110 protein-coding genes, 2 tRNA genes and 1 riboswitch (2 of these 113 cut by a window edge) are annotated in these 113,225 nt (G+C 69.7%); of the genes, 70 read left to right on the top strand and 42 right to left on the bottom strand.

Annotated elements, in window-relative coordinates; all coding sequences use genetic code 11:
• The 4 genes in view from ACPW96_RS09940 to ACPW96_RS09925 are tightly spaced (at most 31 nt apart) and all read left to right on the top strand, a layout consistent with a single transcriptional unit that may run on beyond the window.
• On the top strand, nt 1-343 hold the 3' portion of the coding sequence (locus ACPW96_RS09940) for an ABC transporter ATP-binding protein (protein ID WP_425820069.1). It extends 479 nt beyond the left edge of the window; 343 of the gene's 822 nt are visible here — the last part of the coding sequence; the start codon falls outside the window, past its left edge; it ends in the stop codon at nt 341-343.
• A complete protein-coding gene (locus ACPW96_RS09935) occupies nt 340-1,056 on the top strand; it encodes an ABC transporter permease (RefSeq protein ID WP_425820070.1) in 717 nt (238 codons plus the stop codon). Before ACPW96_RS09940 ends, ACPW96_RS09935 begins: the two co-directional genes overlap by 4 nt.
• Entirely contained in the window at nt 1,053-1,790 is a 738-nt protein-coding gene (locus ACPW96_RS09930) for an ABC transporter permease (RefSeq protein WP_425882899.1), read from the top strand. The genes ACPW96_RS09935 and ACPW96_RS09930 overlap by 4 nt, the downstream gene beginning before the upstream one ends.
• 31 nt (nt 1,791-1,821) lie before the next feature.
• Complete coding sequence (locus tag ACPW96_RS09925) at nt 1,822-2,736, top strand: ABC transporter substrate-binding protein (protein ID WP_425820072.1); 915 nt, start codon at nt 1,822-1,824, stop codon at nt 2,734-2,736.
• Nucleotides 2,737-2,838: 102 nt separating this feature from the next.
• Here ACPW96_RS09925 and ACPW96_RS09920 read toward each other — a convergent pair whose 3' ends face one another.
• Both ACPW96_RS09920 and ACPW96_RS09915 read right to left on the bottom strand, forming a co-directional pair.
• Entirely contained in the window at nt 2,839-4,719 is a 1,881-nt protein-coding gene (locus tag ACPW96_RS09920) for an ABC-F family ATP-binding cassette domain-containing protein (protein ID WP_425882898.1), read from the bottom strand.
• 128 nt (nt 4,720-4,847) lie between these two features.
• Complete coding sequence (locus tag ACPW96_RS09915; RefSeq protein WP_425820074.1) at nt 4,848-5,366, bottom strand: MarR family winged helix-turn-helix transcriptional regulator; 519 nt, start codon at nt 5,364-5,366, stop codon at nt 4,848-4,850.
• A gap of 203 nt (nt 5,367-5,569) precedes the next feature.
• Here ACPW96_RS09915 and ACPW96_RS09910 point away from each other — a divergent pair.
• The 7 genes from ACPW96_RS09910 to ACPW96_RS09880 all read left to right on the top strand — a co-directional run bounded on the left by ACPW96_RS09910 (nt 5,570) and on the right by ACPW96_RS09880 (nt 11,738).
• Nucleotides 5,570-5,641 (top strand) — tRNA-Gln (locus ACPW96_RS09910).
• 1 nt (nt 5,642) lies between these two features.
• A complete protein-coding gene (gene glmU / locus ACPW96_RS09905) occupies nt 5,643-7,100 on the top strand; it encodes a bifunctional UDP-N-acetylglucosamine diphosphorylase/glucosamine-1-phosphate N-acetyltransferase GlmU (protein WP_425882897.1) in 1,458 nt (485 codons plus the stop codon).
• Nucleotides 7,075-8,100 (top strand): ribose-phosphate diphosphokinase, encoded by a 1,026-nt coding sequence (locus ACPW96_RS09900; RefSeq protein WP_425820075.1) that lies wholly within the window; start codon nt 7,075-7,077, stop codon nt 8,098-8,100. Before glmU ends, ACPW96_RS09900 begins: the two co-directional genes overlap by 26 nt.
• A 163-nt stretch (nt 8,101-8,263) precedes the next feature.
• Nucleotides 8,264-8,731, top strand: a complete 468-nt coding sequence (locus ACPW96_RS09895; RefSeq protein ID WP_425882896.1) for an FMN-binding protein — start codon at nt 8,264-8,266, stop codon at nt 8,729-8,731.
• A gap of 13 nt (nt 8,732-8,744) precedes the next feature.
• Nucleotides 8,745-9,635 carry an FAD:protein FMN transferase gene (locus ACPW96_RS09890; RefSeq protein WP_425882895.1) on the top strand — a complete coding sequence of 297 codons (891 nt, stop codon included), beginning with the start codon at nt 8,745-8,747 and terminating at the stop codon, nt 9,633-9,635.
• Nucleotides 9,632-10,189, top strand: coding sequence for an MOSC domain-containing protein (locus ACPW96_RS09885; RefSeq protein WP_425820078.1), 558 nt, complete (start codon nt 9,632-9,634; stop codon nt 10,187-10,189). Before ACPW96_RS09890 ends, ACPW96_RS09885 begins: the two co-directional genes overlap by 4 nt.
• A gap of 1 nt (nt 10,190) precedes the next feature.
• Entirely contained in the window at nt 10,191-11,738 is a 1,548-nt protein-coding gene (locus tag ACPW96_RS09880) for an FAD-dependent oxidoreductase (RefSeq protein ID WP_425882894.1), read from the top strand.
• Nucleotides 11,739-11,757: 19 nt separating this feature from the next.
• Here ACPW96_RS09880 and ACPW96_RS09875 read toward each other — a convergent pair whose 3' ends face one another.
• The 3 genes from ACPW96_RS09875 to ACPW96_RS09865 all read right to left on the bottom strand — a co-directional run bounded on the left by ACPW96_RS09875 (nt 11,758) and on the right by ACPW96_RS09865 (nt 15,109).
• On the bottom strand, nt 11,758-13,308 hold the full coding sequence (locus ACPW96_RS09875) for a sensor histidine kinase (protein ID WP_425882893.1): 1,551 nt from the start codon (nt 13,306-13,308) through the stop codon (nt 11,758-11,760).
• Nucleotides 13,305-14,030 (bottom strand): response regulator transcription factor, encoded by a 726-nt coding sequence (locus tag ACPW96_RS09870; protein WP_425820081.1) that lies wholly within the window; start codon nt 14,028-14,030, stop codon nt 13,305-13,307. The genes ACPW96_RS09875 and ACPW96_RS09870 overlap by 4 nt, the downstream gene beginning before the upstream one ends.
• An 86-nt stretch (nt 14,031-14,116) precedes the next feature.
• Nucleotides 14,117-15,109 (bottom strand): SDR family oxidoreductase, encoded by a 993-nt coding sequence (locus ACPW96_RS09865; protein ID WP_425882892.1) that lies wholly within the window; start codon nt 15,107-15,109, stop codon nt 14,117-14,119.
• 44 nt (nt 15,110-15,153) lie between these two features.
• Here ACPW96_RS09865 and ACPW96_RS09860 point away from each other — a divergent pair, with 44 nt between their 5' ends.
• Nucleotides 15,154-16,164 (top strand): magnesium and cobalt transport protein CorA, encoded by a 1,011-nt coding sequence (locus ACPW96_RS09860; RefSeq protein ID WP_425882891.1) that lies wholly within the window; start codon nt 15,154-15,156, stop codon nt 16,162-16,164.
• Between the two features lie 48 nt (nt 16,165-16,212).
• Complete coding sequence (locus ACPW96_RS09855; RefSeq protein ID WP_425882890.1) at nt 16,213-17,535, top strand: FAD-binding oxidoreductase; 1,323 nt, start codon at nt 16,213-16,215, stop codon at nt 17,533-17,535.
• A gap of 51 nt (nt 17,536-17,586) precedes the next feature.
• Here the strand turns inward: ACPW96_RS09855 and gndA are convergent, their stop codons facing one another.
• A complete protein-coding gene (gndA, locus tag ACPW96_RS09850) occupies nt 17,587-19,092 on the bottom strand; it encodes an NADP-dependent phosphogluconate dehydrogenase (RefSeq protein ID WP_425882965.1) in 1,506 nt (501 codons plus the stop codon).
• Nucleotides 19,093-19,317: 225 nt separating this feature from the next.
• Nucleotides 19,318-19,443 carry a hypothetical protein gene (locus tag ACPW96_RS09845; RefSeq protein ID WP_425820085.1) on the bottom strand — a complete coding sequence of 42 codons (126 nt, stop codon included), beginning with the start codon at nt 19,441-19,443 and terminating at the stop codon, nt 19,318-19,320.
• Between the two features lie 289 nt (nt 19,444-19,732).
• On the opposite strand from ACPW96_RS09845, the gene ACPW96_RS09840 reads away from it, so the two are divergent.
• The 6 genes from ACPW96_RS09840 (at nt 19,733) to ACPW96_RS09815 (ending at nt 28,015) form a co-directional block, all read left to right on the top strand.
• Nucleotides 19,733-20,368 carry a 50S ribosomal protein L25/general stress protein Ctc gene (locus tag ACPW96_RS09840; RefSeq protein WP_425820086.1) on the top strand — a complete coding sequence of 212 codons (636 nt, stop codon included), beginning with the start codon at nt 19,733-19,735 and terminating at the stop codon, nt 20,366-20,368.
• A 123-nt stretch (nt 20,369-20,491) separates the two neighbouring features.
• The gene (gene pth, locus ACPW96_RS09835; RefSeq protein ID WP_425882889.1) at nt 20,492-21,076 is read left to right on the top strand and encodes an aminoacyl-tRNA hydrolase; all 585 of its coding nucleotides are present in this window, start codon (nt 20,492-20,494) and stop codon (nt 21,074-21,076) included.
• A 188-nt stretch (nt 21,077-21,264) separates the two neighbouring features.
• Nucleotides 21,265-24,870, top strand: coding sequence for a transcription-repair coupling factor (gene mfd, locus ACPW96_RS09830; protein ID WP_425882888.1), 3,606 nt, complete (start codon nt 21,265-21,267; stop codon nt 24,868-24,870).
• Between the two features lie 80 nt (nt 24,871-24,950).
• The gene (locus tag ACPW96_RS09825) at nt 24,951-26,645 is read left to right on the top strand and encodes an MFS transporter (protein WP_425820089.1); all 1,695 of its coding nucleotides are present in this window, start codon (nt 24,951-24,953) and stop codon (nt 26,643-26,645) included.
• 46 nt (nt 26,646-26,691) lie between these two features.
• Complete coding sequence (locus ACPW96_RS09820; protein WP_425882887.1) at nt 26,692-27,405, top strand: DUF2652 domain-containing protein; 714 nt, start codon at nt 26,692-26,694, stop codon at nt 27,403-27,405.
• A gap of 10 nt (nt 27,406-27,415) precedes the next feature.
• A complete protein-coding gene (locus tag ACPW96_RS09815; protein WP_425820091.1) occupies nt 27,416-28,015 on the top strand; it encodes a gamma carbonic anhydrase family protein in 600 nt (199 codons plus the stop codon).
• A gap of 142 nt (nt 28,016-28,157) precedes the next feature.
• Here ACPW96_RS09815 and ACPW96_RS09810 read toward each other — a convergent pair whose 3' ends face one another.
• Entirely contained in the window at nt 28,158-28,343 is a 186-nt protein-coding gene (locus ACPW96_RS09810) for a hypothetical protein (RefSeq protein WP_425882886.1), read from the bottom strand.
• A 50-nt stretch (nt 28,344-28,393) separates the two neighbouring features.
• On the bottom strand, nt 28,394-31,066 hold the full coding sequence (locus ACPW96_RS09805; protein WP_425882885.1) for a phosphoenolpyruvate carboxylase: 2,673 nt from the start codon (nt 31,064-31,066) through the stop codon (nt 28,394-28,396).
• A gap of 98 nt (nt 31,067-31,164) precedes the next feature.
• On the opposite strand from ACPW96_RS09805, the gene ACPW96_RS09800 reads away from it, so the two are divergent.
• From ACPW96_RS09800 to ACPW96_RS09725, 16 genes are all read left to right on the top strand, one after another.
• Nucleotides 31,165-32,322 (top strand): Na+/H+ antiporter NhaA, encoded by a 1,158-nt coding sequence (locus tag ACPW96_RS09800; RefSeq protein WP_425882884.1) that lies wholly within the window; start codon nt 31,165-31,167, stop codon nt 32,320-32,322.
• The gene (locus ACPW96_RS09795; RefSeq protein ID WP_425882883.1) at nt 32,319-32,960 is read left to right on the top strand and encodes a MazG family protein; all 642 of its coding nucleotides are present in this window, start codon (nt 32,319-32,321) and stop codon (nt 32,958-32,960) included. The genes ACPW96_RS09800 and ACPW96_RS09795 overlap by 4 nt, the downstream gene beginning before the upstream one ends.
• 43 nt (nt 32,961-33,003) lie before the next feature.
• Nucleotides 33,004-34,308 (top strand): histidine--tRNA ligase, encoded by a 1,305-nt coding sequence (hisS, locus tag ACPW96_RS09790; protein ID WP_425882882.1) that lies wholly within the window; start codon nt 33,004-33,006, stop codon nt 34,306-34,308.
• 174 nt (nt 34,309-34,482) lie between these two features.
• Nucleotides 34,483-34,848, top strand: coding sequence for a GntR family transcriptional regulator (locus tag ACPW96_RS09785; RefSeq protein WP_425820095.1), 366 nt, complete (start codon nt 34,483-34,485; stop codon nt 34,846-34,848).
• A complete protein-coding gene (locus ACPW96_RS09780) occupies nt 34,845-35,852 on the top strand; it encodes a DUF1648 domain-containing protein (RefSeq protein ID WP_425882881.1) in 1,008 nt (335 codons plus the stop codon). The genes ACPW96_RS09785 and ACPW96_RS09780 overlap by 4 nt, the downstream gene beginning before the upstream one ends.
• A 31-nt stretch (nt 35,853-35,883) precedes the next feature.
• Nucleotides 35,884-36,552 carry an O-methyltransferase gene (locus ACPW96_RS09775; protein WP_425820097.1) on the top strand — a complete coding sequence of 223 codons (669 nt, stop codon included), beginning with the start codon at nt 35,884-35,886 and terminating at the stop codon, nt 36,550-36,552.
• Nucleotides 36,553-36,670: 118 nt separating this feature from the next.
• Nucleotides 36,671-37,951: a phosphopyruvate hydratase gene (eno, locus tag ACPW96_RS09770; protein ID WP_425820098.1), complete on the top strand. Its 1,281-nt coding sequence runs from the start codon at nt 36,671-36,673 to the stop codon at nt 37,949-37,951.
• 31 nt (nt 37,952-37,982) lie between these two features.
• Nucleotides 37,983-38,537: an FtsB family cell division protein gene (locus ACPW96_RS09765; RefSeq protein WP_425882880.1), complete on the top strand. Its 555-nt coding sequence runs from the start codon at nt 37,983-37,985 to the stop codon at nt 38,535-38,537.
• A gap of 38 nt (nt 38,538-38,575) precedes the next feature.
• Nucleotides 38,576-39,094, top strand: a complete 519-nt coding sequence (locus ACPW96_RS09760; protein WP_425882879.1) for a DUF501 domain-containing protein — start codon at nt 38,576-38,578, stop codon at nt 39,092-39,094.
• On the top strand, nt 39,091-40,392 hold the full coding sequence (locus tag ACPW96_RS09755; protein ID WP_425882878.1) for a S8 family serine peptidase: 1,302 nt from the start codon (nt 39,091-39,093) through the stop codon (nt 40,390-40,392). The genes ACPW96_RS09760 and ACPW96_RS09755 overlap by 4 nt, the downstream gene beginning before the upstream one ends.
• Nucleotides 40,393-40,399: 7 nt before the next feature.
• On the top strand, nt 40,400-41,800 hold the full coding sequence (locus ACPW96_RS09750; protein WP_425820102.1) for an NAD(P)/FAD-dependent oxidoreductase: 1,401 nt from the start codon (nt 40,400-40,402) through the stop codon (nt 41,798-41,800).
• Between the two features lie 17 nt (nt 41,801-41,817).
• Nucleotides 41,818-41,891, top strand: a tRNA-Leu gene (locus ACPW96_RS09745).
• A gap of 175 nt (nt 41,892-42,066) precedes the next feature.
• Entirely contained in the window at nt 42,067-43,224 is a 1,158-nt protein-coding gene (locus tag ACPW96_RS09740; protein ID WP_425882964.1) for an alanine racemase, read from the top strand.
• Nucleotides 43,221-43,652, top strand: coding sequence for an FAD-binding protein (locus ACPW96_RS09735; RefSeq protein WP_425882877.1), 432 nt, complete (start codon nt 43,221-43,223; stop codon nt 43,650-43,652). The genes ACPW96_RS09740 and ACPW96_RS09735 overlap by 4 nt, the downstream gene beginning before the upstream one ends.
• Nucleotides 43,562-44,533, top strand: coding sequence for a D-arabinono-1,4-lactone oxidase (locus tag ACPW96_RS09730; RefSeq protein WP_425882962.1), 972 nt, complete (start codon nt 43,562-43,564; stop codon nt 44,531-44,533). Before ACPW96_RS09735 ends, ACPW96_RS09730 begins: the two co-directional genes overlap by 91 nt.
• 98 nt (nt 44,534-44,631) lie before the next feature.
• The gene (locus ACPW96_RS09725; protein WP_425820565.1) at nt 44,632-45,201 is read left to right on the top strand and encodes a LemA family protein; all 570 of its coding nucleotides are present in this window, start codon (nt 44,632-44,634) and stop codon (nt 45,199-45,201) included.
• An 18-nt stretch (nt 45,202-45,219) separates the two neighbouring features.
• Here the strand turns inward: ACPW96_RS09725 and ACPW96_RS09720 are convergent, their stop codons facing one another.
• Both ACPW96_RS09720 and ACPW96_RS09715 read right to left on the bottom strand, forming a co-directional pair.
• Nucleotides 45,220-46,128 carry a hypothetical protein gene (locus tag ACPW96_RS09720; RefSeq protein ID WP_425882876.1) on the bottom strand — a complete coding sequence of 303 codons (909 nt, stop codon included), beginning with the start codon at nt 46,126-46,128 and terminating at the stop codon, nt 45,220-45,222.
• Nucleotides 46,125-47,423 (bottom strand): winged helix-turn-helix domain-containing protein, encoded by a 1,299-nt coding sequence (locus tag ACPW96_RS09715; RefSeq protein WP_425882875.1) that lies wholly within the window; start codon nt 47,421-47,423, stop codon nt 46,125-46,127. Before ACPW96_RS09715 ends, ACPW96_RS09720 begins: the two co-directional genes overlap by 4 nt.
• Before the next feature lie 278 nt (nt 47,424-47,701).
• Between ACPW96_RS09715 and ACPW96_RS09710 the strand changes: the two genes are divergently transcribed.
• Complete coding sequence (locus ACPW96_RS09710) at nt 47,702-48,886, top strand: AI-2E family transporter (RefSeq protein ID WP_425820107.1); 1,185 nt, start codon at nt 47,702-47,704, stop codon at nt 48,884-48,886.
• Entirely contained in the window at nt 48,883-50,106 is a 1,224-nt protein-coding gene (gene ilvA, locus ACPW96_RS09705) for a threonine ammonia-lyase (RefSeq protein ID WP_425820108.1), read from the top strand. The genes ACPW96_RS09710 and ilvA overlap by 4 nt, the downstream gene beginning before the upstream one ends.
• Nucleotides 50,107-50,130: 24 nt before the next feature.
• Here ilvA and greA read toward each other — a convergent pair whose 3' ends face one another.
• Both greA and ACPW96_RS09695 read right to left on the bottom strand, forming a co-directional pair.
• Nucleotides 50,131-50,622, bottom strand: a complete 492-nt coding sequence (greA, locus tag ACPW96_RS09700; RefSeq protein ID WP_425882874.1) for a transcription elongation factor GreA — start codon at nt 50,620-50,622, stop codon at nt 50,131-50,133.
• 141 nt (nt 50,623-50,763) lie between these two features.
• A complete protein-coding gene (locus ACPW96_RS09695; RefSeq protein ID WP_425820110.1) occupies nt 50,764-51,156 on the bottom strand; it encodes a DUF4307 domain-containing protein in 393 nt (130 codons plus the stop codon).
• 65 nt (nt 51,157-51,221) lie between these two features.
• Between ACPW96_RS09695 and ACPW96_RS09690 the strand changes: the two genes are divergently transcribed.
• The gene (locus ACPW96_RS09690; RefSeq protein ID WP_425820111.1) at nt 51,222-51,533 is read left to right on the top strand and encodes a hypothetical protein; all 312 of its coding nucleotides are present in this window, start codon (nt 51,222-51,224) and stop codon (nt 51,531-51,533) included.
• Nucleotides 51,534-51,535: 2 nt separating this feature from the next.
• Here the strand turns inward: ACPW96_RS09690 and trhA are convergent, their stop codons facing one another.
• Nucleotides 51,536-52,273: a PAQR family membrane homeostasis protein TrhA gene (gene trhA / locus ACPW96_RS09685; protein WP_425882873.1), complete on the bottom strand. Its 738-nt coding sequence runs from the start codon at nt 52,271-52,273 to the stop codon at nt 51,536-51,538.
• An 81-nt stretch (nt 52,274-52,354) separates the two neighbouring features.
• Between trhA and ACPW96_RS09680 the strand changes: the two genes are divergently transcribed.
• From ACPW96_RS09680 to ACPW96_RS09665, 4 genes are all read left to right on the top strand, one after another.
• On the top strand, nt 52,355-53,140 hold the full coding sequence (locus ACPW96_RS09680; protein WP_425820112.1) for an isoprenyl transferase: 786 nt from the start codon (nt 52,355-52,357) through the stop codon (nt 53,138-53,140).
• A 53-nt stretch (nt 53,141-53,193) separates the two neighbouring features.
• On the top strand, nt 53,194-54,309 hold the full coding sequence (locus ACPW96_RS09675; RefSeq protein ID WP_425882960.1) for an aminotransferase class V-fold PLP-dependent enzyme: 1,116 nt from the start codon (nt 53,194-53,196) through the stop codon (nt 54,307-54,309).
• Nucleotides 54,310-54,508: 199 nt separating this feature from the next.
• The gene (locus ACPW96_RS09670; RefSeq protein WP_425820113.1) at nt 54,509-55,879 is read left to right on the top strand and encodes a PhoH family protein; all 1,371 of its coding nucleotides are present in this window, start codon (nt 54,509-54,511) and stop codon (nt 55,877-55,879) included.
• 153 nt (nt 55,880-56,032) lie between these two features.
• Nucleotides 56,033-56,656 carry a hypothetical protein gene (locus ACPW96_RS09665; RefSeq protein WP_425882872.1) on the top strand — a complete coding sequence of 208 codons (624 nt, stop codon included), beginning with the start codon at nt 56,033-56,035 and terminating at the stop codon, nt 56,654-56,656.
• A gap of 108 nt (nt 56,657-56,764) precedes the next feature.
• On the opposite strand, the gene ACPW96_RS09660 is transcribed toward ACPW96_RS09665, so the two are convergent.
• The 7 genes from ACPW96_RS09660 to xseA all read right to left on the bottom strand — a co-directional run bounded on the left by ACPW96_RS09660 (nt 56,765) and on the right by xseA (nt 63,325).
• Nucleotides 56,765-57,424 carry a response regulator transcription factor gene (locus ACPW96_RS09660; RefSeq protein WP_425820115.1) on the bottom strand — a complete coding sequence of 220 codons (660 nt, stop codon included), beginning with the start codon at nt 57,422-57,424 and terminating at the stop codon, nt 56,765-56,767.
• Nucleotides 57,421-58,887 carry a sensor histidine kinase gene (locus tag ACPW96_RS09655; RefSeq protein ID WP_425882871.1) on the bottom strand — a complete coding sequence of 489 codons (1,467 nt, stop codon included), beginning with the start codon at nt 58,885-58,887 and terminating at the stop codon, nt 57,421-57,423. Before ACPW96_RS09655 ends, ACPW96_RS09660 begins: the two co-directional genes overlap by 4 nt.
• Nucleotides 58,888-59,002: 115 nt before the next feature.
• Nucleotides 59,003-60,397: a class II fumarate hydratase gene (locus ACPW96_RS09650; protein WP_425820117.1), complete on the bottom strand. Its 1,395-nt coding sequence runs from the start codon at nt 60,395-60,397 to the stop codon at nt 59,003-59,005.
• 79 nt (nt 60,398-60,476) lie between these two features.
• The gene (locus ACPW96_RS09645; protein WP_425882870.1) at nt 60,477-61,124 is read right to left on the bottom strand and encodes a carbonic anhydrase; all 648 of its coding nucleotides are present in this window, start codon (nt 61,122-61,124) and stop codon (nt 60,477-60,479) included.
• Nucleotides 61,121-61,750: a DUF4245 family protein gene (locus tag ACPW96_RS09640; protein ID WP_425882869.1), complete on the bottom strand. Its 630-nt coding sequence runs from the start codon at nt 61,748-61,750 to the stop codon at nt 61,121-61,123. The genes ACPW96_RS09645 and ACPW96_RS09640 overlap by 4 nt, the downstream gene beginning before the upstream one ends.
• Complete coding sequence (locus tag ACPW96_RS09635) at nt 61,750-62,019, bottom strand: exodeoxyribonuclease VII small subunit (RefSeq protein WP_425820118.1); 270 nt, start codon at nt 62,017-62,019, stop codon at nt 61,750-61,752. The genes ACPW96_RS09640 and ACPW96_RS09635 overlap by 1 nt, the downstream gene beginning before the upstream one ends.
• Nucleotides 62,020-62,029: 10 nt before the next feature.
• Entirely contained in the window at nt 62,030-63,325 is a 1,296-nt protein-coding gene (xseA, locus tag ACPW96_RS09630) for an exodeoxyribonuclease VII large subunit (protein WP_425882868.1), read from the bottom strand.
• A gap of 137 nt (nt 63,326-63,462) precedes the next feature.
• Here xseA and ACPW96_RS09625 point away from each other — a divergent pair, with 137 nt between their 5' ends.
• Both ACPW96_RS09625 and ACPW96_RS09620 read left to right on the top strand, forming a co-directional pair.
• Nucleotides 63,463-64,458 carry a 4-hydroxy-3-methylbut-2-enyl diphosphate reductase gene (locus tag ACPW96_RS09625; RefSeq protein WP_425882958.1) on the top strand — a complete coding sequence of 332 codons (996 nt, stop codon included), beginning with the start codon at nt 63,463-63,465 and terminating at the stop codon, nt 64,456-64,458.
• Nucleotides 64,455-65,108 carry a DUF6264 family protein gene (locus tag ACPW96_RS09620; RefSeq protein WP_425882867.1) on the top strand — a complete coding sequence of 218 codons (654 nt, stop codon included), beginning with the start codon at nt 64,455-64,457 and terminating at the stop codon, nt 65,106-65,108. The genes ACPW96_RS09625 and ACPW96_RS09620 overlap by 4 nt, the downstream gene beginning before the upstream one ends.
• A gap of 88 nt (nt 65,109-65,196) precedes the next feature.
• Here the strand turns inward: ACPW96_RS09620 and fbaA are convergent, their stop codons facing one another.
• Entirely contained in the window at nt 65,197-66,225 is a 1,029-nt protein-coding gene (gene fbaA / locus ACPW96_RS09615; protein ID WP_425820121.1) for a class II fructose-bisphosphate aldolase, read from the bottom strand.
• Between the two features lie 204 nt (nt 66,226-66,429).
• Here fbaA and glpX point away from each other — a divergent pair, with 204 nt between their 5' ends.
• Nucleotides 66,430-67,416: a class II fructose-bisphosphatase gene (glpX, locus tag ACPW96_RS09610; protein ID WP_425820122.1), complete on the top strand. Its 987-nt coding sequence runs from the start codon at nt 66,430-66,432 to the stop codon at nt 67,414-67,416.
• Nucleotides 67,417-67,543: 127 nt separating this feature from the next.
• Nucleotides 67,544-67,858 (top strand): hypothetical protein, encoded by a 315-nt coding sequence (locus ACPW96_RS09605; protein WP_425820123.1) that lies wholly within the window; start codon nt 67,544-67,546, stop codon nt 67,856-67,858.
• A gap of 15 nt (nt 67,859-67,873) precedes the next feature.
• Here the strand turns inward: ACPW96_RS09605 and ACPW96_RS09600 are convergent, their stop codons facing one another.
• A complete protein-coding gene (locus ACPW96_RS09600; RefSeq protein WP_425882866.1) occupies nt 67,874-69,199 on the bottom strand; it encodes a DNA recombination protein RmuC in 1,326 nt (441 codons plus the stop codon).
• A 67-nt stretch (nt 69,200-69,266) separates the two neighbouring features.
• A complete protein-coding gene (locus ACPW96_RS09595) occupies nt 69,267-69,887 on the bottom strand; it encodes a 3'-5' exonuclease (RefSeq protein ID WP_425882865.1) in 621 nt (206 codons plus the stop codon).
• A gap of 68 nt (nt 69,888-69,955) precedes the next feature.
• Between ACPW96_RS09595 and ACPW96_RS09590 the strand changes: the two genes are divergently transcribed.
• The 4 genes from ACPW96_RS09590 to ACPW96_RS09575 all read left to right on the top strand — a co-directional run bounded on the left by ACPW96_RS09590 (nt 69,956) and on the right by ACPW96_RS09575 (nt 74,365).
• Complete coding sequence (locus ACPW96_RS09590) at nt 69,956-70,705, top strand: class I SAM-dependent methyltransferase (protein WP_425882864.1); 750 nt, start codon at nt 69,956-69,958, stop codon at nt 70,703-70,705.
• Nucleotides 70,702-70,869, top strand: a complete 168-nt coding sequence (locus ACPW96_RS09585; RefSeq protein ID WP_425882863.1) for a hypothetical protein — start codon at nt 70,702-70,704, stop codon at nt 70,867-70,869. Before ACPW96_RS09590 ends, ACPW96_RS09585 begins: the two co-directional genes overlap by 4 nt.
• A 53-nt stretch (nt 70,870-70,922) precedes the next feature.
• The gene (ychF, locus tag ACPW96_RS09580; protein WP_425882862.1) at nt 70,923-71,996 is read left to right on the top strand and encodes a redox-regulated ATPase YchF; all 1,074 of its coding nucleotides are present in this window, start codon (nt 70,923-70,925) and stop codon (nt 71,994-71,996) included.
• A 470-nt stretch (nt 71,997-72,466) separates the two neighbouring features.
• Nucleotides 72,467-74,365, top strand: coding sequence for a choice-of-anchor Q domain-containing protein (locus tag ACPW96_RS09575; protein ID WP_425882861.1), 1,899 nt, complete (start codon nt 72,467-72,469; stop codon nt 74,363-74,365).
• Nucleotides 74,366-74,386: 21 nt separating this feature from the next.
• On the opposite strand, the gene ACPW96_RS09570 is transcribed toward ACPW96_RS09575, so the two are convergent.
• A complete protein-coding gene (locus tag ACPW96_RS09570) occupies nt 74,387-75,577 on the bottom strand; it encodes an aminotransferase class I/II-fold pyridoxal phosphate-dependent enzyme (protein WP_425882860.1) in 1,191 nt (396 codons plus the stop codon).
• 111 nt (nt 75,578-75,688) lie between these two features.
• Here ACPW96_RS09570 and ACPW96_RS09565 point away from each other — a divergent pair, with 111 nt between their 5' ends.
• Together ACPW96_RS09565 and ACPW96_RS09560 are read left to right on the top strand one after the other, a co-directional pair.
• Nucleotides 75,689-76,090 (top strand): RidA family protein, encoded by a 402-nt coding sequence (locus tag ACPW96_RS09565; protein ID WP_425820130.1) that lies wholly within the window; start codon nt 75,689-75,691, stop codon nt 76,088-76,090.
• Between the two features lie 134 nt (nt 76,091-76,224).
• Nucleotides 76,225-76,410, top strand: a complete 186-nt coding sequence (locus tag ACPW96_RS09560; RefSeq protein WP_425882859.1) for a DUF1918 domain-containing protein — start codon at nt 76,225-76,227, stop codon at nt 76,408-76,410.
• Nucleotides 76,411-76,466: 56 nt separating this feature from the next.
• Here the strand turns inward: ACPW96_RS09560 and ACPW96_RS09555 are convergent, their stop codons facing one another.
• Nucleotides 76,467-77,744, bottom strand: a complete 1,278-nt coding sequence (locus ACPW96_RS09555) for an FAD-dependent oxidoreductase (protein ID WP_425882858.1) — start codon at nt 77,742-77,744, stop codon at nt 76,467-76,469.
• Nucleotides 77,745-77,860: 116 nt separating this feature from the next.
• Between ACPW96_RS09555 and ACPW96_RS09550 the strand changes: the two genes are divergently transcribed.
• The 3 genes from ACPW96_RS09550 (at nt 77,861) to ACPW96_RS09540 (ending at nt 80,094) form a co-directional block, all read left to right on the top strand.
• Nucleotides 77,861-78,244 (top strand): hypothetical protein, encoded by a 384-nt coding sequence (locus tag ACPW96_RS09550; RefSeq protein WP_425820133.1) that lies wholly within the window; start codon nt 77,861-77,863, stop codon nt 78,242-78,244.
• A gap of 125 nt (nt 78,245-78,369) precedes the next feature.
• The gene (locus tag ACPW96_RS09545) at nt 78,370-79,044 is read left to right on the top strand and encodes an Hsp20 family protein (RefSeq protein WP_425882857.1); all 675 of its coding nucleotides are present in this window, start codon (nt 78,370-78,372) and stop codon (nt 79,042-79,044) included.
• A gap of 168 nt (nt 79,045-79,212) precedes the next feature.
• Nucleotides 79,213-80,094, top strand: coding sequence for an LLM class flavin-dependent oxidoreductase (locus ACPW96_RS09540; protein WP_425882856.1), 882 nt, complete (start codon nt 79,213-79,215; stop codon nt 80,092-80,094).
• Between the two features lie 86 nt (nt 80,095-80,180).
• Here the strand turns inward: ACPW96_RS09540 and ACPW96_RS09535 are convergent, their stop codons facing one another.
• Together ACPW96_RS09535 and ACPW96_RS09530 are read right to left on the bottom strand one after the other, a co-directional pair.
• Nucleotides 80,181-80,582, bottom strand: a complete 402-nt coding sequence (locus ACPW96_RS09535) for a PPOX class F420-dependent oxidoreductase (protein ID WP_425820136.1) — start codon at nt 80,580-80,582, stop codon at nt 80,181-80,183.
• Nucleotides 80,583-80,591: 9 nt separating this feature from the next.
• The gene (locus ACPW96_RS09530; RefSeq protein WP_425882855.1) at nt 80,592-81,512 is read right to left on the bottom strand and encodes an aminoglycoside phosphotransferase family protein; all 921 of its coding nucleotides are present in this window, start codon (nt 81,510-81,512) and stop codon (nt 80,592-80,594) included.
• A gap of 72 nt (nt 81,513-81,584) precedes the next feature.
• Between ACPW96_RS09530 and ACPW96_RS09525 the strand changes: the two genes are divergently transcribed.
• The 3 genes from ACPW96_RS09525 (at nt 81,585) to ACPW96_RS09515 (ending at nt 83,445) form a co-directional block, all read left to right on the top strand.
• Nucleotides 81,585-81,965 (top strand): VOC family protein, encoded by a 381-nt coding sequence (locus ACPW96_RS09525; protein WP_425820138.1) that lies wholly within the window; start codon nt 81,585-81,587, stop codon nt 81,963-81,965.
• Nucleotides 81,966-82,043: 78 nt separating this feature from the next.
• Nucleotides 82,044-82,610 (top strand): pyridoxamine 5'-phosphate oxidase family protein, encoded by a 567-nt coding sequence (locus ACPW96_RS09520; protein WP_425882854.1) that lies wholly within the window; start codon nt 82,044-82,046, stop codon nt 82,608-82,610.
• Entirely contained in the window at nt 82,603-83,445 is an 843-nt protein-coding gene (locus tag ACPW96_RS09515) for a DNA-formamidopyrimidine glycosylase family protein (protein ID WP_425882853.1), read from the top strand. The genes ACPW96_RS09520 and ACPW96_RS09515 overlap by 8 nt, the downstream gene beginning before the upstream one ends.
• A gap of 17 nt (nt 83,446-83,462) precedes the next feature.
• Here ACPW96_RS09515 and ACPW96_RS09510 read toward each other — a convergent pair whose 3' ends face one another.
• Together ACPW96_RS09510 and ACPW96_RS09505 are read right to left on the bottom strand one after the other, a co-directional pair.
• The gene (locus ACPW96_RS09510; RefSeq protein WP_425820141.1) at nt 83,463-84,011 is read right to left on the bottom strand and encodes a type 1 glutamine amidotransferase domain-containing protein; all 549 of its coding nucleotides are present in this window, start codon (nt 84,009-84,011) and stop codon (nt 83,463-83,465) included.
• 78 nt (nt 84,012-84,089) lie between these two features.
• Nucleotides 84,090-84,731 (bottom strand): LON peptidase substrate-binding domain-containing protein, encoded by a 642-nt coding sequence (locus ACPW96_RS09505; RefSeq protein WP_425882956.1) that lies wholly within the window; start codon nt 84,729-84,731, stop codon nt 84,090-84,092.
• Between the two features lie 107 nt (nt 84,732-84,838).
• Here ACPW96_RS09505 and ACPW96_RS09500 point away from each other — a divergent pair, with 107 nt between their 5' ends.
• A complete protein-coding gene (locus ACPW96_RS09500; RefSeq protein ID WP_425882852.1) occupies nt 84,839-84,967 on the top strand; it encodes a hypothetical protein in 129 nt (42 codons plus the stop codon).
• Between the two features lie 2 nt (nt 84,968-84,969).
• Here ACPW96_RS09500 and ACPW96_RS09495 read toward each other — a convergent pair whose 3' ends face one another.
• Together ACPW96_RS09495 and ACPW96_RS09490 are read right to left on the bottom strand one after the other, a co-directional pair.
• A complete protein-coding gene (locus ACPW96_RS09495) occupies nt 84,970-85,548 on the bottom strand; it encodes a carboxymuconolactone decarboxylase family protein (protein WP_425882851.1) in 579 nt (192 codons plus the stop codon).
• Nucleotides 85,549-85,588: 40 nt separating this feature from the next.
• Nucleotides 85,589-87,088 (bottom strand): MDR family MFS transporter, encoded by a 1,500-nt coding sequence (locus tag ACPW96_RS09490; protein ID WP_425882850.1) that lies wholly within the window; start codon nt 87,086-87,088, stop codon nt 85,589-85,591.
• 112 nt (nt 87,089-87,200) lie between these two features.
• Between ACPW96_RS09490 and ACPW96_RS09485 the strand changes: the two genes are divergently transcribed.
• The gene (locus tag ACPW96_RS09485) at nt 87,201-87,851 is read left to right on the top strand and encodes a DUF1345 domain-containing protein (protein WP_425820145.1); all 651 of its coding nucleotides are present in this window, start codon (nt 87,201-87,203) and stop codon (nt 87,849-87,851) included.
• On the opposite strand, the gene ACPW96_RS09480 is transcribed toward ACPW96_RS09485, so the two are convergent.
• Nucleotides 87,848-88,087, bottom strand: coding sequence for a hypothetical protein (locus ACPW96_RS09480; RefSeq protein ID WP_425820146.1), 240 nt, complete (start codon nt 88,085-88,087; stop codon nt 87,848-87,850). The two genes, ACPW96_RS09485 and ACPW96_RS09480, sit on opposite strands and share 4 nt — an antisense overlap.
• A 56-nt stretch (nt 88,088-88,143) precedes the next feature.
• On the opposite strand from ACPW96_RS09480, the gene ACPW96_RS09475 reads away from it, so the two are divergent.
• Complete coding sequence (locus ACPW96_RS09475) at nt 88,144-90,174, top strand: ABC transporter ATP-binding protein (RefSeq protein WP_425882955.1); 2,031 nt, start codon at nt 88,144-88,146, stop codon at nt 90,172-90,174.
• 212 nt (nt 90,175-90,386) lie between these two features.
• On the opposite strand, the gene ACPW96_RS09470 is transcribed toward ACPW96_RS09475, so the two are convergent.
• From ACPW96_RS09470 to ACPW96_RS09445, 6 genes are read right to left on the bottom strand one after another with little or no spacing between them, the layout of a single operon-like run.
• Nucleotides 90,387-91,352 carry a glycosyltransferase family 2 protein gene (locus ACPW96_RS09470; RefSeq protein ID WP_425882849.1) on the bottom strand — a complete coding sequence of 322 codons (966 nt, stop codon included), beginning with the start codon at nt 91,350-91,352 and terminating at the stop codon, nt 90,387-90,389.
• Entirely contained in the window at nt 91,349-92,554 is a 1,206-nt protein-coding gene (locus ACPW96_RS09465; protein ID WP_425882848.1) for a cysteine desulfurase family protein, read from the bottom strand. Before ACPW96_RS09465 ends, ACPW96_RS09470 begins: the two co-directional genes overlap by 4 nt.
• Nucleotides 92,555-92,561: 7 nt before the next feature.
• Nucleotides 92,562-93,419, bottom strand: a complete 858-nt coding sequence (nadC, locus tag ACPW96_RS09460) for a carboxylating nicotinate-nucleotide diphosphorylase (RefSeq protein ID WP_425882847.1) — start codon at nt 93,417-93,419, stop codon at nt 92,562-92,564.
• The gene (nadB, locus tag ACPW96_RS09455) at nt 93,413-95,155 is read right to left on the bottom strand and encodes an L-aspartate oxidase (protein ID WP_425882846.1); all 1,743 of its coding nucleotides are present in this window, start codon (nt 95,153-95,155) and stop codon (nt 93,413-93,415) included. The genes nadC and nadB overlap by 7 nt, the downstream gene beginning before the upstream one ends.
• The gene (gene nadA, locus ACPW96_RS09450; RefSeq protein ID WP_425820151.1) at nt 95,152-96,489 is read right to left on the bottom strand and encodes a quinolinate synthase NadA; all 1,338 of its coding nucleotides are present in this window, start codon (nt 96,487-96,489) and stop codon (nt 95,152-95,154) included. The genes nadB and nadA overlap by 4 nt, the downstream gene beginning before the upstream one ends.
• Nucleotides 96,486-97,235 (bottom strand): NUDIX hydrolase, encoded by a 750-nt coding sequence (locus ACPW96_RS09445; protein WP_425882845.1) that lies wholly within the window; start codon nt 97,233-97,235, stop codon nt 96,486-96,488. Before ACPW96_RS09445 ends, nadA begins: the two co-directional genes overlap by 4 nt.
• Nucleotides 97,236-97,360: 125 nt before the next feature.
• On the opposite strand from ACPW96_RS09445, the gene ACPW96_RS09440 reads away from it, so the two are divergent.
• From ACPW96_RS09440 to gcvP, 4 genes are all read left to right on the top strand, one after another.
• The gene (locus ACPW96_RS09440) at nt 97,361-98,530 is read left to right on the top strand and encodes a MarP family serine protease (protein WP_425882844.1); all 1,170 of its coding nucleotides are present in this window, start codon (nt 97,361-97,363) and stop codon (nt 98,528-98,530) included.
• A gap of 73 nt (nt 98,531-98,603) precedes the next feature.
• Nucleotides 98,604-98,699, top strand: a riboswitch (glycine riboswitch).
• Between the two features lie 157 nt (nt 98,700-98,856).
• The gene (gene gcvT / locus ACPW96_RS09435; protein WP_425882843.1) at nt 98,857-99,978 is read left to right on the top strand and encodes a glycine cleavage system aminomethyltransferase GcvT; all 1,122 of its coding nucleotides are present in this window, start codon (nt 98,857-98,859) and stop codon (nt 99,976-99,978) included.
• A complete protein-coding gene (gene gcvH, locus ACPW96_RS09430; protein ID WP_425820154.1) occupies nt 99,975-100,358 on the top strand; it encodes a glycine cleavage system protein GcvH in 384 nt (127 codons plus the stop codon). The genes gcvT and gcvH overlap by 4 nt, the downstream gene beginning before the upstream one ends.
• On the top strand, nt 100,355-103,270 hold the full coding sequence (gcvP, locus tag ACPW96_RS09425; protein WP_425882842.1) for an aminomethyl-transferring glycine dehydrogenase: 2,916 nt from the start codon (nt 100,355-100,357) through the stop codon (nt 103,268-103,270). Before gcvH ends, gcvP begins: the two co-directional genes overlap by 4 nt.
• 150 nt (nt 103,271-103,420) lie before the next feature.
• On the opposite strand, the gene ACPW96_RS09420 is transcribed toward gcvP, so the two are convergent.
• Nucleotides 103,421-104,404: a type IV toxin-antitoxin system AbiEi family antitoxin domain-containing protein gene (locus ACPW96_RS09420; RefSeq protein WP_425820156.1), complete on the bottom strand. Its 984-nt coding sequence runs from the start codon at nt 104,402-104,404 to the stop codon at nt 103,421-103,423.
• 290 nt (nt 104,405-104,694) lie between these two features.
• Nucleotides 104,695-105,558 (bottom strand): CPBP family intramembrane glutamic endopeptidase, encoded by an 864-nt coding sequence (locus tag ACPW96_RS09415; RefSeq protein WP_425882841.1) that lies wholly within the window; start codon nt 105,556-105,558, stop codon nt 104,695-104,697.
• 164 nt (nt 105,559-105,722) lie between these two features.
• On the opposite strand from ACPW96_RS09415, the gene ACPW96_RS09410 reads away from it, so the two are divergent.
• The 3 genes from ACPW96_RS09410 to ACPW96_RS09400 all read left to right on the top strand — a co-directional run bounded on the left by ACPW96_RS09410 (nt 105,723) and on the right by ACPW96_RS09400 (nt 110,368).
• Nucleotides 105,723-107,531, top strand: coding sequence for an ABC transporter family substrate-binding protein (locus ACPW96_RS09410; protein WP_425882840.1), 1,809 nt, complete (start codon nt 105,723-105,725; stop codon nt 107,529-107,531).
• Between the two features lie 162 nt (nt 107,532-107,693).
• Nucleotides 107,694-109,229 (top strand): ABC transporter permease, encoded by a 1,536-nt coding sequence (locus ACPW96_RS09405; RefSeq protein WP_425820159.1) that lies wholly within the window; start codon nt 107,694-107,696, stop codon nt 109,227-109,229.
• Nucleotides 109,229-110,368 carry an ABC transporter permease gene (locus tag ACPW96_RS09400; RefSeq protein WP_425820160.1) on the top strand — a complete coding sequence of 380 codons (1,140 nt, stop codon included), beginning with the start codon at nt 109,229-109,231 and terminating at the stop codon, nt 110,366-110,368. The genes ACPW96_RS09405 and ACPW96_RS09400 overlap by 1 nt, the downstream gene beginning before the upstream one ends.
• Before the next feature lie 26 nt (nt 110,369-110,394).
• On the opposite strand, the gene ACPW96_RS09395 is transcribed toward ACPW96_RS09400, so the two are convergent.
• The gene (locus ACPW96_RS09395) at nt 110,395-111,003 is read right to left on the bottom strand and encodes a PH domain-containing protein (protein ID WP_425882839.1); all 609 of its coding nucleotides are present in this window, start codon (nt 111,001-111,003) and stop codon (nt 110,395-110,397) included.
• A 38-nt stretch (nt 111,004-111,041) separates the two neighbouring features.
• On the opposite strand from ACPW96_RS09395, the gene ACPW96_RS09390 reads away from it, so the two are divergent.
• Both ACPW96_RS09390 and typA read left to right on the top strand, forming a co-directional pair.
• A complete protein-coding gene (locus ACPW96_RS09390) occupies nt 111,042-112,802 on the top strand; it encodes an ABC transporter ATP-binding protein (protein WP_425820162.1) in 1,761 nt (586 codons plus the stop codon).
• Nucleotides 112,803-112,866: 64 nt separating this feature from the next.
• Nucleotides 112,867-113,225: the 5' end (the start) of a translational GTPase TypA gene (typA, locus tag ACPW96_RS09385; RefSeq protein ID WP_425820163.1), read on the top strand. 1,555 nt of this gene lie beyond the right edge of the window; the window shows 359 of its 1,914 coding nt (coding positions 1-359); its start codon is at nt 112,867-112,869; its stop codon lies off the right edge, out of view.

Here is a 113,225-nt window from a genome sequence, read left to right as displayed (position 1 = left end):
TGAGCCCTTCGGCGCCGTCGACCCCATCGTGCGCGCCGATCTGCAGCAGGAGCTCATCCGCCTGCAGCGCGAACTGGACAAGACGGTCGTCTTCGTGACCCACGACATCGACGAGGCGTTCCTCCTCGGCGACCAGGTCGTCATCCTGCAGAAGGGCGCGCGCATCGCGCAGGTCGGGTCCCCGAGCGAGATCATCGAGAATCCCGCCGACGACTTCGTGGCCAGCTTCATCGGCACCGACCGCGGCACGCGGGCGCTGACACTGAAGACGACGCAGCGCGGCACGGTGGTGGTCGACAGCGAGGGGCGCACGCAGGGAGCCATCGTGGGGGGCAGCCCGTGAACTGGATCCTCGACAATCTCCCTCTCATCGGCGCGCTGAGCGTCGAGCACCTCCGGCAGAGCATCCCGCCGATCGTGCTCGGCTTCGTGCTGTCCGTGCCGCTCGGATGGCTGGCCTTCCGCTACCGACGGGTGCGGGGATTCGTGCTCACGTCGACCGGTCTGCTCTACACCATCCCCTCCATCGCGCTGCTGGGGCTCCTTCCCGGAATCCTCGGCATCAGCGCCCTCAGTGAGTTGAACCTCACGATCGCGCTCACGATCTATGCCATCGCGATCATGGTCCGCTCCGTCACCGACGGTCTGGCGTCGGTCGACCCCGACATCCGGCAGGCCGCCACGGCGATGGGGATGGGGCCGGTCCGCCGGTTCTTCACCGTCGACTTCCCGCTCTCGGGTCCCGTGCTGCTCGCGGGACTGCGGGTCACGGCTGTCAGCACGATCGCACTCGCGACGGTCGGCATCTTCATCGGCGTGACCAACCTCGGCTATCTGTTCACGAACGGGTACCAGCGCCGGATCATCCCCGAGATCCTCGCCGGGGTCATCACGGTGATGCTGCTCGCGCTGATCGTCGATCTGATTCTGATGCTGGCCGGTCGTGCCCTCATGCCGTGGACCCGAAAGACGCGCACGCCGACACCGACGGCATCCACGGACGGCATCCCGACGGGTCGGCCTGTCGAGCCCGTCGCCGCGGGAGCCCGGACATGAACGTCTTCCTGCAGGCATTCGCCTGGATCTTCGCGCCCGAGCAGTGGACTGGCCCGTCCTCCATACCGATCGCCGTGCTCGTGCACCTCACGTACACGTTCGCGGCCATGCTCATCGCCGCGGTGATCGCCATCCCCGCCGGGTGGCTGATCGGCCACACGGGCCGCGGCCGGGAGATCGCCGTCGGCATCTCGGGCGCCGCGCGCGCCATTCCATCGTTCGGCCTGATCCTGCTACTCGTGCTGCTCTTCGGGGTGCTGAACAAGCCCGAAGCCGCCATGACCGCGTTCGTGCTGCTGGCGATCCCGTCCATTCTGGCGGGGGCGTACACCGGGTTCGAGGCGATCGACCGCCGCGTCCTCGACGCTGCGAAGGCGATGGGCATGACGCCGTGGCAGGTGCTGTGGCGCGTCGAGGTGCCGCTCGGCCTGCCGCTGCTGGTGGGCGGACTGCGCTCGGCGACGCTCCAGGTCGTGGCGACCGTCACGCTGGCCGCGTACGTGAATCTGGGCGGCCTCGGACAGTACATCTTCCAGGGTCTTAACCTCCGTCGGTATGACGAGATCCTCGGGGGCGCCATCCTCGTGGCCGCGCTCGCCCTCGTGCTCGACGGCATCTTCGCCGTGCTCCAGCGCGCGTCGGTCCCGGCCGGCATCCGCCTCGGGACATCCGATGCCCGTTCCGCTCCGAAGAGGAGTTCGGCCGTTCGCACTCCCGCCACCGCTTCCCCCTGACCCGAATCAATCCCCACAGGAAGAGATAGTCATGTTCACAGCAAAGAAGTCCAAGCTCGCGCTGGGTGCGGCGGCCCTCGCGGGCTTCGCCCTCGTGGCCTCCGGCTGCGCATCCGCTGACCCGCTCGCGACCGACACCAGCGCCCCGGAGGGTGGCGGCGACACGATCGTCGTCGGCTCGCAGGCGTACTACTCCAACGAGATCATCGCCGAGATCTACGCCCAGGCGCTCGAGAACGCCGACTTCGACGTCGAGCGCCGGTTCAACATCGGTCAGCGCGACGCCTACATCCCGTCGCTCGAGAGCGGTGAGGTCACCCTCTTCCCGGAGTACACGGGCAACCTGCTGCAGTGGTACGACGAAGACACCGAGGCTCGCACGTCCGAGGACGTCTACGCGGCTCTCGCAGATGCGCTGCCCGAGGGCCTGACCGTGCTCGACCAGGCGACGGCGAGCGACCAGGACTCGTACACGGTCACCGCCGCCTTCGCCGAGGCCAATGGCTTGACGACCATCGCCGACCTCGCCGATGTCGGTGAGCCGCTCACCCTCGGCGGACCGCCGGAGCTCGAGGAGCGTCCGTACGGACCCACCGGCCTCAAGGAGACCTACGGTGTGGATGTCGCGTTCTCGGCGACGGGTGACACGACGGTCGAGGACCTGCTCGCGGGGACGATCCAGGTGGCGAACGTCTACACCGCCGACCCGCGGATCCAGACCGATGACCTCGTGGTGCTCGAGGATCCCGAGGGCCTCATCCTGGCATCGAACGTCGTGCCGCTGGTCAACGCCGACGTCGCCGATGAGATCGCGGACATCATCAACGCGGTGAGTGCGGCCCTGACGCCCGAGGCACTGGTGTCCCTGAACGTGCAGAGCACGGTCGACCAGTTGTCGCCCGAGGAGATCGCCACGAAGTGGCTGAGCGAGAACGACCTCGGCTGATTTCACGAGAGCGTGAGAAGGGCGGTGGATGCGTCGGCATCCGCCGCCCTTTCCGCGTCGGCGTGCGTCGGCGGTCCGCGGGAGCTGCCAGACCGCGCCGAATCAGTCGAGCAGGGCGCCGACCTCGAGCCATCGCTCCTCGAGCGCCGCGACATCCGACTCGAGCGACTGCAGCTCGGCGTTCAGCCGTCCGACGCCCGGATAGTCCGACTGGTCGTGGGTGGCGAGATCGTCGTGCGCCGCGGTGATGCGCTTCGCCAGCTTGCTCAGCTGCCGCTCGATCGAGGACAGCTCCTTCTCCGCGTTGCGGCGGTCGGCGCCGGTGAGCCCGGATGCCGAGGCGGGCGCGGTCGAGGGCGCTGCGGGCGCCGACTCCTGAGCGGTGCGCGCGGCGGCACGGCGGCGCAGGTACTCGTCGACGCCGCCCGGCAGGTGCCGCAAGCGGCCGTTCTCGATGGCGTACTGCTGATCGGTGACGCGCTCGATGAGATAGCGGTCGTGCGACACGACGAGCAGGGTGCCGGGCCACGAGTCGAGCAGGTCTTCGAGCGCGGCGAGCATGTCGGTGTCGAGGTCGTTGGAGGGCTCGTCGAGGATCAGCACGTTCGGTTCGCCGAGCAGCACGAGAAGCAGCTGGAGGCGACGCTTCTGCCCGCCGGACAGGTCGCGCACCGGTGTCGAGAGCTCCGAGGAGCGGAAACCGAGGCGCTCGAGCAGCTGCGTCGGGGTGAGCTCCTTGCCGCCCGTGACGTACGACGTCTTCTGCAGGGAGAGCACGTCCCGCACCCGCTCGTTCGCGAACTGGTCGAGCTCGGTCAGGCGCTGGCTGAGTTGCGCGACCTGAACGGTCTTTCCGCGCTTGACCCGCCCGGACGTCGGTTCTATGGTTCCCGACACCAGTCCGAGCAGCGTCGACTTGCCGACCCCGTTGGGACCCAGGATGCCGGTGCGCTCGCCCGGCGCGATGCGCCACTCGACGTCCTTCAGCACGGTCACCGGGTTGCCGTCGCCCGCCGCCGCGTCCCCGCCCGCCGTGCCGCCCGCCGCCGCGGAGCCCGCGGCCCCTGCCCCGGCGGTCCCCGAGCCTGTCGAGGGGTAGGTGACCCCGGCATCCAGCAGGTCGACGACGTCCTTGCCGAGCCGCGCCGTGGCGAGCTTGGCCAGTTCCACGTTGTCGCGCGGCGGCGGCTCGTCCGCGATCAGCTGCGTGGCGGCGTCGATGCGGAACTTCGGCTTGGACGTGCGCGCCGGCGCGCCCCGTTGCAGCCAGGCCAGCTCCTTACGCAGGATGTTGCGACGCTTGCTCTCGGCGACAGCCGACTGGCGCTGGCGCTCCACGCGCTGCAGAACGTACGCCGCATAGCCGCCCTCGAAGGGGTCGACGGTGCCGTCGTGCACCTCCCACATGCGGGTGCAGACGGCATCGAGGAACCACCGGTCGTGCGTGACGAGGAGCAGCCCACCGGTACCGCGGGGCCACCGGGCGGCGAGGTGCTCCGCGAGCCAGGCGATGCCCTCCACGTCGAGGTGGTTCGTCGGTTCGTCCAGCGCCACGACATCCCACTCGCCGACGAGCAGACGCGCGAGGCCGACGCGCCGACGCTGCCCCCCGCTGAGGCCCGTCACGACCGTGTCGAGCGGCACATCGCGCAGCAGCCCGTCGAGGACGTCCCGCACGCGGGCATCGCCGAGCCACTCGTGCTCCGGCCGATCGCCCACGATAGCGTGCCGCACGGTCTCGTCCTCCGGCAGGTCGTCGTCCTGCGCGAGCATCCCGACGCGCACGCCGCCTCGCAGTGTCACGCGCCCCTCGTCGGGATCCATCCGGCCCGTCAGCACCTTCATGAGCGTCGATTTGCCGTCGCCGTTGCGGCCCACGATGCCGATGCGGTCGCCGCCGTCGATGCCGACCGTGACGTCGTCGAGGACGACTTTCGCGGGGAATTCGACGTGCAGATGCTCTCCGCCGAGGAGGTGGGCCATCCCTCCAGCTTATGGCGCGCGTCAGCAAGCCGGGGGTGTGGGGCGGAGCCCCGCAAAGGGGCGCGCGTCAGCAAGCCGGGGGTGTGGGGCGGAGCCCCGCAAAGGGGCGCGCGCCCGGATCCTCCTGCTCAGGCGTCGAAGCCGAGGCTGAGCTTGCGCAGCAGTCCGGCGAGACGCTCTCGATCCGAACGGGAGAGGGTTGCGAGCAGCACGGCCTCCGCGTCGACCAGGCGCGTGATGGCCGCATCGACGCGCAGGCGGCCGTCCGCCGTGAGGATGACGAGGATGCTGCGCCCGTCGTCCGGGTCGGCTTCCCGCCGCACGAGCCGGCGCGCGACCAGGCGATCGATGCGGTTCGTCATCGTGCCGCTCGAGACGAGCGTCTGCTGCAGCAGCTGCTTGGGGCTCAGCTGGAAAGGCTCGCCGGCGCGGCGAAGAGCCGACAGCACATCCCACTCCCACGGCTCGAGGTCGCTGCGGCGGAACGCCTCGCGGCGCGATCGATCGAGGTGGCGCGACAGCCGGTCCACCCGGGAGAGCACCTCCAGGGGCGAGAAGTCGAGGTCGGGGCGCTGCGCGCTCCACGCACCGACGATGCGGTCGACCTCGTCGGTCGGCCGAACGCGGTCGGCCTCGGCATCCGTCATGATCGGCACTCTATCGAAGCACCGGTCGGCTCCGGTCTCGGTCGCTCTCGCGCCGGATGAAAGACGTCGGCAGCGTGACCGCCGTTCCGGTGCCGCCGGCGATGACCTCCAGCGGCAGGAAAACGAACACGGAGCGGGAAGCGCACGCGTGGCCGTCTGGCAGACTTGTCAGGCGGCCGCGCCATGCCCGGAACGGCCCGTCATCCGCCGTGGTGTAATGGCAGCACGACAGCCTTTGGAGCTGTTAGGTCTAGGTTCGAATCCTGGCGGCGGAGCGTGACCGACATCGACATCGACGACCACCTCGCCATCGTGATCCTGGCCGCCGGCCAGGGGACCCGGATGAAATCCGCCCTGCCCAAGGTGCTGCACCGCATCGGCGGCCGCCCACTCGTGGGTCACGTCATCCACACCGCCCAGTCGCTCGGCGCCGGGCACATCCGCGTGGTGGTGCGGCACGAACGCGACGCCGTCGTCGAGGCGATCCACTCCGACGCCCCGCACGTGGACGTCGTCGACCAGGACGACATCCCCGGCACCGGCCGAGCCGTGCAGGTCGCCCTCGCGCAGCTGCCCGAGGGGTACGACGGAGACGTGCTGGTGCTCAGCGGCGACGTTCCGCTGCTCTCGGCGGAGACCCTCTCCCAGCTGGTGGCGGCGCACCGCGCCACCGGCGCCGCGGCGACGCTCCTGAGCGCGCTCCTCGATGACCCGACGGGCTACGGGCGCGTCATCCGCGGAGCCGACGGCGGCGTCGAGCGCATCGTCGAGCAGAAGGACGCATCGGACGACGAGGCATCCGTGCATGAGATCAACGCCGGCGTCTACGTCTTCCGGGCTCCGCAGCTGCGGGCGCACCTCGAGCTCGTCGGCACCGCCAACGCGCAGGGCGAGCGCTACCTGACCGACGTCATCGCGCTCCTGCGCGACTCGCGTCACGACGTGGCCGCGACGACCGCGCCGGATCCGCGCGTCGCGCTCGGGGTCAACGACCGCGTGCAGCTGGCCGAGGCGGCCGGCATCCTGAACGAGCGGATCGTGCGCCGGTGGCAGCTCGAGGGCGTCACGATCCTCGACCCCGCCAGCACGTGGATCGATGACACGGTGACGCTCGCCCGCGACGTGACCGTGCTGCCCAACACCCAGCTCCTGCGCGCGACCACGGTCGCCGAGGGCGCTACGATCGGCCCCGACACGACGCTGGTCGATTGCGAGGTGGGGGAGGGGGCGAGCGTCAAGCGCGCCGACGCCACCCTCGCCGTCATCGGCGCGGGCGCCACCGTCGGCCCGTTCGCGTACCTGCGACCCGGCACCTACCTCGGCGTGGACGGCAAGATCGGCACGTTCGTGGAGACCAAGAACACCACGATCGGCGTCGGCAGCAAGGTGCCGCATCTCTCCTACGTCGGCGACACAACGATCGGCGAGGGCGTCAACCTCGGCGCCGGCGCGATCACCGCCAACTACGACGACATCGCCAAGCACCGCACGGAGATCGGCGACCAGGTGCACTCCGGGTCGCACAACGTCTTCGTCGCTCCCGTTAGGGTAGGAGCCGGGGCCAAGACCGGCGCCGGCGCCGTCATCCGCAAGGATGTGCCGCCAGGGGCGCTCGCGCTCTCGGTCGCCCCCCAGCGCAACATCGAGGGCTGGGTCGCGAAGAACCGACCGGGCACGGCTGCGGCCGAGGCCGCAGAGAAGGCGAGCAATGGCGAAGAAGGCGAAGCGCGGTAAGGCGGACAAGGGCGAGCCCCACACCATCGTCGCCCGGACGAAGAAGAAGCTCGTCATCGTCGCGGGGCGCTCGCACCCCGAGCTGGCGGCCAGTGTCGCGAAGGCGCTCGACACCGAGGTGCTGCCCACCGAGCACCGCACCTTCGCCAGCGGCGAGATCTACACCCGCTTCAGCGAAAGCGTCCGCGGCTGCGACGTCTTCGTCTTCCAGACCTTCAACGGACCGCTGAACGAGTGGATCATGGAGCTGCTGATCATGCTCGATGCCCTCAAGCGCGCCTCGGCGAAGCGCGTCACCGTCGTCGCTCCGTACTACCCGTACTCCCGCCAGGACAAGAAGGGCCGGGGCCGCGAGCCGATCAGCGCCCGCCTCATCGCGGACCTCATGAAGACCGCCGGTGCGGACCGGGTCATGAGCGTCGACCTGCACGCCGCCCAGATCCAGGGCTTCTTCGACGGCCCTGTCGACCACCTCTTCGCCCAGCCGGTGCTGCTGGAGTACTTCGAGCGCAAGATCATCGAGGACCGGGAGCTGCTCACGGTGGTCTCTCCGGACATGGGCCGCGTGCGCGTAGCGGACAACTGGTCCGACAAGCTCGGCGCCCCGCTGGCGATCATCCACAAGCGACGCGATCCGAAGGTCGCGAATCAGGTCACGGTGCACGAGATCGTCGGCCAGGTCGACGGGCGTGTCTGCCTGCTCGTCGATGACATGATCGACACCGGGGGCACGATCGTGAAGGCGGCCGAGGCCCTCAAGCGCAGCGGCGCCAAGCGCGTCATCGTCGCCGCCACCCATCCGATCTTCAGCGACCCCGCGCCCACGATCCTCGACAACGCCGCGATCGACGAGGTCGTCGTCACCGACACGCTTCCGGTGCCCGAGCACCGCCGCTTCCCGGGGCTCACGGTGCTGCCCATCGCCCCTCTCCTCGCCCGCGCGATCTACGAGGTCTTCGAGGACGGTTCCGTCACGAGCATGTTCGACGGCGCGGCCTGACCCCCGTCCTCGCCGTCGAGGTGCTGAAGGCCCTTCGTCGACGGGGCGAGCTCAAAGCAGGTTCATAGGCGAAACAGGGCTCGGAGCCTCGGTGGCCTCAGTAGCGTGGGAGTTACGCCGCCGCGAATCCGCAGTCGCGTGAGGCACGACGAAGGAGGACCCCATGATCCGCGCCGCCGCCCCCCGCTCGCCCCGCAGCACAGCCGTCCGCTCCGGCGCCGCCCTGGCCGGTGTCGCGGGCATACTCATCCTCGCCGGCTGCGGCGCCTCGACGCCCGAGACCGGCGGTTCGGGATCCGGCGCAGACACGGCCGATGGAGCCACTGCGGGCGGCTCGTACACCGACGGCACCTACACCGCCGACGGTTCGTACCAGACCCCCGAGTCGATCGAGACGATCGAGGTGACGGTGACGCTCGACGGAGGCGTGATCGAAGACGTCGAGGTGGTCGGCAATCCGACCAAGCCGGAATCCGAGGAGTACCAGGGTCGCTTCATCGGCGGCATCGCGGATGAGGTCGTCGGCCGAAGCATCGACGAGATCGAGGTCAGCCGCGTGGCCGGATCGTCGCTGACCAGCGGCGGGTTCAACGAGGCGATCGAGCAGATCAAGACCGACGCCGCTTCCTGACGTCCCGCCCATCGTGAATCAGCCGACCGCGTCGCACTCGTGGCGCTTCGAGGCCATCGGCACGCCGTGGGAGATACAGACGGCGGCGCCGCTGGATCGTGCGGCGCGCGCGGCGGTGACCGGGCTCATCGACCGTTTCGATCGGGAGTGGTCGCGGTTCCGCACCGATTCGCTCGTGGCGCTCCTCGCGCAGGGCGAGCGGAGTGTGCCCGTGCCCCCGGATGCCGGCGACATGCTTTCGACGTACGCCGCCCTCTCGCACGCCACCTCCGGGGCCGTGAATCCGCTCGTCGGGGAGTCGCTCGCGCACCTGGGCTACGGACGCGGCTATCGGCTGGCGGCCGAGGCTCCGGTGCCCGCACCGACACGGTGGCAGGACGTCGTGTTCTGGGACGCCGACCGCCTCTGGATGCGGGAGCCGTCCACGCTCGATGTGGGTGCCCTGGGCAAGGGGCGACTCGTGGACCGCGTGCTGTCGGTGGTGCAGGCCCGCGCGAGCGGGGACATCGTCGTCGACGCGAGCGGCGACCTCGCGGTGCGCGGTGCTCCGGTGCGCATCGGGCTCGAGCATCCGTACGACGCGGCCCGCGCGATCGGGGTGGCGACGATCCAGGATGCTGCGCTGTGCGCGTCGGCGACGAACCGGCGGGCGTGGGGCGACGGACTCCACCACGTGCTCGATGCGCGGACGGGCACGCCGATCCAGACCGTCGCCGCGACGTGGGCGATCGGGCCCGATGCGATGCGCGCCGACGGGATCGCCACCGCCCTCTTCTTCGACGGCGGCCCCGAGCTCGCCTTCCGATGGGGGATCCAGTGGGTGCGGATGCTGACCGACGGCCGGGTCGAGTACTCCCCGGGCAGCGCAGTGGAGCTCTTCTCGCGCGCTAGCGTGGACTCATGAGCGACTCCTCGTCTGCCGGCCGGGTGGTGGCCGTCGCGCGCGATGACACCCACCGCTTCAGCAAGCCGACCCGAGACGCCATCACGCTTGTGGCGGGGTTCGGGGTAGAGGGCGACGCCCACGCCGGCGCGACGGTGCGGCATCGGTCGCGGGTGCGCCGCGACGCCGAGCAGCCGAACCTGCGCCAGGTGCACCTGATGCACGCCGAGCTCTTCGACGACATGGCCGAGCGCGGCCATTTCATCGATCCCGGTCAGCTCGGTGAGAACGTGACGACCGAGGGAGTCGACCTCCTCGCCCTGCCGCGCGGCAGCCGCCTGCACCTCGGGGAGGACGCCGTCATCGAGGTCACGGGGCTGCGCAATCCCTGCACCCAGATCAACGGGCTCTCACCCGGGCTGATGAAGGAGCTGATCTCCGTCGACGAGGCGGGCGAGGTGGTGCGACTGGCCGGGATCATGGCGGTGGTCCTGCACGGTGGTGTCGTGCGGCCGGGCGACGGCATCCGCGTCTCGCTCCCCGTGGGCGAGTACGTGCCGCTCGGGCCGGTGTGATGTGATCTCCACGCTCACCGCCGGCTGGAGCCGTGTGCTGCAGTTTCTCGGCCAGGTCTCGATGTACCGGCTGGTGCTGCTCTCGCTCGGCACGTTGATCGTCATCGCATTCGTGGTGTCGTTCTTCGGGGTGCTCGTACCCGGCCCGCTGGAGATCGTCGCGACGCTCGCCGTGCTGACCGCTGTATGCGTCGGAGTCGATGCGATCGCGCACCGCGTGATGAGACTGTCGCACCGCATCGAGTCCTCGCTCATCACCGCGGCCATCCTGCTCTTCGTGCTGCGCCCGAGCATCGAGATCGCCGACATGCTGGGCCTCGCCTTCGCGGGCGCCGTGGCCTCGCTGTCGAAGTACGTGCTCGCCTGGCGCGGGCGGCACATCTTCAACCCCGCGGCCTTCGGCGCCGCCGTGCTGACGATCTCGGGACTCGGAGCATCGGCCTGGTGGGTCGGCAGCCCGTTCCTGGCGGCGCCGGTGCTGCTGCTGGGCCTGGCCGTCGTGCTGCGCACCGAGAGGCTCCGCATCATCACGCTGTTCGTCCTGATCGCCGTCGCCGTGACGGTCCTTCGGCTCTCTGTGCAGGCCCAGCAGGCCCAGTTCGAGGTGACGACGGGCGAACTACTCTCCCTCGCGCTCTGGCAGTCGCCGATCCTCTTTCTCGGAGCTTTCATGCTCTCGGAGCCGCTCACGATGCCGCCGCGGCGATGGCAGCAGATGGCGGTTGCCAGCCTCGTCGGCGTGTTGGTGGGCTGGCCGATCGACGTCGGACCCTTCACGCTCGGGCAGGAACGCGCCCTGCTGATCGGCAATCTGCTCGCCTTCGCCTTCGCGCTGCGCACGGCCGTTCGGCTCACGCTCGCCCGTCGTGCCGCGCCGACGCCGACGGTGCAGGAGCTGGAGTTCACCACCAAGCGGCCGCTGCGCTTCGTGCCCGGACAGTACCTCGAGCTCGAGGTGCCGCACCGCCGCCCCGACGCGCGCGGCACGCGCCGCGAGTTCAGCATCGCCTCCGCCCCCGAAGACCTCCCGACGCTGCGCATCGCGTTCCGCGAGGGCGGAGCGAAGCATCCATCCAGTTACAAGAAGGCGCTCGCCGCGATGAGCCCGGGCGATGCCCTCGCCGTCACGGGCGTCTGGGGCGACTTCCTCCTGCCCAGCAACCCCACCGCGCCGGTGCTCATGGTCGCGGCCGGGATCGGCGTGACGCCGTTCGTCTCCCAGCTTCGGCACGTGCGGCTTGCCGAGGAGGACCGGGACATCGTGCTCGTCTACGTGGCATCCGAGGCCGCCGAGCTCGCTTTCCGGGAGGACATCGAGGCATCCGGCATCCCGGTCATCGTCTTCACCCGCGATCAGCCGCAGAACATGCCCTCGAACTGGCATTGGGCGCGCGGAGTGCGCCTCGATGCGGAAGGTCTCGAGCGTGTCGTCCCCGATCTGTCAGCGCGGCACGCCTACATCTCCGGTCCGCCGGGGCTCATCGCGGAGCTCGCACCCGCGCTCGAGAAGGCCCGTTCGCTGACCACCGACGCCTTCGCCGGGTACTGAGCCCGGGGCTCAGGCGAGCTCAGGCGGGCTCGGCCGCGGTGGCAGCGGGGGACGCCGGCACGGGGGCGTGCGGCCGCGCCGGCAGACGCAGCGTGAAGGTGGTGTCGCCCGGCTTGCTGTCGACCTCGATGGTTCCGTGGTGCGCCGTCACGATGGCCTGGGCGATCGACAGACCGAGCCCCGTCCCCCCGGTCTGCCGGGCGCGCGAGCGGTCGGCGCGGGCGAAGCGCTCGAAGAGCTCCGGCTGCAGTGCGGGGTCGATGCCCGGGCCGTCATCGTGCACGCTCAGCACCGCATCCTTCCCCTCGGGGAACACCGTGACCGTCACTTCGGTGCCCGTCGGCGTGTGGGTGCGAGCGTTGGCCAGCAGGTTGGCCACGACCTGATGCAGCCGCGACGCGTCGCCGGCGATCACGACGGGCTCTTCTGCGACCTCGACACGCCACACGTGGTCGGGACCGGCGGGGCGTGCATCGGCCACCGCCTCGAGCGCCAGCTGGGTGAGATCGACTGAACCGTACACGAGGTCCTGACCCTCATCCAGTCGGGCGAGCAGCAGCAGGTCCTCGACGAGACGGGTCATCCGGATGGACTGCGCCTGGATCCGCTCGAGCGCGGACTCGCTTCCCTCGAACACCGGGTGCTGGCCGCCGCCGGAGGGCACCGGTCCCTGAGCCTGTCGAAGGGCGCGGAGGGCCAGCTCCGAGTACCCGCGGATCGAGGCCAGGGGAGTCCGCAGCTCGTGACTCGCATCGGCGACGAACTGCCGCATCCGCTCCTCGTTGCGCTGACGTGCGTGCAGGGAGGAATCGACGTGGTCGAGCAATGTGTTCAGCGCCGCGCCGACCTGCCCGATCTCCGTGCGCGCATCGGCCTGTTCGTCCGGCACGCGCTCCGAAATCGAGACCGCGCCGTGGTCCATCGGCATGCTCGCCACCCGCGTGGCGGTGTCGGCGACGGCGCGCAGGGGACGCAGGCCGACCCGGATGACGAGGGCGGTCGCCCCGGCGAGCACGAAGAGCCCACCCGCTGTCAGCAGGCCGATGGTGGTGAGCATGCGGGCGATGGCCTGTTCGACCTCGGTACGGGGCAGACCGACGACGGCGACCGAGTTCTCCACCGCCGAGCCGCGCACGAGGTACGAGCCGACGCCATCGATCTGAACGGTGGCCGGACCCGGCCCTCGGCGCTCGAGATCGTCGGCGAGATCCTGGAGCTGCGTGTCGGTCAGCGCCGTCACGGATCCGTTCTGCTCGACATAGGCGCCACTGGCCGGCGCGAGACGCGATCCGATGACGAGCAGGAAGCCCGGCTGCTGAGGAGAGGCTCGGAGAATGGATGCCGCGTCGACGTCCGGGCCCTCGAACCCACCCGGCGGCGTCGCGAGCGCGAAGCGCGCTGCCGACCGCAGCTGGTCATCCAGCCGCCCCTCGAGCACCGCCCCCAGGATCGCGCTCATGGTGACCGCGACGATCACGAGGATCGCCGACACGATGCCGATGACCGTGACCATCAGCCGGGTCTGCAGCGTCCAGGCAGGGCGCCGCCGCTTCGCCTCGGTCCCGCTCACGCGGGCGCCTTGATCATGTAGCCGACGCCGCGCACGGTCGAGATCAGCGGCTCCCGGCCCTGATCGATCTTCTTGCGCAGGTACGAGATGTAGAGCTCGACGACGCTCGAGCGGCCGCCGAAGTCGTAGTTCCACACCCGATCGAGGATCTGCGCCTTGGAGACGACACGACGCTGGTTGCGCATCAGGAAGCGGAGCAGCTCGAATTCCGTGGCGGTCAGCTCGATGGAGGTGCCGCCTCGCTCCACCTCGTGGCTGTCCTCGTTCAACGTCAGGTCTCCGACGCGCAGGATGGGCTCGGCGTCGCTCGAGAAGGCCGACCCGGCGCGTCGCATGAGACCGCGCAGTCTGGCGACGACCTCCTCCAGGCTGAACGGCTTGGTGACGTAGTCGTCGCCGCCCGCCGTGAGCCCGGCGACGCGGTCGCTGACGGCATCCTTGGCGGTGAGGAAGAGCACGGGCACGTCGTTGCCGGAATGCCGCAGTCGCTGCAGCACGGCCATCCCATCCAGATCCGGCATCATGATGTCGAGCACGAGGGCGTCCGGCGCGAACTCGCGCGCGGACTGCAGCGCCTCGAAGCCCGACCCGGCGGTTCGCACCTCCCAGCCCTCCATGCGCAGCGCCATCGACAGCAGGTCGGTCAGCATCTGCTCGTCGTCGACCACGAGCACGCGCAGGGGAGAGCCGTCAGGGCGGTGGAGTGCGGGAGAGGTCGCCATGAGTACAGTGTGGCGGCCCAAGCTATGAGCCTGCTATGTGGACGGCTATGTGTTCACTGTAGGTCAGGACGGGGTTGTGCGCGACATCACGCGCCGAGGGCGAAGGCCGCGAGCCGGTCGGACAGTGCGTCGAACTGGTCGTCGACCTGCTGGCCGTCCGGCGTGGCCTCGTAATGGGCGAGGATGCGGCGGGCGCCCTCATCGAAGGTGATCGTCGTCCGGAACTCCGGCACGAGCGCCCGCACCTTCCCGTTGTCGAAGACCATGGAGTGCGCCTTGTCGCCGAGCAGTCCGGGTCCGAGATCGGGGCTCATCCGGGCGATCGTCTCGGATGCGACGTGCACGAGCTCCGGGGAGGTCACGCCGGCGGCATCCGCCAGCCAGCCGTAGATCTGGTTCCAGGTCGGCGCGTGCGTCCCGGTGATGTGGAAGGCCTCGCCGATCGCGACCGGATTGCCGAGAAGTCCGGTGAAGGCCACGGCGAAGTCGTCGCTGTGCGTGAGGGTCCACAGGCTGGTGCCATCGCCGTGCACGATCACGGGCTTGCCTGCCCGCATCCGGGCGATGTCCGTCCAGCCGCCGAGGTTGGGCCACAGCGTGTGATCGTAGGTGTGGGACGGCCTGATGATCGTAGTGGGGAAGCCGCGCTCGCGGTAAGCGCCTACGAGCAGGTCCTCGCAGGCGATCTTGTCGCGGGAGTACTGCCAGAACGGGTTGCGCAGCGGTGTGGACTCGGTGACGGGAAGGCGCGCCGGGGGCGTCTGGTACGCCGATGCCGAGCTGATGAAGATGTACTGCCCGCAGCGGCCCTCGAAAAGCCCGATGTCGGTCTGGATGTGTCCGGGGGTGAAGGCGAGGAACTCCGCGACCACGTCGAAGTACTCGTCCCTCAGGGCCGCGCGAACGGATTCGGGTGAGCGGATGTCGCCTACGACCTCGCGTACGCCCTCCGGGAGGGCTCGCCGCCCCGAGCCCCGGTTCAGCACCGTCACATCGTGTCCCACAGCCAGCGCTCTGGCGACGCACGCCGTGCTGATCACTCCGGTGCCGCCGATGAACAGGATTCGAAGACTCGTCACCCTTCCGACCCTAATGCCGTCCGACCCTCACCTAGGGTGGGCTCATGCCATTGGTCGACGCCGCCGTCTATGTCGAGGGACGGCGAGAGTCGGACGGCTCGATCGCGGACGTCATCACCCAGGCTCGGACACGCGGTGGAATGGCCTGGATCGGCCTGTACCGACCGAACGAGTCCGAGATGCGCCAGCTGGCGCTCCTTCTCGATTTGCATCCGCTCGCGGTCGAGGACACGCTCAAGGGGCATCAGCGCGCCAAGCTCGAGCGCTATGGAGACAAGACGTTCCTCGTGCTGCAGCCGGCGCGCTACCTCGACGAATCCGAGACCGTGGAGTTCGGCGAAGTGCACCTGTTCATCGGGCCGGACTTCGTCATCACCGTGCGGCACGCGGAGAATCCGGATCTCGCTGCCGTCCGGCGTCGGCTGGAGGCCACCCCCGAGGTGCTCGCCCAGGGGCCGTACGCGGTCGCCTGGGCGATCTGCGACGACGTCGTCGACCAGTACGCACCCGTCGTGGCAGGGCTGGAGAACGACATCGACGAGATCGAGGACGAGCTCTTCTCCGGCGACCCCAACGTCTCGAAGCGCATCTTCGGGCTGCAGCGGGAGGTGATCGACCTGCAGCACGCCACGGTGCCGCTCGTGGACATGTTCGATCGCATGCAGCAGATCGTGACGGCATCCACGGGCAAGGCGGAGGCGCCGGCCTTCCGGGATGTCGATGACCACGCCAAGCGCGTGGTCGACAGGGTGGACACGTTCCGGGCGACCCTCGGCAGCGCGCTCACCGTGCACGCGACCCTCGTCGAGCAGCAGAGCAACGAGGAGATGCGGCGGATGACCGAGTTCGGGCTCGAGCAGAACGATCAGGTGAAGAAGGTCTCCAGCTGGGCGGCCATCCTGTTCGCGCCGACCCTGGTAGGCACGATCTACGGCATGAACTTCGACAACATGCCGGAGCTGCACTGGCAGTTCGGGTACGCCCTGGCCTTGACGCTGATGGCCGCGACGAGCATCACGCTCTATCTCGTGTTCAAGCGGAAGGGCTGGCTGTAGCCGCCACACCGGTGCGCGATGTCGGTCGGCTGCGGTAGTTTCTGCGCCATGCGAATCGATGTGCTTCGAGCGGGAATGACGGGGCGCGTGACCGCGCCGGAAGACGACGGGTGGGATGCCGCACGGCTGTTCCACTCGGGGATCGGGGAGCCGGCGGTCATCGTGCGGCCTGGATCGGTGCAGGACGTCGTGGCGGCCGTCCGCTGGGCGGCCGAAGAGGGCCAGCCGATCAACGTGCGCGGCGGCGGGCACAGCGCGTGGGGCACGCTGCCGGGCGGACTCACCGTCGACCTCGCCGAGCTGAACGGCGTGGACGTGGAGGGAACCGTCGTTCGCGTCGGCGGTGGCGCGACGTGGGGAGCGGTGGCGGCCACCCTCGCGGAGCACGGGCTGGGCATCAGCTCCGGCGACACCGCGTCCGTGGGCGTCGGCGGGCTGACCCTCGGCGGGGGAATCGGCTGGATGGTGCGGGCGTGGGGGCTCGCCGCCGATCAGCTCCTCGGCGCGCAGCTCGTCACGCCGGCGGGAGAGCTTGCAGAAGTCTCCGCGGCGAGCCACCCCGAGCTGTTCTGGGCGCTGCGCGGCGGCGGCGGCAACTTCGGCGTCGTGACGCGGTTCGATTTCCGTGCGCACGCTCTGCCGGGTGTGGTCTTCGCGGAGCTGTCCGTGCCCGGCGATGTGCGGCCCGTGCTGCGAGCGCTTCGCGACACTCTTCGCCACGCGCCGCGTGAACTCACCGTCACCTACATGGATGTGCCGGCGATGGATCCGAGCGCGCCGGCGGGGGCCACGATCACGGCGTGCTGGATCGGAGAGGACGTCGACGCGGCCCTCGCGGCCCTCGGCCCGCTCCTCGCCGTGGATGGCGTCTTGGTCACCGATGTGAGTGCGCGTTCCTATCCCGACGTGCTGATGGACATGCCGCCATTCGACCCGGACCAGCCCATGCCGGGGTTCATCGGCGGCAACACGCTCCTCGTCGAGCCGGACGACGACGTGCTCGATGCGCTCGCTTCCTTCCGCGAGGCGCACGAGGCGTCGGTGCTCTTCCTGAGGTCTCTGGGGGGTGCCTTCGGCGACGTCGGTCCGGACGAGTCAGCCTTTCCGGCCCGGAACGCGACGTGGTTCGCGATGGCAGGGGTCTTCGACCTGCCGGGCACGACCGACGAGCAGCGTGCGGCGATCAACGCCGAGTGGTCCGCCATCGCCGCGCGCGGCGCCGGCGTGTACGGCAACTTCACGCAGGAAGTCGACGGCTCGGTCGTCACGCGGATCTTCTCGCCCGAGTCGATGGCACGCCTCGGCGAGGTGAAGCGGGAGTGGGACCCCCGCAACCTGTTCTCACGCAATCACAACGTGATGCCCGTCTGAACGACGAAACGCCGCCGGGCGAACCCGGCGGCATGTCGAAACCCGAGCGGGTCAGTGCGTGTCTTCGGCCTCGATCTCGGTGCGATCGCCCGACCACAGGGTGTGGAAAGTGCCCGGCTTGTCGATGCGCTTGTAGGTGTGCGCCCCGAAGAAGTCGCGCTGCCCCTGCACCAGGGCGGCCGGCAGGCGGTCGGCTCGCAGACCGTCGTAGTACGACAGCGACGACGAGAACGCGGGGGCGGGGATGCCGGCGCCCGCCGCGATGGCGACCACGCCGCGCCACGCGTCCTGCGCGCGGTCCAGCGCCTCGACGAAGTACGGGGCGGTGAGCAGCACCGGAAGATCGGGGGTCTCGGCGTATGCGTCCGCGATGCGGTTGAGGAACTGCGCGCGGATGATGCAGCCGCCGCGCCAGATCTTCGAGATGGCGCCGAGGTCGATGTTCCAGTCGTACTGAGCGGCGCCCGCCCGGATCTCGTCGAAGCCCTGCGAGTACGCGACGATCTTGGAGGCGTACAGCGCGAGGCGCACGTCCTCGATGAAGGCGTCGGGGTTGTCCACCGCGAAGGCGGCGTCGGTCCCCGGACCCGCCGAGGGGCCCGGCAGGTCGCTCGAGACGGCGCGCTGCTCCGGGTGCGATGACAGCGACCGAGCGAAGACGGCCTCGGCGATGCCCGAGACAGGCACCCCCAGGTCGAGGGCCGTCTGCACCGTCCACGCGCCCGTGCCCTTGGCGCCGGCCTGGTCGAGGATGACGTCCACCAGCGGCTCGCCGGTCTCGGCATCCACCTGGCGCAGCACCTCGGCCGTGATCTCGATGAGGTACGACTCCAGCTCGCCCTTGTTCCAGTCTGCGAACACATCGGCGATTTCGGCCGGGCTCTTGCCCGTGCCGCGGCGGATGAGGTCGTACGCCTCGGCGATCAGCTGCATGTCGGCGTACTCGATGCCGTTGTGCACCATCTTGACGAAGTGACCGGCGCCGTCGTGGCCCACGTGGGTGACGCAGGGCTCGCCCTCGGCGATTGCCGCGATCGAGCGCAGGATCGGGCCGAGCGTGACCCACGACTCGTCGGAGCCACCGGGCATGATCGACGGTCCGAGCAGTGCTCCCTCTTCGCCACCCGAGATGCCCGCGCCGACGAAGTTGATCCCCGTCTCGCGCACCGCCTTCTCGCGACGGATCGTGTCGGTGAAGAGCGCATTGCCGCCGTCGACGATGATGTCACCGGGTTCGAAGACGTCCACGAGCGCATCGATCACGGCATCCGTCGGTCTACCGGCCTTGACCATGATGACGGCGGTGCGGGGCTTCTGCAGGGACGCAGCGAATTCGTCGTAGTTCGGAGTTGGGATGAAGCCGGCTTCCGGATGCTCCCCGACCAGGTGCTCGGTCTTGACGTAGCTGCGGTTGTAGATGGCGACGGTGTTGCCCTCTCGGCTCGCGAGGTTGCGTGCGAGATTCGATCCCATCACCGCGAGGCCGACGACCCCAATGTTGGCGACGGCGCTCGGCGTGGCGACCGGTCCGGTTGCATCCGGAGCCGGACGGGGCACCTCTTCGGGGGCCGGAGCACCCTCGTGGACGGGGGCCGAACCCGGGGTGTCGTCCCGGTCGCCGGAGACTTTCGTCCCCGCGGTGGGGTCATCCGTCGGCTCGTCGGTGGCAAGGTCGTTCTCGGGCACGGTCTACTCCTCGGATCGTCACAGGGGGCGCTCCCAGGCTATCGCGTCGGCTGATAGCGGCCCCGCGGTGTGACGTTCCCGGTCCGTGCGCCGGAGTCAGTCCTTGCGGTACGCCGACCGGCCCATCTCCCAGAAGGCGAGGGTGGTCAGCACCGCCCCGGCCACGGCGAGGCCGCCGATTCCCCAGGCGATCAGATTCGCGATGAAGGCGCCGTCGAGCATGAGTCCTCCGGAGGTCGAGTGCGTGTGGCTCCACCGTACAGCCCTCGGGCGGGGAGGACCCGGTCACCCCGTGTATCGGCCGGTGTCCTCGCCGAACGGGGGAGTCGGGTAGACTGGTGGATCGACCCTCGGCGAGGGATGCGGCATACGACCAGCGCGTCGGCTCTTGCATCCGTTATCGACGCGGTGATGTGGGCTCCCCGGCTTCCTCACGCGTCTGCGTTCGAGTCGAAAACCAGAGACCACCGTGCGACCCGATCCTCGTCGCACGCCCAGAAGGAGAACCCCCATGTCTGACGACAACAAGGTCCAGGCCGAGCTTCGCGAGAACTTCGGCAAGGGCTACGCCCGCCGCCTCCGTGCCGCCGGCAAGATCCCCGCCGTGATCTACGGCCACGGCACCGACCCCAAGCACGTCGCGCTTCCCGGTCACCAGGTGTCGCTGCTGATCCGCCGCGCCAACGCGCTGCTCGAACTCGACGTCGCCGGCACGCCGGAGCTCGCGCTGGTGAAGGACGTGCAGAAGGACCCCGTGCACCAGATCATCGAGCACATCGACCTCCTCGTCGTGAAGAAGGGCGAGAAGATCCAGGTCGACATCCCCGTCTCGCTGATCGGCGAGCCCGCCCCCGGCACGATTGCGGCACAGGACGCCAACACCGTGCTGCTCGAGGTCGAGGCCACCCACATCCCGGAGCGCATCGAGCTCGACGTCGAGGGCCTCGAGGACGGCACGCACATCACCGCCGCCGACCTCAAGCTGCCCCAGGGCGCTTCGCTCATCGTCGACCCGGAGACGCTGATCGTCGCGATCTCGATCCCGACCGACACGCTCGCCGCCGAGGACGAGATCGCCGAGGCCGATGCGGCCGTCGCCGCCGAGCAGGCCGAGGAGTCTGAAGAGGCGCGGGAGTCGTCCGAGTAATCAGGCGACCCGAACGACAGCCCGCTCCCGCATTAGTGTGGGGGCGGGCTTCGTTCTGGCGTGCCCGCACGGGCTCCCGCATCCGCCCTCCCCATCCCCCTCTCTCGATCGAAAGGCGCGCACGTGGCTGAGACGTGGCTCGTGGTCGGCCTCGGCAACCCGGGCCCCCGCTATGCAGCCACCCGGCACAACGTGGGCCAGCTCGTGGTCGACGAGCTCGCCGCCCGCCGGGGCGAGGTGTTCAAGGCGCACAAGACGAACGCGCGCGTCGTGGAGACCTGGCTGCGTCCCGGCGCCCAGAAGATGGTGCTGGCCAAGCCGAACTCGTTCATGAACGTGTCGGGAGGTCCGGTCGCCGGCCTGGAGCGGTTCTACGGCGTCGCGCCGGAGCGCATCGTGGTCGTGCACGACGAGCTCGACATCCCGTTCGACACCATCAAGCTGAAGGTGGGCGGTGGACCAGGTGGGCACAACGGCGTGCGGGACGTCGCGAAGGCGCTCGGGACGCCGGAGTTCGCCCGTGTGCGCGTCGGGGTCGGCAGGCCGACGGGCCGCCAGGACCCGGCGGACTGGGTGCTCGATCCCTTCAGCGCCGCGGAGCGGGCGACCTTGCCCGTGCTCGTGGCGGAGGCGGCGGACGCCGTCGAGCAGCTGATCGGCGAGGGTCTGCTGGAGGCGCAGCAGCGCTACCATGCGCCGCGTGCCTGAGGTGTCTGCGCGCGGATGCGTCAGCTGTGCACCGCGTTCAGGCTCGCTGGGATGAGAGGTGCCGGGAGGTGTCCGATGAGCCCGTCGCGCCACTCGAGCCACATCTGTCCTGAGCGCGGCACGAGGCGCGGCCCCCGAGGCGATCGGAGGGAGGCGCCTCTGTCCGAAGTGAGCCATAGACTCGTCCGGTGACTGTCTCGGGAATCGTGCGCGGGCTGGAGCGCGCCGAGTCCTTCCGCGACGCCCTGGCCGCGGCATCCGTCGATGCGGAGTTCTCGCTGGTAGATGGGCTGGACGCACCGCTGCTGGCCGCGCTGCTGTCCCGGCGGGCGCAGGCCGGCCGGCCGCCCGCGCTGCTGGCGGTGACGCCGACGGGTCGCCGTGCCGAATCGCTCGGACCTGCGCTCGCCGCACTCATCCCCGGGGCCACCCTCCTGCACTTCCCCGCGTGGGAGACGCTGCCCCACGAACGACTCAGCCCCAGTGCGGAGACGGTCGGGCGACGCCTCGCGGCGCTTCGCGCCATCGGCTCGTGGGACGGGCGGACGCCGCTGGTCATCACCGCCTCCGTGCGCTCCGCGCTGCAGCCCCTCGCCGCGGGCCTCGCCGCGATCGAGCCGATCGCCCTGTCGGTGGGCGGGCGCGGGCACGATCTCGCCCAGGTCTCGGACCGGCTGGTCGAGCTGGCATATGCCCGCGTCGACATGGTGTCCCGGCGCGGTGAGTTCGCCGTACGCGGCGGCATCCTCGACGTCTTCCCCCCGACGGCGGATCACCCGTACCGGGTGGAGTTCTTCGGCGACGAGGTCGACCAGATCCGGGCGTTCCAGGTCGCCGATCAGCGATCGCTGCCCGGCGACATCCCGGCTGTCGAGCTGGCCCCCAGCCGCGAGCTGCTGCTCACCCCCGAGGTCCGCCAGCGGGCGCGCGAGCTGCGCGACGAGTTCCCCGCCATCTCCGGCATGCTGGAGCGGATGAGCGAGGGCATCGCCGTCGAGGGGATGGAGTCGCTGACTCCGGCCGTCGGCGGCCCGCTCGTGTCGCTCGCCGATTACCTGCCAGAGGGATCGGCGGTGGCGCTCGTCGACCCCGAGCGCTCCGTGACGAGGGCGATCACCCTGGGCGACACCAATCGCGAGTTCCTCGAGGCGGCGTGGAGCGCCGCGACCTCCGGCGCCAGGGCCCCGATCGACCTGGGCGCCGGCGACTTCCTCACGATCCCGCGGCTGCGGGACGACGCTCACGAGCGCGGCGCGGTCTGGTGGACGTTGAACCCCTTCGACAGCGGCGCGGCCGACATCCCGCAGACGCCCGGTGAGGCGGCCGCCGTGCGCGTACCGGGGTCGGCCGTGCCGTCGTTCCACGGCAACGTCGACGGTGCCACGGCCCATGTGGGCGAGCTGCTCGGCCGCGGGTGGAGCGTCGTGGTCGCGGCATCCGGAGCGGGCCTCGTCGAGCGCGCCCGCGACGTGCTCTCGGAGCGGGGCTTTGCCGCGCGCATCGAGGATGGGCTGGAAGCGGCCCCCGAGGCCGGTGTCGCCGTGGTGGTGCAGTGCACCATCGAGCAGGGCTTCGAGGTCGAGGATGCCCGCTTGGCGGTGCTCACCGAGGCCGAGTTCTACGGCCGGACGATCGGCGGCGACAACCGGGTCATCAAGAAGCTCGCGTCGCGCCGGCGGAACGTCGTCGATCCGCTTCAGCTCAAGTCCGGCGACTTCGTGGTGCATGCCACTCACGGCATCGGGCGGTTCGTCGAGATGACGCAGCGCGAGGTCTCCACCGGTGGTCGGAACGCGGTGAAGACCGTTCGCGATTACCTCGTGATCGAGTACGCGCCGTCAAAGCGCGGCTATCCGGGCGACAAGCTGTTCGTGCCCACCGATCAACTCGACCTGCTCTCGAAGTACGTCGGCGGCGAGGCGCCGGTGCTCTCGAAGATGGGCGGCAGCGATTGGGCCCAGGCGAAGGGGCGCGCGCGCAAGGCGGTCCGCGACATCGCCGTCGAGCTGGTGAAGCTGTATTCGGCGCGCATGGCGGCGAAGGGTCACGCATTCGGCCCCGATACGCCGTGGCAGCGCGAGCTCGAAGAGGCGTTCCCGTTCGCCGAGACGCCCGATCAGCTGCAGACGATCGACGAGATCAAAGCCGACATGGAACGGCCGATCCCGATGGACCGCCTGCTCTCCGGCGACGTCGGGTTCGGCAAGACCGAGGTCGCCGTGCGGGCTGCGTTCAAGGCCATCCAGGACGGCAAGCAGGTGGCGATGCTCGTGCCCACCACGCTGCTCGTGAAGCAGCACGTCGAGACCTTCACCGAACGCTTCGCCGGGTTCCCGGTCAAGGTGAAGGCGCTCTCGCGGTTCCAGCCCGACAAGGAGGCCCGCGACACGATCAACGGGCTGGCCGACGGCACCGTCGACATGGTGATCGGCACGCACCGCATCCTCACCGAGGGCATCGCGTTCCGCGACCTCGGGCTGATGATCATCGACGAGGAGCAGCGCTTTGGAGTCGAGCACAAGGATGCGCTCAAGAAGCTCAAGACGAACGTCGACATCCTGGCGATGAGCGCGACCCCCATCCCTCGCACGCTCGAGATGGCGGTCACCGGCATCCGGGAGATGTCGACGCTGCAGACTCCTCCGGAGGACCGGCATCCGATCCTCTCGTTCGTGGGCCCCAACAACGACAAGCAGATCGCCGCCGCGATCCGGCGCGAGCTGCTTCGGGAGGGCCAGATCTTCTTCGTGCACAACCGCGTGCTGTCGATCCAGCGCGTCGCCGCGCACATAGCGGAGCTGGTGCCCGAGGCGCGCATCGCCGTCGCGCACGGCCAGATGGGGGAGCACGCCCTCGAGCAGGTCGTCGACGACTTCTGGGAGCGCAAATTCGACGTGCTGGTCTGCACGACCATCGTCGAGACCGGGCTCGACATCTCGAACGCGAACACCATCATCATCGACCGCGCCGACAAGTACGGGCTCGCCCAGCTGCATCAGCTGCGCGGACGGGTGGGGCGCGCGAGGGAGCGGGCGTACGCGTACTTCGTGTACGACGAGAACAAGCCGCTGTCCGAGACCGCGGCCGACCGGCTGCAGACCATCGCGGTGAACAACGACCTGGGTTCGGGGATGCAGGTGGCGCTCAAGGACCTCGAGCTGCGGGGTGCGGGCAACCTGCTGGGTGCCGAGCAGGCGGGTCACATCGCCGGGGTGGGCTTCGACCTCTACCTGCGGATGATCGGCGAAGCGGTGGCGACGTTCCGCGGCGAGGATGTCGAGGGGACCACCGAGCTGCGGCTCGAGCTGCCCGTCGACGCGAGGATTCCCGAGACGTACATCGACAGCGAGCGGCTGCGCCTGGAGGCGTACCAGAAACTGTCCGCTGCGGCATCCGCCACCGCCAAGGATGACGCGATCGACGCCGTCATCGACGAGCTCACCGACCGCTACGGTGACCCGCCGGCCGAGGTGGACGGCCTCATCGCCGTCGCCCGGCTGCGGCGAAGGGCAGCCCGGGCAGGGCTCTCCGACGTCGTCGCGATGGGGCGCAACCTGCGCGTGGCGCCGGCGCCGCTCGCCGACTCCATGCGGGTTCGCCTGCAGCGGTTGCACCCGACGGCGAAGCTGCTGGCCGGCGGCGAGGCGCTGGTGGTGCCGATGCCACAGGCGGGGGGCGAGCCGCTCGGCGACGCGGAGCTGATCGCGTGGGTCGCGCAGTTCCTGGACCAGCTCTTCCCGGAGCCGGTCCCCGAGCCCGCGGCCGGAGGAGACGCGACGCGTTCGGCGTCGTGATGCTCGGTCCGGCCGGCCCACCGTGTCCGCTGGTGCGGCGTCGGTGGCCCAGAACCCGCCGGAGGCCCTAAGGTCTGCTCATGGGCGCAGGCGGGAGCCGCAGCAGGCTCGATGAGGCAATGAGGGCCTTCACGAGCAACTGGCGCAACCCGAACCTGCGGCGCGCCCAGCTGAGCTTCCTCGGGGCATGGACCGCCGAGTGGGCCTTCACCGTCGCCCTCGGCATCGTCGCCTACAACGACGGCGGGGCGGTCGCCCTCGGGTTGGTGGGTCTCCTGCGCATGGTTCCCTCGGCCCTGCTCGCACCGCTGCTCTCCCCGTTCGCCGACCGGGGACGGCGCGAGCGCGTGCTCGTCGTGGTCTCGACATTGCGTGGGCTCGTCACGGCGGTCGCCGCTGTGACGGTCGCGCTGTCGGGTCCGGTGCTGGTGGTGTATGCGCTCGCGGTCCTCTCCACGATCGCGGCCACGCTCTTCCGGCCCGCGCACTCAGCGCTTCTGCCGACGCTGTGCCGCACAGGGCATGAGCTGGCCAGCGCGAACGTCGTCCGTGGGCTCCTCGACTCCGTGGCTACGCTGGTCGGACCGCTGCTGGCGGCGGTTCTCCTGGCGCTCACCGACGTGTCCGTCGTCTTCGCGGTCGCCGCAGCCTCCTCGTTCTGGGCGGCCGCGCTGCTGCTGCGCGTCCGATACGACGCTCCGCCACGGCCGGCGGCTCCTCGTCGTCCCGATCTGGTCAAGGAATCGGTCGAAGGCATTCGTGCGGTCACGCAGAATCGCGACCTGCTGCTGATTCTCGGCCTTGCGGCGGCGCAGTCACTGACACGCGGAGCCCTGACGGTGTTCTCGGTGGTGGTCGCGATCGAGTTGCTCGGCACGGGCGATCCCGGTGTGGGCGCCCTCATGGCAGCGGTCGGGGTGGGAGCCGTCGTCGGCTCGCTCGCCGCGTCGTTCCTGGTGGGAACGGCCCGGTTGGGCAGGTGGTTCGCGCTGGGAGTGGCACTGTGGGGCCTGCCTCTGGCGCTCATCGGCGTCTTCCCGCAGGAGACGGCGGCACTGTGCCTGCTGGCCTTCGTGGGGCTCGGCAACGCCCTGATCGACGTGGCGGGGTTCACCCTCATCGGCAGACTGGCGCCGGACGCGGTCCTGGCTCGCGTTTTCGGGGTGTTGGAGAGCATGGTCGCCGTCTCCATCGGCGTCGGGGCCATCCTCGCCTCGACGGTGATCGAGTGGTTCGGGATAGAGGCCGCGCTGATCTCCATCGGACTGGTGTGCCCTCTGCTCGCCGTGGCCGCTCTGGGGCGCCTTCGTCGCATGGACGGCTCCGTCGACGCACTCGATCTCGACATCGCGCTGCTGCGGCAGGTGTCGATGTTCGCGCCCCTGCCGCTGCCTGCCATCGAACAGCTGGCGCGGGGGCTCGAATCGGTGCAGGTGCCCGCGGGAGAGGCGGTGGTGACGCAGGGTGACATCGGCGACCGGTACTACGTGATCGAGTCGGGGGAGGCGGATGTCATCGGCGACGGCCGGGTCGTGGTGACGCTGGGGCCGGGGGAAGGCTTCGGCGAGATCGCCCTGATCCGCCGCACCCGGCGGACGGCCACCGTGCGCGCCAGCACTGCTCTCCAGCTGCGGGCGATCGGCTCTGAGAGATTCGTCTCCGTCGTGCTCGGGTACACACCGAGCGCGCAGGCCGCGGCGACGGGAGTCGATCACCAGCTCGGCCGGTACACACCGGAAGAGCCGTTCGACGATCTGCCGAGCCCGTCGCCGTGAGCGCCCGGCCTGTTGAGTTGCACCGGCGGAGATGGGATTGTGAGGCATGACGTCCGAGCGTGCCGCCCTGTTGATCGCCGACATCGGGGGCTACACCGAGTACATGAGCACCCACCGCATGAGCCTCGCTCACGCCGAGGTCAACACCGCGCGGATCCTCGACAAGATGATCGCGGCGGCTCGGGGGTACGACCTCGTCGAGATCGAGGGGGACGCCGCCTTCCTCTCGCGGAGAGTCGATACGCGCGACGCCGACGCCACCATCGCAGGCATCCTGCGAACTGCCGTCGCCATGCATCAGGCCTTCCACCTGGAGCGCGAGTACGTCGCCAAGAATCTCTGCCCGTGCGGCGGCTGCAAGGAAGCCGGCAACCTGAAACTGAAATTCGTCGCGCACGTCGGCGACGTCGCGACCCAGACGATCCGTGGCCGGATGAAGCTGGTCGGCATCGACGTCATCCACGTGCACCGGCTGCTGAAGAATTCCGTGCCGATACCCGAGTACGTCCTGCTGTCCGAGGAGCTCTACAGCACCGACCCGTCGGCTCTACCGGGGCCCGTGCACGAGATCTCTCCCGACCTTGAGGGGATCGGCCCGGTACGGGCCTACTTCGTCGACGTGGGGGACCTCGACCCACTGCCTCCGGCGCGCCGGCCACCCTGGCGGGCCCGACTGGGAAGCACGTTCGCGGCGGTCGGCCAGGGGCTCCCCTACATGCTGGGCCTGAAGCAGGCTCGCAAAGTGCGTTACGCCCGTTGAGGAGGAACACGTGGAGTTCGAGCACCTCGGGGCGAGACCCCGCATCCACCGGGACGCGGTCGTCGCGGAGACGGCCGTCGTGAGCGGCGACGTGACGATCGGCGCCGACTGTCAGCTGCTGCACGGAGCCGTGGTGACGGCGGAGGGCGGGCCCATCATCCTGGGCCAGAACGTCATCGTCATGGAGAACGCCGTCATCCGGGGGAGCGCGGCCAACCCGGTGCACATCGGGGACCACACCCTGATCGGGCCCGGGGCCACGGTGAGCGGTGCGACGGTCGGTGACGAGGTGTTCCTCGCCACCGGCACCCGGGTCTTCAACGGAGCCCGCATCGGAGACCGCTGCGAGGTGCGCATCAACGCGGTCGTGCACCTGCGAACCGTGCTTGCGGCGGAGACCGTGGTGCCGATCGGATGGGTGGCGGTCGGCGACCCCGCGCAGCTGCTCTCACCCGACCGGCACGAGGACATCTGGGCGGCCCAGAAGGAACTCGACTTCCCGGGGTACGTCTTCGGCATCGACCGGGACACCCCGGACCTCATGGTGCAGCTCACCGAGCGGTACGGCCGGAGCCTCGCGCGCCACGCGAACGATCATCAGATCGGCTGACGCGCCGGGTCGGGCGCGGAACTCCCGCCACTCCCGCCCGCAACACTGCGGGTCGGCGCCGACATTGCGTCTTCGCGCCGACACAGCGTCTTCGCGCCGAGACTGCGGCCCGCGGCCGCAGACTCGGCGCGCAAGCGCAGTCTCAGGCCCAGACGGTGCTGCAGTCGCGGCATCCGAACTCGATGCGCTCGACCCAGCCGGAGTCCTCCGACCGGAGCTCGGTCCGGCGATCGAACTCGACCGCGAACCACCGGGGCTCGATGGCCCGCACATCGAACGAGCCGCACTGTGGGCACTTCTCGGCTGCCACCACGGATCTGGTGTTCATGAGGGTCACGGTAGCCCTGCGCGGCGGCATCGGCCGCAGCGACGCGCGTGTCAGCCGGTGTTCTGCAGGCCCGCGGCCACGCCGCTGACCGAGAGCAGGAGCAGGCGCTGCTGCTCCGGGTCGGGCGTCTCGGCGCCGGGGGGTGCGTCGCGCAGGGCCCGCAGCGCCCGCAGCTGCAGCAGCGACAGGGCGTCGACGTAGGGGCTCCGCATCTTCACCGCTCGCTGCAGGATCGGGCGGTTGGACAGCACGCCGTCGCTCCCGGTGACCCGCAGCACCCACGAGTGCGTCAGAGCCATCTCGTGCAGCACGATCTCGGCGAGGTCGTCCCGGTCTCCCAGTTCCAGGTACTTGCGCGCGATCCGGGCGTCCGCCTTGGCGAGACTCATCGCGACGTTGTCCACCATCGCGTGCAGCAGCGGCCACTCGCGGTACGCCTCTTGCAGCAGCTCTTCGTCGCCGACCGCCTCGAGGGCGCTGCCGAGACCGAACCATCCGGCGAGGTTGATGCGCGCCTGCGTCCAGGCGAAGACCCACGGGATGGCCCGCAGATCCTCCAGCGATTCGACCGACAGCCCTCGGCGCGCGGGGCGGGATCCGAGCGCCAGCAGGCCGACCTCTTCCATCGGCGTCACCGTCGCGAACCACGGTGCGAAGCCGGGCGCCTTGACAAGTGAGAAGAACCGATCCCGGGATGCCGCATCCATCGTGGCCGCGATGTCCGCGTATCGCTCGGCGGCGGCGCTGTTGCGCCGCTCGATGCCCGGGGAGGAGGCCAGCAGCGTGGCGGCCGCCACCTGATCGATGTGCCGCATGGCGATGGCGGGATCTCCGTACCGGGCGAAGATCACCTCGCCTTGCTCGGTGAGCTTGAAACGGCCATCGACCGAGTGCGGCGGCTGCGCCAGGATGGCGGAGTTCGCGGGCCCTCCGCCGCGGCCGAGCGCCCCGCCGCGGCCGTGGAACAGGGTGAGCTCGATGCCCGCCTCCCGCGCCCACGCCGAGATCGCGGCCTGGGCCTCGTAGAGGGCGAGATTCGCCGCGACCGGCCCGACATCCTTCGACGAGTCGGAGTAGCCGAGCATGACCTCCATGCGGCGGCCTGTCTGGGCGAGACGCGCCGCGACGGCCGGGTGCTCGACGACCTCGGCCAGGATGCGGGGGGCAGCCTGCAGGTCGGCGAACGTCTCGAACAGCGGGATGACATCGAGCACGGGCGCGCGCCCGCCGGATGCGGCTGCAAACTCGGCCAAGCGGTACACGGCGGCGAGGTCCTCGGCCGACCGCGTGAACGACACGATGTAGCGCCCCGCGGCGCGGGGGCCGAACCGCTTCTGCACGAACGCGACCGCGCGGAACACGTCGAGCACCTCGGTCGAGAGCTCGCTCGTCTGCCCTGCCTCGAGCTCGGCGAGCACTCGAGCGTGCACGCTGGAGTGCTGGCGCACCTCGAGCTCGGTGAGGTGGAAGCCGAAGGACTGCACCTGCCAGATCAGCTGCTGAAGCGTGCCGTAGGCCTGCCGAGGAGCCGCGGCCGCGACGAGGGACTCCTGAACGATGCGCAGCTCGGCCAGCAGCTCGTCGGGGTCGCCGTAGGCGTGGTCCGCATCGCGGGCGCGGGTGGCGGCGATGCGGCGGGCGACCAGCAGCATGATGCGACGGTGCGGCTCAGCGGGAGAGCGTTTCGCGATCTCGGCCGCCGCGTCCTCGTCGACCGCGGCGAGCCGCTCCCACAGCCCCAGCAGACCGGGACTCGGCGGTGTCGTGACGGCATCGAGCGTCAGGGTGCGGCCGATGCGCTCCGCCGTGCGCTCGAGTCCGATCAGCACGTGTTCCGAGGCGATCCCGGCGGCCTTGCGGGTGACGGATGCCGTGACGAAGGGATTCCCGTCCCGGTCGCCGCCCACCCAGGAGCCGACCCGCACGAAGGGCTGCACGACCGGGGCGCGCTGGCCCGCGGCAACACCCTGGAGGGCGTCATCCACCCGTCGATAGACATGCGGCACCGCCGTGAAGAGCGTCTCGTCGAACACGGCCATCACCGCGCGCACCTCGTCGGTGGGCGACGGCTTCTCCTGACGAAGCGGCGCGGTGCGCCAGAGCGTGTCGATCTCCTCGAGCATCCGCCGGCGAGCGCGGCGCTCATCGGCGCCGCCTCGTACGGCGGTGTTGTGCTCCGCGAGCAGGGCCGCGAGGCGGCGGATCGTGGTCGAGATCGCACGCCGGCGCGCCTCCGTGGGGTGCGCGGTGAAGACGGGGTGGAAGCGCAGCCCCTGAAGGCGCTGCAGGGCCGTGTCATCGCCCACCTCGGCCGCCAGCCGCACGAAGGCCGCCGCGACGGAGTCGGTGGCGTCCTCCTTCTCCGGCCTCCCGTCTCGTTCGCGGAGGATCCGCACCCGCTGGCTCTCCTCCGCGAGGTTGACCAGGTGGAAGTAGCACGTGAATGCGCGCGCGACCTCGTCCGCGCGCTGCACCGTGAACGACTCCGCGACGCCGACCGCCCGCTCGAACGCCTCCGGCGACTCGTCGGTGTACGCGTCGATCGTCGCGGTCCGCAGGCGCTCCACGTCCTCGAAGAGGCCGGGGGACCCGCTCTCCCGCAGCACCTGACCGAGCAGTGACCCGAGCATCCGCACATCGGATCGCATGGACTCCGGAAGTTCCTGTCCTGCCTCGAAGCGGCCGACGAGGTCGATGGCTTCGGTCTGTGTGAGTTCTCGCACGCTTTCACGGTAGTCGTGCGGTGTTTCCGTCACGTCACGTGTTTCACGGCGGCAGCGAGCCCTCTCGCTACGATGGACAGCGCCCACGAAAGGACCCGATGTCCCTCCTTCGATCCGCGCGGTTCCCCGCGATGGTCCTCCTCGCGGCCGCAGTGCTCGGACTGCTGATCGCGAACAGCCCGCTCGGCGCACCTGTCGAAGAATTCATGCACGCCTACGTCGGCATCCCGGGCGTGTTCCAGCTCTCGATCGACCATTGGATCGCGGACGGCCTGCTCGCCGTCTTCTTCTTCGTCGTCGCCGTCGAACTCCAGTACGAACTCACGCGAGGCGAGCTGAACAGCCTCCGCAAGGCCCTTCAGCCGGCGATCGCCGCCGCGGGCGGGGTGATCGTCCCGATCGCCATCTACCTCCTGATCGCCGGCGGCACCGACGTCTCGCAAGGATGGCCCGTGCCGACCGCGACCGACATCGCCTTCGCGCTGGGCGTGCTCGCCGTCTTCGGCAAGGGTCTGCCATCCGGTCTGCGCGTGTTCCTGCTCGCGCTCGCGATCCTCGACGACATCGTGGGGATCATCTTCATCGCGGTGCTCTTCGCCACCGACGTCGACTTCGGCCTGCTCTTCGCGGCGCTCCTGGCCGTCGTCGCCTTCGCCATCCTCAGCCGGCAGCTCGACACCCGGGCACGGGTGCCGATCGCGGTCGTGCTCGTCCTGCTCGCGATCTTGACCTGGGTGCTCATCTACCAGTCGGGCGTGCACGCCACCATCGCCGGGGTGCTCCTCGGCCTCGCCATGGCGCAGGGCCCGGCGATGCGCACGCGGCACGAGATGGAACCGTGGATCAACGGGGTGGTGCTGCCGATCTTCGCGTTCTCCGCGGCCCTCGTGGTGATCCCGCAGGTGTCGCCGGCGGACCTGTCCCCGGCGCTCTGGGGGATCCTGATCGCGCTGCCGGTCGGAAAGGTGATCGGGATCGCCGGGGCCGGGTGGCTGTCGCTGCGTATCGGAAACAGGGGCGCGGCCCCGCACCTCGCGTTCGGCGACCTGCTGGCCGCGGGCGCGCTGGGCGGCATCGGATTCACGGTGTCGCTGCTGCTCGGCGAACTCGCGTTCGGCGGCGATCCCGCCGTGCGAGATCAGGCGACCCTCGGCGTGCTCGGCGGGTCGCTCATCTCCCTGATCCTCGCCGGCATCCTGGTCACATGGCGTTCGCGGGTCTATGCCCGAGGGGAGAGGACGGAGGTGGCGTCTTGACCGATCCGAGTGCGGTGCAGTCCGCGATCGACACCATGCACGCGGTGCGGGATCGCTGCGTGTGGACGCAGCAGATCACCCACCGGGACCTCGTCCCGTATCTCGTCGAGGAGAGTGCCGAGCTGATCGACGCGGTCGAGGGCGGGAGCCGCTCGGAACTGCGAGAGGAGCTCGGCGACCTGCTCTGGCAGGTGCTCTTCCATGCCGAGATCGCCTCGCGCGACGAGATCGAGCCGTTCGACATCCAGGATGTCGCCGCCGGGCTGACCGAGAAGATGGTGCGGCGGCATCCGCACGTCTTCGGCGACGCGGCGGCGCGCACGCCCGAGGAGGTGCTCGTGCACTGGAACGCGGCGAAGGCGGCGGAGAAGCACCAGCGTCAGAGCGTGCTCGACGGCGTTTCGCACGCGATGCCGGCATTGGCTCTGGCGCAGAAGGTGCTCGGCAAGGCCGCGAGTGTGGGGGCGGATGTCGAACCCGCAGCGCCGCCGCGATCCGAGGAGGAGCTCGGCGACGCGCTGCTGGCCCTCGTCGCCGCCGCGCGGGCGAGCGGAATGGATGCCGAGCGCGCGCTGCGCACGCGCGTTCGGACGCTCGAGGCTGACATCCGCTCGTCGGAGACCCGCAGCGCCGAATGACGTCCGCCGCGGGAGCCTCCCGGCGGATGGGAGACTGGAGCACGTGGCAACCGTGACCCCGCCGCGCGGCATGCGCGACTTCCTCCCCGCCGAGAAGGCCCGCCGCGAACGCGTGCTCGCCGTCATCCGCGATCGCTACCGTGCCCACGGGTTCGACGAGATCGAGACCCCCGTGATGGAGGACTACGCGCGACTGCACTCGGGCATCGGCGGTGACAACGAGAAGCTCGCCTACAACGTTCTCAAGCGCGGGCTCGACGCGGACGCCATCCGAGCGGCGGCCGAGGATCCTTCGGCCCTCACCGACCTCGGCCTGCGCTACGACCTCACCGTGCCGCTCGCGCGCTTCTACGCGAGCCACCGGGGCGAGCTGCCCGGTGTCTTCCGCGCGATCCAGGTGGCGCCGGTGTGGCGCGCGGAGCGCCCGCAGAAAGGCCGCTACCGCCAGTTCGTGCAGTGCGACATCGACATCATCGGCGATGCCTCGTCGCGGGCTGAGGCCGAGCTCATCGCGGCCACCCTCGATGCCGTCGACGCCCTCGGCCTGGATGGTGCCTCGGTGCGCATCAATGACCGACGGGCACTCGAGTGGATGCTCGAGAGCTTCGGTTTCGCTGCGGATGAGCGCCCCGGTGTGCTGATCACGATCGACAAGCTGGACAAGATCGGGCACGACGGAGTGGTCGCCGAGCTGCGGGAGCGGGGCGCCTCGCCCGGCGCCGTCGACGCGTTCGAGGCGTTCACCCGCCGCCCCATGACCCTGGAGTACCACCCGTACGGCGAGCGCCAGATCCGCAAGGCGCTTCCGCAGGGGATCCCGGCGGAGATCGTCGACCACTTGGTGGGCATCGGCGAGGCCGTCGCAGCGGCACGGCCGTCCGCCGGGTCCGTGGGCCTGTCGGCGGGCGACGGCATCCCTCTCGTCTTCGACCCCTTCCTCGTTCGCGGCATGGGCTACTACACCGGCACGATCTTCGAGCTGGCACACCCGAGCGTGTCGTACTCGCTGGGCGGCGGCGGTCGCTACGACGGGATGATCGGTCGGTTCCTCGGCTCGGACGTTCCCGCCGTGGGGTTCTCGCTCGGGTTCGAGCGTCTCGTCGACCTGCTCGATGCGGGCGCCGAAGCCGCCGGCGACGCCGTCGTGCTGGTGTACGACCGCGACGTGCCGGTGGCCGAGCTGATGACGCACAAGGCACGTCTCGTGGCAGGCGGCTCGCGGGTGCGCGTGGAGCCGCGCACGAAGAACCTGAAGGCGCTGCTCGAGCGGGCGGCATCCGATGGATACTCGTCGTTCGGCACGCTGAGCGCCGGCACCGACGCGGTCGAAGTGCGGCCCCTCGCCTGACTGAACCGCCGAGGTCGTGGCGCGGGCGCTGACCCGGCCCTTCTCGCGCACGTAGACCGCGCGGCGGACGCGGGCGACCACGTCCCCGTCGCGGTCTCTGTGATCTCCGTCTCGTACAACGTCGCTCTTCATGGAGAGGGCCCGAAACTGTTCTACTTGTTATAGAATAGTGGCGTGCTCATTCGCATCGACCCCGACAGCGACGTCGCCCTCTTCGCGCAGGTCGCCGCCTCCGTCAGGGCGGATGCCGCGGCCGGCCGAATGCGCCCGGGTGACCGCCTCCCGGCCGCCCGAGAGGTCGCCGGAGCGCTCGGCATCAATCTGCACACGGTCCTGCGCGCTTACCAGGAGCTGCGCGACGAAGGGCTCGTGGACATGCGCCGAGGGCGCGGCGCCGTCTTGACGGAGGCGGCCATCCCCCTCGCCGAGCTGCACCGCGAGATCCTCGCCCTCGCGATCCACGCGCACGCCCTCGGCCTCGCCCCCGACACCCTTGCCTCACTCGTCCTGCAGACCGCCAGAGAAGGAGCCCGCCCGTGACGACCGACCACCGTCCCGACCGCAACGCCGACCGAGCGGCCGGCCGCTTCGCGCTGGTCGCCGTGCTCCTGCCGGCATGGTCGATCATCGCCGCGCTCGTCATCCAGCTCGCAGCCCTCCCCTCGCTGCCCGATCCTGCGGCGACGCACTGGGGTGCCTCGGGCGGCCCGGACGGCTTCGGTCCCAGCTGGATCTTCCCGCTGCTGACGGTTCTGCTCGGGCTCGGCGTACCGGCATTGATCGCCGCCGCCTTGCTGCCGGGACTCCGCCGCGGCGAGCGTGGACCGACCTACCGATTCATGGGGGCATTCGCGCTGGGTCTGGCGGTGTTTCTGGCGGTGGGCCTCACGGGTGCGGTGCTCATGCAGGCCGGCCTCGCGGACGCCGCGGATGCTCCGGCGGTCTGGCCGGCGCTGCTCTTGGCGGCCGGTCTGGGAGCGCTCGCTGGCATCGCCGGCTGGTTCCTGCAGCCGCACCAGGAATGGCCGCTCCCACGCGGGACGCTCTCGACCCTCGACCTCGCACCGGGGGAACGCGCCGTGTGGCTGTCCACGACGTCGCTCAGCCTGGGTGCGGCGGCCGGCATCGGGCTGGCCGTCGTCGCCCTCGTCGGCACCGCGGTGGTGGTCTGGCTCTCCGGAGGGGTGCTGGTCGCTGTCGTGGTGACTCTCGCCGCGGCCCTCGTCGCAGGGCTCGCCGCGACTACCATCGCGTTCCACCTGCGCGTCGATGACGCGGGACTCACCGCCCGCTCGGCGCTGGGGTGGCCCGTGTTCCGCGTGCCGCTGACGGACATCGCCTCCGCGTCGGCAGTGCAGGTCAATCCGATGGGCGAGTTCGGCGGATGGGGACTGCGCTTCGCCCCCGGCCGCTTCGGCATCGTGCTGCGGGCGGGCGAAGGGGTCGAGATCCTGCGCGCCAACGGCAAGCGGGTCGTGGTGACGGCCGACGATGCGACGACCGGTGCCGCCCTCCTGCAGACTCTGGCGAGCCAGCGGGCTTGACGCCGAACCTCCTCACGGGTTGGCTGGCCGCATGGCCGAGCCCACCCCCGAGAACTGGCAGCGCGCAGACGAGTACCTCGCCGACACGCTGGTCGGCCACGACCCGGCGCTCGAAGCCGTGCTCGCCTCGCAACGGCGGCAGGGGCTCCCCTCCATCGAGGTGGCGCCGGTATCCGGCAAGCTGCTGAACCTCCTCGTGCGCATCTCCGGGGCGCGGCGCGTGCTCGAGATCGGGACGCTCGGCGGCTACTCCACGATCTGGATGGCGCGAGGAGTGGGCGCGGAGGGCCAGGTCGTCACGATCGAGGCGGAACCCCGCAACGCCGAGATCGCCCGGGGCAACGTCGACGCCGCCGGGGTGGGCCAGCGCGTCGACATCCTCATCGGCCGAGCGGCGGAGGTGCTGCCCTCGCTGGAGGGCACGGCACCCTTCGACTTCGTCTTCGTCGACGCCGACAAGGAGTCGAACACGGTGTACCTGGACTGGGCGGCCCGACTCGGGCGGGCGGGCACGGTGATCGTGCTCGACAACGTGGGGCGGGCGGGCGAGATCGCGAACAGCGGGTCGACCGACTCGATGGTGCGCGGCACGCGCGACGCTCTCGAGATGCTCGGGTCCGATCCGCGGTTCGACGCCACGGCGCTGCAGACGGTCGGCGTCAAGGGGTGGGACGGCGTGGCGGTCGCGCTGGTCGTATGACGGCGCCGCCGCGCGACACGTGGTCGCCTCGAGCCCCATGCCGCGGCATCCGCGTCGCTAGACTGGCCGCGGATCGACGACGCTCCACGCACCATCCACTGAGCAAGGAGTTTTCCCCGTGGCATTGATCGAGGCAGTAGGCGCACGCGAGATCCTGGATTCGCGCGGTAACCCGACGGTCGAAGTGGAGGTGCTCCTCGACGACGGAATCGTGCAGCGGGCCGCCGTCCCCTCCGGCGCGTCGACCGGGGCCTTCGAGGCCTACGAGCTGCGGGACGGAGACAAGACCCGCTACAGCGGCAAGGGCGTGCTGAAGGCCGTCGCCGCGGTGATCGACGAGCTCGGCCCCGCACTCGAGGGCATCGAGGCGAGCGAGCAGCGTATCGTCGACGAGATCCTCGTCGAGGTCGACGGCACCGAGAACAAGGGGCGCGTCGGCGCCAACGCCATCCTCGGCGTGAGCCTGGCCGTCGCCAAGGCGGCCGCCGACTCCGCCGATCTGCCGCTCTTCCGCTACCTGGGCGGGCCCAACGCACACGTGCTCCCCGTGCCGCTGTTCAACGTCATCAACGGCGGCTCGCACGCCGACAACGGCATCGACATGCAGGAGTTCTTCCTCGCGCCGATCGGGGCCGAGACGTTCGCCGAGTCGCTCCGCTGGGGCACAGAGGTCTACCACGTGCTGAAGGGCGAGCTGCTGAGCGCCGGCTACGCCACCGGCCTGGGCGACGAGGGCGGCTTCGCCCCCGACCTGAAGAGCAACCGCGAGGGCCTCGACTTCCTCATCCGGGCCATCGAGAAGGCCGGCTTCACGCCCGGCACCGAGATCGCGCTGGGCATGGATGTCGCAGCCACCGAGTTCTTCAAGGACGGCTCGTACGTCTTCGAGGGCAAGAACTGGACCGCCGAGCAGCTCACCGACTACTACGTCGAACTGGCGAACGCCTACCCGATCATCACCATCGAGGACGCCCTCGCCGAAGACGACTGGGACAGCTGGAAGCACCTGACCGAGAAGCTCGGATCGAAGATCCAGCTCGTCGGCGACGACCTGTTCGTCACCAACCCGGTACGCCTCGCGGACGGCATCAAGCGGGGCGTCGCCAACTCGCTCCTCGTGAAGGTCAACCAGATCGGCACGCTGTCCGAGACGCTGGATGCCGTGGACCTGGCCCACCGCTCCGGCTACACGACGATGTTCTCGCACCGCTCGGGTGAGACCGAGGACACCACGATCGCCGATCTGGCCGTCGCGACGAACTCGGGTCAGATCAAGAGCGGCGCGCCCGCTCGGAGCGAGCGCGTCGCGAAATACAATCAACTCCTGCGCATCGAAGAGGAACTGGGAGACGCCGCGGTGTTCGCCGGGCGTTCCGCCTTCAAGCGCTACGAGGGCTGAGCTCGCACACGCATTCCGAGAGGGGGGAGTCATGGCCAAGACCACGGCTCCCCCCTCCGCTGTGTCCGGCGGTTCGCGGACGCCGGGACGGGCACCCGGCGCGGAGCGCCGTCAGGTCGATGTGCGCGCGTGGCTCGGCGGCATCCGGCTGTCCGGCTTCATGGTGATCATGCTGGGACTGGTCGTGCTCGCGACGTTCGTGCTGGTGCCGACGTTCGGCACGTACCTCGACCAGCAGCAGCAGATCGAGGCGCTCGAGCAGTCGGTGCAGGCGAGCCGCGAGGAGGTTGCCGAGCTCGAAGCCGAGAGCGACCGCTGGAAGGATCCGGCGTACATCACCACGCAGGCCAGGGAGCGTCTCTATTACGTGCGTCCGGGAGAGGTCGTCTACCTCGTCGACAACGACCTCGAGGCGGCACTCGTGCCGCAGGAACCCGATCCCATCAGCGACGAGGTCGCCGAGACGCGCACCGACTGGATGGCGCAGCTCGTGCGGTCCGTGACGTCGGCGGGCATGGCGGATGTGATCCGCGCACCGACGATCGGGGTGCCGGACCCCGCACCGAGCACGACACCCGCGCCCTGACCCAGCGGCATCTCAGCGGGCGCCGGTAGCCTTAAGACGTGACGACCCCTCCCTTCGCGCGACCGAGCGCCCGCGATCTCGACGTCGTCTCCGCTCAGCTGGGGCGCCCCGCCCGTGGCGTGATCGGCATAGCCGCCCGGTGCGCGTGCGGCAACCCCACGGTGGTCGCCACCTCTCCGCGTCTGCCCGACGGCACGCCGTTCCCGACCTTCTACTACCTGACCCACCCGGCGGCGACGGCGGCGATGTCGGCGCTCGAGGCCACGCAGGTGATGAACGAGTTCAACGACGAGCTCGGTGACGACGAAGACCTCCGCGCCGCCTACGCCCGGGCCCACGACGCCTACCTCCGCGACCGCGCCGGATTCGGCGAGGTGTCGGAGATCGACGGCATCTCGGCCGGCGGCATGCCGAACCGGGTGAAGTGCCTGCACGCGCTGGCGGGACACGCGCTCGCGGCCGGTCCCGGCGTCAACCCGATCGGCGATGCGGCGCTCGTCCGCGGAACGTGGTCGCCGCAGCGATGCGAATGCGCAGAGCCGGGGTCGGCCGGATGACCCGGGTCCTGCGCGCGGCCGTCGTGGCGGTGGCCGCCGCCGCGATGTTCGTGCTGACCGCCGCGGCACCGCCGCCACCCGTGCCCGAGGACCCGAACGATCCGGTGCGCAAGGCGGAGTACTGGCTCGATTCCTACGGCATCCGGAACGCGTGGCAGACGACGCGCGGCGCCGGCGTGCGCATCGCCGTCATCGACACCGGCATCGCCGAGGGACCCATCGAGTTCGAGGGCGCCGTCGTCGGCGGCACCGACGTCTCCGGGATCGGCTCCAACGACGGGCGCACACCTATCGGCGCGGTGGATCGCAGCCACGGCAGCTGGGTCGGCTCCCTCGCCGCGGGGCGCGGCAACGGCACCGGCGGCGGCATGATCGGCGTGGCGCCCGAGGCCGATCTGCTGTCCGTCTCGGTCGGGTTCGGCGCATCGGCGCCGGTGGGCTTCAGCGAGCAGATCGCGGATGCCGTCGTGTGGGCCGTCGACAACGGCGCCGACGTCATCAACCTGTCCCTGACGACCAACACCCTCGACTGGGACGAGAGCTGGGACGACGCGTTCCTGTACGCGTTCGAGAAGGACGTCGTGGTCGTGGTCGCCGCCGGCAACCGGGGGAGCGGCACGACGGCGGTCGGCGCGCCTGCCACCATCCCGGGCGTGCTTACGGTCGCGGGGGTCGATCCGACCGGCGCAGCGAGCCTGGAGGCGTCGACCCAGGGAATCGTGATCGGCGTGTCGGCTCCGAGCGAGGGGCTGCTCGGCGTCTCGGCTGACGGGCGCCTCGTCACCTGGAGCGGTACGAGCGGTGCGGCGCCGATCGTCGCGGGGATCGCGGCGCTCGTGCGAGCCGCGCATCCCTCCCTGGATGCGTCGAATGTGATCAACAGGATCATCGCCACCGCTCGTCCGGCCGCCGGCTCCACCACGGTTCCCGACCCGCTGTACGGCTACGGCCTGGTGGATGCGGGGGCCGCCGTCACGGCCGACGTGCCGCGCGTCGACGAGAACCCCATGGGCAGCCTCGCCGAGTGGGTCCGCCTCTACCGCCGCGCCGACTCCGCTCCGCAGGCTGCGCCGTCGGCGGCGCCGGTGGAGGTGCCGCCGCTTCCCGCGCCCGACCCGCCGTCGGAGGACGCATCCGCGCTTCTGCCGTCCGAGGACACCCTGCTCTACGGGACGCTGCCTCTGCTCGCCCTCACGGTGCCTGCTATCCTTATCGGGCTCGGCGTCACCGCTGCTGCCCGGCGCATTCGATTGGCGCGCGCAACCCGCACGCCGAGCCAAGATCCTCTCAAGGAGTAGCCTCACCGTGCCCAAGATCCTCATTGTCGGTGGCGGATATGCCGGTTTCTACACCGCGTGGAAGCTCGAGAAGCACCTGCGCAAGGGTGAAGCCGAAGTCACGATCGTCGACCCGCTGCCTTACATGACCTACCAGCCGTTCCTCCCCGAGGTCGCCGCCGGTTCCATCGAGGCGCGCCATTCCGTGGTCGCCCTCCGCCGTCACCTGAAGAGGACGACGGTCATCACCGCCAAGGTGACCGGCATCGACCACGCGCACAAGACGGCCACCATCACGCCGCCCGATGGCGCGCCGTGGCAGCAGGAGTACGACCACATCGTCGTCACCGCCGGCGCCGTGTCGCGCACCTTCCCCATTCCCGGCATCGCCGACAACGCGATCGGGCTGAAGACGATCGAGGAGGCCGTCGCGATCCGAGACCGCCTGCTGACCAACTTCGACCGGGCGGCCCTGCTTCCCCCGGGACCCGAGCGCGACCGCCTGCTGACCGTCGTCGTGGTCGGCGGCGGCTTCGCCGGCATCGAGGTCTTCGCAGAGCTGCGCTCCTTCGCCTCTGGGCTTCTCAAGCACTACCCGCAGCTCACCTTCGAGGACACGCACTTCCACCTCATCGAGGCGATGGGCCGCATCATGCCCGAGGTCTCGCTGAAGACGAGCGAGTGGGTGCTGAAGGACCTCGCCAAGCGCGGCGCCTACATCCACCTCGACACGCAGGTGCAGGGTGCGATCGACGGCAACATCGAGCTGTCGACGGGTGAGACGATCCCGAGCGACCTGATCATCTGGACCGCCGGTGTCATGGCCAACCCCACGGTGGTGCGCGGGGGCGACCTTCCCGTCGAAGAGCGGGGTCGCATCGCCACCCGTGCCGACCTGCGCGTCGGCACCGAGGACGAGATCGTCGAGGGGGCGTGGGCCGCCGGTGACGTCTCCGCCGTTCCCGACCTGTCCGGAGGCGGCGTCGGCGGGTACTGCGTGCCCAACGCGCAGCACGCGGTCCGCCAGGCGAAGCTGCTCGCGAAGAACCTCACTGCGGTGCTTCGCGGCGAACTTCCCCGCGAGTACGTGCACAAGAACATCGGCGCCGTCGCCGGCCTCGGTCTCTATGACGGCGTGTTCCAGTCCGGCAACCTCGCGCTCAAGGGCCTTATCGCCTGGGTGGCGCACCGCGGCTACCACGGTCTCGCGATGCCCACGTGGGAGCGCAAGTTCCGGGTGCTGTCGGGCTGGTGGAACAACCTCTGGCTCGGCCGCGACATCGTGACGCTGCAGGCCGTGCAGAACCCGCGCTACGTCTTCGAGGAATTCGCGGCGCGGCCGCGCCCCGCGCAGCCGAAGGTTCCGGAGGCGCCCGAGGAGGCGCCCAAGACCGAGGCGCCCGTCAAGCAGACCGCGGCGGCCCGCTAGCCCGGGCCTCAGGTCGGGCCCCCGTAGCCCAACCGGCAGAGGCAGGCGACTTAAACTCGCTTCAGTCCGGGTTCGAATCCCGGCGGGGGTACCCCCGGATCACGGCCCGTCGGCGGTGATGGATGGCGTCGGCGCACGCTTCGGTCGGCGCGTGCAGTCGCCGGTCCTCGCGCGGCCCTAGGCTGGGCTCCGTGCTCGATCTGACCGCCCCCGCCACCGCCGCCCCGGTTCCTGGATGGAGCGACCCGGCGGCGTGGTGGGGCCGACTGACGACGGCCACCAGCGCCCTGTCCGCGCCCGTCGCGGTCATCGACAACGATGCCCTGCGGTACAACGCGCTCGACCTGCTGGTGCGGGCCGGCGGCGTGCCGATCCGGGTGGCCAGCAAGTCGATCCGGGTGCGCGAGGTGCTGGATGCCACGCTGCGTCTGCCCGGCTATCGCGGCATCCTCGCCTTCACGCTCCCGGAGGCGCTCTGGCTTGCGGAGACCTACGAAGACATCGTGGTGGGATACCCGACGGCCGACCGCGCGGCACTCGCACGGCTCCTCATCCACGACCGCGCGGCGGCACGGGTGACCCTGATGATCGATGACCTCGCGCAGCTCGATCTGATCGACGCGATCGCGGCGCCGGGACGGCGCGCGAAGGTGCGGGTCGCGATCGATGCCGACGCCTCGTGGCGCGCTCCCGGCCTCGGGCACATCGGCGTGCGCCGCTCGCCGCTGTTCACTCCTGGCGAGGTCGCCGCGTTCGCGCGCCGCGTCGTCGACCGCGCCGGCTTCACGCTGGTCGGCCTGATGATGTACGAGGCCCAGATCGCCGGTCAGCCCGACGACACCGGCTCCGGCGATGGCGTGATCCGCTGGATCCAGCGCCGCTCGCGCGAGGAGCTGCTCACGCGCCGGTCCGCCATCGTCGAAGGCGTCCGCCGCATCGCTCCCCTCGAGTTCGTCAACGGCGGCGGCACCGGCTCCCTGGAGTACACGGCCGGAGACCCCGCCGTCACCGAGCTCACCGCCGGCAGCGGACTGCTGGGCGGACATCTCTTCGACGGCTACCGTGCGTTCGATCCCGCACCGGCCGCCGCTTTCGCACTCGATGTCGTCCGAAAGCCCCTGCCCGACGTGGCGACGGTGCTGGGCGGCGGATGGATCGCCTCCGGGCCCCCCGTGGCGTCGCGCCAGCCGCTTCCGGTCTGGCCGGCCGGCCTCAAGACGCTGCCCCGAGAGGGTGCCGGCGAAGTGCAGACACCGCTGCAGGGGCCGGCGGCGCGACGCCTCGCGGTGGGGGACAGGGTCTGGTTCCGTCACGCAAAGAGCGGGGAGCTGTCAGAACGCGTCGACGCCTTTCACCTCGTCGAAGGCGATCACGTCGTGCGAGAGCTTCCCACCTACCGCGGCGAAGGGCGGGCGTTCCTGTGACGCGCCCCGGCGGCACGTGGGAGAACTGGGGTCGCACCGCGAAGGTGAGGCCGCGGAGCGTGGAGACGCCGGCGACCGTCGACGCGGTGCAGCGGGCGGTGCAGGCCGCGGGTGCACGCGGTACCCGGCTGAAGGCCGTCGGCGCCGGTCACAGCTTCACCGGCATCGCGTTGGCACCGCGAGTCCTCCTCGACCTCTCGGACCTCACTGGGCTGGTGGAGGTTGATACGGAGCGCTTGCGCGTCCGCCTGCTCGCGGGAACCCGCCTGCACCGGATTCCTGCTCTGCTGGCGCCACACGGCCTCGCGATGCCCAACCTCGGTGATATCGACCGCCAATCGATCTCCGGGCCATCTCCACGGGCACGCACGGCACGGGCGCCCGGTTCGGCGGCATCAGCACCCAGGTCGTCGGTGCGACGCTGGTGACGGCGGATGCCGCGCTCCTGACGGTCGATGAGACCCAGAACGCCGATCTGCTGCCCGCGGTCGCTCTCGGGCTCGGCGCCCTCGGCATCCTGGTCGATGTCACCCTGCAGTGCGTGCCGGCCTTCGTGCTGCACGCCGTGGAGCACCCGGAACCGCTCGACGACGTGCTCGCGAACATGCTCTCGCGCGCGGCCCAGGCCGATCACTTCGAGTTCTACTGGTTCCCGCACACCGACGTCGCCCTGACGAAGACGAACACCCGCCTTCCGGAGAGCGCCGTGCGGCTGCCTCTTCCGCGCGTCGGCCAATGGATCGACGAGGCGGTGCTCTCCAACGGGCTGTACCGGGTCGCCTGCGGGCTCGGAGCGGTCGCGCCGTTCATCGTCCCTCCCATCAGCCGCCTCGCCGTGCGGCTCACCGGGGACCGTGAGTACACCGATGTCTCCACGCGGGTCTTCACCCAGAGCCGCACCGTGCGCTTCCGCGAGATGGAATACGCGCTGCCGGTCGAGAACGTGGGCGCAGCGTTCACCGAGATGCGTGCGCTCATCAGCCGACGAGGGTGGAAGATCTCCTTCCCGGTCGAGGTGCGCTTCGCCGCCGCGGACGACTTGTGGCTCTCGACGGCGCACGGTCGCGCCACGGCGTACATCGCGGTGCACCGCTACTGGCGGGAGAACCCCACCGAGTACTTCGAAGCGGTGGAGCGGATCATGCTCGCACATGACGGGCGCCCGCACTGGGGCAAGATGCACACTCTGGATGCCGAGGCGCTGCGCACGCGATATCCCAGGTTCGACGACTTCGTCGCGCTGCGCGATCGGCTCGACCCGTCGCGCATGTTCGCGAATCACTACCTCGAACGGGTGCTGGGGCGGTGACGGCCCGGCTCTGCCGCTGAGAAGCACCCGCGCATCCGGTGCCTCGCAGAGAGCCGCGGCTAGGATGATGAGGATCATCTCGAAGGGAGTCCGTGGCTATGTGGGAATGGCTCATTCCGGTTCTTATCGTGGTCGCGCTCGTCGTGATCGCCGGCGTTTACCTGTGGGCGACGTACAACTCGCTCGTGCAGCTCAACGTCCGGGTGGACGAGGCCTGGAGCGATATCAGCGTGCAGATGAAGCGAAGAGCCGACCTGATCCCGCAGCTCATAGAAACGGTGAAGGGCTACGCGGCCCATGAGAAGGCGGTCTTCGAGAACGTCACGCGAGCCCGAGCAGAGACCCTCACCGCCGCCGGACCCGCCGAAGCCGGCGTGGCGGAGGGACACCTGCAGCAAGCGCTGAAGAGCCTCTTCGCGGTGGCCGAGGCGTACCCGCAGCTGCAGGCGAGCCAGAACTTCCTGCAGCTGCAGCACTCGATCGTCGACACCGAAGACAAGATCCAGGCGTCCCGCCGTTTCTACAACGGCGGCGTACGAGAGCTGAACACGAAGATCAAGATCTTTCCGAACAACCTCTTCGCTCGCAATCTCGGGTTCCAGGAACGCGAGTTCTTCGAGGTCATCGACGGCGCGGCCATCTCCGAACCCCCGCGCGTGCAGTTCTGATCCGCGCGCACGCCGGCCTCAGCGCACGGCGAGCACCAGCTCGTCGCCACGGAAGGCGATGCTGCCGTACAGCGCCCAATCGTCGGCCCGGTAGGTGAATTCGCCGGCAGTTCCGGCGTGTGTCGTGCCCGTCGCTGTGACCACGAGGACGCCTCCCGTCGCGGCGAAGGACCCGTCTGCCGGGGCGAGGGCGGCGGCCGGGCGCCGCTCGATGCGGTAGGTGAGGTTCTCGAGCGTGGCGAGGTCGGCCGCCCACGGGATCCGGATGCCGCAGGCGTCCGGCACGACCGCCCCCGGAGCGGTGCACTCATCGAGGTACGGGTCGAGCTGGGCCTGCACCTGCGCGGCGGCGTTCTCCGTGAGGGTCGCATCCACCGCGACCGAGGCCGGCTCGTCGTTGCTCACGACGACCTCGGTGCCGCCGTCGAGTACGGCCCGGGGTGCGGGGGAGACCGGATAGACCGCCGGCAGGAGCAACACCTCGCCGACGGGAACCAGCGCGTCGCCCACCCATACGGAGTCGCCGATCCCCGTCGCTACCTCGAGCACCGCCAGGTAGTCCGTCGCCACCGTCCACCGGCCACTCCGAAGCGCCATGCCGAAGAAGACGGTGTGCCGCTCACCGGCGAATTCCATGCTCGACCGCACGCCGGTGAAGCCCTCCGACGGGGTGATCTCCTCCACCTCCGGCGCGGTGCCGTACGCGGCCCCGGCGAACGCGTCGGCCAGCGTGGCTTCGGTCGAAGCGTCGAGCCCCGAGTCCGACATCGCGGCGATGGCGGGGTAGTCCCCCTCGGCGAGCGCCGTCAGATAGTCCTCCGCCGCGTCCTCCACACTGGGCGGCCGGGTCAGCGCCCAGATCAGCACGCCGACGAGGACGACGCCGACGAGCACCGCGAGGGCGATCAGGGGGCCCCGGCGCTTCACGTCACCCGCTCGAGGTCCTCGGCTTGCGCGTCCCCGTCGCGCGCGGCGGGGGGCTCGGCGATCACCCGTTCGTGACGGTGCGCGTCCGGCATGACCCGCCCGAGGTCGGCGACGGCGTTGCCCCACGCGGAGATCGACACGTGCTCCAGGCCCTGCCACGCGGCGGCCGTGCGCAACTCGGCGGCGAGCCGCTCAGCGCGACCTTCGGGCGCTCCGTTCTCCCACCACGCGGACTGCACCAGAAGGGTCGATGTGGCCCGGTCGGCCTTGAGGTCGACGCGGCCCACGATGTCGTCGCCGACGAGCACCGGCAGCGAGTAGTAGCCGAACGCGCGCTGCGGGGCGGGGGTGTAGATCTCGATGCGGTATTGGAAGTCGAACAGGCGCTCCGCACGATCCCGGAACCACACGACGGGGTCGAACGGGCTCAGGATGGCGCCGGCATCCACCGAACGCGGCACCACGGCATCCGTGTGCAGCCACGCCGGAAGCGGGCGCGCACCACGGTCCCAGCCGAGCACCCGGACCGGCCGGAGGGCGCCCTCGTCGACCAGGTCGCCGATCGCGGACATCACCGCCTTGCGGTCGCGGATGCGGTAGTAATCGGCCAGATCCGAGGCGGAAGCCACGCCGTACGACCGCGCGGCGCGGCGCACCAGCTCGCGGATCGCATCCTCCCGCGGCACGGGACTCGCCAGTACCTCGGCGGGGATGACCTGCTCGGCGAGTGCGTAGCGTCGCTCGAAACCCCGCCGGCCCGCGATCGAGACCTCGCCGAACATCCACAGGTACTCGAGCGCGTGCTTGACCACGTCCCAATCCCACCACGGGCCCCGGCGGCCCCGCTGTGCGTCGGCCTCGATCTCGGCGGGCCGCAGCGGCCCCCGTGCCGCCAGCTCCGCCCGCACCCATTCGATCGTCGAGGCGTTGCGGGCGAACCACCCATCGGGACTCGTGCCGTACTTGGCGCGCATCTCGTCCATCCGGAATCGCCAGAGCGCCCAGTCCTCGATCGGGATGAACGTCGCCACGTGCGCGATGTACTCGACGTACGGTCCGCGGAGACCGAACAGAAGCCGGTCGAGGGCGGCGGTGTCGTACGCGCCCATGCGTGCGAAGTACGGCATGTAGTGCGAGCGGGCGAACACGTTCACCGAGTCGATCTGCGTGACGCCCATGCGCGCGGCCGCGAGGTTCAGCTGGCGGGTGCCGACCGTCTCCGGACGCGGCCGGGCGAACCCCTGAGCGGCCAGCGCGACGCGCCGTGCCTCCGCCCGGCTGAGCGTGTCTTTCACGCGGGCCAGCCTAGCCGTGGGGTCTGACACGCGGCTTGTGCGGGGCTCCGCCCCACACCCCTGGCTTGCTGGCGCGCGCCCGTCTGTGGGGCTCCGCCCCACACCCCTGGCTTGCTGGCGCGCGCCCCTCTGCGGGGCTCCGCCCCACACCCCTGGCTTGCTGGCGCGCGCCCTCCTGTGGGGCTCCGCCCCACACCCCTGGCTTGCTGGCGCGCGCCCCTCTGTGGGGCTCCGCCCCACACCCCTGGCTTGCTGGCGCGCGCCCTAGACTGAGGCGGGTGACCGACGACAAGCCCCGCGGCAGCTTCCTCGACAACCTGCGCAGCCGCACGGTCACGACCGACATCGCCCCCGGCATCCCGCGGGGCCTTCGGGTCGCGACCGCCTACGCATGGCGCTTCCTGGTCGTCGCCGCGGCGATCGGCGTCGGCGTCTGGCTCGTCATCCAGCTGAAGCTTCTCGTCATCCCGCTGCTCGTCGCCATCCTCGTTGCGGCGCTGCTGTGGCCGGCCTTCTCGTGGATGCTGCGCCATCGGGTGCCTCGGTGGCTCGCCATCGTGATCTCTCTGATCGGCACCATCGCGATCATCGGCGGCCTGGTGTGGCTGGTGGTGTGGCAGGTGTCGCGGCAGTGGGGCTCGGTGCAGGAACGCACGGTCGAGGCCGTCGAGCAGTTCCGGCAGTACCTCATCGACGGGCCGATGCACCTCTCCTCGGCCCAGATCGACGACCTCCTCGACCAGGGGCTGGCGCTGGTGCAGGAGCAGGCCCAGCTGCTCTGGTCGGGGGCGCTCGCCGTCGGTTCGACCGTCGGCCACGTTCTGGTCGGCGCGCTCCTCGCGGTTTTCATCCTCCTGTGCATCCTCGCCGACGGCCCCGCCATCTGGCGGTGGACCGTGCGGCTCTTCCCGCGCGACGCGCGCCCCGCAGTGGACGGCTCCGCGCGCAACGGCTGGGTGACCGTGGTCAACTTCGCCCGCACCCAGCTGCTCGTCGCGTCGATCGACGCCGTCGGCATCGGCCTGGGCGCCTTCCTTCTCGGCGTGCCGCTCGCCATCCCGATCGCCGTGCTCGTGTTCCTCGGGGCCTTCGTGCCGATCGTCGGCGCCGTCGTGACCGGTACGGTGGCGGTCTTCCTGGCCCTGATCTACAACGGCCCCTGGATCGCCCTGTGGATGCTCGTCGTCGTGCTCGGCGTGCAGCAGATCGAGGGCCACGTGCTTCAGCCGCTGCTGATGGGCTCGGCCGTCAAGGTGCACCCCCTTGCGGTCGTGCTCGTGGTCGCCGGCGGCGCGATGATCGCCGGCATCCCCGGTGCGCTCTTCGCCGTGCCGCTCGCCGCCTTCGTCAACGTCGTCGCGGTGTCGCTGACGACCGGGTCGTGGCGCACCGGGGCGAGACCATCATCCGACGACCTAATCTGGAGCACCGTCCCCCGAGCCCCGAGGCGGGTAGCACAATGAGGCCCACCCTGCACGACTTCGAAGAAGCCGCCGCCGGACTCGAAGGAGTCATCAGCCACACGCCCCTCGACAAGTCGCAGCATCTCAGCGACCTGCTCGGCGTGCCGGTCTACCTGAAGCTCGAAAACCTGCAGCGCACCGGATCCTTCAAGATCCGCGGCGCATTCCACCGGCTCTCCCGCCTCACCGAGGCCGAGCGGGCGCGCGGGGTCGTCGCGGCCTCGGCGGGCAATCACGCGCAGGGCGTCGCGCTCGCGGCGCAGCAGCTCGGCATCCCGGCGACGATCTTCATGCCCCTCGGAGTCCCGGTGCCCAAGCTTCTGGCGACCCGCGGCTACGGCGCCGAGGTGGTGCTCGAGGGGGCGACGGTCGAGACGCCGCTGCGCCTCGCCGCGGAGTTCGCCGAGCGCACGGGCGCGGTCCTGATCCACCCCTTCGACCATCTCGACATCATCACAGGCCAGGGCACGCTCGGTCTGGAGCTGTACGACGAGTGCCCCGACCTCGAGACGATCGTGATGGGCATCGGCGGCGGCGGACTCATCGCCGGTGTGGCCGCGGCTGTGAAGGCCAAAGCGGCGGAGGAGGGCCGCACGGTGCGCGTCATCGGCGTGCAGGCCGAGAACTCGGCGGCATATCCCTCCTCGCTAGCTGCTCGGCGGCCGCTGCAGGTGCAGACCCGTCCCACGATCGCCGACGGCATCGCGGTCGCACGACCGGGCGACCTTCCCTTCGCCCTGATCAGCGAACTGGTCGACGAGGTGGTCACGGTCACCGAAGACGACATGGCACGCGCGCTGCTCGTGCTGCTCGAGCGGGCCAAGCAGGTCGTGGAGCCTGCGGGAGCCGTGGGGGTCGCGGCCATGCTGGCGGGCAAGGTGCACGCGAGCGGCCCGACGATCACGGTGCTCTCCGGCGGCAACATCGACCCGCTGCTGCTGCAGCGCGTCGTGGCGCACGGGCTCTCGGCATCCGGTCGCTACATGACGCTGCGCATCCCGCTGCCGGACCGCCCGGGCATGCTCGCGCGGGTCGCCGAACTGGTCGCCGGGGCCGGGGCCAACGTCACCGAGGTTCTGCACACCCGGCACGGGCAGGGGATGCAGATCAGCGAGGTCGTCCTGCAGATCAGCGTCGAGACGCGGGGCGAGGAGCACCGGGCGCTGGTCATCAGCACACTGGACGAGGCCGGATTCAGCCCGAGCGTCGTCGCGGACTGACCGTGCCCGCCGCCGGGCGGGCCCCTACTGTCCCGAGTACGTCTCCACCTTGACGACGTCGACCGTGATCGCGCGTCCGTTCGGCGCGGTGTAGCTCGCGCTCTCGCCCTCCTTGAGGCCGAGGATGGCAGCGCCCAGGGGGCTCGCCTCGCTGTACACGTCCAGCTCGGAGTCCACAGCGATCTCGCGGTTGCCGAGCAGGAAGACCTCTTCGCCGCCTGCGACGATCGCGGTGACGACGGTGCCGGATTCGACCACACCGTGGCTCGCCGGCGCCTCGCTGACGGTCGCCGTCTTGAGCAGGTGCTGCAGCGTGCGGATGCGCGCCTCCTGCTTGCCCTGCTCGTCCTTGGCGGCGTGGTAGCCGCCGTTCTCCTTGAGGTCGCCCTCCTCGCGAGCGGAGGCGATGCGGGCGGCGATGTCCTCGCGGCCGGTCGTCGAGAGGTACTGAAGCTCGGAATGCAGACGGTCGAACGCCTCCTGCGTGAGGAACGTGACCGGGGCGTCGTCTACCACGGGATCTCCTTGAATCTGAAGGGCGGGCGAGCGATCCCGGACGTGTCGGTGATGTGCCGGCGCGGGTACCGCCTCAGTGCCGCCTATGTACAGAGACGCCCCGGCTCCCGCCAGGGCGTCGATGAATGCAATGAGACCAGACTACGTGACCCAGCAGGAGTCGACCAAACCCGTCGTCGCCCGCGCGACCGTGGGAATCGTCTCCTGGTAGGCCTTCGCCGCGCCGTCGGACGCGGGGAATTCCAGAACCCGCCAGCCGACGACGCCGAAGTCCTCGTCCAGTGCCTCCAGTGCGCAGGCGAAACTCGCGCCGGCCGGGGGAGTCACCTGGAAGAGCACCGTGACCCTGCGGTCATCGACGATCTCGTGCCCCGTTCCGTCGAAGCCGACGGCGTCGACCGTGTTGCCCACCGTGGCCCAGGCGAGGGCGCCGATGGATGCCGCGGCCAGCGCTCCGATCACGATCCAGGTCGCGCGACGGCGCCCGGGCCGCGTGCGGCCGTAGCGCTCATCGAGCTCTTCCTTCGTCGTCATCGGGTTCCCTCGAGTGGTTAGGCTGGAATCCAGGCTATGCGCTGCGGCGCGGAACGAAGGACACGATGCACGTACTGGCCGCGGCGCTCGGAGGGCTGCAGACGGCCGTCGCCGCTGCCACGCCCATTCCGGCCCCGACCGTCGATCCCCAGCTGGTCACACCCGGCCCATGGGGCTTCGCGGCGATCGTCTTCATCGCGCTCGCCGTGGTCTTCCTGGTGTGGGACATGCAGCGCCGCGTCCGCCGCACGCGTTATCGCGAGGAGATCAACGACGAGCTCGATGCCGAAGAGGCGGCGGAGAAGCAGGGCGAGGCGGCGGCAAGGGCGTCCGAGGTCGACGACGAATCGATCGACCCCGGCAGTCCCCGCGGCTGAGATCAGGCGGGCAGGCCGAGCGACGGTGAGTAAGGGTCGAGCGCGATGAGCAGGCACGCCGCCCAGTGGCAGAGGAATGCCAGCATCGTGCAGACGTGGAAGATCTCGTGGAACCCGAAGTGCCCCGGCCACGGGTTCGGTCGCTTCATCGCGTAGACGATCGCGCCGCCGGTGTAGAGCAAGCCGCCGATGATCACGAGGAACATCATCGCGGCATTGGCGCGGAAGAGGTCGGGCAGGTACATCACGGCTGCCCAGCCGAGCGCGAGGTAGAGCGCGACGTAGAGCCACCGCGGCGCGCCGATCCAGAAGACGCGGAACAGGATGCCGAGCAGGGCGCCCGACCACACGACGATCAGCAGGATCGTGCCCTGCCCCGGCGGCAGGGCCAGCACGGCGATGGGCGTGTAGGTACCGGCGATCAGCAGCAGGATGTTGGCGTGGTCGATCCGTTTCAGGACGGCCTTGGTCTTGGGGCTCCAGTCGAAGCGGTGATAGAGCGCAGAGTTGCCGAAGAGCAGCAGCGATGACGCCATGAACACGACGCAGGCCCACTTGGCGGCCGCACCGTCGGCGGACAGGACGAGCACGATGCCCGTGACGATCGCGACCGGGAACATCGCCGCGTGGATCCAGCCTCGCCATGACGGCTTGATCTCGACATGGGCGTCGACGGTCGCAGCCTCCATCAGCGGAAGCTCGGGCACATCGGGCACTCGGCTCTTCGCGCGGCGGATCACCCCTTGAGCGTAGGCCCTGCCATATGTCCGGGGGGTTACATGCGCCCGGCATCCCCGTCGCCGGAAGGGTAGCGTAGGGGCGTGAACCGAGCCGCATCGAATGAGGGACGCGGTCCTCTCTACCGGCTCTACATCAACAGGCTGCGGCGGCGCATCCCCGCGGAGGGCGTTCCCCAGCACGTCGCCATGATGATCGACGGGAACCGGCGATGGGCCAGGCAGCTCGGCTACTCGACACCGGCCCACGGGCACCGGGCCGGAGCGGCGAAGATGCGCGAGTTCCTGGAGTGGTGCGACGACGTGGGCGTCCGCGTCGTGTCGCTCTATCTGCTCTCCAACGACAACCTGCGCAAACGCGACTCGCAGGAGCTGAACGACCTCGTCGAGATCATCGCCGAGCTCACCGACGAACTGTCCACCGGGCGTGACTGGCGCGTGCAGCACGTCGGGCGGCGGGATCGGCTGCCACCGCAGCTCGCCCGCGTGCTCGCGAACGCGGAGGAGCGGACGCGCGGCCACCACGGACTGCATGTGAACCTCGCGGTCGGCTACGGCGGGCGCAACGAGATCGTGGATGCCGTCCGCAGCATCATCGCGAAGCACGATCGCGACGGCGGCACGCTCGAGGAGCTGGCCGCCAGTCTCACCCCCGAGACGATCGGGGAGCATCTGTACACGGGCGGTCAGCCGGACCCGGACCTGGTCATCCGCACCTCCGGCGAGCAGCGCCTCTCGGACTTCCTGCTCTGGCAGAGCGCCCACAGCGAGTTCTACTTCGTCGAGGCGCTCGGACCCGACCTGCGCGAGGTCGACTTCCTTCGTGCGATCCGCGACTTCGCGTCCCGCGATCGCCGCTACGGCAGCTGAGTCCGCCGTCAGCGCGGTCGCGGGAGAACTGCCATGATGACACGGTGACCACGATGGAGGCGTACCAGTCCTCGTTCGACGGAGAACCCGGATACCTGGACTGGGCGGCCTTCGGCCCGCTCTCGCCCGGGGTGCGCAGCGAGGTGCACGCGGATGCCGAGCTTCTCGGCTCCGGGCGTTCGTCGAGCATCGACTTCGTCTCCGAACGCGCCCGCGAGGCGCGACAGCTCGTCGCCGAACTGGTGGGCGGCGACGAAGGGCAGGTGACCCTCCAGCCATCCACTTCGTACGGACTCATGCACGCGGTCTTCGGGCTCTCGGGCACGGTGATCGCGTCGACCGCCGAGTTCCCGAGCATCACGGTGTCGCTCACCCGTGCCGCCGAGGCCTTCGGCCGGGTCACACCCCGATGGGTCACGCCGGAATCCGGCGCGGTGACACCGGAGGTCGTGCGCGACGCTCTCGATGACGACGTCACCGCCGTGATGGTGAGCCTCGTGGATTTCCGCACGGGCTATCGTGCCGACCTCGGTGCGCTGCGTGAGGTGATCGGACCGGACCGGCTGCTGATCGTCGATGCGATCCAGGGCTTCGGTGTGGTGGATGCCGAGTACGCCGCCGCGGACGTCGTCTGCAGCAACGGCTACAAGTGGCTCCGCGCGGGGCGGGGAACCGGCTTCGCCTGGTTCGGAGACCGCGCGCTCGAGCGCATCGCTCCCGTCCTGTCCGGATTCGCCGGCGTGGAGGGCGGCCTGCCGATGGACGAGGTGCCGCGCCCCGCGGCATCCGCGAAGGCCTTCACTGTCAGCAACCCGGACGCGCTGGCGGCCGCTCGGCTCGCGACCGGGCTGCGAGAGGTGCGCGATGCGGGCGTCGCCCGCATCGAGTCCGAGCTCGTTGCCCGCACGCGGGACGTCATTCAATCGGCGGATCGCTTCGAGATCCTTGTCGCGACGCCCCGCGAGGCGGAGCGTCGCGCCGGTATCGTGGCGCTCGCGCCGCCCGCCGCCGATGTCGCGCCGCTGGGCGCGGCTCTCGCCAACCACGGCCTCACCGTGACGGCCCGCGGCGGGCTCATCCGCGTGGCCCCGCACGTGGGAACCGGTGCCGAGACGCTGCGTCTGTTCGGCGACGCGCTCGCCGCGTTCGCTCAGAGCCGCGTCTGGTGACACCTCGGCGCCGCTGCAGCTCCCAGGAATTAACCCGCCTGTAACCCGGGCAGGCGTGTCGAGCACACGCCCGTGACATCGCGGACGTACGTTCATCTCATCGGGCAAGGTGCCCGGTCGGGTCGGCCTTCAGGATTGCGACTCGCTGCCATGGTCGACTCGAGGACTGCCGGGATCCGTCCCGGGTCGGGAGTGGGTTGTGACCACACGAGCACCAGAGCAGCCAGGCCGCCGGGCCGCCAACAGTGAGAGCACGTTGGAGCGGGAGGCATCCGACACGGATCTCCGCACCTACGTGCTCGACACGTCGGTGCTGCTATCGGATCCCAGGGCGTTCTTCCGTTTCGCCGAGCACTCCGTCGTCATCCCGGTGGTGGTGATCTCGGAGCTGGAGGGCAAGCGTCACGACCCGGAGATCGGCTACTTCGCCCGGCAGGCGCTGCGCCACCTCGATGAGCTGCGGATCGAACACGGGCGTCTCGATTTCGCCGTTCCGGTCGGCGAGGGCGGAACGCTCCGCGTCGAGCTGAACAACACCGACGGAAGCGTGCTGCCATCCGGCATCCGTCTGGGGGACAACGACAGCCGCATCCTGGCGGTGGCGATGCACCTCGCCCAGGACGGGCAGGACGTCACGATCGTCTCCAAGGATCTGCCGATGCGGGTGAAGGCGGCGTCGCTCGGTCTGAGCGCCGAGGAATATCTCGCCGAGCAGGCGGTGGATTCCGGCTGGACCGGCATCGCCACCATCGGCGTCTCGGGTGACGATCTCAGTGACCTGTACGAGAGCGACGTCGCCGCGAGCGACGACGTGCGCGGCCTCCCCATCAACACCGGCCTCATCATCCAGTCCGAGCGGGGATCGGCGCTCGGCCGTATCACGAGCCCGGGGGAGTACCGGCTCGTGCGTGGGGATCGCGAGATCTTCGGCATGCACGGACGCTCCGCCGAGCAGAGGATCGCGATCGACCTGCTGCTCGACCCCGACGTCGGCATCGTCTCCCTCGGCGGGCGCGCCGGAACCGGAAAGTCGGCGCTGGCGCTGTGCGCGGGTCTCGAGTCCGTGCTGGAGCGGCAGCAGCAGCGGAAGATCATCGTCTTCCGCCCCCTCTTCGCGGTCGGAGGCCAGGAGCTCGGCTACCTTCCGGGTGATCAGGGCGAGAAGATGGGCCCGTGGGGCCAGGCGATCTTCGACACTCTCGGATCGGTGGTCTCGGCGAACGTCGTCGAGGAGATCGTCGCGCGAGGACTGCTCGAGGTGCTGCCGCTCACCCACATCCGTGGCCGGTCGCTGCACGATGCGTTCGTTATCGTCGATGAGGCCCAGTCGCTCGAGCGCAACGTGCTCCTCACCGTGCTGAGCCGCATCGGCCAGAACTCGCGGGTTGTGCTGACGCACGACGTGGGACAGCGCGACAACCTCCGTGTCGGACGGCATGACGGCGTGGCTTCGGTGATCGAGACCCTCAAGGGTCACTCCCTCTTCGGCCACGTGACGCTGATGCGGTCGGAGCGATCCGCGATCGCGGCGCTCGTGACGGAACTGCTGGAGGCAGGAGAGCTGGCGTGAGGGCCGATGAGGCGGCCCCATCCGCCTCGGTCTGGTGAGAGTGAGGGGCATGAGAAGAATCTCATGCCCCTCACCTCTGGCTCTCACTCCGGCACCGCACACTTGCTAGAATAGTTAGCGATTTGCTGCACGCGCGCGTGTACGGTTCAAACGATGGGGGATGGCGTGGCACGCAGGGCGGTGCTGTCGGGTGGCGCGGCAACCGTCGTGGTCGCCATGGCCTTCGTCGGTGCAGTGTCCACCGCCCACGCGATCACGCTCAAGGACTCGTCGGGTGTCCCTGCCGGCAGGCCGGTCGTCGTCCCCTTCAACGGATCCACGGTGGACCAGGAGCGAGTTCCGCGCCTCGCGCCGCGGGTGCCGGAGGTCGTGCTGGCTCCCGACCCGTTGGACATCGCGGCTTCGCGCGCCACTGACACGACCCCGATCGCTCCCGTGGCGCAGCCCGTGGATGAAGCCGAGCCGGTGGTCACGAACGACACGCCCGGTGACGTCCCGGTCGAGGCCGAGCGTCGCTCGAACGTCGCAGAAGAGCTTCGCTCCAAGGTGGATGCCGAACTCCGCTCGAAGGTCGAGGCGGAACTCCGCTCCAGGCTCGAGGCGGAACTCCGATCGAAAGACGTGAATCCCGCCCAGTCCGACGTGCCCGACTTCGGTCGCCACGTCGACCCACAGACCCCCGCGAAAGCGGGTTCCCCATCCGGACATGATTCCCCCAAGTCGTGGTCCGGATTGAAGAAGGAAAAATCGCCGGTCGTTCCCGACCCTCGCGATTGAAGTGCCCGGAGTCCCCCAGCTCCGAGCCTCCCCAGCCCCCGGTGTCCCCCAGCGCCGGGGGCTTCTTCATGCCCGGGGACAGAAACCGCTCGAAGCGCGAGCGCCGGCTCAGACCCAGCGGTATCCCGCACCGCGGACGGTTTCGATGCGCTCGGTGCCGAACTTGCCCCGCAGGTACCGCACGTAGACATCGACGACGTTCGAGCCCGGGTCGAAGTCCATTCCCCAGACGCGGCTGAGCAGCTGCTCGCGGCTCAGCACCTGGCCGGGGTGGCGCAAGAACTGCTCCGCCAGTGCGAACTCGCGGGCGGAGAGGTCGACACCGCGCCCCCCGATCTCCGCGCGTCGCGTGAGGACGCTGAGGGTGACGTCACCGTAGACGATCGTGGTCAGGTCGCCGCTGGTCATCCTCTCCCGCAGGCGCGAGCGGATGCGGGCGAGAAGCTCGTCGAACTTGAAGGGCTTGGCCATGTAGTCGTTCGCCCCGGCATCCAGCCCGTCCACGGTGTCGCGCGTTCCGGTCCGAGCGGTGAGCATGATGATCGGGAGGGCGGAGCCCTGGCCTCGCAGCTGCGTGAGGACCTCGAAGCCGTCCATGCCCGGCAGCCCGACATCGAGCAGAAGCAGGTCCACGTCCTCGTCGAGTGCCAGTTCGAGGGCATCCAGCCCGTTCTCGACGACGGTCGTGACATAGCCCGCGGCCTCGAGCCCGCGCGCGATGAAGGCCGAGATCCGCGGTTCGTCCTCGGCGATGAGTATCCGGGTCATCCCGTGGCCTCTCGTTGCATCACGACATCGCCCGCACGCACCGGGGCAGGCAGTTCGGTCGGCGAGCCCTGTCGGAGCGGAAGATGGATCGTGAAAGTCACTCCGCCCCCTGGGGTGTCGGTGACGGTGATGTGTCCATCATGCGCCTTCGTGATCGCGTCGACGATAGCGAGCCCCAACCCGGAGCCGCCGACGGATCGTCGCTCGTGGGCGCGGTCGAAGCGCCGGAAGATGCGGTGGCGCGCGGCCGGCGGGATGCCGGGCCCGTGGTCGCGCACCCACAGGTGCACACCCGCCGCGTCTGAGCTGCTGCCCAGTTCGATGGGGGATCCGGGAGGCGAGTACTTGGCGGCGTTGTCGGCGAGCTGCAGCCAGGCCTGCAGCAGCCGGTCATCGTCGCCCTCCACGGTGCCGTCGCCGGCCGCCTCCACCGACCACTCGTGGTCGGGGATGACCGCGACGAGCTCGGCGACCCGGGCGGTGAGGCCCGCGACCTCGATCGTGACCATCGAGAACTGGTCGCCCTCGACGGTGGCCAGCATGTCGATGTCATCGACGAGCCGCGTCATGCGGTCGAGTTCCGCGATGCCGATGTCCCGGGTGAGGGCGACGTCGTCCGAGTCGCCGGGGTCCATCATCTCCAGATGTCCTCGCACGATCGTGATGGGCGTCTTCAGCTCGTGGCGCACGTCATCCAGCAGCTGCCGTTGCACATCGACCGAGCCCTCGAGCCGGTCGAGCATCGAGTTGACCGTCCGCGTGACGTCGGAGATGTCGTCGTTTCCGCCGGTCGGGATGCGCGCCCCGAGTTCGGTGAGCGTGATGGAATCGGCCGTCTCCTGCAGGCGCCGGATGGGCGAGAGCAGTCGGCCCACGACGAACCACCCCACGATGCCCGTTGCGGCGATCGTCGCCAGCGCGGCGATGGCATAGGTCAGGATCGAGGTGTCGACCGCGTTCAGCTCGGCATCCAGATCGATCGCTCGCAGGTAGATGCCCTTGCTCTCGTCACCCTCCATCGAGACCGGGACGGCGATGTAGCGCAGGGCGCCCTCGTCGGTCACGGAGGTGCCGATGAGGCTCGCGTCGGATCCCTTCGTCTCCTGCACGACGCGGTCGATCAGCTGATCGTTGTCGGAGATGTCGAAGCCCGACAGTGTCTCGGGGCGATAGCGGGGAACCCCGTCGAGGATCGCGACCGACGCCTCGTTGAGTCCGGGCACCAGACGGGCGACGGCCGCCCGGAGGTACTCGTTGACGGATCCGAAGTCCGCCGGGCGAAGCTCCTCCCGTGCGGTGGCGGGCGCCCGCGACGCATCGGGTGCAGGAATCGGCTCCACGTCGGTCATGCCGGCGACCGTCACGAGGCTCGCCACCTGGGACTCCAGGCGGTCGTCGATCTCGTTGATGACCCGCTCACGCTCGGCCACGAATGTGATGCCCCCGGCGATGACGAGTCCCACGCACGCCACTGAGAGTATTGCCCCCAGTATTCGCGTGCGTGCCGAGAAGGATCTCGACGTGCTGCTCATCGTCTGATTATGGCCCCGTCGGCCGAGAATCCGCCCAGATCGGGTATCATCCGGCGTGCGTCATCGACAAGAGGTCGAGCTTCTCATCGAGCTGCTGCAGCGTCAGCTCGCCGCGGTCGATGTATCCGAGGTCGAGAACCGCCTCGCGGATCGTGATGCCCTCGGCGACGGAGTGCTTCGCGATCTTCGCCGCGGCCTCGTACCCGATGAGCTTGTTCAGGGGCGTGACGATCGAGGGCGACATGCCCGCGAAGGCGGCTGCGCGCTCCAGGTTCGCCTCCAGGCCGGAGATGGTCTTGTCGGCCAGTACGCGCACCGTGTTGGCCAGTAGGCGGATCGATTCGAGCAGCGCCGTGCCCATCACCGGGATGGCGACGTTCAGCTCGAACGCTCCGGATGCGCCGGCCCAGGCGATGGTGGCATCGTTCCCGATGACGCGGGCGCACACCATCAGCGTCGCCTCCGGCACCACGGGATTGACCTTGCCGGGCATGATCGAGGAGCCAGGCTGCAGGTCGGGGATGTGCAGCTCACCGAGGCCCGTGTTCGGCCCGGAGCCCATCCACCGAATGTCGTTGTTGATCTTGGTCAGCGAGACCGCGATCGTGCGGAGGGCCCCGGATGCCTCGACGAGGGCGTCGCGGTTCGCCTGTGCCTCGAAGTGGTCCTTCGCCTCGGTGATCGGCAGTTCGGTCTCGGCCACGAGCAGTTCAATGACCCTCTGGGGGAAGCCGAGCGGCGTGTTGATGCCCGTGCCGACGGCCGTGCCGCCGAGCGGCACCTCCGCGACGCGTGGCAGCACGGACTGGACCCGCTCGATGCCCAGGCGCATCTGTCGCGCATAGCCGCCGAACTCCTGTCCGAGCGTGACCGGGGTCGCGTCCATGAGGTGCGTGCGGCCCGACTTGACGGCATCCTTCCACAGCTCCGCCTTCTCCTCGAGGGCGACCGCGAGGTGGTCGAGGGCCGGGATGAGGTCGTCGATGAGCTCCTGCGTGACCGCGACGTGCACCGACGTCGGGAAGACGTCGTTGGAGGACTGCGAGGCGTTCACGTGGTCGTTGGGGTGCACCGGCGAACCGAGGCGACGCGTCGCGAGGGTCGCGAGCACCTCGTTCATGTTCATGTTCGACGAGGTGCCGCTGCCCGTCTGATACACGTCGATCGGGAAGTGGGCGAAGTACTCGCCCGTGATGACGTCGTCCGCGGCCGCGGCGATCGCGTCCGCGATGTCGCCCTGCAGTGTTCCGAGCTCCTTGTTGGCCAGCGCCGCGGACTTCTTGATGCGCGCCAGCGCCACCAGCTGCGCAGGGTCCAGGCTGTCACCCGAGATCGGGAAGTTCTCGACCGCCCGCTGCGTCTGCGCCCCGTAGAGGGCGGATGCCGGCACCCGGACCTCGCCCATGGTGTCGTGCTCGATGCGGTACTCGGTGTCAGTCACGTCGTCGTTCCTCTGCCTGGTGTGTACGGGTGTGCGGGATGTCGGGTCTGGTGTCGTGCTGTGGCGAGCCTTCGAGGCCTCAGGCGTCGCCGTCCGTGGCGGGTCCGACGATCACGTCGGGCGCCACCGTTCCCTGCGAGAGGCGATAGTTCGCGCCGACGATGGCGAGCTCGCCCGCCGCGATCGCGTCACCGATCAGCTCGGACTTCTCGAGCAGCTCGGCGACCGTGTCGCGGAGGTGCTCCCGCCCGACGAGTTCTGCGTCGACGGACTGCGGGTCGACGACGCCGTCGCCTACCACACGGTGCACCGCGGGGATGATCGGCTCGATGAGGCGCACGATGTGCGGTGGCAGTGGGGTGGCATCGGCGCCCTGCGACGCGATGGCGGCCGCGACCGCACCGCACTCATCGTGGCCGAGCACGACGATCAGCGACACCTTCAGCACGGCCACGGCGTACTCCAGGCTTCCGATGACCGAGTCGGAGATCACCTGACCCGCGTTGCGGACGACGAACAGGTCGCCGAGCCCCTTGTCGAAGATGATCTCGGCAGCGAGGCGGGAATCGGAGCAGCCGAACAGAGCAGCGCGGGGCGTCTGCGCGATGGCCACCTCGTTGCGGTGCTCGACATCCTGACGGGGGTGGCGCGGTTCGCCGGCGACGAAGCGCGCGTTGCCGCGCACCATCTCGCCCCACACCTTGGCGGGAGTCGGTCGATCGGTCACTGAGGTGCCTCCTGGAGTGCGCGGATCTGGTCGGTGAGGCTCTCTGCGACCAGCGCGGTCGTCTCCGGGCTGGCCGACCCGTACAGCAGCACATGGTCCGGGCCCGCCTGGATGCCCAGTGCGTACGACACGTTGGCGTTGCGCGACGGCTGCGCGATCTCGTACGTGTCCCACGTGAGCCCGTCGATCGTGGCGGTGCCCGTCGGCGCCGCGCCCCGCAGCACCTGTGCCGCCCACGTCTCGCCCGCATCGAACCCCTGCGCCAAGCGCAGAAAGCTGTTCTCATCGGGCACGTAGATGACTTCCCATGCCGCGATCGCGTCGGCCTCGACCTGTGCGCCGTTCACTCGCCACGTCTCCGGCACGTCGGCCACGAGCACCGCGCGGTCGTATGTTTCTTCCACACCCTGCGCGACGGCTGCGACATCGATGGGCGGCCGCGGCGCCGGCTCACCTCGGGGCACGGCGAGGATGATCACGAGCACGACGGCGAGGGTGGCGAGCATGGCGGCGATCAGGTTGCGGGTCGTCTGGCTCGCCCGGTAGGCGCGTGATCGCTCCGCCTTGTCGGCCGCCACATCGTCGGGGGACTGGGCCGGGATGTCGCGACTGGCGGCGCGCGCCATCACGTCGACGCCCCGTCATCCGCGGCGCCTCGCGCGGCGTCGAGACGCTGCTTCGCACCGCGCAGCCACTCTTCGCAGCGCGCGGCCAGGGCCTCGCCCCGCTCCCACAGCGCGAGGGAGTGCTCGAGCGTGGGGGCTCCCTGCTCCAGTTCCGCGACGACCTTCACCAGTTCGTCGCGCGCCTGCTCGAACGAGAGGGTCGCGACATCCGGGGCGGCGGGCCGCTCCGCGGGAGAGCCCTGGCCGGCCGGGGGCGCGGTCTGCGTCATGTCATCCATCCTAAATCCGGGCTCCGGCATCGCCCGACTCGGCGATCTCGCCCTCGGAGCGTGCGGCGAGCGATCCGCGCTCGAGCGTCACCACGAGCGGCGTGCCGGCCGGCGCCTGGTCCGCGTCTCGCACGATCACCCCGCCGGCGATGTGGGCGATCGCGTACCCGCGCGCCAGAGTGGCAGCGGGGGAGAGCGCCCTGAGCGAGGCCTGAAGCTCGAGAGTGCGCCGGTGCCCGTGCTCGATCTGCCGTCCGATGCGCTCGCGGCCACGAGACACCAGCAGCCACACCTCCTGCGAACGGCCATCGATCATGCTCTCCGGCGCTCGCAGCACCGGCCGTGAGCGCAGCTGCTCCAGTCTCTCCACGTCGTTCGTGACGCGATGAACGAGCCGGGTAGTGAGGCGGGAGCGCAGCTGGCGCACGAGGGTCAGCTGCTCCGCCACATCGGGCACGACGCGCTTGGCCGCGTCGGTCGGGGTGGATGCACGCAGGTCGGCGACGTCATCCAGCAGCGGCCGGTCGTTCTCGTGTCCGATCGCACTGACGATGGGGGTGGATGCCGCGGCCACGGCGCGCAGCAGACGCTCGTCGCTGAATCCGAGCAGGGTCTGCGGGTCGCCGCCGCCGCGCGCGATCACGATGACGTCGACCTCGGGGTCGGCATCCAGTCGCCTCAGGGCGGCGAGGGTCTCGGGAACGCACCGATCCCCCTGCACGGCCGCGTACTCCGTGCGGAAGCGCACCTGAGGCCAGCGGAGCTCGGCGTTGCGGTGCACGTCCTTTTCGGCATCCGAGCGCTCTCCGGTGATGAGCCCGATCCGGCGCGGCAGGAACGGCAGAGACTTCTTGCGGGAGGAGTCGAAGAGCCCCTCCTGCCGCAGCTGCACGCGCAGGCGCTCGAGCTTCTCGAGCTGGTCGCCGAGGCCGACGTGGCGGAGGGACGAGACCTGGAAGCTGAAGTCGCCGGCCTTGACGAAGTAGTCCGCCTTGACGCACGCGATCACGTGGTCGCCGACCTTGAGGTCGGCGGGCATCCGCATGCGGGCGCTCGACCAGACGCGCACGGAGATCGTGGCGTCGGTCGCGAGGTCCTTGATGCGGCCGTACACCGCGTTGCCCCGCACGTTCCACGCGGTGATCTCACCCTCGACCCAGACGGCGCCCCAACGGGCGACGAAGTCGCGGATCGATTCGTTCAATCGCGACACGGAGGTGGGCGCCTGGGGGCTGGAATCCCGCGGCGCCACCGAGTCGGGCGGCGGCGGCGCATCGGGGGAGGCGGCGGCCTGGAAGGTCGTCATCGCATCCTCACGTCGTGTGTTCGCTGCCGGGACTCGGCTTGTATCCAGGGGGTCCCACGTAGAATCGACACGTGACCACTCCTGCCGTCCGCTTGCCCGTGCCCCGCATACCGGGGCGGCGTGGACGCCTCCAGGATATCCCGGTCGCCGGACACAAGCGGGTGCTGCTCGCGGCGCCGCGCGGTTATTGCGCCGGCGTGGACCGCGCGGTGATCGCCGTCGAGAAGGCCCTGGAGCGCTACGGCGCGCCCGTCTACGTGCGCAAGCAGATCGTGCACAACATCCACGTGGTGAGCGAGCTGGAGGCAGCGGGGGCCATCTTCGTCGAAGAGGTCGACGAGGTTCCGCCGGGCGCACACGTCGTCTTCAGCGCGCACGGAGTGTCGCCGGCTGTCGTGGCCGCGGCATCCGATCGGGGCCTGCAGGCCATCGACGCGACCTGCCCCCTGGTGACCAAGGTGCACCGCGAAGCGGTGCGCTTCGCACGCGACGACTTCGAGATCCTGCTGATCGGCCACAAGGACCACGAGGAGGTCGAGGGCACGGCGGGCGAGGCGCCGGAGCATGTGACCATCGTGAACTCACCCGACGAGGCCGACACGATCCAGGTGCGCGACCCGTCCAAGGTCGTCTGGCTCTCCCAGACCACCCTGTCCGTCGACGAGACGATGGACACCGTCCGTCGACTTCGGGCGCGCTTCCCCCAGCTGCAGGATCCGCCGTCGGACGACATCTGCTACGCCACGCAGAACCGCCAGGTCGCGATCAAGAAGGTCGCCAAGGGCGCCGACCTTGTGATCGTGGTCGGCTCGGCCAACTCGTCCAACAGCGTGCGACTCGTGGAGGTCGCCCTGGAGTACGGCGCCAAGGCCGCGTATCGCATCGACTACGCCGACGAGATGCGCCAGGAGTGGTTCGACGGCGTCGAGACCGTGGGCGTCACCAGCGGCGCATCCGTGCCGGAGGTGCTCGTCGCCCAGGTGCTCGAGGAGCTGTCGGGCGCGGGATACCGGGACGTCGAAGAGGTCAAGACGGCCGAGGAGGACCTGATCTTCTCCCTTCCGAAAGAGCTGCGTCAGGATGCCGCCGGCAATCGAGACGAGCGGGCACTCGGCGGACGGGTGCAGGCGTGAGCGAGCCGACGGAGGGCAGGCCGGCGGCATCCGCCGACAAGACGCCCGCCGCGCCGTCCGTGGCCGTCGAACGCACCGATGCCCGCCCCGACCGCCCGCTGTACGGGGAGTACGCCACTCCTGAGGAGCAGCGGGCTCGCATCCGCCAGCCGGATGCGACCTGGGCGCTCGAGAATGGTCAAGCAGTGGTCCCGGAGTCACCGGGCCCGAGCCGACCGGCGGCCTCCGCTCCCGAGAAGTCGCCTCTGGTTTCGGCCGCACAGCCGGCGAAGCGACGTGGCGGGCTCGCCGATCGCGTGATCACGATCGCCCTGCTCGGCTACGGGCTGTTCGCGGTGCTGTCTTCGTTCGTCGCGCTCACCGACTTCCCCACGTTCGCGAACATGTGGATGGAGACCGTCGGGATCGACGGCGAGTTCACCAACTTCGCCCAGGGGCGGCTCTGGGGCACGATCGCCGCCGCCGTGTTCGCGATCGGCTGGCTGATCACGGCCGTTCTCTCGTGGCGGATGCTGCGGCGCGGGCGCATCACGTTCTGGGTGCCGATCGTCGGCGCGGTGGTCAGCTACCTCGCCGTCACCGCGCTGCTACTGGTGCCGCTGCTCGGCGACCCGGCCATCGCCGAGTACCTCACGCGCGTCGGGAGCTGAGCTCCGGCTCGGCCCGAACGACGGATGCCCCGGCCATTTCGGCCGGGGCATCCGTCGTTTCGGCGCTGCGGCCGGGTGTCTCTCGAGGTCAGCTCTGCGACTTGCCCGCCGAGCCGAGCTGGCGGGTCGCGTCGGCGACGCGCGCGGCCATCGCCGTCTCGGCGACCTTGCCCCAGGCGCGCGGGTCGTAGGCCTTCTTGTTGCCGACCTCGCCGTCGACCTTCAGGACGCCGTCGTAGTTGCTGAACATGTAGCCGGCGACCGCGCGCGTGAAGGCGTACTGCGTGTCGGTGTCGATGTTCATCTTGATCACACCGTTCTGCACGGCGAGAGCGATCTCCTCGTCGGTCGAGCCGCTGCCACCGTGGAAGACCAGGTCGAGTGGCTTCGGGCCGGTGCCGAAGCGCGACGCGATGCCCTCCTGGATCTCGCCGAGCAGCTCCGGGCGCAGCTTGACGTTTCCCGGCTTGTAGACCCCGTGCACGTTGCCGAACGTGAGCGCGGCGATCCAGCGCCCGTTCTCGCCGAGGCCGAGGCCCTCGACCGCCTTGGTGACATCGGCGACCGTCGTGTAGAGGGCCTCGTTCGAGCCCTCGTGCTGCACGCCGTCCTCCTCGCCACCGACGACGCCGATCTCGACCTCGAGGATCGCGTTGATGGCCTTCAGACGGGGGAGCAGCTCCTGCGCGATCTGCACGTTCTCATCGAGCGGCACCGCGGAGCCGTCCCACATGTGCGACTGGAAGATGGGGTGGCCGCCGTCCGCGACGACCTTCTCCGACTCGGCGATCAGGGGGAGCACGAAATCCTCGAGGGCCGGCTTCGGGCAGTGGTCGGTGTGCAGCGCGACGGTGATCGGGTAGCTCTTCGCGACCTCGTGCACGAACTTCGCGAACGCCAGCGCGCCCGTGGCCCGGCCCTTGACGGTGTGACCGGCGAAGTAGTCCGCGCCGCCCGTGGTGACCTGGATGATGCCGTCCGATCCGGCTTCGGTGAGACCCTGCAGGATCGCGTTGACGCTCTGGGAGCTCGACGCGTTGAAGGCCGGGTATGCGAACCCACCGGCCTTCGCGCGGTCCAGCATCTCGGCGTACTGCTCTGGGGTTGCGACGGGCATGACGGCTCCTTGGTCGTGGGCACGATGATCGGTGCGGGGACGTGTGCTGTCACTCTATCGAAGGCCGAGCGAGCGGTCAGGTGGCAGCGGGCCCGCCGACCAGGCGGAGCCGGGGATGGCCGTCTTGTTAAGAATCGCCAAAGCTTCACGCCCGCGGCCCCTCGAAACCGGGGGTTGTCACAGACCCGTCGCTAGGCTGAGCACATGGTCAGCATCACCGGCGACATGAGTCCCCTGCACCCCGATCGAAACCTCGCTCTCGAGCTCGTGCGGGCGACGGAGGCCGCGGCCATCCGCGCCGTGCCGTTCGTCGGCCGAGGCGCGAAGGAAGCGGCGGACGGCGCTGCCGTCGACGCGATGCGAGCCTTCCTCAGCACCGTGAACTTCGATGGCGTCATCGTCATCGGGGAGGGGGAGAAGGACGAGGCCCCCATGCTGTTCAACGGGGAGCACGTCGGCAACGGACGTGGCCCCGCCTGCGACATCGCCGTGGATCCGATCGACGGCACGTCGCTGACGGCCGCCGGGCGGCAGAACGCGCTCTCGGTCATCGCCGTCTCCGACCGCGGCTCGATGCTCGACGCGTCGACGGTGTTCTACATGGACAAGCTCGTCACGGGCCCCGCCGGCGTCGGCGTCGTCGACATCCGCCTGCCGATCGGCGAGAACATCCGGCTGCTCGCCAAGGCGCTGGGCAAGCCGATCGACGAGATCGTCGTCTCGGTGCTGAACCGTCCGAGGCACGAGAAGCTGATCGCCGACATCCGCGAAGCGGGGGCGGGCACCCGGCTCATGTCGGATGGCGATGTGGCCGGCGGCATCAACGCGGCTCGCCACAACGCCAAGACCGACATGTGCGTCGGCGTCGGCGGCAGCCCGGAGGGCATCGTCACGGCGTGTGCGATCAAGGCGCTCGGCGGCCACATCCAGGGCATCCTCTGGCCGCAGACCGACGATGAGACTCAGCGGGGCATCGATGCCGGTCTGAAGATGGACCACGTCTACGAGGCCGAGGAACTGGTCACCGGAAAGAACACGATCTTCGTCGCGACCGGCGTGACCGATGGACAGCTCGTCGCCGGCGTGACGCGGCAGGGCGACTATCTCTACACCGAAAGCGTCGTGCTGCGCAGTGCGTCGGGCACCCTGCGTCGGATCACGTCGGAGCACCTGACGTCCAAGTGGCTGTAGCCCCGGCACTTCCGACTCGAGTGCGCTGACGCTCGGCGACTCGCGTCGTGCCGGTCGCGCCGCCCTGGGGCTGGCACAATGGATGCTGGACGGCGGCCATTCACGGCGCCGAGGAGGCGAGCGGCACATGAGCGCACAGGGACCCACCGGTTCATCGCCGGCCGGCGACTCTCAGCCCTCGGCTCTCCCGAATGCCGGGTCGACGAATCCGGGGTCGATGCCCCGGGTTCCCGTGACCACGGGGTCGATTCCGACGTCCGGATCGATTCCCACCACCGGCGCTCACCGGATCATCGTCGACCCATCGCGTCGTGCCGACGTGCTGTTCCGCGTGCGGCGGGACGATGACCACGAGGTCAGCGCGTGGTGGATGATCGGCGCGTTCCTCGCGGTCTCCACCGCGGTGATCGTGCTGCTGAGCTTTGTACCCGGCGGCACGTGATCTGCCACCCGGGCGTCACTGATCCAGGCGTGACCGGAGCGTCCCCACGTCGGCTGTGATCGCCGGGGCCGACGCGTCGTCGAGCCGTTCCTGGCCTTCGGCCACCTCGGGAACGTCGAGGGCTTCGAGCAGCTCGACGGCCGAGAGCCGACGGGGCAGCGAGTGGATGACTGAAGGCTCGGCGACGGCGTCGAGCTTCGTCTGGTCGATGCCGGGGAAACGCCGAGCCGTCACGAGCACGCGGGACTCGAGCGTTCCGGCGAACTTGTTGTAGCTGTCGACGGTGCGTTCGATGGCGCGGCGCAGATCGTCGGCGTGGCGGGCTAGCCCGCCGAGCCGGTCGTACAGCTGATTGCCCAAGTCGAAGAGCAGGCGCGCCTCGTCTGACACGTCCTGCTGCGTCCACGTGTAGGCGACCGTCTTGAGGACGGCCCAGAGGTTGACGGGGGAGGCCAGCGCCACGCGCTTGCCGAAGGCGTGGTCGAGCAGCGTCGGATCCTCCTCCAGGGCCGCGGAGAGGAGCGATTCGCTCGGCACGAAGCAGATGACGAACTCGGGGCTCGAGCTGAGCCCGGCCCAATACGCCTTCTTGGCGAGCGCATCCACGTGGGCCCGCACGGCGCGCACGTGCCGCTGCAGCAGGTTCTTGCGCCTGGCGCCCTCGTCGCCGGTCGCCGTGAGCGGGATCGCGCTTGCTTCGAGGTAGGCGTCGAGGGGCACCTTGGCGTCGACGGCCAGGGCCTTGTCGCCCGGAAGCCGGATGATCATGTCGGGCCGGCCGGCGCCGGCATCCGAGGAGATCGCCGTCTGCACGTCGAAGTCCACGTATCGGGTGAGTCCGGCCGCTTCGACCACTCGCCGCAGCTGCGTCTCGCCCCAGACCCCGCGTGTGGTGTTGGAGCGGAGTGCGCTCGCCAGCGACTCGGTCGTTGCCCGCAGGGACTCATCCGACTCGTGCGCACGACGGAGCTGCTCGGCGAGCGACCCGAACTGCGCCTGCCGGTCCCGTTCGAGCTCCGACACCTTCTGCTGCATCGACAGGAGCGTCTCGCGCACGGGGGAGAGCGCGGTGAGCACCGCGGCTTCACGGCGCTCTCGCTCGTGATGCACGGCCTGGTCGGCGCGCGCGCGGTCGATCATCTCGCGGTACTCGTCGTTGCGGAGGTCGAGCTGTTCGCGCAGGCCCATGGCCGCCGATTCGGCCGCCGCCACGCGCGCGAGCAGATCGGATGCGGTGCGCGCTCCGGCCGAGGCGGCGCGCGCCGCGTGCGCGCACCAGCCGGCGAGGCCGCCGGCCGCGAGGCAGGCGACGGCCAGAAGCGATGCGGTCACGGGATCCATGGCTCCATCATGCCGAGGGCTTCGGACATCGCCGCGGAGGAACCGGCAGCGCAAGCGTGAAGGCCGCTCAGGCGACCGCGGCGAGGGCCTCGACCACGGACGGCACGGGCACGCTGTCGGGGCCCGCGATGCGCGACACCCGCACGCCCGTCATCTCCGCCAGGGACGAGACATCCATCGCTCCGGCCCGCCGGGCGGCGTCGATCACGATGTGGGCGCACGCGAGCGCATCCGCGCTCGCGTCGTGGTGGGAGAAGGGGCCGAAGCCCGCCTCCTGGGCGACGAACGGCAGGCGGTACGACGGCAGAGCGTAGGTCTTGCGGGCGACCTGCAGGCTGCAGAGGTACCGGTACGGCGGACACACGTCGCCGGTGGCCGCGCACGCCCGGCCCAGCACGCTCATGTCGAAGCCGGCGTTGTGCGCGACGAGCACATCGGCGCCGGCGAACCCCCACAGGTCGTCGAGCTGAGCGCTCCAGCCCTTGGCGGACGCGACGTCCGCCTTGCGGATGCCGTGTATGCCCGTGTTGAACGGGTGGAAGTCGTCGTGCCCCGGGGGCGGCTGGATGAGCCACCCGGCCGTCGCGACGACGCGGCCGCCTCGCACCCGGGCCAGTCCCACCGCGCACGCCGATGCCGTGCTGGAGTTCGCCGTCTCGAAGTCGATCGCGGTGAAATCCAAGGGCACGTGGTCAGCCTTCCTCCGGCTCCGCGAGCGCCGGCGTAGGCGCGCCGCGCTCGTCGTAGGCTCGGAACATGGCAGGTCGCGAGGAGATGTCCACGTCGTTCGGTGCCGCGGCCGGGGCCTACGAGTCCGGACGGCCGGAGTATCCCGCCGAGGCGGTCGAATGGATGCTGGAGCCGGTGGCATCCCATGAGCGCCGCCTGCGCGTGGCCGATGTCGGTGCCGGCACGGGCAAGCTGACCAGGGCCGTCGCCGCCACCGGGGCCGAGGTGGTCGCGATCGATCCCGACGCGGTCATGCTCGCGACCCTCCGCGATGCCGTTCCCGGTGTGCCGACGTTCCTCGGCACGGCGGAGGCGCTGCCGCTGCCGGACGCCGGCCTCGACGCGATCGTGTTCGGTCAGGCGTGGCACTGGGTGGAGCCGGTCGCCGGGTCCCGGGAGGTCGGCCGCGCGCTGCGCTCCGGCGGCGTTCTCGGCCTCATCTGGAATGTGCGCGACGAGGCCCAGGAGTGGGTGCGCCGCCTCACGAAGATCATGCACGGCAGTTCCGCGGAGGAGATGCTCTCCGCGGGGGATCCGCCGATCGCCGCACCGTTCGATCGGATCGAGAGCAGGGAATGGCGGTGGACACGTCCCATGACCCGTGAGGCGCTGCTGGCCATGGCGCGCTCGCGCAGCTACATCATCACGGCGGCGCCGGAGGATCGCGCAGCGATCGAGACCGGACTGGCCCGACTGTTCGACGAGCTCGGCCTCCGGGGCGACGCGAGCATCGACCTGCCGTACGTCACGCGCGCCTACCGCGCTCTGCGCCCGTGACCGATGCCGCATCCTTCGACGGGGTCGCGGGCGTCTACGAGGTGGCGGTCGTCGTATCCACGGCAAGCGGTCGACTGGCTGGGCTGCGGCGGCATCCACAGACCGAAGGGCCGACGATCGCGATGCCGTACGTCACGGCGTCGTTCCGCTACGTCTGTCCCTGACGGCGGCGGGCGGGGCCGGGTCACGACGGCTGTCGCACGTAGACTTGACGCCCGTGGCTCTCACTATCGGCATCGTCGGCCTGCCCAACGTCGGCAAGTCCACCCTCTTCAACGCACTCACCAAGAACGACGTGCTCGCGGCGAACTACCCGTTCGCGACGATCGAGCCGAACGTCGGTGTCGTGAGCCTGCCCGACCCCCGGCTCGAGAAGCTGGCCGAGGTGTTCCACTCGGAGCGGATCCTGCCGGCCACCGTGTCGTTCGTCGACATCGCCGGCATCGTGCGCGGCGCGAGCGAGGGCGAGGGCCTGGGCAACCAGTTCCTCGCCAACATCCGCGAGGCCGACGCGATCGCCCAGGTCGTGCGGGGCTTCACGGACGACGACGTGGTGCACGTCGAGGGCGCCGTGAACCCGAAGGACGACCTCGAGACCATCAACGCCGAGCTCATGCTCGCCGACCTGCAGACGCTCGAGAAGGCCGTGCCGCGCATCGAGAAGGAAGTCAAGACCAAGAAGGCCGAACCGGCCGCGCTGGAGGCGGCGAAGGCCGCGCAGGACGCGCTGGAGCGCGGCATCCTGCTGTCATCGTCCGGCATCGACCTCGCGCCGATCCGCGAGCTGGGCCTGCTGACCGCGAAGCCCTACATCTACGTCTTCAACGTCGACGAGGCGGTGTTGACGGATGACGCGGCCAAGGCCGCGCTCGAGGAGCTGGTCGCTCCCGCTCACGCCGTCTTCCTGGACGCCAAGATCGAGTCGGAGCTCATCGACCTCGACCCAGCCGACGCCGCCGAGCTGCTCGCCTCGACCGGCCAGGACGAATCAGGGCTCAACCAGCTCGCGCGCATCGGCTTCGACACCCTCGGACTGCAGACCTACCTCACGGCGGGGCCCAAGGAGGCTCGCGCCTGGACGATCGGCAAGGGCTGGAAGGCTCCGCAGGCCGCCGGTGTGATCCACACTGACTTCGAGAAGGGCTTCATCAAGGCCGAGGTCATCTCGTTCAACGACCTCGTCGACGCCGGCTCCGTCCTGGAGGCCCGCCACCGCGGCAAGGCCCGGCTCGAGGGCAAGGAGTACGTCATGAAGGACGGCGACGTGGTGGAGTTCCGCTTCAACGTGTAGATCTGGCGATGCCCGATAGCTCAAACTCGCGGGAGCCGCGAGCGGCGGTGGACGCCGTTAGTTCACGCCGAGGGGATAGCGGGCGAGCGCGCAACGTACATCCACGATGACGATGTGTCTCCCGCGAGTATCCAGGCGGCGAGCATCGTGCCGTTCAATGGCTCATGAAGGGTCCAGTCGCGCGTGCATCGGGAGGAGATCCCGGCTCGGGAGGAGGAATACACGAGGATCCTCCCTCCCCAAGCGGAATCTCCTCCGGAAGCGCGCGACGCGCGAACGATTCCGAGCGAGCGGAGCGGTACAAACGCGCCGACGCCCCGGTCGCTCGGCAGCGGAGTCGGAAACCACAGGTTGCCCTTCGGTGAAGAAGGCCGTGGCGGATTCGCCCGGATGGGTGCACCCTGGAGGCCAGAAGTGTGATCGGGTGATCCGGCGCATCAGCCGGCCCGACCCACTCGGTGGGGCTCATCATGAAGAAGCGCATCGCATTCGCCTGTCTCGTCGCCCTCGTCGCCGCGTCCACCTCGGTGTTCGTCACCGCGACCCCGGCGATGGCCGCGACCGTCACGGTCACCACGACATCTGACGTCGTGGACGGCGGCGATGGCCTCGTCTCGCTGCGCGAGGCGGTGACCCAGGCGAATGCGGCCGTCGACCCGACCATCATCGAGCTCGCCGCATCCAGCACGTACACGCTGACGCTGTGCGGCGCCGACGAGGATGCGAATGCCGGAGGCGACCTCGACCACACGGGCACGGAGTCCCTCACGCTGGCCGGACACGGGTCGATCATCGAGCAGACCTGTGCGGGCGAGCGGGTTCTCGACCAGCTCGACAGCGCCCCGCAGGTCGCGGTCAGCGACGTCACGATCACCGGTGGTGACAACTTCAGCGGTGCCGCGATGCGCTTCAACTCGGATGTCGAGCTGACGGGCGTGACCGTTTCCGGCAACGATGCGGGAACCGGAGCGGTGCTGGACAGCGGTGACGTCATCGCCGGATCCGGCATCGCGCTCGTCGACTCCACGCTCGGCCCGAACACGGGCACCGGCATCCGGATCTCCTTCGGCAGCATCTCGGTCGACGGATCGACCATCACGCAGAACACCGGCAGAGGGATCGGCGCGGTCGACGGCGCCGTCAGCATCCTCGACTCCACGATCAACGACAACGGTCAGGGTGGCGTGTCCACGACCGGCCAGGGGGAGGGCGTGCTCACGTTCGTCAACTCCTCCGCGGTCGGCAACGGGGGGACCGGGGTGGGCTGCTCCGCATGTGGCGACCTCCTCATCACCGATTCCACGATCACCGGGAATGCGCCCTCCGGATCGACCACCGGTGGGGGCATCGCGTGGAGCGTCGACCAGGACGAGCCTGGGGAGGGGCGAACGGCCACGATCACCGACACGACCGTCGCGGGCAACACGCGCAGCGGCCCCGGCGGAGGGATGGTCGTCTCCATCGTCGAGCTGACGGACGACCCGCCTCCGGCGCAGATCGTTCTCACCGGTTCGACGTTCAGCGCCAACTCGGCGGCCGGCGTGGAGGGTCGAGGTGGCGGGATATACGCCGCAACGGGCGAAGTCCGCATCGACAACTCGACGTTCTCGGGCAACTCCGCTGCGGTGACCGGTGGCGCGATCTACGCCAGCACCGGCGATGTCTTCCTGCGGCACGCGACCGTGGTCGGCAACAGCGCGCCCACGGGCGCGAACGTCGGCACCGGGGAAGACCTCCAGAGCTTCGCATCGATCGTTGCCGGGGCCACGGGCGGGGGTACCGACTGCGCGATCGCCGGAACCACGATCTCGTCGGGGTTCAACGTCGGCGGCGACACCTCGTGCGCGTTCGTCGCCGGCCCCGGCGATCAGACGAACGTCGGAGACCCGCAGCTCGGGCCCCTGACCGACAACGGAGGCCCGACCCAGACGAGGGTCCCTCTGGACACCAGTCCCGCCGCAGGCGCCGTGCCCGCCGCCGCGTGCACGGTTCTCACCGCGGACCAGCGCGGTGTCATCCGGCCGGTCGGAAGCAACTGCGAGGCCGGTTCCGTGGAGATCGCAGAGGTGGTCGCCCCTGCATGCACCCAAACCGGAACCAGCGGTTCCGATGTCCTCATCGGTGGGGACGGGGCCGACGTTCTCTGTGGTCTGGGCGGTCGGGATGTGCTTCTCGGTGGACGGGGCCCGGACCATCTGATCGGCGGCAGCGGTGACGACCTGTTGTCGGGCGGTTCAGGAAATGACGAGCTGGACGGTGAAGACGGCCGCGATGTGCTGATCGGCGGTCCCGGCAGCGACGATCTGGACGGTGGTCCCGGAAACGACTTCTGCGTGGATGCGGGGGACGGGCAGCCCTTCTCTTGTTGAGCAGGGCACATCCCTGGAGGGTCAGCGTGGGGCATCCCGATTGAGCTCCGCCGCCACCTCGACCAGGTAGGGGATGGCGCGATCGATCGAGTCCATGGTCGCCGTGAGCGAGATCCGGAAGTGATGCGGTTGGTCGAAGAGCGCTCCCGGCATCACGTAGACGCCACGCGCTTCGAGCGCGTCGCAGAAGGATCGCGCATCGCCGCCCGGCGCTCTTCCCCAGAGATAGAAGGTCCCCTCCGGGCGGGTGACCTCGACTCCGGCATCCGCAAGGGCGCCGTACATCCGATCGCGCTTGCGTGCGAGTTCGGCCATGTCGATCGAAAGCGTCTCCAGCGCCGGCACCGAATACTGCATGACCGCATCGGGGAATCCCCAGCCGATCGCGAGGCCCAGCGGAAAGAGGGCGTCGCGGAGCTCGCCCCGCGCCTCGGTGGGAATGAGTGGGGAGAGTGCGAGGTAGCCGAGCCGCTGACCCGGAGCCAGGAGCACCTTCCCGTAGCTGTAGTCGATGACCGTCCACGGATACGACGCAGCCGGCGAGGCGAAATCCACGCCGTCGAAGCGGATCCGCCGGTACGGCTCGTCGGAGAGGAGCCATATCCGGCGTCCATGGGTGCGGGACGCCTCTTCCAGCACCTCGGCAAGCGCCTCCCATGCCGACCTCGGATAGACGCGACCGGTGGGATTGGCCGGTGAGTTGACGACCACGATGCTCGTGCGCGGAGTGATCGCCCGGGCGATCGCGTCGATATCGAGGTCGAAGCTCACCGGGTCCAGTGCCGCCCGCACGGGGATGAGGTTCGCGGCACGCAGCATCGGCTCGTAGCAGAACCAGCCGGGGACGGGGATCACGACCTCGTCGCCCGCGTCTGCGAACAGGGCGAAGGCGAGCGAGATCGCCCCGAACGCGCCCTGGGTCATCGCGATGTCCTCAGGTTCGAAGGCCAGCCCGAGCTCGTCGCGCAGACCCGCAGCGACGACCTCCTGCGCGCTGCGCTCGCTGCTCTTGTAGGCGAACCAGTCCACCGACCGGGGATCGACCTGGGCGCGCATCGCGTCCGAGAGCCCTGGTAGAGCCAGCTCGTGGGGATTGCCGAAGGTGAAATCCAGGGCGTCGTCATCGTCCGCGAGCCCCTGGATCCGTCCGAAGAACGCGGTGACCTTGTCCACCGCCGCCTTCGCCTCGGTTGCACGTGCCGATATCACCACAGGAATCACCCCAGCCTCGCGTCGTCGCCCTGTCAGCTTCCCAAGTCGGGCCAGGTGCGTCAATCGGCACCGCCACGGCCGGTGTCGGTGACGACTGCGATCATCGCCCGCATGGATATCTCACTTCTCTCTCCGGCGGGTCTCGTCTCCAGTCCTGCGTTCAGCCACGTGGCCATCGTGCCGCCGCACGCGACCATGATCTACGTGGGTGGCCAGAACGGTGTCGATGACACCGGATCGCTCGTCTCCGACGACATCGCCGAGCAATCGGTCCGTGCGGTGGAAAACGCCAGAGCGGCGCTCGAAGCCGCCGGAGCCTCCCTCGCCGACGTCTTCTCGTGGACGGTGCTGATCGACACGAGCGCCGACCTCGGCGCCGCGTACGGCGCCATCGCACCGCGACTGGCACGCGAAGGCGCCCCGCCGCTGGTGACCGCCGCGCGCGTAGCGGGCCTCGGCGTCCCGGGGGCGCTGATCGAGGTGAGCGCGATCGCCGCCATCACGACCGACTGACGGCGTCTCGTCCCCGTTGTGGTCGGCCTCACGGAGGTGTCGGCGCTCCAGCGCGCCTACGGCCGTCGTGGCGTCGAGATCACCCCTCGTGCGGTCGATATCGGCGCGATATTCTGGGTGCGGAGGTGTTCGCCATGCATGCCACTGTGGGGGACCGAGTCCGCATACACGGACGCACCGTCGGCGCCGCCGAGCGCGAGGGCGAGGTCATCGATGTGCGCGGGAGCAAGGAGAGCCCGCTGCTCGTCGTGCGGTACGACGACGGCCATGAGACCATCCTGGCGCCGGGGGCGGACTGCGAACTCGTGCACGCGGACTGACGGATTCGCTCGCTCGGCCCGACAGGAGCCGGCGCGGTCATGGGCGCGGTCGATTGTCACGCGCCCCGCGAGGCGAGATCGGCGAGCACCGCCCGAGCCGCGCGTTCACCGGACACCAGCGCTCCCTGGATGGAGGGGGTATCGCGGTGATCGCCCGCGACATAGACGCCATCGCCCTGCCGCGTGGAGCTGATGGTTTGAAGCGGCGGCGGTTGGGCGGGCAGGGCGTCGTGAATGTCGTCGCGGCGGAGCAGCTGCCAGTCGTCGGCCGCGGTGCCCCACAGTTCGCCGATGTGACGACGCACGTCGGCTTCCTGCGGAGCGGAGCCCGGATCGGTGCGGGCTCGCGAGGACAGCAGGCAGGTCGCGGAGATGAGGTGCCTCCCGGCCGGGGCGTATGAGGGTGCGGTGTGCGACATCACAACGGCGTTGACCACGGGACCCGCTCGGCGGCCGTCGACGGCGAGCATGCCGGATGCCGTGGGCGCGGCGTCGGCTGCGAACCACCATGTCTGGAGCCCTCTGGTCGTGGGACGCGGAAGCTCCGTCAGGTCCGCGACCCGGTCGGGGCCGACGGCGACCACCACGGCGCGCGCGGCGATCGCATCCGCACCCTCGACGTCGATATGCGCGATGCCGTCTCGTCTCCCCACACCTCCTGCCCGCATCCCGAGTCGGATGTCGGCTCCCGCCATGGCAGCCGTCCGGGCGAGCTGCGCCGGCACGGCGGCGATTCCCTGCTCCGGCACCCCCGGAGCGCCCAGCACGAACATCCGGATCAGGAGGCGGGTGAAACTGTCGGAGGTCTCTCCACGATCCTCGGCCGGCACTCCGGCGAGGAACGGTTCCAGCACCTCCCTCCGGAGAGGTCCTCGAAGGCCGACGCGGTCCCAGCCTTCGCGCAGTGTGCGATCCGCCCCCCTGATCACCGCCCGAGGCGAGAGGAGCACGGGCAGGACCCAGCGGGCGAGCGCGGCGGCATCCATCGGCCCGAGCAGGCCGCTTCGAACCGTGGCCGGCAGACCGGACGGGCGACGAAGGGGATCGCTCAGTTCGACGAGGCCCTTCTCGCGCCGGACCGCGACGCCGACGGGGAACGACCGCAGTCGCAGCTCGTCGACATCCACCCACCGTTTGACGGCCGGGTAGGCCGGGTTCAGCAGTTGGAAGCCGCGGTCGAGGAGAAAGCCATCGACGGCGTCCGTACGCTGACGTCCGCCGACGACTTCCTCCGCCTCCAGTACGACGACATCGTGGCCGGCCTGCGCGACTCGCGCGGCGCACCGCAGGCCCGCCAGCCCCGCACCGAGAACGACGACGTCGTGAGCCTCCACGCTTCCACGATAGGTGCCCCTTGAACAGGCGGGACGGGGGCGACCCGCCGATACCGAGTGCACACGCCGTGCGCAAGCCCCTGCGGAACGTGCGGACGGTCGTGTTCAGTGTCGGCATGAACAAGAGGACATCAACTCCTGGCAAGCCCATCACGCCCCGCATGCACGGCATCATCGACTACGGTCTCGCCGCCGGTAACCTCGTGCTGCCGGGTCTGCTCAAGCTGCGCCCGTCGCTGATCGGCGTGTTCGCCGCCTTCGGCGTCATCCAGGGCGCACTCAACTCGGTCACGACCCAGCCACTGGCCGTGCAGAAGGTCGTGCCCTTCAAGGTGCACGGCACGATCGACAAGAGCAGTGTGCCGCTGTACCTGCTGGCCCCGCTGGCCGCGGGCGTGGTGCGCGACAAGCGCGGGCGCTGGTACTGGCTGGGTCTCGGCGCTGCACTGATCACCGTGTACAACCTCACCGACTGGAACGCGAAGAAGACCGATCGCTGAGGGCGCCCGGGCGAGAGAACGGGGTTTCGTCGCGAAGCACTTGACGTGGCCGAGCGCAACCCCCTCTCGCCGCTCGGCGACGGTTCGTAGCGTGCTGCCACCACATCCCGAAAAGGAGGATTGAAATGGCCCGTGGAACCGTGAAGTACAACCCCTTCTCCGAACTCAAGGCGCTCCAGCGCTCGTTCTTCGGCGAGGATTTCCTGTCACCGCTTCGGGGCGCGGTCGTGCTCACGACCGATGTCTACACCGAGGGCGATCAGCGGATGGTGGTCGAGGCGCACCTGCCCAATTTCGCCCTCGACGACATCGACATCAGCGTCGACGAAGCCGCGCTGGTGATCCGGGCCGAGCGGCGCGAGCGCGACGAAGAAGCCGAGAAGCGCTATCTGGTGCGCGAGAGCAGCATGAGCTTCTACCGGCGCATCGTGCTGCCCGAGCGCGCGGACGAGCAGGCCATCTCCGCCGACTTCCGCGAGGGCGTGCTCAGGGTGACGGTGCCCTTGGTGGAGGCGCCGTCTCCGCGGCGTGTCCCGATCAGCACCGAATCTCCGCAAGAGGGCCAGGCCTCACAGGGTGCGCAGCAGCGCGCGGAACAGGGAGGGCAGCAGACCCCGGAACAGCCGCAGGGCGCGGGACCGGAAGCGCAGGAGAGCTCCGGACAGCAACCGCAGCACAGCTCCGAGCAGGCCGCGCAACCGGGTGACACGGCACCGCTCGGCGAAGTCGGCTACGGGGCGGGCCCCGCGCCGGACTCGGCGTCCGGCTCGCGGGGAACGGCACCGTCTACGGGGCCCTGACGTTACCCGTCACCTCCCTCGTCCCCGGGATCTCGAGTCCACACCGTCTCAGATGCTGCGAGCGCGAGCGGAAGTTCGCCGGCCGACGCGGAACGACGCACGTGTCGGCTCCCTCTGCACGTGTCGGATCCCTCCGCACGTGTCGGCTCCCTGTGCCATCCTGAGCCGATGACATCCGGACAGCGCCGCATCGGCGCCATCTTCATTCCCGACCTGCCCCCGGAAGACCTGCGCGCCGCTGTGGAGGCGGCCGAGGACGCCGGCGTGTCCGAGCTGTGGCTCTGGGAAGACTGCTTCCGCGAAGCCGGGTTCTCGAGCGCCGCTGCGGCCCTCGCCTGGACGGAGCGGCTCCAGGTCGGGATCGGCATCGCCCCGATGCCGCTGCGCAATGTCGCGATCACCGCGATGGAGATCGCGACGATCGAGCGGATGTTCCCCGGCCGCCTGCTGCCGGGTGTCGGGCACGGCGTGCTGTCGTGGATGGGGCAGGTCGGCGCCCGGGTGGCATCGCCGCTGACGCTGATGCGCGAGTACGCGCCCGCGCTGCGTGCGCTCCTCCGGGGTGAGACGCTGTCGACCCAGGGCCGCTACGTGCGACTCGACGACGTGCGTCTGGACTGGCCGCCCACGTCGCCGCCGGCCGTCTACGCGGCGGGTGAGGGTCCCAAGACGCTGCGTCTCTCCGGCGAGGTCGCCGACGGCACCATCCTGACGGGCGGAACGAGTCCGGCCCGCGTCGCCGAAGCGGTCGCGCTCATCGGCGAGGGTGCCAGTGCCGCGGGACGAACCGGCGCGCAGCCGGTCGTCGTCTACGTCGCGGTCGCGTTCGGGACGGATGCCGGTGCGCGCGTGACCGCACAGCTGGAGCGCTGGGACATGGCCGGACAGACCGACCGCATCCTGTCCGGCACGGCGGCCGCGGTGGCGGCGGGCGTCGAGGAGTTCTACGACGCCGGCGCGGACGCGGTGATCCTGCAGCCGCTGGCGGACGAGTCCGACCTCGCCCCCTTCATGCGCCAGGTCGCGGAGGTCGCCGGCCGCGTGCTCTGAGCCGGCGCCTTACTCGACTCAGCACCCACCGCGCGCCTCGGCTCGGCGGTGTCCGGCTGCGAGTTGCCCGTGCGTCCCGCGGGGGCTCAGTCACTCCTCGCGAACAGCCCGGCGGAACCGAGGATCCGCTCCGGGGTGACTCGGATCACGACGCGACGTGGGTTCACCCGGGGCTGGCGGTAGCGGGCGGCGTACAGGCTCACGGCGAGTGCCACGGAGTCGGCATCCCTTTCGATCACGCCCACGCCGCCGATGCTCAGCCATTGCGGCCCGGACACCTGCGCGACGGTCGCCCGCCCGTCGCGCTCCACGTTGCGCACCTTCTGGCTGCCGTCGCTCGTGATGATGCGCACGAACCCGTCCACGAAGGTGTAGCCGACGGCGACGACGTGGATGCCGCCCGACGGGCCGATCGTGGAGAGGGTCGCCAGATGGCGGTCGGCGACGAACCGCTGGCCGTCGAGGGTGAGGGATGCCGGAGTGCCCATCCCTCGTGTCTACCCGACGCCTCGTTCAGCGAACAGCTGGTCGAGCACGTGTCGCGCCAGTTCGGCCTGGCCGGGTGGCTTGTTCGTGATCATGATGAGGGCCTTCCAGAGTGCCCAGCCGCGTCCCCGGGCCCAGGTCGCGTCGTCGACGTCGTATTCGCGACGGAACACCTCGCGCGCCTCTCCCGAGAGGTATGTCCAGACGAGGACGGTGTCGCACGCCGGGTCTCCCACGCCGGCGCAGCCGAAGTCGATCACCGCGGTGAGCGCACCGTCCTCCACCAGCAGGTTGTTCACGGACACGTCCCCGTGGAACCACACCGGCGCGCCGGTGAAGACCCCATCCAGCGCGTCGCGCCAGATGCCGACCGCGAGGTCGCGTTCCCGCCCATGCACCCGCACGAGCAGGTCCCGCGTCTCGGAATCGAAGTGCTCCAGCGGAGCGCCGCGGAAGGCGCTGTGCGGCCCAGGACCCGGCGCGCCGGTCGTGTCGGCCGACCGGAGGGCGACGAGGAACGCCGCGAGGTCCGCCGCGAAGCGCACCGGGTTCTCGACGACCGTGCGCGATGCCGGCACTCCGGGGAGCCAGCCGTAGACGGACCACGGTGCCGGAAAGCGTTCGGTGGGCCTGCCCACGCCGCGCACGACCGGGATCGGGAGTGGAACGGACCCCGCGAGGCGCGGCAGCCACGCCTGCTCCTTCGCAACCTGGGGCACGTAGCCGGCTGCGCTGGGAAGTCGGACGCTGAGGTCGTCGCCGAGCCGGTAGATACGGTGGTCGTTGCCTCCGCGTTCGACGAATCGGAGCGGGAGGGCGCTCCACTGCGGGAACTGCTCGTCCAGCAGGCTGCGAATGAGCGGCTCATCGATCATGGCGGCGTCGATCCGTCCGGCGTCGCTGCTCGTGGCGTTCCGGTGGTCCGAGGTCACCGGCCCACGCTACCGTCGCCGGCGCTCGCCGGGCCCTCGCACGAGCGAAAGGCTGCGATTTACACTGGGGCAATGGCGAGAGGCGAAGTGTTCCCGATCATCAACTGTGCCGATCTCGTCGGTACCCGCGGATGGTACGAACGGGTCTTCGCCGGCGACCTGGCCTACCGGTTTCCCGACGAGGGCGAACCGGTGTACCTGACGCTGCGGATCGGCTCCGGCCAGGTGGCGCTCGCGCAGGGCACGAGCGAGGCGATGTACGGGGCGACTCCGCTGCCCGCCACCGGGCATGCCGTCGATGTCTGCATCTACGTCCCCGATCTCGACGCCGCAGTGGCGGCCGCATCCGGTGCCGTCGCGGTTCCCCCGGCTGACATGCCGTGGGGCGAGCGCGTGGCCTACCTGACGGATCCGGAAGGCACCATGCTGCTCGTGATCCAGGACGAGGCGTGAACAGTGATCGGTGCGACACACCACTGGTGCACCTGTGCCACGTGACCTGTAATGGGGGTGGGAACGAAAGGGGGCATCGTGGCTGCTGAACGCGGCGAGAGGCCGATCGAGGAACTCGGCACTGCCGAGTGCTGGGGGCTGCTCGAGAGCGTCAGCCTCGGCCGCCTGGCGGTGACCGGTCTGGACGGCGCGCCCGACGTCTTCCCCCTGAACTACACCGTCCACAACGGGTCGCTGTACGCGCGGTCCGCACACGGCGCCAAGGTGCTGGACATCGCGATCCGGCCGGCCGCTGCCCTCGAGATCGACGGAGAAGACGACGCCTCGCACTGGAGCGTCGTCGTCCGAGGCGCCGCGGCACGCGTGGAGCACGACGCTGAGATCCGCGATTCCGGAGTCCTCCGGCTGGACTCCGCGAACCCTGCGAGCAAGCCCCACGTCATCCGGCTCACTCCGAGCACGGTCACGGGGCGACGGTTCCGCAAGGGTACGCACAACGCACCGCAGAGCGCAGCGGCGACGGCCGAACGCGAGGTTGCGGAGGCGCCCGCCCCCGACGAGAAGCGGTCCCCGCAGAGGCGTGGCGACCGACCGACGCCCATTCCGCACTTCGCCCCCGACAAGGACGACAGCCCGAATGCCTGAGGCGCCGGAGATCCACGAGCTGGCAGCCTTCCTCACCGCGCGCACGAGCGGGCGCGGGATCCGCGGCTTCGACATCGCGCTCGGCAAGATGCTGAAGGCGGGTGACCCTTCAGCGGTCATCGGATGCCGCGTGGCGGCCGTGACCCGGATCGCGAAGATGATCGACGTGGTGGTGACCGATCCGGCCGGCACGACGTGGCACGTCGTCGTGCACTTCGGTCACGATGGCTGGGTGCTGTGGCACGACGCGGTTCCCGACGGGATGGCACGCGCCGGCGACGCGACCCTCATGGCCCGCATCCGCCTCGACGACGGGGCGGGCTTCGATCTGACGGATGCCGGTCAGTGGAAATCGCTCACGGTGCACATCGTCCCGCACACCGCCGATATCCCGGCAGTCGCGAAACTCGGTCCTGATCCCCTCGACCCGGCCTTCGACCTCGTCGAGTTCGCTGCGATCCTCGCCGGCCGCAAGAAGCAGATCAAGGCACTGCTGCAGGATCAGGCCGCACTGGCCGGCATCGGAAACGCCTACTCCGACGAGATCCTGCATGCGGCGGGACTCTCGCCCGTGGTGCACGCGTCGGCGCTGTCGCAAGACGAGGTCGGGCGCCTCTTCGGCGCGATGAGGACGATTCTCGCGGAGTCGACGGCGGCCCGGCGGGGAGTTGCGCCGGAAGATCTCAAGGCGACCAAGCACGCCGCGCTCCGCGTGCACCGCCGGACGGGACAGCCCTGCCCCGTCTGCGGCGATGTCATCCGCGAGCTCACGTTCTCCGGCGCCGCCGCCCAGTACTGCCCCACGTGCCAGACCGAAGGCGTGGCACTGGACTGACCCCCCCGGGCCTGTGCTCAGGGCTTCTGCTCGGCGTGCGCGCCCTCGGCGATCTCCTCGACCACCTTCGCGTTGAAGGCGGGCAGGTCGCGCGGCGTCCGGCTGGAGACGAGACCGTGGTCGACGACGACCTCCTCGTCGACCCAATCGGCCCCGGCGTTGCGGAGGTCGGTCTTGAGGCTGGGGTAGCTGGTGATCCTGCGCCCGTCCACGACCCCGGCCTCGATCAGGATCCACGCACCGTGGCAGATCACGCCGACCGGCTTGTGCTGCTCGAAGAAGGCGCGGGCGAAGGCGACGGATGCCTCGTCCATGCGCAGATGGTCGGCGTTGACGACGCCGCCGGGCAGCACGAGGGCGTGGAACGCCGAGGCATCGGCATCGGCCGGCGCGGCATCCACGGCATGCTTGTGGCCGTTCTTGCCGGTGATCTCATCGGCTGTGGGAGAGATGAGGCGCGCGGACGCGCCGGCGGAGGTGATCGCGCCCCATGGTGAGGTCAACTCGCTGTCTTCGAAGCCGTCGGTCGCGAGAAACGCGACGGTCTTTCCATTGAGTTCGGTCATGCACCGACGGTAATCCGGGGGTCGCTGGGCGATCAGGGGCTTGACAGTGCGGAAGGGCCGACCCACGACGAAGGGTGCTCAGGCGCCGGTGCCCCAGCCGCTGTCGCCGGGTTTCTCGTCACCCCACGTGGCCGTGAGCGTTTCGCCGGCTTCGACGGTCAGATCGATGAGCCGGGTCAACAGCTGCGGCAGGCTGGTGGAACGCAGCAGCTCGAGCTGGTCCATGTCACCGAGGGGTGCGATCCCCGCAAGCTGCCACGAAGCCACGGCGGGGTCGTCATCGACCGCGACATCCGGGCTCCACCGATGCTCGACGAATTCGGCCGCGCGGGCGATCGTTCGACGCACGATCGACTCCGCCTGGGTGAGGAGCGGCAGGTACTCATCCTTCCACTCGAGGTCGGCCAGTTCCGTGACCTCCGCCTGCGGGAAGGGACCGTCGTCCACCCAGCGGTCCACCGCGATGCGGGTCGTGCCGGACCCGATCACGGCCACCGCCCCGTCCGTGGTGCCGAGCTCCTCGATCCGCGCGACGGTGCCGATGTCGAACCGCCGGTCGCCGCCGCCCACCTCGGAGCCGCGCTCGATCAGCACGACGCCGAACTCGCCCGGCTCGTCCTGAAGCACGGCGGACAGCATCGCGAGATACCGCTCTTCGAAGACCCGGAGCGCGATCGGCATGTAGGGGAACAGCACCGACCCCAGCGGGAACATCGCCATCGTCGTCACCCAGCCAGTGAATCACGCGCGACCGGCATCGGGGCCGACGCAGGGGACTTCCCAGCCCACCCGAAGCCGTCATCGCGACCCCCGGGTATCCTGGACTCATGACGACGACTTCGACCGAGACGCCCGCCACGCCGCTTCAGCCTGCGCCGGGTGCGCTCAACCTGCTCAAGACGGAGTCGAACGAGGCGTCGTGCTGCGGCGGTTCATCCTGCTGCGCGACGAACTGACCTCACGCCCTCGTCGGGCTCAGCAGAGCCGCGGCAACGTCCTCATCGAGTTCGGGCACGTCCTCTACGGGAACCGCCAGAGCCTGTAACACCCTGCTCAGGAAGTTCCGCGCACCCGCAGCCATCGCGATGTCCACGATGTCGCGATCACTGAAGCCGTGGTCGCGGAGCACCTGCGAGTCGGCGTCGGTCATAGCGGAAGCATCCACCGACATCCGTTCGGCGAACGCCATCATCGCGACCTCCGCGTCGCTGAGCCCGGCCGACGTGTAGTCGGCGGCGACACGCACGAGCTGCGCCTCATCGAGCACGGCGGCCCGCAGTGTCTTTCTCCCGTGCGCGAGCAGACAATGCGGAGATCGGAGGGTGCGCGCCGCCGCGAGCGTCACCAGCTCGTAATTGCGCAGACCGAGGGTCGACACCAGCGAGCCGGTGAGCTGCTCGAAGGCGAGGTCGGCGTCCGGATTCATCGCCATCACTCTGGTGTGGCTGTAGACGAACCCGTCGGTCGCGAGGTCCTCCGCATACTTCTCGGCGGCGAATCCCGACACGTCGCCGGGGTGAGGTGGATGCACGATCATGACCTGATCCTGTCGGCACGAAGCCCGTGGCGCCAGTGGATCAATGCCCGATCGGCGCGCCGATGGAGTCGGCGGGCTTGCGGACGAGGAACGCTCCGACAATGGCCGGAAGCGAGATGATAGCCGCCGTCATGAACGCGGCCCGGACCCCGGCGGCACCCGCGGCGAGCTCGGTGGCTCCCTCGGCGACGGCGCTGGCGGAGACGCCGGAGAGGATCGCGACCATGAGCGCGATGCCGGCAGCGCCGGCCACCTGCTGCACCGTACCGAGCACGGCGCTGCCGTAGGAGTAGAAGCGCGGGGTCAGCGATCCGAGCGATGCCGTGAAGAGCGGCGTGAACGAGAGCGCGAGCCCTACCGACAGCACCGTCTGAGCGATCGCCACGACCCAGATCGGAGTCGACTCCCCGAGCGTGGTGTAGAACCACAGCACGCTGCTCGAGATGATCGAGCCGGGGATCAGCAGCACCCGCGTGCCCCGGTTGTCGTAGATGCGGCCGACGATCGGGCCGAGGAGCCCCATGATGAGCGCGCCGGGCAGGACGATGAGGCCGGTGACGAGCGCTGTGATGCCGAGCACGTTCTGCAGATAGAGCGGCAGCACCGTGATGGCGCCGAAGAACGACATCGACACGAGGAGCATCTGAACGATGGAGATCGAGAAGTTGGTCGACCGGAACACCCGCAGGTCGAGCAGCGCGTCATCCTTTCGCTGCAGCAGCAGCTGGCGCCAGACAAACAGCCCCAGCGCGAGAACGCCGACGGCCAGTGACGCGACGAGCGTCGTGGCCGACATCGCGGCCGCGGCGGAGTCGGTGGTCTCGGCGCCCGCGCCGATCTGGCTGAGCCCGAACACGAGCCCGCCGAAGCCGAACGCGGAGAGGATGACCGACAGGACGTCGATCGGAGCCTTCGTGGTCTCCCCGAGGTTGACCATCCAGCGCGCACCGGCGGCGAGAGCGGTCAAGGCGATGGGGAGAATCAGCCCGAAGATCCAGCGCCAGCCCACCGTGTCGAGCAGGAGGCCGGAAACCGTCGGCCCGATCGCCGGGGCGAGCGAGATCACCACGCTGACGCGGCCCATCATCCGTCCCCGCTGCTGCGGCGGCACGAGCGTCATGAGGGTCGTCATGAGCAGCGGCATCATGATCGCCGTGCCGGATGCCTGCACGACGCGCGCGACGAGCAGCATAGGGAAACCCGGCGAGAGGAAGGCCAGCAGGGTTCCGAGCGAGAAGAGCGACATCGCCGCGATGAACACCGCGCGCGTGGTGAAGCGCTGCAGCAGGAAGCCGGTGATGGGGATGACCACCGCCATCGTGAGCATGAACGCCGTCGTCAGCCATTGTGCCGCGAGGGCGGTGATGCCGAGGTCGGTGATGAGGTGCGGGATCGCCACGCCCATCGTCGTCTCGTTGAGGATCGCGACGAAGGCGGCGCCCAGCAGCAGCCAGATGACACGGGTCTCGCGAGACGTGAGCCCGACGGACGAGACGTTCTGCGGTGCGGAGACCCGGATGGTGTCGGTATCGGCGGTCATCTGATGGAACTCCTCGGGGCTTGACGGCGAAGGCCACCCGAGGATGGCGTCAACCGAGGCTAACCGCGAGCGCCGACATCGCATTCCCGGTTCGGCGTGCGAATATTCCTGCATGCCGCCGATGCGCCGCCTTCCCCGTGATGTGGTGTGGCGCTGGACGGCGGCCGGAGTGGCCGGGGTCGCCGTGGGCATCGCCCTGGCCCCGCTTCTGGGCGTCGCGGCCGGGCTGCTCGCCGGCTGGGGCGCGGCGGCGGTGACCGTCGTCGTCGCCGTGCTCGCCTACACGTGGCCCATGGATGCGCAGCGCACCCGCGACCACGCCAGCCGCGAAGACCCGGGTCGCCGCGTCGCCCGGCTGGTCTCGATCGCGGGAAGCGTCGCCAGCCTCGGCGCCGTGGCCGTCGTGCTGTTCCAGACGGGAACGGCGCCCCTGGGGGAGTCGGCCATCCTCGCCGCCATCGCGGTGTTCAGCGTCGCGGCATCCTGGTTCCTGATCCAGACGAATTACATGCTCCGCTACGCCCACGAGTACTTCGAGGAGCCGGCGGGGGGCATCGACTTCCACGGTGCGCAAGCGCCGATGTACACCGACTTCATTTACTTCGCGGTGGGACTGGGAATGACGTACCAGGTGGCAGACACCAACGTGACGAGCAACCGCATCCGGCGCATCGTGATCGGTCAGACCGTTCTGGCATGGGTGTTCGCCACGGTGATCATCGCGAACGTGATCAACCTCGTGGTCGGGATCGCCTCGGTCTAGCTGCCCTCGTGCGAGCGGCGCTCGTCCTTCTCGTGCTGCCTCTTGCGGTATGCGTCGGTCTCGAACGCGCTGCCCGGGGCCTCCGTCGGCCCGGCGTCGAGCTGCTTCCCCTCGAGATCGCCGAAAGTCGGGTCGATGAGCTCCTCCGTGGTGTGCGACTTGAGCTCGTCGATCTCTGCTCGCAGCTGCGCCAGGTCGTCACCGTTGTGGGGTGGGGAGTCGGGGGTGGAGGTCATGGCCCCACCATACTCGTCCCGCTGTCCCGGCCCGTGGTTAGGCTCGTAGCGTGAGCATGGGCGGAGGTGGCGGACCACGAGGCGGCGGAGGCTTCCGCGGCGTCGACATCGAGGCGCAGAAGAAGCTGAACGCCGAGGCCCCACGCATCCCGAATCTCGGGCCGCGGGTGGTGGCGCTGTTCCGTCCGTACCGGATCCAGATCGCCTTCACGGCGATCCTCGTCATCGCCGGCGCGGCGATCGCGGTCATCCCGCCGCTGCTCGTGCAGCGCATCTTCGACGACGCCCTGTTCCCGACCGACGGGTCCGCCCCCGACCTGGCGCTGCTCGCGCGCCTCGTGGGGCTCATGGTGCTGCTGTTCGTGGTGGGCGCCGGCCTCGGGATCGTGCAGACCTGGCTGACGTCCACGGTCGGGAACAAGGTCACCGGCGACCTGCGCGTCCGGCTCTTCGAGCACCTGCAGGCGATGGAGCTGAGCTTCTTCACCCGCACGAAGACCGGAGTCATCCAGTCCCGCCTGCAGAACGACGTCGGCGGAGTCGCTGGCGTACTGACGAACACCGTGACCAGCATCCTGGGCAACGTCGTCACGGTGATCGCCTCGCTCGTCGCGATGATCATCATCGACTGGCGCCTCACCATCATCGCGATCGTCATCATGCCGGTGCTGGTGGTCGTGCAGCGCCGGGTCGGGCAGGTCCGCGCGAGGATCGCAGGGGAGACGCAGGAGTCGCTCTCGGAACTGACCGCGATCACGCAGGAGACGCTGAGCGTCTCGGGCATCCTGCTCTCGAAGTCCTTCAACCGGCAGCGCACCGAGTCCGCGCGCTACCGCACCGAGAACGTCAACCAGGTCGGCCTGCAGGTGCGCTGGGCGATGAGCGGCCAGTGGTTCTTCGGCGTCGTGCATGTGCTGATCGCGAGCGTCCCGGCGGTCATCTACCTCGTGTCGGGGTACCTGATCAGCGGCGGGACCGACGCCATCACCGCCGGTACGATCGTGGCCTTCACGACGGTTCAGGCGCGGCTGCTGCAGCCCCTCCTCGGCCTCATGCGCGTCGCGCTCGACATCCAGACGTCCTCGGCGCTGTTCGCGCGCATCTTCGAGTATCTCGACCTGGTGCCGGCGATCCGCGATTCGCCCGACGCGACGAGCGTCGACCGGGCGCCGGGGCCGGTGGGTCGCATCGAGTTCCGCGACGTCGTGTTCCGCTATCCGGATGCCACCGCCGACTCGCGCCCCACGCTTCAAGGCGTCTCGTTCACCGCGGAGCCGGGCCAGCACGTCGCCTTCGTCGGTCCGAGCGGCGCCGGCAAGACGACCGTCATCTACCTCACGCCCCGCATGTACGAGGCCTCAGAGGGAACGGTCCTGTTCGCCGGCGAGGACGTGCGCAACCTGACCCAGGAGTCGATCATCGACCACGTCGGGATCGTCAGCCAGGAGACGTATCTTTTCCACGCCACCATCCGCGAGAACCTGCGCTACGCCAAGCCGGACGCCGGCGACGAGGAGCTGGAGGCCGCCTGCCGGGCGGCGAACATCCACCACATCATCGAGGGCTTCGAGCACGGCTACGACACGGTGGTCGGTGAGCGCGGCTACCGCCTCTCGGGCGGCGAGAAGCAGCGCATCGCGATCGCCCGGGTGCTGCTGAAGGATCCGCCGGTGCTGCTCCTGGATGAGGCCACGAGCGCGTTGGACACGGTGTCGGAACGGGTCGTGCAGGAGGCGCTCGACGCGGCGGCGCGGGGGCGCACCACCCTCTCCATCGCCCACCGGCTCTCCACGATCATCGGCGCCGACGTCATCCATGTCGTCGACGCGGGGCGCATCGTCGAGAGCGGAACCCACTCCGAACTCATCGAGGCCGGCGGCCTCTACTCGGAGCTGGCGGCCGAGCAGCTGGCAGCGTCCCGCATCCTCGAGGTGGAGGAATCCGAGCCGCCCGCCGACCACCCCGACCGGCGCGCGGACCGGCCCCCGGCCGACGGACGCCCACTGACCCTCGACGCTCCCGTCGGCGAGCGGGACTGGCCGCAGCTCGAGGAGCTCGGCGAGGCGCCGGTTCCCGAAGCCCGCTGACCGGCGGATGACCTTGGCGTACCGCCGTCAGGCTGCATCGGCGTCGCGCGCTCGAAGGGCCGCCCGCACTGCACTCTTGCCCCACTCAGCCTGCGTGCGGCACGCGTCTTGGGCCAAGACCGCCGCCGTCTCGAACTGACCGAGGGGCCACGGGAGCCCGAAGACGTCGTCCACAGGGTCGATTCCGCGCGAGGAAGCGGTGCCGTACGTGACTACCAGAGCCGGGCGGCGGCGACGGCGGTCGCGGAGGCCTCGGTCAGTTCCGCGCGCTCGGCCCCGGCCGCGTCCCAGATGTCGCGGGTGAAGGATCCGAGGGCGCTGCGGTAGGCATCCTCCGAATGCTGTGCGGCGATGCCGGCGAGGCGCGGCACGTCCATCCCCAGGATCTGCCGGCGGCGGGCGGCCGCCGCCGCGGCATGGCCACCGTCCTCCAGAACGGCCAGACCGGCCGCCATGGCCTCGAGGCACTCGCGCAGCACCGGCAGGGCCGCCTCCCGCTGGGTGATGGATGAGCCGTCGGCGCGGATGCGCCAGAGCACGACGACGTCGGGCACGACGTCGAAGGACGCCGCGCCGGAGTACATCCGCTGCGCGACGACCTGATCCTCGTAGAGCTTGCCCTCGGGAAAGCGCAGGCTGGTCCGGTGCCAGAACGACGCCCGGCTGACCTTCGACCAGGCGACGATGTTCGAGGAGGCGTCGGGGTGCGCGTCGATCGTCGTGCCCCGGCGCTCGGGACTCGTGGCGGACGACACCCACGGCTGCACCTCGCCCTCGACGTACTCGTCGCCATCCGGGCGCAGGCGAACGTAGGCGCCGGCGGCGAAGTCGCTGCCCGATTCGCGGAGCATGCCGACGAGCCGCTCGAGGGCGCCGGGTCGCAGCACATCATCCGCGTCGAGGAAGGCCACGAACTCCGTGTCGACGAGATCGAGGCCCGCGTTGCGCGCCGCCCCCAGGCCCCTCCGACGATCCTGCGTCACCACCCGGAAGCGGGGGTCCGCTGCAGCGGCCGCGGCGAAGATCGCCCCGGTCGCATCGTGAGATGCGTCATCGATTAGAACCGCCGTCCAGTCGGTCAGCGTCTGGGCGCGGAGGGAGTCCAATGCCTCCTGCGCGTAGGGTGCGACATCGAACCCCGGCACGATCACGGTGACGGTGGCGGGTGTACGGCTCATCGGGTCGATTGTACGGCGGCCACCGACGCGGCGACGGCGTCCGCCACCGCATCGAGCGGCTTGGACGCCGCATGCGCGAGCGTGAATCGCACGGCGGTCTGGGCGACTTCCGGTTCGATGCCCATGGCCACCAGCACGTGCGACGGCTCGTCGCTGCCCGCCGCGCAGGCCGACCCGCTCGAGGACACGATGCCGCGGCGCTCCAGCTCGAGCAGCACGGCCTCGCCGCTGGTGCCCGCGAAGGTGAAGCTCGCGGTGCCCGGGAGCCGATGCACCGGATGCCCCGTCAGCGTCGCGCTCGGCACGCGATCGAGCACGCGCGCGACGAAGTCCTCCCGCAACCGGGTGACACGGGCGAACGCCTCCTCGCGTTCGGCCTCGGCGAGGTCGAGGGCGGTAGCCAGTGCCACGGCGCCGGCGACGTGCTCGGTGCCGCTGCGCCGGCCGCGCTCCTGTCCGCCGCCGTGCAGAAGCGGTTCGAGGGGGACGCGGCCACGCACGACGAGCGCGCCGGTGCCCTTCGGAGCGCCGATCTTGTGGCCGGCGATGGAGATGGCGTCCGCGCCAGAGCCGGCCAGGCGAAGCCATCCGGCCGCCTGCACCGCGTCCACGTGCACCGGGATGCGGCGCTCGCGCGCGAGGGTCGCGATCGCACCCACATCCTGGATCGTCCCGACCTCGTTGTTCGCGTAGCCCACGCTGACCAGCGCGGTGTCCTCGCGAAGGGCGGCGCCGATGGCGGCCGGATCGACCGTGCCCGTGCCGTCCACCGGAACGCGTGACACTTCAAAGCCGTGCACCCGCTCGAGATAGTCCGCCGACTCCAGGATCGATTCGTGCTCGATCGGCGTCGTGACGAGGTGTCTGCGATCGCGGCCGAGCTGTGCGGCGATCGCGATGCCCTTGATCGCGAGGTTGTTCGCCTCGGTGCCCCCGGAGGTGAAGATCACATCGCTCTGGCGCATCCCGAAGACCGCCGCGACCCGCCCACGCGCATCCGCCAGCGCCTGCGCTGCTCTCTCGCCGACGGTGTGGTGGCTCGACGGGTTGCCGTACACGCCGGCCAGGTACGGAAGCATCGCCTCGAGCGCCTCCGGGCGCACAGGAGTCGTCGCGGCGTTGTCGAGGTACAACGTGGCTTCACCCGGGTGAGGCGTGGCGTTGGAGAGGTCGGACGATGTGCCGTGCGCGTGGATGCTCATCTTCGGCTCAGCGCGCGTGGATCCGGATGTCGAGGGCGAGGTCCAGCGCGGGCGCGGAGTGCGTCAGGGCACCGACGGAGATCACGTCGACGCCGGTCTCGGCGATCGCCCGCACCGTGGCGAGGGAGACACCGCCGCTGGCTTCGACGGTGGCACGACCCCCGACCTGCTCGACGCCCCGGCGCAGGTCATCGAGCGAGAAGTTGTCGAGCATGATGGTTCCGATCCCCGCCGCGAGCACCGCCTCGATCTGATCGAGGCGGTCGACTTCCACCTCGACGTGCGTGGTGTGGGAGAGGCGGGCGATGGCCCCCTGCAGCGCCGCGGTGACCGACACGCCCTTCTGCGAGAGCACGGCCAGATGGTTGTCCTTGGCCATCACGGCATCCGAGAGGGAGTGCCGGTGATTGTGGCCCCCGCCGTTCATCACCGCGTGCCTCTCGAAGGCGCGCAGTCCCGGGGTGGTCTTGCGGGTGTCCGCGACGCGGGCGCCCGTGTGCGCGACCTCGGCCACATAGCGGGAGGTGAGCGTGGCGATGCCCGACATGCGCTGCACGAAGTTGAGACCGACGCGCTCACCCGTGAGCACCCCGCGCGCCGGGCCGGCCACGATGGCGAGGGTCGATCCCGCTGCGAACCACTCGCCGTCCTCCACGAGCGGCTCGACCGTGATCCGCGGGTCCGTCAGCCGGAACGCGGCCGCGAACACCTCGCCGCCGGAGAACACCCCGGATTCGCGGCCGACGAGCTCGGCGCGCGCCTGCGCATCCGGCGTGATGAGCGTCTCGCTCGTGATGTCACCCCACGGGGCGTCCTCTTCGAGCGCCGCCGCGACCGCGCGATCGATCGTGGTGCGGGTCAGCACGCCGACGCTCCGACGGTGCTCGATTCGTGAACGGTGGATTCGGCGGCGCGACGCTGTTCGGCGGCGACGAGGTCGGTCACGATGTCGTCGGAACCCACCCCGTCGGAGCGGAAGTGCGCACCGACGGAGACGCGGCGGGCGCGCGCCGCCGCGACCAGCGCGGTCGCGACCTGCAGCAGGTTCTCGTCCTCGAACTCGGCCTCGGTGACGGGGATCCGGGGCGTCGCGCTCCACGCGGCGAGGATGCGCGCCGCGTGTGCCAGACCGGTCTTGTCGCGCACCAGTCCCGCGTCCTCCCACATCAGGGCCTGCAGCGCGTCGCGCGAGAACGGCGGCACACCGCCAGCCCCGTCCCGCGATCCTCCGGTCCTCTCGTCTCGACGCTCCGCGGAGCCGGCAGCAACGGGAAGCGACTGCTCGGCGGCCGGTTCGGCGTAGGCCGCGGGCACGGGTGCCGCGGGCCAGTCTCCTCCCGTCGCGTCGGCGGCCAGCACCGAACCCGCCCGAGCGCCGAACACGGCGCCCTCCAGCAGAGAGTTCGAGGCGAGCCGGTTCCCGCCGTGCACCCCGGTCCTGGCGACCTCGCCCACGGCGTACAGCCCCGGGATGCTCGTGCGGCCGTGCAGGTCGGTGGTGATCCCGCCCATGAGATAGTGCGCGGCCGGGGTGACGGGGATGGGCCGGCGCGACCAGTCGAGGCCTCGCTCACGCACGGCGGCGTCGATAGTCGGGAACCTGCTCGCCAGGAATTCGGCGCCGAGAGCCGTCGCGTCCAGGTGCACCGGCCGGCCGCCCTGAAGGTCCATCTGGTGTGCGATCGCCCTGGCGACCACATCCCGTGGCGCCAGTTCGCCATCCGGATGCGCGTCGAACGCGAACCTCCGGCCGTTCTCATCGATCAGCGTCGCGCCTTCGCCCCGGACGGCCTCCGACACGAGGAACGCTTCGCCGGCAGCCAGCACGGTGGGGTGGAACTGGAAGAACTCCAGGTCGGTGACGGCAGCGCCGGCGCGCAGCGCCGCCGCGATCCCGTCACCTGTCGCCACCACCGGGTTCGTGGTGTGGGCGTAGAGCTGGCCGGCCCCGCCCGTCGCGAGCACCACGGCATCGGCGTCCAGAACCATCCGGCGCGTGTTCCCGGTCCCGCCGCCGACCCCGCCCTTGGGCGCGGATGGCTCCTCCACCAGCAGGTCCACGCCCGTGACGCGGCCGCCCTCGCACACCAGGTCGACGAGGAAGGCGTGCTCGATCACCCGGGCGCCGCTGGCCCGCAGCCGCGCCACGAGTGCCTTCTCGATGGCTGTGCCGGTGGCATCCCCGCCCGCATGCAGGATGCGCGGATAGGAGTGAGCCGCCTCGAGACCCTTGAGAAAGGCGCCGTCCTCGTCGCGATCGAACGCGACACCCAGACCGATGAGCTCCCGGATGCGTGCGGGGCCCTCATCGACAAGGACTCGCACGGCCTCGGGGTCGGCGAGGCCGGCGCCCGCCCGCAGGGTGTCGGCGATGTGATCCGCGATGCGGTCGTCGGCGAACATCACGCCCGCGATGCCGCCCTGGGCGTAGCGGGTGTTGGCGTGTTCGAGCACGTCCTTGGTGACGAGGGTCACACGCACCCCGGCCGCGACCGCATGGAGGGCGACCGTCAGTCCGGCGATGCCGCTCCCGACGAGAACGGCATGCACGGCGCCCCGCTGCACGTCGGCGGCGCTCCCGCTCGTTCCGGCCGCCGTCACGACAGGCTCTCGGCCACGAGCGCGGGTGCCTCGGGCGGCTTCGCCGCGAGCATCCGTTCCAGCGCGAGCCGCGCGGGCTCCGCCACATCCAGGGGCACCGAGACGCGGTTCAGCACTTCGCCGCCGACGAGACCCTCGAGCACCCATGCCAGGTAGCCGGGGTGGATGCGGTACATCGTCGAGCAGGGGCAGACCACCGGATCCAGGCAGAAGATCGTGTGCTGCGGGTTGTCGGCGGCGAGGCGCTGCACGAGGTTGACCTCGGTGCCGACAGCGAAGGTCGTGGGCTCGGTCGCCGCCTCGATCGCCTTGCGGATGTAGTCCGTCGAGCCGGCCTCGTCCGCGGCATCCACCACCGGCATGGGGCATTCGGGGTGCACGATCACGCGCACGCCCGGGAACTCCGCGCGCGCCTTCTCGATCTGGTCGACGGTGAAGCGGCGGTGCACCGAGCAGAACCCGTGCCAGAGAAGAACGCGGCTGTCCTCGACGGCGGAGAGGTCGTTGCCACCCAGCGGCTTGTTCGGGTTCCACATCGGCATCTGCTCCAGCGGCACGCCCATGGCCTTCGCCGTGTTGCGCCCCAGGTGCTGGTCGGGGAAGAACAACACGCGCTCGCCGCGCTGGAAGGCCCACTCGAGCACGGTCTTCGCATTCGAGGAAGTGCAGACGATGCCTCCGTGGCGCCCGCAGAACCCCTTGAGGTCGGCGGCGGAATTCATGTACGTGACGGGGATGACCGGCACCCGGCCGTCGGGGCCCGGCTGATCGAGCGGCCCGAAGACCTCCTCGAGCTGCTCCCAGCACTCCTCGACCTGGTCGATGTTCGCCATGTCGGCCATCGAGCAGCCCGCGGCGAGGTTGGGCAGGATCACGGACTGCTCGGGCGTGGAGAGCAGGTCGGCGGTCTCGGCCATGAAGTGCACGCCGCAGAAGACGATCGCCTCGGCATCCGATCGCGCCTTCGCGGCGTTGGCGAGCTGGAACGAGTCGCCCACGTAGTCGGCGTGTCGCACGACCTCTTCGCGCTGGTAGAAGTGGCCGAGGATCACGACCCGGTCGCCGAGCGTCGCCTTGGCCGCGCGGATGCGGGCGTCCAGCTCCTCCTCGGAGGCGTCGCGGTACTCGACCGGCAGCTCGCCCTGCCGCGGCGATCCGGTCGGGATGACGTCGCCCATCGATGCGCCCGGTCCGTAGCCGGGGCGTGTGTCGAAGTTCCACGGGCCGGCGGCGAGGTCGGTGTTGCACGTCTCGGCGTTGGAGCGGCCCGTCGTGATGAGACGGAGGGCGTGGTCGACCGAGGGGTCGGCCACCGTGGATGGGTGCAGGGTCATTTCGGGCTCGATCCGGTCAGGGGCCCGCGATCGGCGAGCTCGACGTCCTGGTTGTAGCGGTAGAGGCGGGCGGGCCGGTGGCTGCCCGTGCGGAAGTGCTCGGTCGGGATGAGGGTGCCCGAGGCCTCCGCCTGGCGGCGGAAGTTCGCGGGGTCCAGGCGCCGGCCGAGGATCGACTCGTAGACCTCGCGCAGCTCGGCGAGGGTGAACTCGTCGGCGAGCAGGCCGTGCGCGATGCGGCTGTAGCCGACCTTGTTGCGCAGGCGCCACAGGGCGTAGTCGACGATCGCGTTGTGGTCGAACGCGAGACGCGGGAGGGATGCCGCGTCGAACCACTCGACGTTCTCGTCGGCGAAGGCCGGTGCGTCGTCGGCGTGGACGCCGATGATCTCGTCGGGGCGCAGGAGCGCCCAGTAGATGATCGACACGACGCGGGTGGGGGAGCGGTCGACATCGCCGAAGGCGTAGAGCTGCTCGAGATAGGTCGGGGCGAGCCCGGTGGTCTCGGCGAGTGTGCGGGATGCCGCGGCATCCAGCCCCTCGGCGGGGTCGAGCCATCCCCCGGGCAGGGCCCAGAGACCCTCGAACGGGTCGCGGGTGCGGCGCACGAGGGGAAGGACGATCGACGCGCCGTCCGCGCAGGGCCGCAGGCTGAAGATGACGGTCGACACGGCCACGCGCGTCACTTCGTCCGCGGCCGGTGCCGTGGCGGTGGATGCTTCGAGAGCGCTCGTTCGTGTCATCATGACTCTAACCCCTTCATCCGCCATCTTATAGTCATCCCGACATGAAGTGCAAACCGCGGAACGCGGCCGGGGAGTCCTCCCAGGTCAGCCGCTTAGGATCGCTCCGACCAGGGAGGGGAACACCGGTGGCCGCCGTCGATATCGTCGTGCTCGCGATCCTCGTGATCGCCGTGATCATCGGCGTCATGCGCGGACTGCTGGCGAGCGTGGGCTCCCTCGTCGGGCTCGCCGTCGGTGGCCTCGCCGCGTACTGGGCGGTTCCGTTGGTCAACGCCGCGATTCCGGATGCCGCATGGCGGGGGGCTGCCGTCCTGGCCGTGGCGGTCGGACTTCTCCTGATCGGATCCGCGGTGGGCTCCGCGATCGGGATGGCTCTGCGGCGCGGCGTCGACAAGACGAAGCTGCGCGGGCTCGAGCGTCTCCTGGGCGGAGCGGTCAGCCTGACGGTCGCGGCCCTCGCGGTCTCCCTTGCAGGGCAGAGTCTGGCGGCGACGGGCATGCCCTTCGTCGCCTCGTCCGTGTCGTCGTCGCGCATCCTCACCGCCATCCAAGACCTCACGCCGCGGCCCCTCGCCGCGACGATGGCCCAGCTTCGCGGCGCCGCCGAGGAGGGCATCCCTCGGCTCGGACAGCTGCTGGCCCCGCAGCTCGCGCCGAGCATCCCGGATGTCGCGCTCGACGAACCAGCGCTCACCGCCGCCGCGCAGTCCGTCGCCCGCGTGTCGGGCGTCGCGTTCGCGTGCGGCATCACCGCCAGCGGCTCCGGGTTCGTCGTGGCGCCGGATCGCGTGATGACGAATGCGCATGTGGTGGCCGGCGTCGACCGCCCGGTCGTCGAGCTGCCTGGTCGAGAGGCGCGGGAGGGCCGGGTCGTCTACTTCGACCCCGTCGACGACATCGCCGTGGTGGCCGTGGACGGGCTGGATGCGACACCGCTCGACGTGGTGCCGACCCTCGGGGTCGGATCGGAGGCGGTCGTGCAGGGCTACCCGTACGGCGGTCCGTTCACGACGGGCGCCGCGCGGGTGCTCTCGGTCGGAATGGCCGACGTCCCCGACGTCTACGACGAATCGAGCTCCGCGCGGGAGGTCTACGCGCTCGCCGCGCAGGTGCGTCCTGGCAACTCGGGCGGTCCGCTGCTCTCCACGACCGGCCAGGTCGCCGGCCTCGTGTTCGCGCGCGCCGAGGGCGACGACGATCTCGGCTACGCCATGACACCGACGGAGATGTCGCCCGTCGTCGACCGGCTCGCCGAGCTGGACGCCGCGGTCGCCTCCGGCACCTGCAGCGGCTGAGCTCCATTCGCGGATGGTGCCCGTTTTCTCGCACGCGCCCGATATGCTGGCCTCGCAACTGAAGACAGGCCGCACGACCCTCGCGGGAGAGCCCCGGCAGAACCTTGCCGGGCACCGAAGGAGCAAGCCTCCCCGCCAATCTCTCAGGTCCGCGTACCGCGCGGGGTCCGGCCACTCTGAAAAGCGGTCCTCGTGGACCCGCCGACGGTGAAAGCCGCAGCATCCGATCAGTGCAGTGGATGCCGCGTCGAAGCTCTCAGGCCCATGACAGAGGGGGAGTTCGCCGGCGTCACCCGACGCCAGCCCGGACGAGCACCGGAGAACTCATGACAGACCCCGCGATCCCGCCCCGCAACACCCCTCTGCGTGCGACGCACGAGGCGCTCGGTGCTTCGTTCACCGACTTCGGCGGGTGGCTCATGCCGGTTCGCTACACCTCCGACCTGGCCGAGCACCACGCCGTGCGCACCGCGGCCGGCATCTTCGACATCTCGCACATGGCGGAATTCCTGGTGGAGGGCCACGAGGCCGGCGTCTTCCTCGACTACGCGCTCGCCGGTCGGCTCTCGGCGATTCCCGTGTGGAAGGCCAAGTACAGCCTGCTGCTCGCACAGTCGGGCGGAATCATCGACGACCTCGTCGTCTACCGCCTCGGTGCGCACCGGTACTTCGTGGTCGCCAACGCCGGCAATCACGATGCCGTCGCCGACGCCCTCGCCACCAGGGTGTCGGGCTTCGAGGCGACCGTCGTGGACGCGAGCGAGGACTACGCGCTGATCGCCGTCCAGGGTCCGATCGCCCGCGCGGTGCTCGAGGCGACGCCTGGAATCACGGACCTCGGACGCCCCCTCGCCGAGCTGCCGTACTACGCCGCCACCGACGCGTTCTACGACGGAGCGCCGCTGCTCGTCGCCCGCACGGGGTACACCGGCGAGGACGGCTTCGAACTGTATGTCTCCGCATCCGCCGCCGCGGGCCTCTGGGACGCCCTGCTCACCGCGGGCTCCCCGCTCGGACTGGTGCCCGCCGGGCTCGCCGCCCGCGACACCCTGCGCCTCGAGGCGGGGATGCCGCTCTACGGCCACGAGCTCTCGCTCGACATCGTTCCGGCACAGGCCGGCCTCGGCCGCGTCGTCGCCGCGGACAAGAACGAGTTCGTCGGGCGCAAGGCCGTGCTCGCCGCTGTTCCCGCCGATGCGCCCGTGCTCGTCGGCCTCGTCTCGGAGGGCAAGCGGGCCGGTCGCGCGGGGTACGAGGTCTTCCGCGGGGAGGAGCGCGTGGGCGAGATCACGAGCGGCGCGCTCAGCCCCACCCTGCAGCATCCCATTGCCATGGCCTTCGTCTCGCCGTCCGCGGCCGCCGAGGGCACCGCAGTCACCATCGACGTACGCGGAACGCGAATCCCCGCGACCGTGACCGCCCTGCCCTTCTACCGGAGGAAGAAATGACCGATCTCAACGCTCTCAAGTACACCGCCGAGCACGAGTGGATCGCCCTCGAGGGCGATCTGGCCACGGTCGGCATCACCGATTTCGCGGCCGACAAGCTCGGCGACGTCGTCTTCGTCGAGCTGCCGGCTGTCGATTCGGGCGTGAGCGCGGGGCAGGTCGTCGGTGAGATCGAGTCGACGAAGTCGGTCGGGGAGCTCTACGCGCCCCTCACCGGCGATGTCGTGGCGGCCAACGACGCCGTGGTCGATGACCCCTCCCTCGTGAACTCAGATCCGTACGGAGACGGGTGGCTGGTGAAGATCCGCGTCGACGCGTCCGCCGCGGCCGAGCTGCTCGACCGCGAGGCGTACGTCGCGCTCACGGGTGGCGCCGAATGACGGGGACGGCGCCCGAGGCGCTCGGAGGATTCGCCGCGCGGCACATCGGGACGGATGCCGCGGCGCAACGGGCGATGCTCGACGTGCTCGGGTACGAGAGCGTCGACGCGCTCGTCGAGCGGGCGGTGCCCGCATCCATCCACGTGCAGCCGCGCACGACTTCCGACATCCCGCCGGCCGCAACGGAGGCCGAGGCGCTCGCGGAGCTGCGCGAGCTCGCCTCGCAGAACCGCACGGCACGCCCGATGATCGGTCTGGGCTACTACGACACGATCACGCCGTCGGTCATCGCCCGCAATGTGTTCGAGAACCCGTCCTGGTACACGGCGTACACCCCGTACCAGCCCGAGATCTCGCAGGGCCGGCTCGAGGCGCTCATCAACTTCCAGACGATGGTCACCGACCTGACCGGGCTGGCCACGGCGAACGCGTCCATGCTCGACGAGTCGACGGCGGTCGTCGAGGGGATGCTGCTCGCGCGGCGGGCGTCGAAGTCCCCGTCGAACGTCTTCGCGGTGGATGCCGATGCGCTGCCGCAGACCAAGGCGCTGCTGCGCTCGCGCGCATCCGCCGTCGGCATCCAGCTCGTCGAGATCGACTTCGCCCGCGGAGGCACGCTTCAGGGCTCGATCGGCGAGCCTGTGGAACCATTCGGCGTCTTCCTCCAGTACCCCGGGGCGACGGGACGCGTATGGGATCCGTCCGGGGTCATCGACGCGACCCACGTCGCGGGGGGCCTCGCCGTCGTCGCCGCGGATCTGCTGGCGCTCACGCTTCTGACGTCGCCCGGGTCGCTCGGCGCCGACGTGGCCGTGGGCACCACCCAGCGGTTCGGAGTGCCGCTCGGCTTCGGCGGCCCCCACGCCGGTTATATGGCGGTGCGCCAAGGTCTCGAGCGCCAGCTGCCGGGTCGCCTCGTCGGGGTGTCCCAGGATGCCGCAGGCCACCCCGCGTACCGGCTCTCGCTGCAGACGCGCGAGCAGCACATTCGTCGCGAGAAGGCGACATCCAACATCTGCACGGCGCAGGTGCTGCTCGCGGTGATGGCGGCGATGTATGCCGTGTACCACGGCCCGTCCGGCCTGCGCTCGATCGCAGAGGACGTCTCCCGCAAGGCGGAGGCGCTCGCCGACCGGCTGCGGTCGTACGGGCTCTCCCTCGTCTCCGACTCGTTCTTCGACACGCTCCGCGTCGTGACCCCCGGTCCCTCGGCGCAGGTCATCGAACGAGCCCGTTCGCGCGGCTACCAGCTCTTCTGGGCGGATGACGCGACCGTCGGCGTCTCGGTCGATGAGACCACGACGGCCGACGACCTCGCCGCGATCGCCTGGGCGTTCGGCCTGCCGTCCGCCGACGAGCACGGCGTGCGGGACGTGCCGTTCGCGGGACTCTCGCCGCTCGCCGGGGTCCCTTCCCGGCTGGCCCGCGAGGACGAGTACCTCACGCATCCGGTGTTCAACACGCACCGGAGCGAGACCGCGATGATGCGCTACCTGAAGACCCTGGCCGACCGCGATTATGCGCTGGACCGCGGGATGATCCCGCTCGGCTCCTGCACGATGAAGCTCAACGCGGCGACCGAGATGGCCGCCGTTTCGTGGCCCGAATTCTCCCGCGTGCACCCGTTCGCGCCGGAGGCCGATGTGCACGGCTACCTGGCCATGATCGAGCAGCTCGAGGCGTGGCTCGCCGAGGTCACCGGATACGACTCCGTGTCGCTGCAGCCCAACGCCGGGTCGCAGGGCGAACTCGCCGGGCTGCTCGCGATCCGCGGCTGGCACCTGGCCAACGGCGACACGGAGCGCACGGTGTGCCTGATCCCGTCATCCGCGCACGGCACGAACGCGGCATCCGCGGTGCTCGCCGGGATGAAGGTCGTCGTCGTCGCGTGCGATGAGGCCGGCAACGTCGACCTCGAAGACCTGCGGGGGAAGATCGCGGCGCACGCGGCGCAGCTGTCGGCGCTGATGATCACGTACCCGTCGACGCACGGGGTCTACGAGCACGACGTGCTCGAGATCACCGAGGCGGTGCACGACGCGGGCGGCCAGGTGTACGTCGACGGCGCCAATCTCAACGCGCTGCTCGGGTTCGCGCGGTTCGGGGATCTCGGCGGCGACGTGTCGCACCTCAACCTGCACAAGACCTTCGCGATCCCGCACGGCGGTGGGGGACCCGGTGTCGGGCCGGTCGCGGCCAAAGCGCACCTCGCGCCGTTCCTGCCCGGGCATCCGTTCGCGCAGCGCTCGGACCACGGGGTGTACACGCATGACGGCGGTGCTGTCTCGGCGGCGCCGTTCGGCTCGGCCGGCATCCTTCCCATCTCGTGGGCGTACATGCGGATGATGGGCGCAGAAGGGCTGCGCGACGCCACCGGCGCCGCCGTGCTCTCGGCGAACTACGTGGCCGCGCGGGTGCGGGAGCACTACCCGGTGCTGTACACGGGCGAGGACGGCCTCGTCGCGCACGAGTGCATCCTGGACCTCCGGCCGCTGAGGGAGCAGACGGGCGTGACGGTGGACGACGTCGCCAAGCGCCTGATCGACTTCGGCTTCCACGCGCCGACCATGTCGTTCCCCGTCGCGGGCACCCTCATGGTGGAGCCGACGGAGTCCGAGGACCTGGCGGAGCTCGATCGCTTCGTCGAGGCCATGGTCGCGATCCGCGAGGAGGCGCTGGCCGTCGCGGCGGGGGAGTGGCCCGCGGACGACAACCCCCTCGTGAATGCCCCGCACACGGCGGAGTCGGTGATCGCAGGGGAATGGACGCACCCGTACACCCGCGAGAAGGCCGTGTACCCGGTGCACTCGCTTGTGCGCAACAAGTACTGGGCGCCGGTGCGCCGGATCGACCAGGCCTACGGTGACCGCAATCTCGTGTGCGCGTGCCCGCCCATCGAGGCGTTCGCCTAGCCGGGCCCCGCGGGCGCGCCCCGGCGCGGCCGCTTCGAGAAATCATTCCCGGTGCGAAACGGCGGCTACGCGCCGAGACTGCTCGCACCGCCCGCAGTCTCGGCGCGGGGCTGCGGTCTCGCCCGGCGTGTGTCGGGCACACCGCGGGCGTCAGCGCGGCGCGCCAGTCAGCGCCCGACGGAGGGATCCGAGGAGAGCCAGGTGCGCGGGCTCCTGAGGCTTCAGTCCGGCATCCAGCAGGATCCCGCGGAGCTCGCCCGGATGCTGGAGCTCGGACCAGCCCCACCGGGCGAATCCCCGCAGCACCCGTCGAAGCGAGTCCTCACGGCGCTTCTCATTGAAAGCGAGAAGGCTCGGGTCACCGAATCGACCGTCGTACTTGCTTCGACCATCGGCCTCACCGGCGATCGCCTCGCGGCGCCAGAGAAAGTCCAGTCGGCGCTCGCGGCCATCCGGCGTGGTGAGTACGTGCTGAAGTTCGGGCGAAGCGAAGCCAAGCCAGTCGATTGCGGCTCTGCTCACCGACTCGAGAGGGGTCTCGGCCAGCGGGTTCGCCGCAACGATGGCCCGCTCACCGTGTCGCCGTCCGCGACTGCTCGCGCGCCGCAGGTTCGCCTCGCGGAGCCGCTCGCATGTCAGCGAGCGATCCGAGCGCAGAACCGCGTCCGAAACGGCTATCGCAACGGCAGGATGACGGGCGCGCGCGATGTCGACGGCGGTCTCTTCCGGCGTCGTTACCATGATGCCGTCAACGTGCAGCACATCGCGAAGATCTACTGTGGTGTGCTCGCGAACGCCCGCCTGGGCACGGGAGGTGCCGAGTGGGTCCCTCAGGACGTGGACCTCAGGCGGGTGCCCGAAGACCGGCAGACCGAGAAGCGCCGCGGCGGACTCGTGGCTGAAGACGGCATCCGGCCGTAGGAGCGCAGTAGCGTGGACACGCGTGAGATAGCGGCTCCACGGCGGCAGGTCGTGCCACTCCGCCGCATCGGCGTACACGCCTCGTGCGATGCGCACGAGCGCTCCATTATCGGCCGCCCGGTCGAGTCGGACGAGTGCGGTGGACTGCCGCAGGAGCACGATCGGGCTCACGTTGAGACGCGTGTTCGTTTCGGGGGTGGCCGTCAGCAGCATCCACTCACAATCGACGAGCCCGATGCGGTGCGCTGGCTGGAACTGAATCTTTGTGGGTGGTCGCACTCTCATTGGCGCTGTGCAGGAATCGCCGGCAACTCTCTCGTCCTCCGACCCCTCTCCCCTGGCGACACTGCATCTACGCGCCGAGGGTGCGTACAACCCCTGCCGTTTCGGCGCCGGGACGCAGTCTCGCGGGCGGACGGGGGTGCGTCGTGGCTCCGGCGGAGGCGTCGGCCGCGGGCGCCCGCCAACGCCGGCGAAGCGCTCGCGGCATGGCGAAGGGCGCGTCAGGCGGAGGTCGGCGACGGCGTCGGGGTCGGCGACGGCGTCGGACTGACCGGGGGCCCGAAGACGCCCGGCCACAGCGCTGCGGCGAGCGGGTAGCCTACGAATGCCACGACATCCAGCACGGTGTGTGCGAGAACCAGCGGCATCACCCGGCCCCAGCGCCGGTAGCACCAGCCGAACAGGATGCCCATCGCGATGTTCCCGACGATCGCGCCGAACCCCTGATAGGCGTGATACGCGCCTCGCAGCGCGGCGGTCGAGAGGATGATCGTCCACCAGCCCCATCCGAGCCGGTGCAGGCGGTCGAAGAGGTACCCGATGAAGATGACCTCCTCGGTGAGCCCCGCCCGCACCGCGGCGAGCAGCAGCAGGGGGATCGTCCACCACGACGGGTCGAGCGGCGAAGCGCGCACCGCCACCGTCAGATCGAGCGCGCGCCCCAGCGCATAGAGCCCGAGGCCCGGGATGCCGATCACCGCCGCGAGCAGCAGGGCACGCAGGATGTCGGAGCCGACGTGCCGGAAATCCAGCCCGATCCGGTGCAGCGCGTTGTTCCCCGGCTCCCACAGGAGGAACACCGCCAGTGCGACCCCCATCAGTCCGAAACCCCACCCGAGCACCTGATAAGTGATGTCCCAGAACGCGGCCGCATCCTGCGGCTGGTTGAGCTGGGTCTCCTGATTCGCCAGCGATCCGCTCTCGACGAGGGTGCGGATGAGGGAGAGTACCGAGTAGACCGCGGATCTGCCGACCGTGAGACCCAGTGCCAGCGCGATCTCCCACCAGAGGCGGGTGCGCGAGTAGCCGGATGCCGCGACTTCAGTGGGATTCCGCACATCTGCAGGGGGCTCAGAGGCAGTCATTTTGTCAGAATGTCACACTCCGGTCGCATTGAGTTAAGGCTATGTAACGTTTTCGCGGGATGTTTTGACCAAGAGTTACCCCGCGCTTAGTGTTTCCCTATCCGCGCCCCGCTCCAACCTCGGTTTCGGCGTGTGCGCACCATCCCTTGCACAGGAGGAAACACGTGTCTGACAAGACATGGCGCAAGCGCGCCCTTGTGGTCGCGGCGGGGGTCGGCGTCTCAGCCGTCGTCCTGTCCGGCTGCACCAGCCCCGGAGGCACTGACAGCGAAGAGGCGGCACCGGAAGTCGTCGACACCCAGATCATCCTCGCGGAGACGAACGAGACCACGAGCTTCAACCCCGCGACCCCCCAGAGCAACCTCGACATCAACGGCAAGCTCTGGTACGCGACCCACGAGACGTTCGCCTACATAAACGACGACATGGAGGTCGTTCCGAACGAGTCGTTCGGAACGATGGAGAAGGTCTCCGACGACCCGCTGACCGTTCAATACACGCTGAGCGACACGGCGAAGTGGTCTGACGGCACTCCGGTCACGACCGATGACCTGCTCCTCGGCTGGGCCTCCGGATCGGGTTACTTCGATGACGCCACCGTCGACGAAGAAGGCACGGTCCTCAGCGGCACCCAGTACTTCACCATCGCGGGTTCGACCAGCGGTCTTTCCGACACCGAGTTCCCCGAGGTCAGCGAAGACAAGAAGTCGCTGACCCTCGTCTACGACACCCCGTACGTGGACTGGAACCTCCAGTGGCTGTTCGACCAGGACGGCAACCCGCTGCCGATGCACATCGTGGCGGAGAAGGCCGGCGTGACGACGGAGGAGTTCATCGAGGCCATGCAGTCGACCCCCCGGGGCGACCCCGCGGCTCCGGTCGAGCCGAACGCGACCATCAAGGCCGTCGCAGACACGTGGAACACCGCCTTCGACGTGACCTCGCTGCCCGACGACGAGACGCTGTACCTCTCGAACGGCCCGTTCATCGTCGACTCGTGGGAGCCCACGCAGTCCATGACCCTCAAGATCAACGAGGCCTACGAAGGCGAGCGCGACCCCGCCTACTCCACGCTGGTCTTCCGGTTCGTGGGTGACTCGCAGGCGCAGGTGACGGCCCTCCAGAACGGCGAGGTCGACATCATCAACCCGCAGGCGGGCGGCGACACGCTGCAGCTGCTGGAGAGCATCGAGGGGATTCAGATCCTCACTGGGCCTCAGCTGTCCTATGACCACGTCGACCTGTCGCACAGGGGTGAGTGGGCAGACCCCGCCGTCCGCGAGGCGTTCATGAAGATCATCCCGCGCCAGCAGATCGTCGACACCGTGGTGAAGCCGATCAACCCCGACGCAGAGGTGCTCAACTCGCAGACCTACGTGACCTCGCAGACCGACCCCTACGAGAAGACGATCCAGACCAACGGATCCGACGCGTACGCAGAGGTCGACGTCGAGGGCGCCAAGGCGCTGCTCGCCGGTCGCACCCCCACGGCGCGAATCCTCTACAACATCAACAACCCGAACCGTGTCGCCGCTTTCGAGGCCATCCAGGCCACGGCGACCGAGGCGGGATTCGTGGTGGAGGACATCGGCCGCGAGGACTGGAGCGCGCAGCTGGAGAGCGACATCTATGATGTGTCGATCTTCGGCTGGATCTCGCCCGGTGTCGGCAACGAGGACATCCCGCAGATCTTCGCCTCCGACGGCGGCTCGAACTTCACGGGCGTCAACGTCCCGGAGATCGATGAGCTGGCAGCGCAGATCCAGACGATGACCGAGGAGGCTGACGTCGAGGAGGCCCGCATCAAGGTCGACCAGCTCCTGTTCGAGGACTACTACGGCCTGCCGATCTTCCAGAGCCCCGGTGTCGAGGCTCACACCGACCGCATCTCGGGTGTGACCTTCATGGCCAACCAGACCGGACCGATCTGGAACTTCTGGGAGTGGACCGCGGAAGACGCCGCAGCTGAGTAGTCAGCGGCTCGTCTGACGCACGTACACAGCGTGGGGCGTCGGGTTACTCACCCGACGCCCCACACATGTGCCCATCACCTTCGCATCGGCGACCGCCGCCCGGCTACTGCCTGGGGCGGCGGACATACGGCTGATACCTTTTGTCCATGAAGGGGCAACCCAGTGCTTAGTTTCGTCCTGCGGCGCATCGGGGTCTCGATCCTCATACTGATCGCCGCGTCGTTCATCATGTACACCCTGGTGGCGCTCGCGAAAGATCCGCTCACGGACCTGTACGCCTCGAACAGCCCGAACAAGGATGCGCTGATCGCGCAGCGCGTCGAGTGGCTGAATCTCGATCAGCCCATCCCGGTCCGGTGGCTCGGCTGGCTCGCCGGTGCGGCCCGATGCGTCATTCCGTTCGGGGGCTGCGACCTCGGCGTGACGATTCAGAATCAGCCGGTCAACATCCTTCTCGGCCGCGCGATGTCCGCGACCCTGCAACTCGTCACGGCGGCGACCATCCTGGCCATCGTCCTCGGCATCACGGTCGGCATCATCTCCGCGCTCCGCCAGTACAGCGCGGTCGACTACAGCTTCACCTTCGCGAGCTTCTTCCTCTACTCGCTGCCCTCCTTCCTGATGGGCGTCCTTCTCAAGGTCTTCGTGGCCCTCGGATTCAACAACTGGTTGCGTGATCCCGTCTTCAGCTGGGCGGTGATCATAGTGTTCTCGCTCATCTCCGGTATCTTCTGGCAAGTCTTGATCGGGGGCCCGAGGCAGCGCCGCCTCGTCGTCTTCGCTGCCTCTGTCCTCGTGACGGGCCTGATGCTGTACGGCATGTCGGTGACGGAGTGGTTCCTGGATCCGTCGCTCGGTCCCGTTCTCGCCCCTCTGCTGATCGCCGCCTTCGGCGCCGCGATGGTGCTGCTCATCGCCGGCGTGAGGGCGCGCTACGCGTGGCGGACGGCGGGTGCCACGGCAGTCGTCGTCATCGTCGCCTACTTCCTCCTGCAGCCCTTCCTGACGTCGTTCGAGCTGTGGGGCGTGATCATCCTGTTCTGTCTCGCCGGCGCAGCGGGTGGAGTCGCGGGCTTCGTCCTCGGCGAGTTCGACAAGGGCCCGGCTATCCGGATCGGCGTGCTCACCGGCGTTCTCGGCATGGGGGTGATCATCGTCGACGAGTACATGCGCAACTGGAACTCCTACATCAACAACCCGCGCATCAACGGCCGCCCCATCCCGACAGTGGGCTCGCAGACCCCGAATCTGCAGGGGGACTTCTGGATCCAGAGCACCGACACGCTGACGCACCTCCTGCTTCCAACGATCAGCCTCATGCTCATCTCCTTCGCGGGCTACACCCGCTACGCTCGCGGCGGCATGCTCGAGACCCTCAACCAGGACTACATCCGCACTGCGCGCGCCAAGGGTCTTCCGGAGCGCACCGTCGTGGTTCGCCACGCGTTCCGCAATTCGCTCATCCCCATCACGACCATCGTCGCGGCAGACGTGGGCGCCCTGATCGGAGGTGCCATCATCACCGAACGCATCTTCGCCTTCAGCGGCATGGGGGCGCTGTTCAACAGCGGACTCAACAACTCGGATCCGAACCCGGTCATGGCGTACTTCGTCGTCATCGCCATCTTCGCGATCACGTTCAACTTCCTCGCAGACCTCGCGTACTCTGCGCTCGACCCGAGAGTGAGGGTCAAGTGATGACCATCCCCATGGGCGCCAACTTCGAGGCCCCCGCCGAGCCGGGTGCCGACCCTACGACCGTCCTGACCTCCGACGAGAAGGGATTGAGCCAGGGGAGGCTGATCCTCAGGCGGTTCCTGCAGCACAAGCCGGCGCTCGTCAGCATCGTGCTGTTCGTGCTGATCGTCGGCTTCGCCATCTCGGCGACGGGCATCTTCGGCATCCCCGGATGGTGGCAGTGGGATTACACCTCGCTGCTTCCCATTCAGGACAACGGGAAGCCGACCCTGACCCTCTGGCCGTTCGCGCTCGGCGACCATCCGTTCGGCCAGAACAACGTGGGCAAGGACTACTTCGCGATGGTCATGCGCGGCCTCGTGAACTCGGCGTACATCATGTTCATCATCGGCGGCATCGCGACCTTCATCGGGGTGGTGGTCGGTGCGATCGCGGGGTACTACCGCGGTTGGGTGGACGCCGTGCTGATGAGGCTCACCGACATCGTCATCGTCATCCCGATCATCGTCATCGGCGCCGTCGTCGGCTCGGCCGTCGGTGGCCTCGGCCCGCTCGTGCTGGCGATCTTCCTGGGCTTCTTCGCGTGGACCGGCATCGCGCGCCTCGTGCGGGCGGAGTTCCTCTCGCTGCGCGAGCGTGAGTTCGTCGAAGCCGCACGAGTCGCAGGAGCATCCGACCTTCGCATCATCTTCAAGCACATCCTTCCGAACGCCATGGGTGTCGTGATCGTCGCGGCGACGCTTCTGATCGCCGCCGCGATCATCCTGGAGACGTCGCTCTCCTTCCTCGGCTACGGCGTCCGCAGCCCGGAGGTATCCCTCGGCCTGCTCATCAGCCAGAACGAAGGGGCGTTCCAGACCCGTCCGTGGCTCTTCTGGTGGCCTGCCGTGTTCATCGTGATTCTGTCGCTGCTCGTCAACTTCGTGGGAGACGGTCTCCGCGACGCGTTCGACCCGCGTCAGAAGCGGGTCCGCTTCAACAAGGTGAAGGACCTTCCCGAGGATGCGGTCGTGGAGACCGGGACGACGGCCGACGTGCCCGAGGGGCTTGTGGTGACCACGCGCGGGGAGGCGCTGAACGACGGGGTCTCCAGCGACGAGCCGGAGGGCCCCACCTCCCGCGGGGAGTTGCGACGATGACGGGCGCTGGGCTTTCGCAGCCCGACTCAGCCGGATGCGGCCAGCGCCCAGACGGTCACCGCGAGCAGCACCGCGGTCGCGATGAGGACCGGGATGTCCCACCGACGGCGGACGTTGAACTCGTCGGCGAGACCGACGGTGATGAGGCCCGCATCGATCCGGCGTCGCCACTCCTCCCTCACGAGCATCGCTGCGTCGCCCGAGTCACTGCCCATCAGGTCGCCCGTGCGGGGCATGCTGCCCACTGCCCTGCCTTCGCGGTTGAGGGGACGTCGGCTGATGATCCGGGACGTCATGATGCCGGGGGCCGGCGCCGACCACGCCGAGAAGCGCTGACCGGGCGTCAGAAGCGTCAGGGCGTGTTTGGTGTCGATGTGGATGAGTGCCTCCCACGGGATGTCCACGGTGTGCGTGACGTTGCGCACGTGCACGCCCGCCGCATCGACACCGACTCCCGGTCGCCACAGCGCGGCCCACGACAGGAAAGCGGCCAGCGCCGCCGCCGGGTACACCCATGTCAGGCTGGGCTCGCCGCCCCACGCCGCGAGGGCCGCGACGATCGCCGCCACCGCCCAGACCAGGATCGCCATGATCCGGTTGAAGCGGGAATGCAGCAGTCTGTTCGCGGGATCCACGCACCCATTCTCACCCCCCTTCAGATCAGGAACAGCCGATGAGCCAGCTACGGACCCGCGAATCGTTCGACGGTCACCTCCTCGAGGTCAGTGGACTCTCCGTCGACTTCGCCGTCGACAACTACTGGGTGCCGGCCGCGAAGGATCTCAACTACTTCGTCGACGGGGGCAAGGCGCTCGCGATCGTCGGCGAGTCGGGGTCCGGCAAGAGCGCCAGTTCGATGGCGATGCTCGGCCTGCTGCCCGCGAACGCTCGTATCGGTGGAAGCGTCAAGCTCGCCGGCCGGGAGATCATCGGGCTCAAGAAGGATCAGCTCCGCCGGGTGCGAGGCGGCGAGATCGCCGTCATCTTCCAGGAGCCGATGACCGCCCTCAACCCCGTGTACACCGTCGGGTCACAGATCATCGAGACTCTGCGCATCCACTTCGGCATCACTCCGAGCGCGGCCAGAGCGCGTGCATTGGAGCTGCTCGATCTCGTCGAGCTGCCCGACCCGCTCAAGGCATTCAACTCCTACCCCCACCAGCTCTCGGGCGGACAGCGTCAGCGCGCCATGATCGCGCAGTCGATCTCGTGCGACCCGTGGCTGTTGATCGCCGACGAGCCGACAACGGCTCTGGATGTCACGGTGCAGGCCGAGATCCTCGACCTGATGCGCGACCTTCGGCACCGGCTTGATTCGGCAATCCTGCTGATCACGCACGACATGGGCGTCGTCGCGGACCTCGCTGACGACATCGTTGTGATGCGCAAGGGCCGGATCGTCGAGCGCGGCACCGTCGAGGGAGTATTCGCGAATCCGCAGCATCCCTATACTCGCCAGCTGCTGGCCGCAGTGCCGCGGATCGGGCAGGTCGGCGACGAGGCGATCGACACGACGGCCGCGCTGGCCGGCGACACGACCGAGCTCCGGCTCGCAGAAGTGGCGGCGCGCCAAGACTTCGCTCGCCGGGAAACGCTGACCGACCCGGTCCTCTCGTTCGAGGACGTCGCCATCGACTACCCGAAGCGAGGGCGCGTTCCCGCGTTCCGTGCGGTCGAGCACGCGACCTTCTCGATCTTCCCCGGCGAGGTCACGGGCCTCGTCGGAGAGTCGGGGTCGGGCAAGACCACGGTCGGACGTGCCGCGATCGGCCTGCTGCCCATCGCCGACGGGCGAGCCACGGTCGTCGGCAGCGACATTTCGAAGGCCGACCGCCGGATGCTCCACAGGGTGCACAAGGACGTCGGCATCGTCTTCCAGGATCCGTCGTCATCCCTCAACCCCCGCCTGCCCATCGGCGCGTCCATCGGCGAGCCGATGCTGCTCGCCGGGGAGGCCAAGGGCCGCGACCTCGACAAGCGCGTGCAGGATCTGCTCGACGCCGTCGAACTGCCGCGGTCGTACCGCAACCGCTACCCGCACGAACTCTCGGGCGGCCAGAAGCAGCGGGTCGGCATCGCCCGCGCGCTCTCGCTGGAGCCGAAGCTGCTGATCGCCGACGAGCCGACATCCGCTCTCGATGTGTCTGTGCAGGCGACGGTGCTCGAGCTGATGCGTCGCCTTCAGGCCGACATGGGGTTCGCGTGCCTGTTCATCAGCCACGACCTGGCCGTCGTCGATTCGCTCGCCGACCGGATCATCGTGATGCATCACGGCAAGATCGTCGAGCAGGGTGCGACCGGGCAGATCCTGCGGGCGCCGAAAGAGGCCTACACCCAGCGGCTCATCGCCGCGGTGCCCGTGCCCGATCCCGGCGAACAGCGCGTGCGCCGCGAGGCGCGGGCGCTGCTGCTGGGCGCCGAAACGGGGGAGTAGCACCGGCGCGGTAGAATGGATGTGCCCGACTCCGGGCCCTCCACTTTCTGCAAGGACTTTCTTCATGGCGCGCGCCCTCCGTCCGGACCTCCGAAACGTCGCGATCGTCGCGCACGTCGACCACGGCAAGACGACGCTCGTCGACGCCATGCTCCGCCAGACCAACTCCTTCGGCTCGCACGAGCACATGGAGGAGCGCGCCATGGACTCCAACGACCTCGAGCGCGAAAAGGGCATCACGATCCTCGCCAAGAACACGGCGATCACCTACGAGGGCGCGCACGCGGGCGACAGCCCCGTCACGATCAACGTCATCGACACCCCGGGTCACGCGGACTTCGGCGGAGAGGTCGAACGCGGTCTCTCCATGGTCGACGGCGTCGTCCTGCTCGTCGACGCGAGCGAAGGCCCGCTGCCCCAGAC

This window comes from Micromonospora sp. DT81.3 (genome assembly GCF_049847225.1).
GTDB lineage: Bacteria > Actinomycetota > Actinomycetes > Actinomycetales > Microbacteriaceae > Microbacterium.
This window is presented reverse-complemented; position numbering and strand designations above follow the sequence as displayed.

What these genes read in the sequence shown, in the direction of transcription:
- ACPW96_RS09475 (WP_425882955.1), top strand. Translation starts at nt 88,144, where the DNA reads ATGGGCGGAGGTGGCGGACCACGAGGCGGCGGAGGCTTCCGCGGCGTC.
- ACPW96_RS09575 (WP_425882861.1), top strand. Translation starts at nt 72,467, where the DNA reads ATGAAGAAGCGCATCGCATTCGCCTGTCTCGTCGCCCTCGTCGCCGCG.
- ACPW96_RS09420 (WP_425820156.1), bottom strand. Translation starts at nt 104,404, where the DNA reads ATGCTGCTGACGGCCACCCCCGAAACGAACACGCGTCTCAACGTGAGC.
- ACPW96_RS09485 (WP_425820145.1), top strand. Translation starts at nt 87,201, where the DNA reads ATGCCGCCGATGCGCCGCCTTCCCCGTGATGTGGTGTGGCGCTGGACG.
- ACPW96_RS09930 (WP_425882899.1), top strand. Translation starts at nt 1,053, where the DNA reads ATGAACGTCTTCCTGCAGGCATTCGCCTGGATCTTCGCGCCCGAGCAG.
- ACPW96_RS09915 (WP_425820074.1), bottom strand. Translation starts at nt 5,366, where the DNA reads ATGACGGATGCCGAGGCCGACCGCGTTCGGCCGACCGACGAGGTCGAC.
- ACPW96_RS09550 (WP_425820133.1), top strand. Translation starts at nt 77,861, where the DNA reads ATGAACAAGAGGACATCAACTCCTGGCAAGCCCATCACGCCCCGCATG.
- ACPW96_RS09775 (WP_425820097.1), top strand. Translation starts at nt 35,884, where the DNA reads ATGGCCGAGCCCACCCCCGAGAACTGGCAGCGCGCAGACGAGTACCTC.
- ACPW96_RS09600 (WP_425882866.1), bottom strand. Translation starts at nt 69,199, where the DNA reads ATGGATCCCGTGACCGCATCGCTTCTGGCCGTCGCCTGCCTCGCGGCC.
- ACPW96_RS09525 (WP_425820138.1), top strand. Translation starts at nt 81,585, where the DNA reads ATGGCGAGAGGCGAAGTGTTCCCGATCATCAACTGTGCCGATCTCGTC.
- ACPW96_RS09505 (WP_425882956.1), bottom strand. Translation starts at nt 84,731, where the DNA reads ATGGCGATGTTCCCGCTGGGGTCGGTGCTGTTCCCCTACATGCCGATC.
- gcvH (WP_425820154.1), top strand. Translation starts at nt 99,975, where the DNA reads ATGACCGATCTCAACGCTCTCAAGTACACCGCCGAGCACGAGTGGATC.
- ACPW96_RS09660 (WP_425820115.1), bottom strand. Translation starts at nt 57,424, where the DNA reads ATGACCCGGATACTCATCGCCGAGGACGAACCGCGGATCTCGGCCTTC.
- ACPW96_RS09810 (WP_425882886.1), bottom strand. Translation starts at nt 28,343, where the DNA reads ATGAACACCAGATCCGTGGTGGCAGCCGAGAAGTGCCCACAGTGCGGC.
- gcvP (WP_425882842.1), top strand. Translation starts at nt 100,355, where the DNA reads ATGACGGGGACGGCGCCCGAGGCGCTCGGAGGATTCGCCGCGCGGCAC.
- ACPW96_RS09665 (WP_425882872.1), top strand. Translation starts at nt 56,033, where the DNA reads ATGGGGGATGGCGTGGCACGCAGGGCGGTGCTGTCGGGTGGCGCGGCA.
- ACPW96_RS09500 (WP_425882852.1), top strand. Translation starts at nt 84,839, where the DNA reads ATGACGACGACTTCGACCGAGACGCCCGCCACGCCGCTTCAGCCTGCG.
- ACPW96_RS09825 (WP_425820089.1), top strand. Translation starts at nt 24,951, where the DNA reads ATGGGCGCAGGCGGGAGCCGCAGCAGGCTCGATGAGGCAATGAGGGCC.
- xseA (WP_425882868.1), bottom strand. Translation starts at nt 63,325, where the DNA reads ATGACGACCTTCCAGGCCGCCGCCTCCCCCGATGCGCCGCCGCCGCCC.
- ACPW96_RS09900 (WP_425820075.1), top strand. Translation starts at nt 7,075, where the DNA reads ATGGCGAAGAAGGCGAAGCGCGGTAAGGCGGACAAGGGCGAGCCCCAC.
- ACPW96_RS09540 (WP_425882856.1), top strand. Translation starts at nt 79,213, where the DNA reads ATGACATCCGGACAGCGCCGCATCGGCGCCATCTTCATTCCCGACCTG.
- ACPW96_RS09725 (WP_425820565.1), top strand. Translation starts at nt 44,632, where the DNA reads ATGTGGGAATGGCTCATTCCGGTTCTTATCGTGGTCGCGCTCGTCGTG.
- ilvA (WP_425820108.1), top strand. Translation starts at nt 48,883, where the DNA reads ATGAGGCCCACCCTGCACGACTTCGAAGAAGCCGCCGCCGGACTCGAA.
- ACPW96_RS09640 (WP_425882869.1), bottom strand. Translation starts at nt 61,750, where the DNA reads ATGGCGCGCGCCGCCAGTCGCGACATCCCGGCCCAGTCCCCCGACGAT.
- ACPW96_RS09415 (WP_425882841.1), bottom strand. Translation starts at nt 105,558, where the DNA reads ATGACTGCCTCTGAGCCCCCTGCAGATGTGCGGAATCCCACTGAAGTC.
- ACPW96_RS09445 (WP_425882845.1), bottom strand. Translation starts at nt 97,235, where the DNA reads ATGATGACACGAACGAGCGCTCTCGAAGCATCCACCGCCACGGCACCG.
- ACPW96_RS09480 (WP_425820146.1), bottom strand. Translation starts at nt 88,087, where the DNA reads ATGACCTCCACCCCCGACTCCCCACCCCACAACGGTGACGACCTGGCG.
- ACPW96_RS09465 (WP_425882848.1), bottom strand. Translation starts at nt 92,554, where the DNA reads ATGAGCATCCACGCGCACGGCACATCGTCCGACCTCTCCAACGCCACG.
- ACPW96_RS09855 (WP_425882890.1), top strand. Translation starts at nt 16,213, where the DNA reads ATGCGAATCGATGTGCTTCGAGCGGGAATGACGGGGCGCGTGACCGCG.
- ACPW96_RS09695 (WP_425820110.1), bottom strand. Translation starts at nt 51,156, where the DNA reads ATGACGACGAAGGAAGAGCTCGATGAGCGCTACGGCCGCACGCGGCCC.
- glpX (WP_425820122.1), top strand. Translation starts at nt 66,430, where the DNA reads ATGGTCAGCATCACCGGCGACATGAGTCCCCTGCACCCCGATCGAAAC.
- ACPW96_RS09690 (WP_425820111.1), top strand. Translation starts at nt 51,222, where the DNA reads ATGCACGTACTGGCCGCGGCGCTCGGAGGGCTGCAGACGGCCGTCGCC.
- ACPW96_RS09545 (WP_425882857.1), top strand. Translation starts at nt 78,370, where the DNA reads ATGGCCCGTGGAACCGTGAAGTACAACCCCTTCTCCGAACTCAAGGCG.
- ACPW96_RS09920 (WP_425882898.1), bottom strand. Translation starts at nt 4,719, where the DNA reads ATGGCCCACCTCCTCGGCGGAGAGCATCTGCACGTCGAATTCCCCGCG.
- ACPW96_RS09535 (WP_425820136.1), bottom strand. Translation starts at nt 80,582, where the DNA reads ATGGGCACTCCGGCATCCCTCACCCTCGACGGCCAGCGGTTCGTCGCC.
- ACPW96_RS09515 (WP_425882853.1), top strand. Translation starts at nt 82,603, where the DNA reads ATGCCTGAGGCGCCGGAGATCCACGAGCTGGCAGCCTTCCTCACCGCG.
- ACPW96_RS09840 (WP_425820086.1), top strand. Translation starts at nt 19,733, where the DNA reads ATGTCTGACGACAACAAGGTCCAGGCCGAGCTTCGCGAGAACTTCGGC.
- ACPW96_RS09800 (WP_425882884.1), top strand. Translation starts at nt 31,165, where the DNA reads ATGTCCCTCCTTCGATCCGCGCGGTTCCCCGCGATGGTCCTCCTCGCG.
- ACPW96_RS09765 (WP_425882880.1), top strand. Translation starts at nt 37,983, where the DNA reads ATGGCCAAGACCACGGCTCCCCCCTCCGCTGTGTCCGGCGGTTCGCGG.
- ACPW96_RS09675 (WP_425882960.1), top strand. Translation starts at nt 53,194, where the DNA reads ATGGAGGCGTACCAGTCCTCGTTCGACGGAGAACCCGGATACCTGGAC.
- ACPW96_RS09895 (WP_425882896.1), top strand. Translation starts at nt 8,264, where the DNA reads ATGATCCGCGCCGCCGCCCCCCGCTCGCCCCGCAGCACAGCCGTCCGC.
- ACPW96_RS09605 (WP_425820123.1), top strand. Translation starts at nt 67,544, where the DNA reads ATGAGCGCACAGGGACCCACCGGTTCATCGCCGGCCGGCGACTCTCAG.
- ACPW96_RS09470 (WP_425882849.1), bottom strand. Translation starts at nt 91,352, where the DNA reads ATGAGCCGTACACCCGCCACCGTCACCGTGATCGTGCCGGGGTTCGAT.
- gcvT (WP_425882843.1), top strand. Translation starts at nt 98,857, where the DNA reads ATGACAGACCCCGCGATCCCGCCCCGCAACACCCCTCTGCGTGCGACG.
- ACPW96_RS09390 (WP_425820162.1), top strand. Translation starts at nt 111,042, where the DNA reads ATGAGCCAGCTACGGACCCGCGAATCGTTCGACGGTCACCTCCTCGAG.
- nadA (WP_425820151.1), bottom strand. Translation starts at nt 96,489, where the DNA reads ATGACCCTGCACCCATCCACGGTGGCCGACCCCTCGGTCGACCACGCC.
- fbaA (WP_425820121.1), bottom strand. Translation starts at nt 66,225, where the DNA reads ATGCCCGTCGCAACCCCAGAGCAGTACGCCGAGATGCTGGACCGCGCG.
- ACPW96_RS09560 (WP_425882859.1), top strand. Translation starts at nt 76,225, where the DNA reads ATGCATGCCACTGTGGGGGACCGAGTCCGCATACACGGACGCACCGTC.
- ACPW96_RS09845 (WP_425820085.1), bottom strand. Translation starts at nt 19,443, where the DNA reads ATGCTCGACGGCGCCTTCATCGCGAATCTGATCGCCTGGGGAATCGGC.
- ACPW96_RS09925 (WP_425820072.1), top strand. Translation starts at nt 1,822, where the DNA reads ATGTTCACAGCAAAGAAGTCCAAGCTCGCGCTGGGTGCGGCGGCCCTC.
- ACPW96_RS09590 (WP_425882864.1), top strand. Translation starts at nt 69,956, where the DNA reads ATGGCAGGTCGCGAGGAGATGTCCACGTCGTTCGGTGCCGCGGCCGGG.
- ACPW96_RS09635 (WP_425820118.1), bottom strand. Translation starts at nt 62,019, where the DNA reads ATGACGCAGACCGCGCCCCCGGCCGGCCAGGGCTCTCCCGCGGAGCGG.
- ACPW96_RS09885 (WP_425820078.1), top strand. Translation starts at nt 9,632, where the DNA reads ATGAGCGACTCCTCGTCTGCCGGCCGGGTGGTGGCCGTCGCGCGCGAT.
- ACPW96_RS09820 (WP_425882887.1), top strand. Translation starts at nt 26,692, where the DNA reads ATGACGTCCGAGCGTGCCGCCCTGTTGATCGCCGACATCGGGGGCTAC.
- ACPW96_RS09400 (WP_425820160.1), top strand. Translation starts at nt 109,229, where the DNA reads ATGACCATCCCCATGGGCGCCAACTTCGAGGCCCCCGCCGAGCCGGGT.
- ACPW96_RS09870 (WP_425820081.1), bottom strand. Translation starts at nt 14,030, where the DNA reads ATGGCGACCTCTCCCGCACTCCACCGCCCTGACGGCTCTCCCCTGCGC.
- ACPW96_RS09495 (WP_425882851.1), bottom strand. Translation starts at nt 85,548, where the DNA reads ATGATCGTGCATCCACCTCACCCCGGCGACGTGTCGGGATTCGCCGCC.
- ACPW96_RS09755 (WP_425882878.1), top strand. Translation starts at nt 39,091, where the DNA reads ATGACCCGGGTCCTGCGCGCGGCCGTCGTGGCGGTGGCCGCCGCCGCG.
- ACPW96_RS09510 (WP_425820141.1), bottom strand. Translation starts at nt 84,011, where the DNA reads ATGACCGAACTCAATGGAAAGACCGTCGCGTTTCTCGCGACCGACGGC.
- ACPW96_RS09565 (WP_425820130.1), top strand. Translation starts at nt 75,689, where the DNA reads ATGGATATCTCACTTCTCTCTCCGGCGGGTCTCGTCTCCAGTCCTGCG.
- ACPW96_RS09860 (WP_425882891.1), top strand. Translation starts at nt 15,154, where the DNA reads ATGCCATTGGTCGACGCCGCCGTCTATGTCGAGGGACGGCGAGAGTCG.
- ACPW96_RS09490 (WP_425882850.1), bottom strand. Translation starts at nt 87,088, where the DNA reads ATGACCGCCGATACCGACACCATCCGGGTCTCCGCACCGCAGAACGTC.